Source organism: Nocardioides currus (assembly GCF_003057875.1).
In the GTDB taxonomy this organism is placed as follows: Bacteria; Actinomycetota; Actinomycetes; order Propionibacteriales; family Nocardioidaceae; genus Nocardioides; species Nocardioides currus.
On record NZ_PYXZ01000006.1, the window covers coordinates 166459 to 277126 of the forward strand.

Here is a 110668-nt window from a genome sequence, read left to right on the forward strand (position 1 = left end):
GACACGGGCTCGAAGATCGAGGTCCAGACGGTGTTGTAGTTGATGGCCGAGGCCATCACGGCCACGAAGGCCTCACCGGGGCCGAGCTCGGGGAGGGCGACGTCGTCGACGTGCAGCGACCTGCGCGGGTCCTTCTCCTTGGCGGTCATCCCCTCGAACATGTCCACCTCGTCCTTCTTCACGAAGGCGGCGCGGTAGTGGTCGGGGAGCTCGAGGTTGGCGAAGTCGTCGGACGTCGCGTTCCCGCTCTGGATGGCGTCGAGGATGTTCTGCACGTGTGTCTCCTGGTGAGGCAGTTGTGGCTCGAGAATTGGGGTGAAGGTACCGGTGGGTAGTGCTGAGTGGGTCGTGGTGTGACGTACTTCCCACCGCCGGTCCGCCCCCGCCCTCAGTGGCCCGGCGAACCTGCCGGTTCGACCAGCTCGACGAGCACGCCACCGGCGTCCTTGGGGTGGATGAAGTTGACCCGGCTGTCGGACGTGCCGCGCTTCGGGGCGTCGTACAGCAGGCGGACGCCGCGCTCGCGCAGGATCGCGGAGACCGCCTCGACGTCGGTGACGCGGTAGGCCAGCTGCTGCATGCCGGGCCCGGACCGGTCGAGGAACTTCGCGATGGTCGAGCTCTCGTCCAGCGGGGCCAGCAGCTGGATGTGCGAGCCTGAGTCGCCGACGGCGAGCATCGCCTCCCGCACGCCCTGCTCCTCGTTGGTCTCCTCGTGGGCGACCAGCAGGCCGAACGTGTCGCGGTAGTGGGCGATGGCCTCGTCCAGGTCGGGCACGGCGATCCCCACGTGGTCGATGGCGGTGAACAGGTGCTGCGGGATGTCGAGGTCGGATGTCATGGGGGACATGGTCGTCCGTCACATCTCGTGGACCCGTGCAGGGGGCGCATGGTGAGATGCCCGGCGGTATCGTCCGAAGAGACGTCAACCCCCATCACCTGGAGGCAGCACCATGTCCACTTCCGTCATCGTCGCCGGCGCTCGCACCCCGATCGGTCGCCTCCTCGGCGGTCTCAAGGACCAGTCCGCGGCGGACCTCGGCGGGGTGGCCATCGCCGGCGCGCTGGAGAAGGCCGGGGTCTCGGGCGACCAGGTCGACTACGTGATCATGGGCCAGGTCATCCAGGCCGGCGCGGGGCAGAACGCGTCGCGCACGGCTGCCGTCAAGGGCGGCATCCCGATGAGCGTCCCGACCATCACGATCAACAAGGTGTGCCTCTCGGGCATCAACGCGATCGCGATGGCCGACCAGCTCATCCGCGCCGGTGAGCACGAGATCGTCGTGGCGGGCGGCATGGAGTCGATGACCCAGGCGCCGCACCTGCTGCCGAAGAGCCGGGAGGGCTTCAAGTACGGCGACACCACGCTGGTCGACTCCATGGCCTACGACGCGCTCTACGACCAGACGACCGGCCAGGCGATGATCAACCTGACCGACGGCTACAACGCCGCGTCGAGCAAGCAGCTGACCCGTGAGGAGCAGGACGCCTTCTCCGCGCAGTCGCACCAGCGTGCCGCGCTGGCCTGGAAGAACGGCATCTTCGACGACGAGGTCGTGCCGGTCACGATCACCTCCCGCAAGGGCGACGTCGTGGTCAGCCAGGACGAGGGGGTGCGTGGCGACACCACCGTCGAGTCCCTCGCGGGCCTGCGCCCGGTCTCCAAGGACGGGACCATCACCGCCGGCTCGGCCTCCCAGATCTCCGACGGCGCCGCCGCGGTGGTCGTGATGAGCAAGGCCAAGGCCGAGGAGCTCGGTCTCACCTGGCTCGCCGAGATCGGCGCCTCCGGCCAGGTCGCCGGCCCCGACTCGACGCTGCAGCTCCAGCCGGCCAACGCGATCGCCAAGGCTGCCGAGAAGGAGGGCATCGAGATCTCCGACATCGACCTCTTCGAGCTCAACGAGGCCTTCGCGGCCGTCGGCATCGAGTCGGCCCGCCAGCTCGGCGTCTCCGAGGACAAGGTCAACGTCAACGGCGGTGCGATCGCCCTCGGCCACCCGGTCGGCATGTCCGGCACCCGGATCGTGCTCCACCTCGCCCACGAGCTGAGGCGTCGTGGCGGCGGCACCGGTGCGGCCGCCCTCTGCGGCGGCGGCGGCCAGGGCGACGCCCTGATCATCCGCGTCCCGCAGGCGTGACCCGGGCGTGACGCAGCCCCACTCGAGCACGGGCGGGGGCCGGCGCCGCGGCGCGGTGTCGGTCCCCGATCTCGTCTCCGGGGCCCGCGACGGTGATCCCCGCGCCGTCGGCCGACTGATCTCGCTGGTCGAGGACGAGTCGCCGCTGCTGCGCGAGGTGATGGCCGCGCTGGCGCCGTACGCCCGGACAGCGCGGCGCGCGCACGTCGTCGGGATCACGGGCTCGCCGGGCGTCGGCAAGTCGACCTCGACCAACGCCCTCGTCACCGAGCTGCGCCGGGCCGGCAAGCGGGTGGCGGTGCTGGCCGTCGACCCCTCCTCACCGTTCTCCGGCGGCGCGCTGCTCGGCGACCGTGTGCGCATGCAGGACCACGCCCTCGACCCGGGCGTCTTCATCCGCTCGATGGCCTCGCGCGGTCACCTCGGCGGACTGGCCTGGACGACGCCGCAGGCGCTGCGCGTGCTCGACGCCGCCGGCTGCGACGTGATCCTGGTCGAGACCGTGGGCGTGGGGCAGAGCGAGGTCGAGGTCGCCGGGCTCGCGGACACCACGCTCGTGCTGCTCGCCCCGGGCATGGGCGACGGCATCCAGGCGGCCAAGGCCGGCATCCTCGAGATCGGCGACCTCTTCGTCGTCAACAAGGCCGACCGCGACGGCGCCGACGAGGTCCGCCGCCACCTGCGCACCATGCTGGCGCTGGCCGACCGCGGCGAGGGCGCGTGGAAAGCGCCCATCGTGAAGACGGTGGCCGCGACCGGCGACGGCGTGGCCGAGGTGGCGGCCGAGATCGAGCGTCACCTCGGGTGGCTCGAGGAGTCCGGGGAGCTGGTCCGTCGGCGCACGCGCCGGGCCCGCGACGAGATCGAGTCGATCGCGCTGACCCGGATGCGGGCCAGGTGGGGTGACGTGCACGGGCGCTCCGAGCTCGACGAGCTGGCCGACGCGGTCGTGGCGGGGGAGAGCGACCCCTACACGGCCGCCGACCGCCTGCTCGACGTCCTCGGCGCCTGAGGCGGATTTCGCCAAAGCACCCGAGCGGGCGGCGATCCGTTCCTAGGGTTGGACCATGAGGATCCTCCACCCGGCGATCGCGTTGACGATCGGAGCCGTGGCGCTGTCGCTGGCCCCGGCCGCCTCGTCGACCGCGTCGTCGAGCGCGTCGTCGAGCGCGTCGTCGACCGCGTCCTCCACCGCGCCCGCGTCGTCACGGGTCGCGGGCGGCTCGCTGTCCTACTCGCCGCAGGCGTACGTCGGTGGGCAGGAGATCAGGTTCAGCGGCCGGCTCGGGGTGAGCGGGGTCCGCACCATCACGATGCAGCAGCACATGAACCGTCCCGGCGACCAGTGGTTCGCCGTGCGTGGCTTCACCGGAACCACCGCGGCCGACGGCAGCTTCAGCTTCGCGTTCCCGGCGCCCGCGGCGCGCGGGATCCGCTTCCGTGTCGTGGCCCGGAAGGCCAAGCGGCTGGTGGCGACCGCACCGGTCGTGTTCAACGCCAAGTCGCAGGACCTCACCCTGTGGGTCGCCGGTCCCGACCCCTCGGGCCGCGCCCACGGGTCGGCGGTCGCGGGCGAGCCGTTCACCATCGCCGTCGACACCACGCCCGACCTGTTCCGCCGCCCCGAGACGATCGGGCTGCCGGTCTTCGCCGGACGTCCCCTCACGCTCCAGCGCCGGATCAGCGGGGACAGCTGGGAGACCCTCGCGACCTCCACCGTCCAGGCCGACGGCATGGGCTGGTTCCCGGGGATCACGGCGTCCGCCGGCACGGTGGTCTACCGCGTCCGCCAGGAGGAGATCGTCTCCGGCGCCAACCGCATCGGCTGGATGCAGACCTTCCCGACCTACGTCACCGTCCGCGAGCCCGGCGCCCCCACCACCGTCGCCGGCCTGCTGGGCCGCCCCCACCGACCGGTCGCAGCGCGACCGGACGCCCGGGTCTCCGGTGCGGCCTCCGCCACCGCGAGCAGCAGGTTCGGCTGGTATCCCTCGCTGTGGGACTACTCGTGGGAGGCCGGCCAGTCGCTCACCAGCCCGCCCGACGTCGGCAGCGTCCGCACGGGCACGTGGTCCGACTACGCCGACGGCGGCGGCCGGGTCAGTCGCCAGAACGGCGGGCTCTACCTCGACAGCCAGCGCAACAACGGCGGGGGCGCGGGCGACTTCGGCACCACCCGCGCGACGCTGGTCGGAGCAGCGCGGCCCTACGGTCGCTGGGAGACGCGGCTGCGGCTGCGCAGCGCGGAGGCCAACGCCACCGACTTCCGCGTGCGGGTCGAGCTCGTCCCCGAGAACCCCGCCGACAACGCGTGCGGCAGGCGCACCATCACCCTGGCCGAGGTCGCCGCGCACAGCGGCACGATGAGGTACGGCGCCAGGATGGACACCACCGAGTGGTCGGCCACCCGGCAGGTCCCTAGCCTGATCCACTCCTCGCCCGCGCTGGCCGTCGAGGTCGCGCCCGACCACATCACCTGGTTCTTCGACGGCGTGGCCATCGGCTCGGTGAAGAGCGGGGACGCCGTCTCCGACGTGCCGATGACCCTGCGGTTCAGCCTGGTCGGCGACCAGGTCACCGAGCGCAACCAGACCGGGATCGTCTCGGACTGGCAGCGAGGGTTCCCGCTGACGAGCGGGAAGCAGGTGGTCGCGAAGACCCGGCTGGCCGCCGCGCCGCTGACGGCCTGCGAGTCCTGAGGCTGGCGCGCCTCCGCGGTCGGGGCGCGCGGTGCTGGTAGAGATGGTGCCGTCCTGTGCACTGCATCTCGAGGAGTCCCGATGAACGTCAAGAAGCTCGCCCTCGTCGTGGGCGTGGTGTTCCTGGGGTTCTGGATGTTCACCGACCCCAACGGCCTCGCCGATGCGGCGAAGGCCAGTGCCGACCAGGGCTGGACCCTGGCCCAGCAGCTGTTCACCGCGCTCATCGACTTCGTCGGCGCACTGTCCTGAGCCCCGGCTGAGGGGGCGAGCATGCTGCGAGGAGTCTTCGACCCCGACATCCGGCGTCACCTGCTCCGCGAGGAGGGTGAGGTGATCGTCGACGAGGTCCGCCACCACGGGATCGTCTACGTGCTTCCCGTGCTCGAGGTCGTCGTCGCACTGGCGCTGGTCGTGGCCGTGCCCTTCGTCGACCTGGACCTGGCGTGGTTCCCCTTCGCGCTGGCGCTCGCGATCCTGCTGCACGCCGCGTGGCGCGCGCTGACGGAGCACATGGACCGGTTCGTGATCACCAACATGCGCGTGTTCCGCGTCCACGGGGTGCTCTCCCAGCAGCTCGCCACGATGCCGCTGTCGCGGATCCTCGACATCACCGTCAAGAAGCCGCTCCACGGCCGGCTGCTCGGCTTCGGACACTTCGTCTTCGAGTCCGCCGCGCAGGAGCAGGGGCTGCGCGACATCCGCTTCGTCGGTCGTCCCGACGACCGCGACCTCGCGATCCAGCGCGTCGTGCAGCGCTCGGGCCTGCGCGGTCCGCGCGTGAGCAACTAGCCCGGCCGAGACCATGGACGAGCGCCTGGTCGAGATGGTGCTGCGGGCGGTCGACCTGATCCCGCGCGGTCGCGTCGCGGCGTACGGCGACCTCGGTCGCATCGTCGGCATCGGTCCGCGGCAGGTGGGTGCCGTGATGAGCCGTTATGGCGACGGGGTGACGTGGTGGCGGGTCACCAACGCCTCGGGCGGCTTCGCCCCCGACCTCCTCGAGCGTGCGCGCCCGCACTGGCTCGAGGAGGGGATCCTCGTGCGACCCGGCGGGGGCGGCTGCCGGATCGAGGACCACCGTGCCGACCTCGACGTGCTCGAGCGCGAGTGGCGCAGGGCGGTCGCCGACCTCTAGTTTGCACGGCAGTGCAAAATTGCCCTACAGTGCAGGTATGACCCTCGACCTCGCCGTGTGCGGCTTGCGCGCCACCAAGAAGGAACGCACCCGTCAGGCACTGAGCGCGGCGGCCGTGCGGATCGTGGCCGCCGACGGGATCGACGCCCTGACCGCCGATCGGATCGCCGCCGAGGCGGGGGTGTCGCGACGCACGCTGTTCAACTACTTCGCCCGCGTCGAGGACGTGCTCACGGCGTCGATGGACGAGGCCATGCAAGGGGCCCTGACCGTCTTCGCCGCCCGACCCGACGACGAGCCGCTCCGCACCTCGATCACCGCCGTGCTGGCCGGCCTGCTCGACCATCAGGTCTTCGAGCAGGCGATCACGCTCGAGCGGGCCGCCAGCGGGTCGCCGGCCACGCGCCACTTCCTGCGCGAGTACGACGACCGGGTCGTCGACATGATCGAGACCGGGCTCCACGAGAGGATCGGCGAGGCCGCCGACCCGATGTACGTCGCCGGGCTGGCGGGCTCCGTCACCGCGGTGCTGACGCGCACCACCCGCCTCGTCGTCGAGCAGCACCCCGATCTCGCGCCGGTGGACCTCACCGCGCGACTTCACGAGGCCCTCGCCACCGCCTTCGACCTCCTCTTCTCCGGCTTCGACGAGGCCGGCGCCGTCTCGACCAGCACCCTCGGACAGGACAACTGACATGGCCTCCCTCCTCTACCGTCTCGGACTCGGTGCGGCCCGCCGCCCGATCGCCGTCCTGATCACCTGGCTGCTGCTCCTCGGTGCCGTGGCCACCGCGATGGTGTCGTTCCAGCGACCGCTGACCAACGAGTTCGAGCTGCCCGACAGCGAGTTCGCCGCCGTCCTCGACGACCTCGGCGACCAGATCCCCGAGATCGCCGGCGGCACCGGCACCGTGGTGCTCCACAGCGAGGGTGGCTTCACCCCCGCCCAGCGCCGGGCGATCGACGACACGATGGCGACGTGGCGCACGCTGCCGCACGTCACCGACACCGTGGACCCGTTCGAGACCCAGGAGCAGCTCGACCGCAGCGCCCAGCAGGTCGCCGACGGCGGCAAGCAGCTCGCGCAGGGGCGCGCGGAGTACGAGGACGGCGCCCACCAGCTGCTGCGGCTCGAGTGGCTGATCGGCGAGGGCCGGCGCGACATCGCCCGCCTGCAGCGGACCGACCCGGGGAATGCCACCCTCCCCGCTCGTGTCTCCGGCCAGGCCGACCTCGAGGAGCGGTACGCCGACGGTCAGCGCCAGCTGGCCGATGCTCGGGCGCAGCTCGACGCGGGGGCCGAGAAGTACGACGACGGGGCCCGGCTGCGCGCCCTCGGTGACGGGGTGCGACTGGTGAGCGAGGACGGCACCACCGCGCTCGTGCAGGTGCGGTTCGACGCCGGCATGCAGGAGATCTCGCCCGACGACCTCGCGCTCGTGCCGGAGGCCGGCGAGCAGCTGGCCGACGCCGGTGTCGACGTCGACTACGGCCAGGAGCTCGTCCTCACCACCGAGGTGGGTGGCATCGGCGAGGTCATCGGCGTCGCGGTCGCCGCGGTCGTGCTGCTGGTCATGCTCGGCTCCTTCGTGATGGCCGGCCTGCCGCTGGCCATCGCCTTCACCGGCGTCGGGGTCAGCCTGGTCGGCGCGATGGCACTGACGCACTGGCTCGACATCCAGCAGCTGGCGCCCGTGCTCGGCGCGATGCTCGGGCTGGCGGTCGGCATCGACTACGCCCTGTTCATCGTCAACCGGCACCGCCGCCAGCTCGCCGACGTGGTGCGCTCGGGCGACGAGGCCAACCGCGACGAGATCCGCCACAGCATCGGGCTGGCGACCGGCACGGCCGGCACGGCGGTCGTCGTCGCCGGGGCCACGGTGGTGATCGCCCTGGCCGCGCTGCTGGTCTCCGGCATCCCCACGCTGATCCAGATGGGCCTGCTCGCCGCGGCGACGGTCACCGTCACCGTCCTGGTCGCGCTGACGCTCACGCCGGCGCTGCTGTCGCTGGCCGGCACCCGCGCCGTGCCCCGCAACGCGGCGAAGGCGTCCGCGCCCCACCGCGACGGCTGGCCCGAGAAGTGGGTCGACGCGGTCACCCGTCGTGCCCCGGCCGCGATCGCCGCCGTCGTGGTCGTGATGGCCACGCTCGCCCTGCCGGCGCTGTCGCTGCGCCTCGGCCTGCCCGACGGTGGCTCCGAGAGCAAGGACTCCACCGCCTTCCGGGCCTACGAGCGGGTGGCCGACGCCTTCGGCCCCGGTGCCAACGGCCCGATCCTCGTCTCGGCCGGTGTCGACGAGCCGATCGCGCAGGCCGACCTGGTCGGGGAGCAGGCGCGCATCGGCGAGGTGATCGCGACGGCCGACGGCGTCAGCGACGTGCTGCCCATCGGGGTCAGCGAGGACCGGCGCACGGTCGCGTTCCAGGTCGTGTCGCAGGAGGGGCCGTCGGCGGAGACGACGGTCGAGCTGGTCCACCAGCTCCGGGGCACCGTCAGCGACGAGCTCGCGGACGAGGGGGTCGAGGTCGGGGTCACCGGCCAGGCCGTCGCCAACATCGAGGTCTCGGAGCGGCTGGCCGGGGCGCTGCCGCTCTACATCGCGCTCGTGATCGGGCTCTCACTGGTGCTGCTGACGATCGTGTTCCGCTCCGTCCTGGTCCCCGTCCTGGCGACGGCCGGCTTCCTGCTGTCGGTGGGGGCCAGCTTCGGCGTCGTGGTCGCGGTCTACCAGTGGGGCTGGCTCGGCGGCGTCTTCGATGTCCACAACCCCAGCGCGGTGATGAGCTTCATGCCGACCCTGCTGATCGGCATCCTGTTCGGCCTCGCGATGGACTACCAGATGTTCCTCGTCTCGGGCATGCGCGAGTCCTACGTCCACGGCCAGCGTGCCCGCGAGGCGGTGCGCAGCGGCTTCGCCTCCGGCGCCCGGGTGGTCGCGGCCGCCGCGCTGATCATGGTCGCGGTGTTCTCCGGCTTCGTGTTCTCGCACATGACGATGGCTCGCCCGATCGGGCTCGGGCTCGCGGTGGGCGTGCTGCTCGACGCGTTCCTGGTGCGCATGACGCTGACGCCCGCGGTGATGTCGCTCCTCGGCGACCGCATCTGGTGGATGCCGGTGTGGCTCGACCGGTTGCTGCCGCACCTCGACGTCGAGGGCTCGGCCCTCGTCGACAAGCAGCGCCCGTCGCGGGTCGGGGCCGAGGAGCGCGAGGACGCGCTGGTCTAGCCTGCGGAGGGTGGTCACCTCCGACGACGTACGTCGCGTGCTGGCTCCGCTGACGCGCAGCCACGAGGTCGAGGTGCGCGGGCGCTGGAAGTTCCGCGTCGGGCAGATCGTGTACGTCGCGTTCTCACCCGACGAGCAGGAGATGGGCTTCGGCTACCCCAAGGAGGGTCGGGACGGGCTGATCGACTCGGCGCCCGACACCTTCTTCCTGCCGCCGGCCTCCGACCTGCGCTTCGGGTGGGTGTGCGCCCGACTGCCGCGCCTCGACCACGACGAGATGTGCGAGCTGGTGCTGGACGCCTGGCGGATGTGCACGCCGAAGATGCTGCACGACCTCCCCGAGCTGCCCGCCCCGGCGATGGCCGCGTGGGACGCGATCGACCGCTCGGAGTGGGGGGAGGTGTCGCCGCTGCTGCACCCCCACCTGCACTGGGACGACCGGGACGTGTCGTTGCGCGGGCGCTCGACGGTGCTGTCGCACCTGCGGTCGGTCCCGACGCCGCGACCACCGAGGTCGGTCGAGGTGCGGGACGGGCAGGTCTACCGCTGGGTGCGCTGAGGCTCCGGTGCAGGCGTCACTCGGGGATCGGCGGTCCGACGACCTGCAGGCCGTAGCGGGGCCCGACCTCGGCCCAGCGCGCGATCTCGACCTCCGGCGACTGCCCGTCGGCTCCGGGCAGTCTCCGCTCCGCCGCCGGGATCCCCACCTCGTCGTACAGCCCCATCAGGCCACCGGGGACCGTCAACGCCAGCAGCCGCGCCGGCTCGTCGCCGCGGATCCGGAAGGCGTGCGGGACCCCGCGTGGAAGGTGCACGAAGCAGCCGTCGGTCAGCTCCCACGTCTCGTCACCGCCCCGGTAGGTGACGTGGCCGGAGAGGACGTAGAAGGCCTCCGCCTCGTGCGTGTGCTGGTGCAACGGGGTGGCGACGCCGGGCGGCTGCGTCACGAGCGAGACGCCGAGCAGGCCCTCGGTGTCGCCGGGGCCGACGAGGTGCTCGAAGAGCGAGCCCATGGCCCAGGTCATCGGAGCCTCGCCCGGTCGGCGGACCACGACCCCGGTGGTGGCGGCTGGATCGGTCATGGGTCCTCCTCGGGGCGGCAAATTGACCAGAAGTGTGTTCGGATCAATATTGCTAAGGTAGGCCGCGTGGCAGAGGGGGTCAAGAGGCAGTACCGCTCGGTCGTCCGCAGCGAGCGGGCGGCGGCGACGCGACGCTCGGTCCTGGCGGCCGCCCAGCTGCTCTTCACCGACGTGGGTTACGCCCAGACCTCGGTGGCCGACGTCGCCGAGCGCGCCGGCGTCAGCGTCGACACCGTCTACACGTCCGTCGGGCGCAAGCCCCACCTGCTGCTGGCGGTCCTCGACATGACACTCGGCTCCGCGACCGAGCCGGTGCCGGCGGAGCAGCGAGACTACGTCGTGGCCATCCGCGAGGCGGACGGTGCCCACGCCAAGATCGGGGTGTACGCCGCCGCGCTGGGCCGACTGATGCCGAGGGTGGTCCCGCTCCTCGAGGCGCTGGCCGAGGCGGCCGCGACCGACGAGGAGTGCGCGCGGATGCGCGACCTCATCGCCGATCGGCGTGCGGCCAACATGCGGCTGTTCGCCGCCGACCTGCGCGTCACGGGCGAGCTGCGAGCGGACCTGTCCGACGACGACGTGGGCGACCTCGTGTGGGCGACGAACTCCCCGCAGTACTTCGCACTGCTGCGCCAGCGCGGCTGGTCGGCCACGGCCTACGCCGACCACCTGGCCGACCTGTGGGCCCGCCTCCTGCTCGCGCCCGGGCGCGCGTGAGGTCCGGGCTCAGGACTCGGGCGTGGACGCCGCGGTCTCGTCGCCCAGCAGCTCGGCGTGGATCGGGTCACCGAGCTCCTGGTGGTGCGTGCGCACCGCGGCGAAGGTCCAGAGCTTGTTGATGACGAACGACAGCGGCGTCACCACGGCGATGACGATCAGCTGGGCCCAGTAGAGCCGGGTGCGGAAGCCGTTCGAGTCGTCGAGGACCGACGTGGGCAGGCTCAGCAGCGAGTGCGGGTGGAGCAGGCTGGTCAGCAGGGCGAGGCCGATCGCCTGTCCGGCCAGCCCGACCGCGAGGAAGGGGAGGTACTCCTTCCACCACGCGGCGTGGCCGGCGCTGCGAAAGGTCCAGCTGCGGTTGAGCTGGAAGTTCCAGAGGTTGGCGACGAAGAACGCGATCGTCGAGTAGACGTGGTACCACCGCAGGTTGAACTCGCCGACCGGGAGGCCGAGCACGGCCTCGTCGAAACCCGGGCCGAGCCGCTTGACCAGGATCAGCGTGAGCAGGTTGACCAGCACGCCGGACGCGCCGACGACCCCGAAGCGCACGAGCAGCACGACGTTGTGTCGGTGTCGTTCGACCAGGGCGGAGGAGGGCACCCGGCGAGGCTACCGGGCGTCCGCCGCCCGGGGTGCATTCGTCGTGGCTGGCGCGACACGGAACAATGGGGCCCATGACGCAGCAGCCGTTCTCCCGTCCCGGTGCGATCGACCTCTCGGCCCTCCGGCGCCCCGCGCCCTCCTCCGCCCCGCCGGCCCAGCCGCCGGCCGGCGACGCCCCCCGGCCCGCGTCGGCGTCGTCGGGGACCGTCCACTCGGCGTACTCCCTCGACGTCACCGAGGAGAACTTCCAGCAGGTCCTCGAGTCGTCGATGACGGCCCCGGTGCTGCTCGTGTTCTTCTCGCGCTCCCGGATGCCCGAGAGCGCCGACCTGGCCGAGGACATGGCGACCGTCTCGGGCGAGTTCGACGGTCGCTACCTCGTCGGCCTCGTCGACATCGACGCGGTCCCGCAGATCGCGCAGGCCATGCAGATCCCCTCGATCCCGCTCGTCGTCGCGGTCGTCGACGGTCGGCCGATGCCGCTGCTCCAGGACGTCGTCCCGATCGAGGAGCTGCGCACCGCCCTGACGCAGGTCGGCCAGCAGCTCACCACCCAGGGCATCACCGGTCGTCACCAGCCGCGCGGCGTCGCACCGGCCGAGGACGGCGAGGAGGAGCAGGTCGACCCGAGGTACGCCGCGGCGCAGGACGCCCTCGGCGAGGGCGACATCGACCTCGCCGTCGCGGAGTACCAGAAGCTCGTGGACGCCAACCCGGCCGACAGCGAGGCCGCCGCCGGCCTGGCGATGGCGAAGGTGCTCCAGCGCACGCAGGGCGTCGACCTGAACGAGGCTCGCGCCGCGGCGGCCGCCGCGCCCACCGACGTGGACGCGCAGACGATGGTCGCCGACCTCGACCTCCTCGGCGGGCACGTCGAGGACGCGTTCAACCGGCTCGTCCGGCTGGTCGCGGCGAGCGCGGACGCCGACCGCACCCGCGCCCGCGACCACCTGCTCGGCCTCTTCGCCGCCGTCGGCAACGACGACGAGCGGGTGCTGGCCGGTCGCCGCAACCTGGCGTCCGCACTGTTCTGAGCGACGCCGGGGGCTAGTCCTCGCCCGGGATCCGATCGGCGAGCAGCGGCAGGGCCGGGTCCCACGAGGTGCCGTCACGCTCGTCGCGGCGCTTGCGGGCGATGGCCGACAGCGCCTCGAGCACCACCCGGTTGGCCAGTGCGGCGGTGATGTCGGCATGGTCGTACGGCGGACTGACCTCGACCACGTCGACGCCGACGACGGGCAGCTCGAGGCAGATGCGGCGCACCGCGTCGAGCAGCTCGCGCGCCGAGAGGCCGCCGGGCTCCGGGGTGCCGGTGCCGGGCGCGTGCCCGGGGTCGCAGACGTCGATGTCGACCGAGAGGAACACGCCCTCGCACTCGTCGGTGGCGATCGTGAACGCCTCGGTCAGGCACTCGCCCAGGCCGCGGTGCACGATCTCGGTCATCTCGTAGGAGCGCATCTGCTGCCCGGCCATCCAGTCGAGCGTCTCGGGCTCGGGCCAGTAGCCGCGCAGGCCGATCTGGAGGAAGCGGTCGCCGCGCAGCGCTCCCGACTCGATGAGGCGGCGCATCGGCTGCCCGTGTCCCCACAGCGAGCCGAACTCGATGTCGCCGGTGTCGGCGTGGGCGTCGAAGTGGATCATCGAGACCCGGCCGTGCCCGAGCACGTTGGCCACGCCCTTCGCGTCGGGGAAGGCGATCGAGTGGTCGCCGCCGAGGACCACCGGGATCGCCCCGGCGCGGGTGACCTTCTCCACCGCTGCCTCGAGGGTGGCAAGGGCACGCTCGATGTCGCCGGAGTACATCTCCACGTCGCCCGCGTCCTTGACCCCGAGCTCGACGAGCCCGTCGGTGCGCAGCGCGAGGCTGGGCCGCGAACCGTCGTGCGGGAGGTAGTCCTGCATCCGGATCGCCATCGGCCCGAACCGTGCGCCGGGCCGGTGCGAGGTGCCCCCGTCGAACGGTGCGCCGAGGATGACGACCGCCGCATCGGCGTACGACGACGGATCGTCGAGGTCGCACATCGGGACGCCGAGGAACGTGAAGTCGGGGCCGAACTGCTGTCCCATGCGGGTCATGACCGCAGTGTGGCACGCCCGCTGGCCGACGACAGGGCGTCGACCACCGACCTGACGGCGGGGGAGTCCACCATCGAGGCCCGGTGCAGCACCGTGATCTCCCGGGTCGGGACAGGGTCGTGGACCGCGACGGTGACCACGTCGTCGGACAGGGGCGCCCGCCCGAGGCGGGGGATGAGGGCGATGCCGAGGCCGGCACCGACCAGGGCCAGGTGGGAGTCGAACTCCATGGCCACGTGCGCGATCCGGGGCGCACGGCCCGTGCCGTCGTACATCCGCAGCAGCCACTGCCGGCAGATCGTCCCGTCGGGCGTGGCGATCCACGCCTCCTCGACGAGGTCGCGCGGTGACACGCGGGTGCGCCCGGCGAGACGGTGGCCGCGCGGCACGATCACGTCGGCGACGTCCCGGGCGATCCGGACGCCGACGAGGTGGTCGGGGACGTGGAGCGGCACGTCGCCCCAGCTGTGCACGATGCCGAGGTCCTGCTGCCCGCTGGCGACGAGGTCGACGGTGTCCCAGGGCTCGCGCTCGGCGAGGGCCAGGACGAGGTCGGGGTGCTCGTCGAGGAGGGCGCGCACGACCGGTGCGACCAACCCGCGCATGGCCGTGGAGAAGGCGGCCATCCGGAGCCGCCCGGAGACCCGACCGGCGTTGCGGTGCAGTCCCGACTCCAGCTCCTCCAGGTCGGCGAGGAGGCGCGATCCGTCGGTGACGAGGCGGCGTCCATGGTCGGTGAGCATGACGCCGCGACCCACCCGCTCGAGCAGGGCGACGCCGGCCTGCTTCTCCAGCCGCTTGACCTGCTGGGAGATCGCGCTGGGCGTGAAGCCCAGGGCGTCGGCGGCGGCGACCACCGAGCCATGGGTCTCGACGGCGCGGAGGCTGGTCAGGGCGGCCAGATCGATCATGAAGCGATGCTACCGGGTTTGATGCAACATGGATCGCTGGTGCTTCACGGTCGCGACGCCCAGACTGGAGCCCATGACCACCCGGGACTCGCTGCTCGCCGCCCTCGTGGCGACGATCTGGGGCTTCAACTTCGTCGTGATCGACTGGGGCATGGCCGACGTGCCGCCCCTGCTCTTCGTGGCGCTCCGCTTCGCCGTCGTCGTCGTGCCGGCCGTCCTCCTGGTGCCTCGCCCGGATGCTCCGTGGCGCAGCATCCTGGCCGTCGGTGCCTTCATGTCACTCGGGCAGTTCGGCTTCCTGTACGTCGCGATGTCGGCCGGGATGCCGCCCGGGCTGGCCGCCCTGGTGCTCCAGGCGCAGGTCGTCTTCACGATCGCGATCGCCGCCGGGGTGCTGCGCGAGGTGCCGACCCGCGCGCAGGCGGTCGGCGTCGCCGTCGGGGTGGTCGGCCTGGCGATCGTGGGGGTGGGTCGCGGCGGCCACGTCCCGTTGGTCGCGCTCGTGCTGTGCCTGCTCGCGGCCCTGTCGTGGGGGATCGGCAACGTGGTGGCGAGGGCGGCCCGGGTGCCGGGCGGACTCGGGCTGACCGTGTGGTCGGCGATCGTCGTGCCGGTGCCGCTCCTCGCGCTGTCGCTGGTGGTCGACGGCCCGTCGGCCGTGACCGGTGCCCTGGCCGGGTTCGGCTGGCAGGCCGGGGTCTCGACGCTCTACACCGCCGTGCTGGCCTCGCTGGTCGGCTACGGGATCTTCAACAGCCTCCTCGCGCGCTGGCCCTCGAGTGCCGTCGTGCCGTGGGTGCTGCTCGCCCCGGTGGTCGCGATGGCCTCGGCGTGGGCGCTGCTCGGCCAGCGTCCCAACGCGGCCGAGGCCGGTGGGGGCGTGCTGCTGCTGGTCGGGGTCCTGGTGGCGCTGCGCTCGCGCAGCGTCGTACGTCCCGCGGCTGTCGACCCCTCAGTCGAGCACCGAGCGCCCCGCCTCCAACCGAGCCACGGGCACGCGGAAGGGTGAGCAGGAGACGTAGTCGAGCCCGACCTCGTTGAAGAAGTGGATCGACAGCGGGTCGCCGCCGTGCTCGCCGCACACCCCGAGGTGCAGGTCGGGGTTGGCCTCCCGGCCGTCGGTCGCCGCCCGGCGCACGAGCGCCCCGACCCCGTCGACGTCGAGGGACTCGAACGGCGAGACCGGGAAGACGCCCTGCTCGAGGTAGGTGCTGAAGAACGACGCCTCGACGTCGTCACGCGAGAAGCCCCAGGTCATCTGCGTGAGGTCGTTGGTGCCGAAGGAGAAGAACTCCGCCGACCCGGCGATCTCGCCCGCGGTCATCGCCGCGCGCGGGAGCTCGATCATGGTGCCGATCTTGTGGGGGATCTCCTGGCCGAGCTCGGTCTCCACGTCGTGGGCGATCTTCTCGATCCGGGCCTTGACCAGGTCGAGCTCGCGGACGCTGGCCACCAGCGGGATCATGATCTCCGGCTGGGCCTGCCCACCTCCGCGGATGCGCTCGGCCGCCGCCTCGAGGATGGCCCGGGCCTGCATCGTGAACAGGCCGGGGATGACGATGCCGAGGCGCACGCCGCGCAGGCCGAGCATGGGGTTGGACTCGTGCAGCCGCTGCACGGCCGCGAGGAGCTTGCGCTGCCGCTTCTTGCGCTGGCCGCGCACGTCGGCGACCGCCATGGCGACGCTCAGCTCGGTGATGTCGGGGAGGAACTCGTGCAGCGGCGGGTCGATCAGCCGGATCGTCACCGGCAGTCCGTCCATCGCCTCGAAGATCTCCAGGAAGTCCTGGCGCTGGAGGACGAGGAGCTCGTCGAGAGCCGCCTCCTGGCCCCTCTCGTCGTCGGCCACGATCAGGTTCTCCACGAGCTGGCGGCGCTCGCCGAGGAACATGTGCTCGGTGCGGCACAGGCCGATGCCCTGGGCACCGAAGCGTCTGGCGCGGCCGGCGTCCTCGGCAGTGTCGGCGTTGGTGCGCACCTTCAGCCGGCGCTTGGAGTCGGCGTGCTCCATCAGCCGGGCGACGGCCTGCACCAGCGGCTGGTCGACCTCCTCGCCCTCGAAGTGGCGCACGACGAAGGACGGGACCACCGGCACCTCGCCGTCGAAGACCTCGCCGGTGGAGCCGTCGATGGAGATGACGTCGCCCTCGACGATGGTCTTGCCACCGCGGACGGTGAACTCGCCCTCGCGGGTGTCGACATCGAGCGACTCCGCACCGCAGACGCAGGTGCGGCCCATGCCGCGCGCGACGACCGCGGCGTGCGAGGTCTTCCCACCGCGGCTCGTGAGCACGCCCTTGGCGACCATCATCCCGTGGAGGTCCTCCGGCGTGGTCTCCTTGCGCACCAGGATCACGTCCTCGCCCTGCTCGGCCCACTCGACGGCGGTGGCCCAGTCGAAGACGGCCTTGCCGACCGCGGCACCGGGGGAGGCGTTCATGCCGACCCCCAGCAGCTTCTTCTCCGCCTTGTCGTCGAAGCGCGGGAACATCAGGTTGGCCAGCTGCTCGCCGTTGACACGCGAGAGCGCCTCGTCCATGTCGATCAGGCCCTCGTCGGCCATGTGCACGGCGATCCGGAACGCCGCCTCGGGCGTGCGCTTGCCGACCCGGGTCTGGAGCATCCAGAGCTTGCCCTGCTCGACGGTGAACTCGATGTCGCACATGTCGCGGTAGTGCGCCTCGAGCGTCTTCATGATCGCGAGAAGCTCGTCGTGCGACGTCTTGTCGATCTGCTCCATGTCCGCGAGGGACACGGTGTTGCGGATCCCCGCCACCACGTCCTCGCCCTGGGCGTTCTGCAGGTAGTCGCCGTACTCCCCCTGGTCGCCGGAGGCCGGGTCGCGGGTGAAGCACACTCCCGAGCCGCTGGACATGCCACGGTTGCCGAAGACCATCGCCTGGATGTTGACGGCGGTGCCGAGGTCTTCGGGGATGCGCTCCTGGCGGCGGTAGAGCACGGCGCGGTCGGTGTTCCACGAGTCGAAGACCGCGCGGATCGCGAGGTCCATCTGCTCGCGCGGGTCCTGCGGGAACTCGATGCCGGCGTGCTCGCGGATCAGCCCCTTGAAGGTCTCGACCAGTCCCTTGAGGTCGTCGACGTCGAGGTCGAGGTCGTCGGTGACGCCCTTGTCGTCCTTCGCCTGGTCGAACGCGTCGGAGAAGTGCTCGCCGTGGATGCCGAGCACGGTGCCGCCGAACATCTGGAGCAGCCGGCGGTAGGAGTCCATCGCGAACCGCTCGTCCTCGCTCTGGCGCGCCAGCCCGGCGACGGACTCGTCGTTGAGGCCGATGTTGAGGACCGTCTCCATCATCCCGGGCATCGAGAACGCCGCCCCCGACCGGACGCTGACCAGCAGCGGGTCGTCGGCGTCACCGAGCCCGCGGCCCATGTCCTTCTCGAGCTTGTCAAGGTGCTCGCTCACCTGGTCGGCGAGGCCGTCGGGCTCGCGGCCCTCCGCGAGGTAGGCGCGACACGCCTCGGTGGTGATCGTGAACCCCGGCGGCACCGGCAGGCCGAGGTTGCTCATCTCGGCGAGGTTGGCCCCCTTGCCCCCCAGCAGGTCCTTCTTGCTCTTGTCACCTTCGGCGAAGTCGAACACCCAGTGGCTCATGTTGTGCATGATGCCCGTGTCGCGACGATTTGGGCAGGGGGTCGTGCCGCTGGGCGGCCGGTTGCCGGCTCAGTGCCCCGATTCGGTGTACGTCGCTGCGCCGGTCGTCGCGCCGAGCAGCGCCGCCGCGACCCGTCGGGCGGTGAAGTCGGTGGCCCGCTCCTCGACCTCGGCGGGCGTGCAGAACCGGGCGTCGCGGATCTCGCGCTCCTGCTTCACGATCCGCTCGACCAGTGACGCGTCGTGCTCGCCGCCGTCGAAGACCAGGCAGATCGCGTCGTCCCAACCGCCCCACGGCGGCAGCCAGTCGGTGAGCACGAGGTCGCCCGCCGCGATCGTCAGGCCGAGCTCCTCCTCGACCTCCCGGCCGACGGCGACGCGCGGCGACTCGCCGACCTCGACCACCCCGCCCGGCAGGTCCCAGTCCTTCTTGTACGTCAGCTGGCACAGCAGCACGCGACCCGCCCCGTCGCGGATCAGCATCTGGCCGATCGCGCGCTTGCGGGGCAGGAACGAGTTGAGCAGCGAGCGGAACCCACCCGGCTCGTCGAGCGGAGTGTCGGTGCTGAGCCGCGCGTAGACGATCCGGTCCACGGCCTCGTCGTCGACCGTGACGCCGCGCATCACGCCCTCGCGGTGCATGCCCGACCAGGTCGCCATCCGCTGCGCGGTGCTGTCGTCGGGGTCGACCCAGGCCTCCACCCGCGCGTGCTCGTCGAGCGCCGCGGCCACCACGCGGCGTACGTCCTCGATCGAGTGGTCCCGGCCCCACGCCAGCCGGGCGATGCCCGCGGCCACGGTCGTCACGTCGATCGGCTCGGTCACCCCGCAACCCTAGCGAGCGCCCCCCGGCTCAGCGCACGACGTCGAAGCGCGCCATCATCCCGTGGTCCTCGTGGTCGAGCATGTGGCAGTGGATCATGAAGGAGCCGGTGTAGTCCTCGAAGCGGGCGGCGACCTCGACGACCTCCCCGGGCTCGAGGCGCCAGGTGTCCTCGAGGCCCTGCTCCCACGGCGGCGGTGGCTTGCCGTCGCGCAGCACGGTGCGCCACTGCTCGGCGTGGATGTGGACGTAGTGGGTCACGTCGCTGACGTTGCGCAGCCGCCACCGCTCGACCGTGCCCAGCCGCGCCCGGTGGTCGACGCGCTCGGGGTCGAAGGCGCGCCCGTTGACCGACCAGAACGAGCCGGCGTGGTGCCCATGGGTCTCGCCCAGCCCGAACGTCCAGGTCTTCGAGACGGTCTTCGGCACGTCCACGAGGTCGGGGGAGGGCAGGCGGGCGGGCAGCCGTGAGCGGTCGGGTGCCTCGGCGCCGACGCGGAACTGCATCAGCGCCGCCTGCCGCGCGTCGTCCCCGGTCGCCCCGGCGGCGTTGGGCACTGAGTCGAGCACGAGGTCGCGGCCCGTCGCCCCGTGGAAGTCCACGATCACGTCGGCGCGCTGCGCCGGGCCCAGCAGCACCCGGTCGCGCACCACGGGCTTCCTCAGCAGGCCGTTGCCGGTGCCGATCTGGAGCAGCGGGCGCCCGTCGGAGAGCCCGATCGAGTAGGACGAGAAGTGGGATGCGTTGAGGAGGCGGAGCCGGTAGCGCGTCGCGCTCACCGGGAGGTACGGCGCATAGCGGCCGTTGACGAGGACGTGCGTGCCGACCGTGGCGTCGTCGGGGGGCGCGTGCGGTCCCGTCCAGGCCATCGAGCCGTGGTGGCCGACCATCGTCGGCCCGTGCGCGAAGGGGTTGGTCAGCTCGTTGTCGCTGCGGAAGGAGCGGTCGGCGAGCATCAGCGGCACGTCGCGACGGCCCGTCGGGAGCTGCAGCGACGACTCCGAGGGGTCCTTGACGACGAACATCCCCTGCAGCCCGCGCCAGTTGTTGCGGGCGGTGTGGTCCATCCGGTGGTCGTGGTAGAAGAAGAACGAGCTCGGCTCGGGCAGCCCGCCGTAGGTGAGCGGGTACTCGTAGACGCGCGAGCGACCCGGCCGCACGAGCTGCGTGGTCGGCTGGCCGTCGTGCTCGGCCGCGTGGTGGTCGCCGTGCAGGTGGACCGTGAGCGCCCCGACCTTCCGCGGCAGCTGGTGGATGAACCGCACCCGCGTCTCCCGCCCCGCGGGACGGACGATCGTGGGACCCGGGTAGCTCCCGCCGTACGTCCACATCCGGGTCCGCGGACCGGTGGGCAGCATCCGGACCCTCGCCTGTCGCATCGGGATGGTGACCAGCGGGCCGGTGAGCCTGCGGGGCACGACGAGCCGCTGCTCGAACGCCGGCAGCTCGGGCGTGACGGTGCCGTCGCCGCCCTCGACCGAGAGGACCCCGCGCATCTGCGGGTGCAGCTTGCAGAAGAACGCGTAGGAGCCCTCGGCCAGCGCCTCGACGCCGGTGATCGTCGCGCTGGTGCCCGCGGGCACCCGCACGTCGAAGAGCGGTGTGCCCTCCGCGTCGGTGGCGACCGAGGTGACGGTGTGGTCGAAGGTGTCGAGGTTGACCAGGGTGAGCGTGCCGCCGCCACGCAGGCTGACGGTGCTGGGCGTGAACGACAGCGAGCCCCGGTCGACCACGAGGGTCGCGGAGCCCGGTGCCGCGGCGGCGGACGCGCTCGTGCCGGCGGACCGGACGGACGGCGCCGAGGGGGCGAGCGCCAGCGCGACAGCGAGCAACAGCCCGGCCACCAGCCAGGCCACGGGTGCCCGCGCGCGGCTCTTCCCCCAGGTCATCAGCCCACCCTGCGCGACGGCAGGCCCGCTCGGCATCCCCAGCACGGTGGATTTCTTTACCTCGTTCGGGCGACGACGCCGACCCCGCCGGAGGAGAAGAGTCGATCGGGTCCATCGTCCAGATCGAGGGAGAGCCACATGGGGTTGCTCAGGACTTTACGCAGGACCGTCGCGGTTGCGTGTGCGGTCACTCTCGGAGCGGCACCGCTCCTGGTACACACGACGGCGACGGCCAGCTCATCACGAGCCCAGTCCGCCGAGGCCGCCACGCAGTCCATCACCGTCAAGGTCGCCAAGAAGTCGATCAAGGTCATCGGGGCCAAGGGCCTGCGCTCGGGTCGCGTCGAGGTGGCGATGAAGGGCGGGTCGGCCGAGATCGTCATGTTCAAGGGCGACTACGACGCCCGGGACCTCGCCAAGGACGTCGCCGCCAGCGACAAGGGTGACATCAAGGCCCTCAAGCGGGCGCTGGCCAACACCACGTTCCTCGGCGGCTTCGAGAAGAACGGCACGGGAACCGTGGTCCTGCCGAAGGCCGGGGACTACTCGGTGTTCTCCTTCGAGTCCAAGGGGACGGCCGAGTTCAGCGCGGGCGCGATGAAGATGGCGCGGACGCCGAAGACCGACGGCACGGTCATCGCCAAGCAGGGTCCCGTCTGGGCCGGCTCGTCGACCATGCCCGCCGAGGGCTCGTTCCTGTTCAAGAACAAGGACAGGACGGTCCCGCACTTCGTCATCCTCCAGCAGGTCGCCGAGGGCACCACGACCGACCAGGTGCTCGAGACGCTCCAGAGCGAGGGACCGCCGTCAGGCCCCCCGCCGTGGGCCCTCGCCGGCGAGCTCGAGACCGCGTCGCTCAACCCGGGCAAGAGCATGACCGTCGACTACGACCTGCCCCCGGGGCAGTACGTGGTGATGTGCTTCTTCCCCGATCCCAACATGGGCGGCATGCCGCACGCCCTCATGGGGATGTTGAGGATGATCCACCTGTCGTGAGGGGCAGGGGTGTCACCCCTCGCGGCGGAACCACACCGTCGCGAGGGGCGGCACCACGATGTCCGCGTGCGCCGGCTGGCCGTGGTGCTCGCCCTCGACGCCGGTGATGCCGCCGAGGTTGCCGACGCCCGATCCGGTGTACGCCGCCGCGTCGGTGTTCAGGATCTCGGTCCACGTCCCCGTGGCGGGCAGCGCGAGGCGGTAGCCCTCGTGCGGGATCGCCGCGAAGTTGGCCACGCACACCACGTCGGGCTCGCCGGGGGAGCGACGCACGAACGAGAACGTGTTGCGGTTGCCGTCGTTGGCGTCGAGCCATCCGAAGCCCTCGGGTGAGTTGTCGCGACCCCACAGCGCACCGGAGGCGGCGTAGGCGGCGTTCATGTCGCGCACCATCGCGTGCACGCCCGCGTGCTCGGGGTGCTCGAGCAGCCACCAGTCGAGCTCGCGGGACTCGGCCCACTCGGACTCCTGGCCGAACTCGCAGCCCATGAAGAGCAGCTGCTTGCCGGGGTGGGCCCACATGTAGGCGAGGTAGGCGCGCAGGTTGGCGAGCTGTTGCCACCGGTCGCCCGGCATCTTGCGCAGCAGCGACCCCTTGCCGTGCACGACCTCGTCGTGGCTGATCGGCAGCACGTAGTTCTCCGCGAAGGCATAGACCAGGGAGAAGGTCATCTGCCCGTGGTGGTGGCTGCGGTAGAGCGGGTCCTGCGCGACGTAGTTGAGCGAGTCGTGCATCCAGCCCATGTTCCACTTGAAGCCGAAGCCCAGCCCGCCCTCGGAGGTGGGGCCGGTGACGCCCGGCCAGGCCGTCGACTCCTCGGCGATGGTGACGGTGCCCGGGAAGCGGCGGTAGACGGTGGCGTTCATCTCCTGGAGGAACTGCACCGCCTCGAGGTTCTCGCGGCCGCCGAACTTGTTGGGGCTCCACTCGCCGTGCTCGCGCGCGTAGTCGAGGTAGAGCATCGAGGCGACACCGTCGACGCGCAGGCCGTCGGCGTGGAACTCCTCGAGCCAGTAGAGGGCGTTGGCGTAGAGGAAGTTGCGCACCTCGTGGCGGCCGAAGTTGAAGATGTGGGAGCCCCACTCCTTGTGCCAGCCGCGCTGCGGGTTGGGGTCCTCGTAGAGCGGCGTGCCGTCGAAGCGCGCGAGCGCCCACTCGTCGGTGGCGAAGTGGCCGGGCACCCAGTCGAGGATGACGCCGATGCCGGCCTGGTGCAGCCGGTCGATGAGCACCTTGAGGCCGTCGGGGTCACCGAAGCGCGCGTCCGGGGCGAAGTAGGAGGTGACGTGGTAGCCCCAGGAGCCGCCGAACGGGTGCTGCATGACCGGCATCAGCTCGACGTGGGTGAATCCGAGGTCGTCGAGGTAGGGCACGAGCGCGTCGGCGATCTGGTGCCAGTCGTAGAGGTCGCCGGAGTAGTGCTTGCGCCACGAGGCGAGGTGCATCTCGTAGACGGACATCGGCTCGTCGACCGCGACCTTCTCGGCGCGGGAGGACAGCCAGGCGTCGTCGTTCCACTCGTACGTCGAGTGCCACACGATCGAGGCAGAGCGCGGCGGCTTCTCGGCGTAGCGGGCCATCGGGTCGGCGCGGTCCACCCAGGCGCCGTCGGCGCCACGGATGCGGAACTTGTAGGCCGCCCCGACCCCGATGCCGGGCACCCGGGCCGCCCAGATCCCGGAGTCGTCGACGCGCGACATCGGGTGCCGGGCACCCTCCCAGTCGGCCCAGCCGCCCGCGACCTGCACCTCCATCGCGTTGGGCGCCCAGACGCGGAAGTCGACGCCGGACTCGTCGACCTGCGCGCCGAGCACCTTCCACAGCTGCTCGTGCCGGCCCTCGTGGATCAGGTGGATGTCGAGCTCGCCGGGCGCGCCGGCGGGGGTGCCGGCGGGCGTGCTGGCGGGCGTGCTGGCGGGCGTGCTGGTCGTCATGCGGGGTCCTTGCTCTCGGAGAGACGATCGAGTGCGTCGAGGGGCACCTGTACCCAGGTCGGCCGGTTGCGTGCCTCGTAGACCGCCTCGTAGACCGCCTTGTCGGCGACGTAGGCATCGAGCAGGGTCTGCTCGGTCTCCCCGAGGTCGCCGTCGGCGTAGGCCGCGAGGAACGCCCGCGCGTTGCGCTCGGACCACTCCGTGGCCCGGTAGGCCAGCTGCGCCTCCTGGTCGTCGCCGCCCGCGTCGAGGGCGAAGCTGGTCATGGCGACCACGCGCGGTGCGTAGTCGAAGGAGCGCAGCATCCCGGCGACGTCGCGCCAGGGGGAGTCGGGCAGCAGCCTCTCGGAGAGGGGCTTGGCCGGCTCGCCCTCGAAGTCGACGATCTTCCACCCCCTCACGGTCCGCAGCGTCTGGCCGAGGTGCAGGTCGCCGTGCACCTGCTGCACGGTGACGTCCGTGAGGGCCGCCAGGGCGTCGTACGTCGCGTCGAGGCCGGCCTCGTACGCGGCCAGCTGCGGGACCACCTCGATGGCGGCTCGCAACCGCCCGCGCATCGCGTCGGCCAGCGCGGCCATCTCCTCGGCGTCGCGGACGCCCACGGGGAAGTGCTCGGCCAGGGTCGCGTGCGTCTCGGCGAGCGCGCGGCCGAGCCGGGCGGCCTCGCCGGCGAAGTCGCCGCCGACCTCCTCGGCGTGCAGGTCGGCCTCGGCGAACAGGTTGCGCACGCTGGCGAGCGCGAGCTCCCAGCCGTCGGTGGCGGTGCGGAGGAACTGCTGGAGCATCGCCAGCTGGATGGTCGAGTCGGTGGTCTCGTCCACGACGTCGAGCCAGCCGTAGAGGGCAGCGACGTGGTCGGAGCCGGCGCGGGTGAGCACCTCGTGGATGGACACGTCCGGGTTGACGCCGGGCGTCACCTTGCGGAAGACCTTCATCAGCGAGTCCTCGCCGAACGCGACCGAGGAGTTGGACTGCTCACCGGTGAACAGCGTCGAGTGCGCCTCGGTGTCGAGGTCGTGGCCCGCGACGCGGTGGAAGGCGAGGTCGTCGGCGGTGACCTTGCCGTCGGCGGCCGAGGCGAAGGCCCGCAGCCACAGGCCCATCGCCTCCCGGTCGTGGACGGCGTCGTAGGCGAACACCTCGCGCCCGTCCTCGCCGTCGAGCGTGCCGATCAGCGCGTGTCCCAGCCGCTCCTGCTGGTCGGGGTAGAGCGCGAGCGGGAGCTGGTAGTAGTCGGGCTCGGCGCCGGTGTAGGCGATCTCGACGAGCTCGATCACCACGCTCAACCCGTCGCCCGAGCCGGGCAGCGTGCCGACGCGGCGGACCGCTCCGACCTGCCACTCGCGACCCTTGCCGCCGAACCAGCGGGCGCCGTCGATGTAGTCCTTGAGTGCGTCCGTGAACGTCATTCGCGACCTTCCTCGCTGGGCGATCCGTCGATCAGGCGCATCCAGTAGAAGCCGTAGCCACCCAGGGTCAGGAGGTAGGGCAGCTCGCCGACGGCGGGGAACGGCACCCCGCCGAGCAGCTCGACCGGGACCATGCCCTCCCAGTGGCGCAGGTCGAGCTCGACCGGCTGGGGGAAGCGCGACAGGTTGTTGATGCAGAGGATCACGTCGCGCTCGCCGTCGGGGCCGACGTGCTCGCGGACGTAGGAGAGCACCGTCGGGTTGGAGCCGCCGAGGTCGGTGAAGGTGCCGAGCCCGAAGGCCGGGTGGCGACGGCGGGCGTGCACGAGCCGGCGGGTCCAGTGCAGCAGCGAGGAGGAGTTCTCCAGCTGCGCCTCGACGTTGACCGACTGGTAGCCGTAGACGGGGTCCTGGATGGCCGGCAGGTGCAGCTTGCCGGGCGTGGCCGAGGAGAACCCGGCGTTGCGGTCGGGCGTCCACTGCATCGGGGTCCGCACGCCGTCGCGATCACCCAGCCAGATGTTGTCGCCCATCCCGATCTCGTCGCCGTAGTAGAGGACGGGCGAGCCGGGCAGCGAGAGCAGGAGCGCGGTGAACAGCTCCATCCGGTTGGTGTCGTTGTCGAGGAGCGGAGCGAGCCGGCGGCGGATGCCGATGTTGGCCTTCATGCGGGGGTCCTGGGCGTACTCGTCCCACATGTAGTCGCGGTCCTCGTCGGTGACCATCTCGAGGGTGAGCTCGTCGTGGTTGCGCAGGAAGATGCCCCACTGGCAGCCGTCGGGGATGGTCGGCGTCTGCTCGAGGATCTCCGAGATCGGGAAGCGCGACTCGCGGCGCACGGCCATGAAGATGCGCGGCATCACCGGGAAGTGGAAGGCCATGTGGCACTCGGTCCCGATCCAGCGGCCGTCCGCGGTCTCCTCGGGCCCGAAGTACTCCACCACGTCGGCGGGCCACTGGTTGGCCTCGCACAGCAGCACGCGACCGGGGTAGTTGGCGTCGACGAACTGGCGGCACTTCTTGAGGAAGTCGTGGGTCTCCTTGAGGTTCTCCCCGTTGGTGCCGGGGCGCTCGTAGAGGTACGGCACGGCGTCGAGGCGGAAGCCGTCGAGGCCCATGTCGAGCCAGAACGCCATGGCCTCGAACATCGCGTCGTGGACCTTGGGGTTGTCGAAGTTGAGGTCGGGCTGGTGGTGGAAGAACCGGTGCCAGAAGTACTGCTGGCGCACCGGGTCCCACGTCCAGTTGGAGGGCTCGGTGTCGACGAAGATGACGCGGGCGTCCTCGTAGAGCTCCTCGGTGTCGGACCAGACGTAGAAGTCGCCGTACGGACCCTCGGGGTCCTCGCGGCTGGCCTGGAACCACGGGTGGGCGTCCGAGGTGTGGTTCATGACGAAGTCGATGATGACCCGGATGTCGCGCTTGTGGCACTCGTCGATGAACTCGTGGAAGTCCTCGACCGACCCGCACTCGGGGAGGATGTTGGTGTAGTCGGCGACGTCGTAGCCGCCGTCGCGCAGGGGCGAGGAGAAGAACGGCGGCACCCACAGGCAGTCGACGCCCAGCCACTGCAGGTAGTCGAGCTTCTCGATCAGGCCCTTGAAGTCACCGGTCCCGTCGCCGTTGGAGTCGCGGAACGAGCGGACCAGCACCTCGTAGAAGACCGCGGTGCGGTACCACTCGGTGTCGGCGTTCTGGTTGAGGAGGGTCGTGGTCGTGGCAGTGGAGTCGTTGCTCAACGGGGGCTCCTGACGCTCAGGACGTGGGCGGGCTCGTGGCCGGGGTCGAGGCGCACGTAGTTGTGCGCGCCCCAGGTCCAGTCGGCGCCGGTGATCTCGTCGTGCACGGCCAGTGTGTCGTGCCACTGCAGGCCGAGCGCCGGGAGGTCGAGGTGGACCATCGTCTCCCGGGTGCCGTGCGGGTCGAGGTTGACCACGACCACGACGACGTCCCCCTCGTGCACCTTGCTGAAGACGAGCACGTTGTCGTCGTCGCTGCCGTGGATGGTGAGGTTGCGCAGCAGCTGGAGCGCCGGGTGTGCGCGCCGGATCTCGTTGAGGCGGGTGATGTACGGCGCCAGCGTCCGCCCGTCGGCGTCCGCCTGCTTCCAGTCGCGGATCCGGATCTGGTACTTCTCGGAGTCGAGGTACTCCTCCGAGCCCGGCCGCACCGCGACGTGCTCGAAGAGCTCGTAGCCGGCGTAGACACCCCAGCTGGGGGAGCCGCACGCCGCGAGGACCGCGCGGATCTTGAACGCCGCGGGACCGCCGTACTGCAGGTAGGCGTGGAGGATGTCGGGGGTGTTGACGAAGAAGTTGGGCCGCATCAGGTGGTCGGACTCGGAGGACACCTCGGTGAGGTAGGACTCGAGCTCCTGCTTGGTGGTGCGCCACGTGAAGTAGGTGTAGCTCTGGTGGTAGCCCACCGCGCCGAGGCCGTGCATCATCGGCGGCCGGGTGAACGCCTCGGACAGGAAGATCACGTCGGGGTCGGTGCGCCGGATCTCCTTGAGCAGCCACTCCCAGAACGCGAGCGGCTTGGTGTGCGGGTTGTCGACGCGGAAGATGCGCACGCCGTGCGACATCCAGTGGCGCACGATCCGCAGCACCTCGCGGCAGATGCCGGCGGGGTCGTTGTCGAAGTTGACCGGGTAGATGTCCTGGTACTTCTTCGGCGGGTTCTCGGCGTAGGCGATCGTGCCGTCGGCGCGGGTGGTGAAGAACTGCGGGTGGCTCGTCACCCACGGGTGGTCGGGCGCCGCCTGCAGGGCGAGGTCGAGCGCGACCTCCAGGCCGAGCTCGTTGGCGCGCGCCACGAAGGCGTCGAAGTCGTCGAAGGAGCCCAGGTCGGGGTGGATGGCGTCGTGGCCGCCGTCCTTGCTGCCGATCGCCCAGGGGGAGCCGGTGTCCTCGGGGCCGGGCGTGAGCGTGTTGTTGGGGCCCTTGCGGTTGACCTCGCCGATCGGGTGGATCGGCGGGAGGTAGATGACGTCGAAGCCCATCTCGGCCACCGCGTCGAGCCGCTTCGCGGCGGTGAGGAACGTGCCGGAGGTGACGCGGCCCGTGGCCGGGTCCTTGGTCGCGCCCTCGGAGCGCGGGAAGAACTCGTACCACGAGCCGAAGAGGGCGAGGTTGCGGTCGGCGAAGATCGGATAGGGGCCCTCGTGGGTGACGAGCTCGCGCAGCGGGTGGCGGTCGAGGACCTCGACCAGGTCGGGGCTCTGGAGAGCCGCCAGCCGGGCCTCGACGGGCCGTTCGTCGTCGGCCGCGGCCTGCGCCGCACCGCTCACGATGCCCAGCTCCCGCTCGTCGAGGTCGTCACCGGCGATCACGCGGTTGAGGAGCAGCCGGCCCTCGGTGAACATCAGCTCGACGTCGACACCGGCGGGGATCTTCAGCCCGGCGTCGTGCTCCCAGGTGGCGATCGGGTCGGACCACGCCTGCACCTGGTAGGTCCAGGGGCCCTCGGCGTCGGGTGTCACCCAGGCCTCGTAGAGGTCGGGCACCTCGGCGTGCTTGGTCATCCGGACCGGGGGGCGGGCCGTGCCGCCCGGATCGGTCAGCACCACCTCGGCGCTCAGCTGGTCGTGGCCCTCGCGGAACACGCGGGCCCGGACGGGTAGGGGCTCGGCGACGGTCGCCTTCGCCGGGTGCCGACCGAGGTCGACGACGGGGGAGACGTCCATGACGGGGATACGGCCAACCATGCCCCCACACTTGCGAACCCCGGGTCCGCACGCAAGCCGCGCACACCCCGATGGACAAGAAATTGGAACGATCAAGTGGTTGTGGGCTACGGTCGCGCGGTGCGAGCGATTCGACGATTCACCGTCCGTCCTGTCCTGCCCGAGGCCCTGTCCGGTCTCGCCACCCTCGCAGGCAACCTGCGCTGGTCGTGGCACCCGGAGACGCAGGACGTCTTCGCCTCGATCGACACCCGGTTGTGGGACGAGGTCAACCACGACCCCGTCCGCCTGCTCGGCGCCGTGGGTCGTGCGCGCCTCGACGAGCTGAGCGGCGACCACGACTTCCTCCACCGGCTCGGCGTGGCGACCGACTCGCTCGAGGCCTACCTCACCGGCGAGCGGTGGTACTCCCGCAGGGCCGGCGACGACGCGCCGCGCTCGATCGCCTACTTCTCGCCGGAGTACGGCATCACCGCCGTGCTCCCGCAGTACTCCGGCGGCCTCGGCATCCTGGCCGGTGACCACCTCAAGGCGGCCTCCGACCTCGGCATCCCCGTCGTCGGCGTCGGCCTGTTCTACCGCCACGGCTACTTCAAGCAGTCGCTCTCCCGCGAGGGCTGGCAGCAGGAGACCTACCCCGTCCTCGACCCCGACGAGCTCCCGCTGACTCTGCTGCGCGAGGCCGACGGGTCACGCGCGGTCGTCTCGATCGCCATGCCCGGCGGCAGCGACCTGCTGGCGCGCATCTTCGTCGCCCACGTCGGCCGCGTCCCGCTGCTGCTCCTCGACTCCGACATCGAGGAGAACCCGCAGCACTACCGCGACGTCACCGACCGGCTGTACGGCGGCAACTCCGAGCACCGGCTGCGCCAGGAGCTCCTCCTCGGCGTCGGCGGGGTCCGGGCCCTGCGCGCCTACTCCCGCATCACCGGCGCGCCCGCGCCCGAGGTGTTCCACACGAACGAGGGCCACGCCGGCTTCCTCGGCATCGAGCGGATCCGCGAGCTCACCGTCGGCGACGGCCCCGCCCTCGACTTCGACACCGCCCTCGAGGTCTCGCGCGCCGGCACCGTCTTCACCACCCACACCCCGGTGCCGGCCGGCATCGACCGGTTCCCGCGCGAGCTGATCCAGCAGTACTTCGGTGGCGGCTCCTCGCCCACGCCCGGCGTGCCCGCCGACCGCGTGCTCGCCCTCGGTGCCGAGGATTACGACGGCGGCGACGCCGGGGTCTTCAACATGGCGGTCATGGGCTTCCGCCTCGCGCAGCGCGCCAACGGGGTCTCCCAGCTGCACGGTCACGTCAGCCGCGGGATGTTCAACGGCCTGTGGCCAGCGTTCGACGAGGCCGAGGTGCCGATCGGCTCGATCACCAACGGCGTCCACGGTCCGACCTGGATCGCCCGCGAGATCTTCGAGATCGGCGCCGAGCTGGGCGCCGACGTCGGCGGTGACGACACCGACGCGCTGTGGCCCCTGGTCGACCAGATCCCCGGCCGCCGGCTCTGGGACCTCAAGCGGACCCTGCGCGCCCGCCTCGTCGACGACGCCCGCGCCCGCCTCGCCAAGTCCTCGGCCCGGCGCGGCTTCGCCCCCGCCGAGCTCGGCTGGATCGAGACCGCGCTCGACCCCGACGTGCTGACCATCGGGTTCGCGCGCCGCGTGCCGTCGTACAAGCGACTCACGCTGATGCTGCGCGACCCCGACCGCCTCAAGCGGATCCTGCTCGACCCCGAGCGCCCGGTGCAGCTCGTCATCGCCGGCAAGTCGCACCCGGCCGACGACGGCGGCAAGAAGCTGATCCAGGAGCTCGTGCGCTTCGCCGACGACCCGGAGGTCCGCCACCGCATCGTCTTCCTGCCCAACTACGACATCGCCATGGCGCAGCCGCTCTACCCCGGCTGCGACGTGTGGCTCAACAACCCGCTCCGGCCCTACGAGGCCTGCGGCACCTCCGGCATGAAGGCCGCTCTCAACGGCGGCCTCAACCTGTCGATCCTCGACGGCTGGTGGGACGAGTGGTACGACGGCAACAACGGCTGGGCGATCCCGTCCGCCGACGGCGTGGACGACGTCGACCGTCGTGACGACCTCGAGGCCGACGCTCTCTACGACCTGATCGAGAACGAGGTCGCGCCCCGCTTCTACGACGTCGACGAGGAGGGCGTGCCCACCCGCTGGCTGGAGATGGTGCGCCACACCCTCAAGTCGCTCGGTCCCAAGGTGCTCGCGACGCGGCAGGTCCGCGACTACGTCCGCGAGCTCTACGCCCCGGCCGCCCGCACCTCGCGCGCCCTCAACTCCGACTACGCCGGCGCCCGCTCGCTGGCCGCGTGGAAGTCGACGGTGCGCGCCGGCTGGCCGTCGGTGCGCGTCGAGCACGTCGAGTCCGGGGGAGTGGGTGACGTCGCCGAGGTCGGTGCGTCCTTCGCCGTACGCGCCTTCGTGGCGCTCGCCGACCTGTCGCCCGACGACGTCGAGGTGCAGGTCGTGCACGGTCGCGCCGGCGCGGACGACGAGCTGCACGACGCGACCACCAGCGTCATGCACGTCGTCGAGTCGTACGACGGCAACCGTCACCGCTTCGACGCCGACGTGCCCCTCGACCGCTCCGGTGCCTTCGGATACACCGTGCGCGTCGTGCCCCGCAACGCCGCCCTCGCGTCCGTCTCGGAGATGGGCCTGGTCGCCGTCCCGGCCTGACCCTGTGGGCCGCGGAGGTAGCGTCGGCCCCGTGAGGACCTTCGTGGCGGTGGGCGTGGCGGCGCTCGTCGTCGCGCTCACCGGCGGGTGTGCGGGGTCGGACGGGTCGGACGAGGGCCCGCCCGCGGGCGTCACCGAGTCCACGAGCCCCGATTCGGAGAGCCCTGACCCGGAGAGCCCTGACCCGGAGAGCCCTGACCCGGAGACGCCTGCCCCGACGCCTGGGCCCGGCGACGTCGTCGACAGCGAGGCGTGTGATGAGGTGCGCCAGGGCATCGACGCCTTCAACCTCGGGCGCTACGACGAGACGGTGGAGCACTTCGAGAACGCCGTGCCCCTCGCGGAGGAGCAGGACGACGGCTCGGAGGCGGCGAGCCAGCTGGTCGAGGCGGTGCGCTACTACGCCGACCTCGCCGCCGGGCTCTACCCGGAGGCCGCGCGGACCTCGCCGGACTTCGCGAAGTACAAGGCGATCACCCTGGGCCAGTGCGTCCCCGTCGACGGCGAGACCTCGGAGTCACCCGGCGTCGAGGTGTGACGGCTCATGTGGGTCCAGGACTTCGAGGGGCGAGACGATCAGCCGCCTGACTCGCGGGTCTGGACGTACGACCTGGGCGGCGGAGGGTGGGGTGATGGGCAGCGGCAGGTCTACACGGGTGACGCGGCGAACGCCGACCTCGACGGTGCCGGACACCTCAGGATCACGGCCCGTCGCGAGGTGGACAACACCATCACGTCGGCACGCCTCACGACACGGACGAGCTTCGCCACGAGGTACGGCCGGATCGAGGCCCGGATCAAGGTCCCGGGCGGTCGTGGCACCTGGCCCGCGTTCTGGATGCTGGGCGCCGACATCGACGAGGTCGGGTGGCCCGCGTGCGGTGAGATCGACGTCATGGAGCACGTCGGGACCGAGCCTCGGCGCTGCTGCGGGACGCTGCACGGGCCGGGCTACAGCGGGCTCGCGGGAGGAGTCGGCGCGGCCATCGACGCCGGCACCGATCTCTCCGAGGACTTCCACGACTATGCCGTCCTCTGGGACGAGTCGGGGATCACGTGGCTCCTCGACGACCGGGAGCACCACCGGCTGACGCGGTCGGACGTGCCCGGACCCTGGCCCTTCGACCACCCGTTCTTCCTGCTCGTCAACCTGGCGATCGGGGGCGACTGGCCGGAGCTCGACACCGACACCCCGGACCTCCCAGCGGTGCTCCTGGTCGACCGGATCAGCGTCGACGAGCTGGACTAGCCAGTTCGGGCGTTCTGCCCCACGCGGGCACTGAATGTGGGTCCGGTGCCACCCAGTGACACCGAATCCACACCCAGCCTCGGCGGTGTCGGTCGTCCTGGTCGCGCTGACGAGCCGGAGGGTGACCTACCCAGTCGGGGTGAACGCCGTGCAGGTGCTGACGGGAGGCACCCGGTTGCCCCATCCTGTGGGGATGCATCGCGTCGTGACGCGCCTGATCATCGGTGGGGTCCTCGGAGCCGCATTCGCCCCGGTGGGCCTCGGGCTGCTTGCCACGAGCGCCGCCGGCGCCGAACGCGGTCCTCGCGTGGTCCTCGACGGCACCACTGCCACGGCAGAGCGCGCCGACGACGGCGGGTCGACGGCGTCGGTCGAGCTGATCAACACCGGTCGTGCCCGGGTCGACCTCGACCAGGATGCCGTCGAGGCCGGGGCGTGCGGGGTCGAGCTCGGCACGACCCAGCTGCTGGGCCTGCGGACCACGACGGTCGACCTCACCCTCGACGAGGACTGCTTCGACGACGCGTCCGAGGTGGAGGTCGACCTCGACGGGGCCGGCGTCCTGCCTCCGGCCACGATCAGCGCGCCGGCCGAGGAGGAGAGCGTGTGGACGCCCCTCGCCTGGGCCGCCGCGGTGGGGCTCGTCGTCGCGGTCGGTGTCTGGTCCTTCGCCTGCGAGACCCGGGCGACGGTCGACGGCGCGCAGGCCGCGCCCTCGGACGACATGATCGACGACCGTGAGCGGAGGTACGTCGCCGTGCGGGACCTGGTCACGTCGCGGCTCGCCGGTCTCAGGGGCCAGGTGCCCGGGTGGAAGGACTGTCCCGCGCCTGCCCGCTTCGGGTGGACGGCCGCCGTCAGCGGGCTCGAGGCGGGCTGGTCGTTCAAGGACTCCTGGGTCTCCAACCTGACGGTCGCCTCGACCGGGTTCATCGCCCTCGCGACCAGCGTCGATGCCTTCACCGCCCTCCTGGGCGAGGAGCCGAAGGCGGCGCTGCGCGTCATGACCGTCGCCGGTCTCGTCAGTGCCGCGCTCATCGCGCTCGCCAACACCCTGGTCAAGCTGCTCGGCACGAGCACGACGAAGGTCAGCGTCGCCGGCCTCGTGGCGTCGACCTGCCTCGTGGTGTTCGCCGCGACCTTCCAGGTGGTGTCCGTCGGCCTCGGCGCGATGTCGCTGGTGTCGGGGTGGGCCGATGCCGCTGCGTTCCTGCTCATGCTCGCGGTCGGGACGGCGCTGGTGGCCTACGCCCACCGGACCCTGCGCGAGATGCTGGAGAAGGGGCCGGCGGACAACCTGCCGGTGGTCCCGGCCGACGCCCTCGACGCGTGGAAGGCGGGCACGGACTGGGAGAAGCAGCTGGTCGGGCAGCGGGTGCGGGCGACCTTCGCAGAGTGGCTCCAGGACGACCCCGTGGCGGTCGACGCCTACCCGCTGCCCGACGGCTGGCCGACCACCTCGCCCGGCGACCACGGCTTCCCGAGCGGTCAGGCCTCGCTCCTCTAGATCGCGCTCACCGACCCGCAACGCCGATCAAGCGGGGCCGTGCCGGCCCGGTGCACAGTGGTCCCATGACCGCGACCGACACGTTCGCCGCCTTCCTCGCGACCATGGTCGAGACCCTCGACCTCGACAGCGAGGAGCGGGCGCGTCGGCTGCACCTCTCGCGCTTCCACCTCGACCGCATCGTCTCGGCGCACGGCGGTGAACCGCCGGGGCGGATGCGACGACGCCTGCTGCTCGAGCGCGCCGCCTTCGAGCTGGCGGTGACCGACCGCCAGGTCGTCGACATCGCCCTCGGGGCCGGCTTCTGCTCCCACGAGGCGTTCACCCGGGCGTTCCGGCGCGCCTACGGGGCGCCGCCCGCCCGCTGGCGGTGCAGCCCCACGCGCACCCAGATCGACTCGCCCAGCGACATCCACTTCCACCCACCGGGCACCCTCCGGCTGCCCACGACCACGAAGGTGACGACCATGGACCTGCTGACCCGCATGCTGGAGCACCACCTGTGGCTGACGGGTGAGCTCATCACGCGCGCCGAGCGCCTCACCGACGAGCAGCTCGACCAGCCGATCGAGGTCTCCGTCGGCACCATCGACGACGACATGACCGTCCGCTCCGTGCTGGGCCGGCTGGTCGGCCAGCTCGCCCAGTGGAACGCCGCCTCGTCGCAGCGTCCCTACGACTGGGGCCCCGAGCGGGGCAAGAGCCTCACCACCCTGCGCCGGGAGCTCGCGGAGGAGGGGCCGGCGTTCCTCACCCAGGTGCGCGAGACGGCGGAGGAGGGCCGCCTCGACGACACCTTCCTCGACGTCACCTGCGACGAGCCGCGCGTCTTCACCTACGGCGGGATGGTCGCCCACGTGCTCACCTTCGCCGCCGTACGCCGCGTGGTGGTCCTCGGAGCCCTGGAGTCGTTCGGCATCACCGACCTCGACGCCGGCGACCCGATCGACTGGGTCAGCCGCGCCTGACCGTCGTCGGCCCGGGCTGCGGCGCGTCGAACGTGATGAAGTCGTGGCGTACGGCGAGCGCGAGCGTGGCGGCGTACGACCCCTGCGGGTTCATCACGTCCGACACGCCGGGGTTCACCACCGCCGGCGACCCGATCGACTGGGTCAGTCGTCCTTCGTGACCCGCGAGGCCGTCCGGCTCACCGTCAGCGCGATCATCCGCGCGACCACGAGCGCGAGGTAGAGCATCCCGGCGATCTGCTCGAGCATCACGAACGAGCGGGCGTGCGGGCGGATCGGATAGATGTCGGAGAGCCCGGTGCTGGTCATCGTGGTGACCGAGAGGAAGAGCATCTCGAACCACGCGCGCGCCTCGAGCGGGTTGGACACCACCGAGAACGACTCGGGCCAGACGATGTCGATCGCGAGGTAGAGGTAGGCGAAGCCCCAGGCCACGACCGTGAAGGTCGCGCCCGTCGCATACAGCTCGTCGGTCGTCACGACGTGGTCGGCGAACATGTATCTCAGCAGCGCATAGCCGGTGTAGAAGTAGAACGCCGCGTGGAAGATCGACGACCAGAGGACCACCGGCTCGGTGCCGGGGGAGACGGCTTCCCAGATCGTCAGCACCACGACGGGCAGGCCGAGGATGCCGGAGACCCAGCTCAGCGCGGGGGTCATCCGCACGGCCATCACCGCGATCACCAGGACGGCGAGCGCCAGGATCGAGAACACCGCGCGGCCGGCCGGCTGGTTGCCCAGGAACGGGTAGACGAGGATGCCCAGGAGCTGGATCAGCAGCAGGTCCGCGCACGGGTGCCGCAGCACCGGGATCCGGCGCCAGTCCACTACTTCACCTCTCGCATCACCAGCACCGAGCGCGCCTCCTGCACGAGCGTGCTGCCCGACTTCACCGGCGTCCCGATCGGGTTGTCCGGGTCGGTCGAGAGCACGATCTCGCCCGAGTCGACCCAGTCGTTCTCGGGCAGGGTCACCTCGACGTCGTGCGCGGACGCGTTGAGCCAGATGACGAACGAGGTGTCGTGCTGCTGCTCCCCGCGCGGGCCGGGGGCGCGGAGCGGGTCGCCCGACACGAACATGCCGAACGCCTGGAGGCCGTCGTCGTGCCAGTCGTCGCCGGTCATCTCCCGACCGCTCGGGTGCAGCCAGGCCAGGTCCTTGGGGCCGCCGCGGATGGTCGGGCGCCCCTCGAACCAGTGCCGCTGCCTCAGCGCGGGGTGGTCGCGCCGGATCCGCAGGGCGGTCTTGGTGATCTCGTAGACGTCGAGCCAGGCGTCGTCCGGGCGCCAGTCGATCCACGAGATCTCGTTGTCCTGGCCGTAGGCGTTGTTGTTGCCACCCTGGGTGCGACCTCGCTCGTCGCCGGCGGTCAGCATCGGCACCCCGTTGGAGAAGCACAGCGACGCCATCAGGTTGGCGGCCTGGCGGCGACGGAGAGCGAGGATGTCGGCGTCGTCGGTCTCGCCCTCGACGCCGCAGTTCCAGGACCGGTTGTTGTCGGTGCCGTCGCGGTTGCCCTCGCCGTTCGCCTCGTTGTGCTTGTGGTCGTACGACACCAGGTCGCGCAGGGTGAAGCCGTCGTGGGCGGTGATGAAGTTGACCGAGGCGTACGGCGAGCGGCCGTCGTCGGCGTACAGGTCGCTGGACCCCGCCAGCCTTGTCGCGACCGTGCGCACGCCCGAGGTGTGGCCGCGCCAGAAGTCGCGCATCGTGTCGCGGTACTGGTCGTTCCACTCGACCCACGGCGGTGGGAACTCACCGACACGGTAGCCGTCCATCGAGGCGTCCCACGGCTCGGCGATGAGCTTCACGTGACGCAGGACCGGGTCCTGCCCGATGGCGGTGAGCAGGTGGCTGCCCATGTCGACGCGCTGGTCGGTCCGGGTCAGGGCGCTGAGCAGGTCGAAGCGGAAGCCGTCGACGTGCATCTCGTTGACCCAGTAGCGCAGCGAGTCGAGGATCATCCGCAGGCTCTGGGTGTGGGTCGCGTCGACGGTGTTGCCGCAGCCGGTGACGTCCCAGTACGTGTCGGTGGGCGAGCCCGTGTCGTCGGCCACCATCGCCTCCACCACGTCGGCGGCGTCGACGCGCTGGTAGTAGCCGAGGTCGTCGAGGCCGCGGAACGACAGCGTCGGCCCGAGGGGTCCCGCCTCGGCGGTGTGGTTGTAGACGACGTCGAGGTAGACCTCGAGGCCGGCCGCGTGGAAGGCCTTGACCATCTCCTTGAACTCGCGCACCTGCTCGCCACGGTCGCCGCTCGCGGAGTAGGCGTTGTGCGGGGCGAAGAAGGCCAGCGAGTTGTAGCCCCAGTAGTTGACCAGCCCGTTCTCGGCCAGCGCCGGCTCGGAGAAGAACTGGTGGACCGGCAGCAGCTCGACCGCGGTGACGCCCAGGTCGCGCAGGTAGTCGGTCACGGCCGGCGTCGCGAGACCCGCGTAGGTGCCGCGCAGCTCCTCGGGCACCCGGTCGTGCAGCCGGGTCATGCCCTTGACGTGCAGCTCGTAGATCACCGTGTCGCGCCAGCGCCGACCGTGCTTCACGTCGTCGCCCCAGTCGAAGGTGTCGTCGACGACGACGCTGCGCGGGACGTACGGCGCGGAGTCGAGCGTGCTCCGCTCCTCGGGCGCGTCCACGTCGTGGCCGAAGATCGCCGGGCCGGGGGTGAGGGTGCCGGAGACCGCCTTGGCGTAGGGGTCGAGCAGCAGCTTGTCGACGTTGAAGCGCAGTCCGCGGCCGGGCTCCCACTCGCCGTCCATGCGGTAGCCGTAGCGGGTGCCGGTCGGCAGGTCGGGGACGGCGCAGTGCCAGATGCCGAGCGAGTGCTCGGTCAGCTCGATGCGTCGCTCGGTCGCGTCCTCGCCGTCGCCGTACAGGCACAGCCAGGCCGCCCGGGCGCGCGGGGCGTAGACCGCGAAGTTGGTCGCCTCCGGCCGCCACGTGGACCCGAGCGGCCAGTTGCGGCCGGGCCACACGGTCGTCGTCTCGCCGGCGTGGGCCCACAGTCCAGGTGTCACCCGGGCATTGTGCCTGCCCCCGCATCGACGCGCGGGATTCCGTGGCGCTATGAATGCTCGTATGACCCAGGACATGACCCAGGAGACGCAGGACAGCCCGCAGGACTTCGTCCGACTCGAGGTGGCCGACGGGGTCGGCACCATCCGGCTCGACCGGCCGAAGATGAACGCCATCAGCTTCGCCGTGCAGGCCGGGCTCGCGGCCGCCGCCCGGGAGGCGACCGAGCGCGACGATGTGAAGGCCGTCGTGGTGTACGGCGGGGAGCGGGTCTTCGCCGCCGGCAACGACGTCAAGGAGATGGCCGACCTGTCCTACGCCGACATGGTCAAGGCGTCCGCGTCCGTGCAGGGAGCCGTCACCGCGATCGCACGCATCCCGAAGCCCGTCGTGGCGGCCGTGCGCGGCTACGCCCTGGGCGGCGGTTGCGAGCTGGCGCTGGCCGCCGACGTCCGGATCGCCGCCACCGACGCGACGTTCGGGCAGCCCGAGGTGCTCCTCGGGATCATCCCCGGCGCCGGCGGGACCCAGCGCCTCGCGCGGCTGATCGGACCGAGCAAGGCCAAGGACCTGATCTTCACGGGCCGCTTCGTCCAGGCCGACGAGGCGCTGGCGCTGGGCCTGGTCGACCGGCTCGTCGAGCCCGACGAGGTGTACGCCGCCGCGCTGGCCTGGGCCGGACAGTTCTCGGGCGCCGCGAGCCTCGCGCTGCGGGCGGCCAAGACCTGCATCGACCGTGGGCTGGAGACCGACCTCGACACCGGCCTGGAGATCGAGCAGATGCAGTTCGCGGCCGTCTTCGCCACCGAGGACCGTGCCATCGGCATGCGGTCGTTCGTTGAGAACGGTCCGGGCAAGGCGACGTTCGTCGCGCGATGATGCACGGCAGACCGCACCACCGACGGAAGGACCCTCGTGGCCAAGGACAGCACTGACACCCAGGACAAGTCGGACGGCAAGGGACGCGCGGCGTCCGCCGCCGCTGCACTGCGTGCCCGGATCGCCCAGCTGGTGTGGCTGGTCTGCGTGCTGTGCGCGCTGGCGCTGGCGCTGGGGGCGCTGCTGGTGGCGCTCAAGGCCAATCCCGACAACGAGCTCGTGCAGTTCATCAAGGACGCGGCGAGCTACGTCGACCTCGGCGTCTTCGACCGCAACGAGGGCGTGCTCAAGTTCGACGGCGACAACGCGGCGACGAAGAACGCGTTGGTCAACTGGGGCCTCGGCGCGGTGGTGTGGCTGATCATCGGACGGATCCTGGACCGCATCATCCGCCCCTGAGGCGCTTGTGGTCCGTGGGGCTGGCCGTCGTGGATGACAGGTCGAGTGCGCTACGCGCAGTAGTCACCACGTGGCCCAGCACTCGACCCGGGCTCTCTGGACACCGATCGAGCGCTGTGCCATGTTGTGACACTGTGTGACAACTCGAGTGTCATCGGCTGTCCGGGAGGGGTGGCCACGCTCGGGAAGACGAATCCTGGGAGGGACTCTGATGGCTTCCACGCTGTCCAAGAAGTGCTCGGTCGCGGCCGTCTCCGCGATCCTGGTGGGAGGAACGGCCGTCCTCGCGGCGCCCGCCGGGGCCGAGTCCGGCGCGCTGCTCTACACCTGCAAGGACCCGACCGGCACCGACCGCACGTTCTCGGTCAAGGCCGACACCGACGCCCCCGCCACCGTGGTGGCCGGCACCGCGTTCACGCCCAACCTCACGGCGACCGTGACCGTCCCGGAGGAGCTGCGCAACCTCCTCTACGGCACGGCCGGGGCCCGCACCGTCGAGGGCGGCACCAACTCCAGCGGCGCCTCGTCCTCGGTGGGCTACGCCGTGGACGGCACGCCCGGCACCCTGGCCGCGCAGATCCCGGTCACCACGATCCCGGCCTCCGGGACCCTCACCGTCGTGGCCACGGCGGCCGGCAAGCCGATCACGCCCACCACGAACGGCGACCTCAAGATCACCGCCGGCGACTTCACGGCCGTCCTGGTCGGCAAGAACGGCAGCGGCAACCCGGCCCTGCTGTCGCCGTACACGATCCCGTGCAAGCTCAACCCCGGTCAGAACGCCGTCGTCGACACGGTGGCCGTGACGGGCGGGACCGCCCCGACGCCCACCCCGACGCCGACCCCCACGCCCACCCCGGGCGCGAAGGCGAGGACGGAGTCGAGCGCGAAGGTGACGTACGCGAAGAAGAAGGCCACGGTCAAGGTCACGGTCAAGGCTGCGACCGGCACCGCCACCGGCAAGGTCACGATCACCCTCAAGAAGGGCGCGAAGAAGCTCAAGTCCGTCAGCGCCACCCTCAAGGGCGGCAAGGCCAGGGCCGTCTTCTCGAAGATCAAGGCGAAGGGAAAGTACAAGGTCGCGGTGAAGTACGCCGGATCGAGCACGACCGAGGCGTCGTCGACGAAGGCGTCCTTCACGGTCTCCTGAGCCCGGCCCGTCGGGCCCGATGTTGTGAGTAACCCCACCGCGGACGCTGTTCCGCGGTGGGGTTACTCACTTGTAACCTCGGCAGCACAATCGCCATAACAGGAGGGGCCGCGAGGCCACACACCATGAACATTGTCGTCTGTGTGAAGTACGTACCCGACGCGACCGCCGACCGGCAGTTCGAGTCGGACAACACCGTTGACCGCGTCGGCGTCGACGGCCTGCTGTCCGAGCTCGACGAGTACGCCGTCGAGCAGGCGCTGCAGCTCAAGGAGAAGGCGGGCGAGGGCGAGCACGAGGTGATCGCGCTGTGCGTCGGTCCCGAGAAGGCCGTCGACGCTGCTCGCAAGGCGCTGCAGATGGGCGCCGACAAGGCGGTCCACGTGCTCGACGACGCCATCGCGGGCTCCGACTACATCGCGACGTCGCTGGTGCTGGCCAAGGCCATCGAGAAGATCGGCGTGCCCGACCTGGTCGTGTGCGGCATGGCCTCGACGGACGCCTCCGGCTCCGTCGTGCCCGCCATGCTGGCCGAGCGCCTCGGCCTCCCGCAGGTCACGCTGGCCTCCGTGGTCGAGGCCCAGGGCGACCAGGTCCGGATCAAGCGCGACAACGAGGGCTCCACCGAGGTCATCGGCGCGACCCTGCCGATCGTGCTGTCGGTCACCGACCAGACGGGTGAGGCCCGCTACCCGTCCTTCAAGGGCATCATGGCGGCGAAGAAGAAGCCCCTGGACGTGTTCTCCCTCGCCGACCTCGGCGTCGACGCCGGCGAGGTCGGCCTGTCGGTGGCGTGGTCGCAGGTCGAGGAGACCACCGCCCGCCCGCCGCGCACCGCCGGCGAGGTCGTCACGGACGAGGACGGTTCGGGCGCGGTCGCGCTGGCCGAGTTCCTCGCCTCCAAGAAGTTCATCTGAGGGAGATCAGTCAATGTCTGAAGTTCTGGTTGTCATCGACCACGCCGACGGCGCGGTCAAGAAGCCGACGTTCGAGCTGCTCACCATCGCGCGGCGCCTCGGCGAGCCGTCGGCCGTGTTCTTCGGCGCGGCCGACCAGGCCGACGCCGTGGCCGAGAAGGTCAAGGCGTACGGCGCGGAGAAGGTGTACGTCATCGACGACGCCGAGCTGAAGGGCTACCTCGTGGCCCCGAAGGCTGAGGCGATGCAGCAGCTGGCCGAGAAGAGCTCGCCCGCGGCGATCCTGTTCCCCTCGACGTTCGAGGGCAAGGAGGTCGCGGCCCGCCTCGCGATCAAGATCGGGTCCGGCCTGATCACCGACGCCGTCGACGTCCAGGAGGGCCCGGTCACCACGCAGTCGGTGTTCGCCGGCTCCTACACGGTCACCGCGAAGGTCACCCAGGGCACCCCGATCATCACGGTCAAGCCCAACTCGGCCGCCCCCGAGGAGGCTGCTGGTGCCGGCGCCGTGGAGGCGTTCGCGCCGTCGATCTCGGACGCTGCGAAGACCGCCCAGGTCATCGCCTCGCAGCCGCGGCAGGCGACCGGTCGCCCGGAGCTGACCGAGGCCGCGATCGTGGTCTCGGGCGGTCGTGGCACCGGCGGCAACTTCGAGCCGATCGAGAACTTCGCCGACTCGCTCGGCGCCGCCGTGGGCGCCTCGCGTGCCGCGGTCGACTCGGGCTGGATGCCGCACGCGTTCCAGGTCGGCCAGACCGGCAAGACCGTCTCGCCGCAGCTCTACGTCGCCAACGGCATCTCGGGCGCGATCCAGCACCGCGCCGGTATGCAGACCTCTAAGACCATCGTGGCCGTCAACAAGGACAACGAGGCCCCGATCTTCGAGCTCGTGGACTTCGGTGTCGTGGGCGACCTGCACACGGTCCTCCCGGCCGCCACCGAGGAGATCACCAAGCGCAAGGGCTGACCCCTCGCCGTACGCCGAACGCCCCCGACCTCCCGGTCGGGGGCGTTCGCACGTCCGGACGGTCAGCGGGCGTGCACGCGGACGTCCCAACGCCCGTCCTGCTCGACGAACTGCACCCGCATCGACCCCCGTCGGCCCTGCAGGGAGAACCGGGGACCGGCACGCAGGCCCGGGAAGACGCGCCCGCAGCTGCCGTGGCGTGGGACCTCGACCCGGTGCACCGTCCTCCAGCCGCTCGGCGTCGAGCGCTGAAGAAGGTCGGGCCAGCCGTCGCGACCACGGCTCGAGGTGAGTCGGAGCAACCGGTCGGCGGCGACGGGGACGACGACGTCACAGCCGCCGTCGGTGCCGACCGGCACCGCCGTGGCGGAGCCGCGGCCGAGCACCACGGTGCGGTGATGGTCGGGGACGGCGACCAGGCCGAGCGTGGCGTTGGGACCGACGGCCTGGGCGCGCAGCGGCCACGCGGTCCACGCGGCTCCGTCGGGCGAGCTGACCAGCCGGTCGGCGCCGGTGCAACGCAGCGAGAGCGCGTAGAACCCGAGGCCGGCCGTGAGGTCGTTGCGGTAGTTGCAGCGCGTCCCACTCGACCTGGTGAGCATCGACACGGGGGACCGCCACGCCTGCGCCGCGGGGTCGAAGACCTGCACGCGCAGGTCGGCGGGTCCGTTGCCCACCACCGCGAGCGGGAGGTCCGGTGCGTCGAGGAGCAGGGGCGCGAAGCCGCGCAGGAAGCGGTCCGACAGCAGCCCGGGTGCGGACAGCGGTGCGACCGCGCTCACCACCCATGGCGAGTCGTCGCCGGACCGGGTCAGGCGGGCGTTGGACCACTCGTCGGCGTCGTCGCCGAAGGCCAGCGTGCGGGAGTCGATCGCCGTGACGCCGGTGGAGTAGCAGTCCGGGCCGGTCGGCAGCACCTGTCGCGTGGGGACCCCGGCGGACAGGTAGGTGTCGAACGTGACCGAGCACGAGTCGTCCTCGTAGGCGATGGTCACCGTCCCGGCGTCGGTGATCATCGGCGCCTCGCCCTCGAAGACCGGACGGGGCGGGTCCGCGACTCGGCGTACGAACCCGGTCGCGGCGCTCCAGGTGTAGTAGTCGTCGCCCCGGGCCCACACGGCCTGCGTGCCGTCGGGTGAGATGCCGGTCGAGGCCCACCCGTAGCCGGGCAGCCGGCGGGACTGCCAGGTCTGCGTGTCGGCGGAGACGATGGCGTGGGGGTGTCCGTCCCACTCCTCGACCAGGGCCGGACCGCACCCGATCCGCACGGCCACGCCGTTGCCCGACCCGCGCGCCACGACCCCCCAGCACCGCAGGTCGTCGTCGTGGAAGATCACCTGGGCCGGGCCCCAGGACCGCGTCGCCGCGTCCCAGCGCCGGCCGCGAATGCTGCGTCCCCCGGCGGTCGACGTCACCTCGTAGCGGTCGCCGTCCGCCAGGGCGACGACCTGGCCCCGGAGGACCGGGTCGGGCAGTCCCGCCAGCGGCGACGACGGGTGCGGTGGCACCGGTTCCGGCTCCGCGTGGGCGGGTGCTGGCACGAGCAGGGCGGCCAGGAGGGCGAGCGTGGCCGTGGCAGCGCGGCGCATGTCAGTACGTCCCGCGCCGTACGACCCAGCCGTCACCGCGCGGTGTGACGACCAGCGACGCCACCCGACGGCGCCCGAGGAAGTTGTAGGTCGTCGGGCGCTCGTAGAGGGCGACGTCGGACTCGCGGCACGTGTCGTCGCCGACCCGGGACCGCGGGATCGTGGTGTCGGTGCGTCGCCACCCGCTGGACGTGGACACCTCGAGCCGGCTCGGCCAGCCCCGATCTGTCGACGCGGTCAGCCGGATCGCGGTGTCGGGGGAGACGGGTTGGACCGCGTCGCAGCGGTTGTCGCCGCCGACGGGCAGCCTCACCACTCCTTCCTCGCGGGAGAAGACCAAGGTGCGCCGCGCGTTGGAGACCGACACCTCGGCGTGGTCGGGCGCCACCCCGAGAGGGCGTCCGGCCAGGGACACGTCGGTCCAGGTGGCGCCGTCCACGCTGACGAGCACCCGCTCGGCCTTCCCGCACCGCACGCGCAGGGCGAAGACGCCCAGCGGCTCCTGGATGAAGTTGTCGCCCCAGGTGCACGCGGTCGGCCCCGTCCGGATCGCGGTGGGGGCCGACCAGCTGTGCGCGACCGGGTCGTAGGACTGGGCGTAGAACGTCCGCTTGTCGGGTGATCCCACGGCCAGCAGCGGCAGTCCGGGCGAGCTGGTGAACAGGGTGGTCGCCGTGCCGCGGCCGCGGTGTCGCACGAGACCGGGCGCACGGTCGGGCGCAGGACCGGTGACGGCCCACGGCGACGCGGTGTCCGGTCGGGTGATCGTGACCGCCGACGCGGGATACTCGCGCTCGCCGAAGAACACGGTGGTGGCGTCGACGTTCGCCAGCCACACGTCGGCGCAGGCGTTGGGTACGTCGAGCTCCTGCCTGCTCTCGGCACCGGTGGCAGCGACGTCGAGCACGGTCATCACGCAGTCGCGACCGCGGTCCCGGGCCTCGCCGTACATCACGGACACGTCTCCGGCGTCGGAGATCATGCCGGTGATCGTGTACTCCTGACCGGGCAGGCTGCGCTCGACCTCGGTGAACCGCCCGTTCGTCCACGTGACCCAGCCCTGGTGGACAGGCCAGATCGCTGCGTTGCCGCTGGGCGAGATGCCGGGCTCGTCGTAGGCCTCGCCCGGCAGGGTGGCCCGCTGCCACGTCGAGCCGTCGGGGGAGTAGAGCGCCTGCGAGTGCGTGGGAGCCTGGTCGTCGGCGTAGCCTCCCCGGTCGCACCGCGCGATCACGGCGATGGCCGTGCCGGCTGCGCGGGCGTCGACGTTGCCGCAGTAGAGGTCCTTCGCGCGCAGCACCACGCTGCGCTCGCCCCAGGCGCTGGTGGCCGCGTCGTAGCGGCTGCCCCACACCGTGCGCTGGTCGGGGGACACGACGACCTTGAACCGGTCGCCGTCCGCCAGGTCCACGATGACGCCGGTGCCCAGCCGCTCCGGGAGGCCGGCGGTCGGGTCCGTGCCCGACGCCTCGCCGGTGGGTGGAGCGGCGACGAGCAGTCCCGCCGCGAGCACGGAGCCGAGAGCGATATTCCCCCGCATGACACATCCCTTCCGAGCGTGAGACGTCGGTCGGCAGCAGCTGCGCTCGACCTACGCTGGCCAGCATGAGCATTGCCTATGACGAGGGCGACGTGCGAGAGGTTGCCGCGCGAGCGCGCGTGGCGAGCCACGACCTGGCCCTCGCGACACGTGCCGTCAAGGACGCCGCGCTGCACGCCATGGCCGACGGCCTGCTCGCGGCCGCCCCCGAGGTCCTGGCCGCCAACGCCGAGGACGTCACGCGCGCCGAGGGCAACGGCACGCCGCCCAACATCATCGACCGGCTGCGGCTCGACGACGACCGGCTCGAGGCGATGGCGGCCGGGTTGCGCGAGGTCGCCGGCCTGCCCGACCCCGTGGGCGAGGTGGTGCGGGGATCGACCCTCGCCAACGGCCTCGAGCTGCGCCAGGTGCGGGTGCCCTTCGGCGTGGTCGGGATGATCTACGAGGCCCGTCCCAACGTCACCGCCGACGCCGCCGGCATCTGCCTCAAGTCCGGCAACGCGGTCCTGCTGCGGGGCTCGTCCAGCGCGCGCTCCAGCAACGCCGCGATCGTCACTGCCCTGCGCACGGCCCTGCTGGCCTCCGGGCTGCCGGAGGACGCCGTCCAGCTCGTGCCCGGTGACTCGCACGACTCGGTGAAGGCGCTGATGCGCGCGCGTGGTCTCGTCGACGTGCTGATCCCGCGCGGCGGCGCCGGCCTGATCCGCAGCGTCGTCGAGGAGTCCACGGTGCCCGTCATCGAGACGGGCGTGGGCAACTGCCACGTGTACGTCGACGCGTCGGCCGACCTCGAGCAGGCGCTCGCGATCGTGGTCAACGCCAAGACCCACCGCACCAGCGTCTGCAACGCGGCTGAGTCGCTGCTGGTCCACGCCGACATCGCCGACGACTTCCTGCCACAGGTGATCGACGCCCTCCACGAGCGCGAGGTCACGATCCACGGCGACGACCGGTTCACCGAGTACGACGGCGTCGTCGAGGCGACCGAGGAGGACTTCGGGGCGGAGTACCTCTCGCTCGACATCTCCGCGGCCGTCGTGGACGACGTCGAGGCAGCCATCCGGCACATCCGCACCCACTCCAGCGGTCACACCGACGCCATCGTGGCCCGCGACCAGGCGACCATCCGCCGGTTCGTCGCCTCGGTCGACTCCGCCGCCGTGCTGGTCAACGCCTCGACCCGGTTCACCGACGGCGGTGAGTTCGGCTTCGGCGCCGAGATCGGGATCAGCACCCAGAAGCTGCACGCCCGGGGGCCGATGGGTCTGCCGGAGATGACGTCCACGAAGTACGTCGTGATCGGGGACGGCCACATTCGGTGACCCGGCCTGCGGCCGATAGGATGCGGCGCATGTCGCTGAGCGCCCTGAGCATCCACGCCGTCCAGATGGCCTCCGAGACGGCCGACGAGCCGGCCGTGTCCCCCTACCTCATCGGGGCCATCGCGCTGGCGATCCTGCTGGGCCTGCTGCTCGCCCTGATCTCCTTCGGCGGCGGGCGCGAGCACAGCTGACGTGCCCACCGAGGAGCGGACCGTGCGCCGCGTCGGGGTCATGGGCGGCACCTTCGACCCCATCCACCACGGCCACCTCGTGGCGGCCTCCGAGGTGCAGGCGTGGTTCGACCTCGACGAGGTCGTCTTCGTCCCGACCGGGGCCCCGTGGCAGAAGGCCGACCGCAACGTCTCGCCCGCCGAGGACCGCTACCTGATGACGGTGGTGGCGACGGCGGCCAACCCGCGCTTCAACGTCTCCCGGGTCGACATCGACCGCACCGGGCCGACCTACACGATCGACACGCTCCGTGACCTGAAGGCCGCGATGCCCGACGCGGAGCTCTACTTCATCACCGGCGCCGACGCCCTCGCCGACATCTTCACCTGGCGTGACGTCGACGAGCTCTTCGAGCTCGCGCAGTTCGTCGGCTGCACCCGGCCCGGCTACGAGATGGACGAGAAGACCCTCGACGCGATCCCCTCGGACCGCGTGACCATGGTCGAGATCCCCGCCCTGGCGATCTCCTCCACCGACTGCCGCGACCGCAAGCGCCGCGGCGAACCCGTCTGGTACCTCGTGCCCGACGGCGTCGTGCAGTACATCGCCAAGCACGACCTCTACGCCTCGACCACCAAGGAATCCTGAGACATGACCGCCACCGACCACGCCCTCGAGCTCGTCCAGATCGCCGCCGCGGCGGCCGTCGACAAGCTCGCCCTCCAGGTCATCGCCTTCGACGTGAGCGTGCAGCTCGCGATCACCGACGCCTTCCTGCTCGCCTCGGCCTCCAACGAGCGGCAGGTCAACGCCATCGTCGACGAGATCGAGGACAAGCTGCGCGAGGCCGGCGCCAAGCCGATCCGCCGCGAGGGCCAGCGCGAGGGCCGCTGGGTGCTCCTCGACTACGGCGAGATCGTGGTGCACGTGCAGCACGAGGACGAGCGCCAGTTCTACGCCCTCGAGCGGCTGTGGCGCGACTGCCCGGCGATCCCGGTGCCGCAGCCGGGCCCGCCGGCTGCGGAGACCCCGGAAGCGTGACCCGCACCCTCGTCCTGCTGCGCCACGGCCGGACCGCGTGGAACGCCGAGCGTCGCGCGCAGGGCCACCTCGACGTGCCCCTCGACGACACCGGCCGCGCCCAGGCACGCGCCGTGGCCCCGGCGATCGCCGCGCTGCGTCCCTCTGCGCTCTGGAGCTCCGACCTGGCCCGCGCCAGCACGACGGCCGACGAGGTGGCCCGCGCGTGCGGGCTCACCGTCCAGGTCGACAAGCGCCTGCGGGAGTACGACGTGGGGGAGCGCTCCGGCATGACCGTGCCCGAGTTCGCGGCGGCCTTTCCCGACGAGCACGCCGCCTGGAGTGCCGCCGGCGGGCTGTTCGAGGCGACCGAGGCGGTGCCCGGCGCGGAGAGCACCGACGACGTGATCGAGCGCATCGTCCCCGCCCTGCGCGAGGCGCTGGCGTCGGTCGCGCCCGGCGAGACCGTGTGCGTCGTCGGCCACGGAGCGTCCACCAAGGTCGGCCTCGTCGCCCTCCTGGGCTGGGACCGCACCCTCGGCCAGAGCCTGCGCGGCATGGACAACTGCGGGTGGGCCACGCTGGTCGAGACCGGCGCCGGGGACGAGCTCCGGCTCGCGGCGTACAACCGGATGGCACCCGATTTCACATCTGCCGGAAGCGTTGGCTAAGATTCCGCGAGTTGTCCAAGAGACAGCCCCGATGGGGGTGTGGCGCAGCTGGTAGCGCATCTGCATGGCATGCAGAGGGTCAGGGGTTCGAGTCCCCTCACCTCCACCATCACCTCGAAACGCCGGCCCACGGGCCGGTGTTTTGCGTTGTGCGCCGGCGCAGCTGGTATCGACAGTGCCAGTCCGGGCGATGGCGTGCCGAGGGTCAGGGGTTCGAGTCTTCTCACCTCCACCATCACCTCGAGCCGGATCCGTCAGGGTCCGGCTTGATGTTTTTCGCGCCGGCGTTTGCGTCATGCGCCGGGCCGTCAGGCGCTGGCCGTGGTGGCGACGCCCGCGTGGGCCCGGAGCAGGAGGAGCGCGGTCCGCATCCGGGTCTTGGTGGTGCCCACGGGGGTCTGCATGATGCGGGAGACCTCGGCGTAGGTGTGGCCGTCGAAGTAGGCCAGCTCGACAGCACGGCGCTGCACGGCCGACAGGCAGGTCATCGCCGTGTGGACGACGCGGGCGTCGAGGTTGGCGCGCGCCTGGTCGAAGGTGGTGTCCGGAGCTGTCAACTGCGCGGTGTCCTGGTGCCACGAGTCGTCGCGTCGTCGGCCGGCGGCGCTGGAGCGCACGTGGTCCACGGTACGGCGGTGGGCGAGCGTCATCATCCAGCCGATGGCGGAGCCGCGGGCCGGGTCGAACCGGGCCGACCTCAGCCAGATCTCGGCGAACGCATCCTGCGCTGCTTCCTCCGCCTGGTGCGGGTCCCGGGCCACACGGAGGGCGATGCCGTAGATCCGGTGGGAGGTCGCCGCGTAGACCTCGGCGAAGGCGTCCTCGTCACCACGCCCCGAGCGCAGGAGCAGCTCGGCCAGCGGGTCGACGGTGGAGGGTGGTGCGTGGGTCGTGCGTGCGGTACGTCCGGTCATGGTCGAGCCTCATCGTCTTCTCGTCAGCCCCGGCGTACCCAGTGTGTGCAAGTAACTTGTGCACAAGGTAGCCGATCCACGTGCGAGAATGTGCGACATGGCCGACATCGATGCGCCGCCCCTGGTGGACCAGCTGTGCTTCGACCTCTACGCGGCCTCCCGCGCGGTGACCGCGGCCTACCGCCCGGCCCTGACGGCGATCGGCCTGACCTATCCGCAGTACCTCGTGCTCATCGTGCTCTGGGAGCACGAGCACCGCACGGTCCGCGAGATCGCGGACGCCCTGCGGCTCGACCACGGCACCCTCACGCCCCTCCTGCGCCGGATGGAGGCGGGTGGGCTCGTTGCTCGCCACCGCGACCACAACGACGAGCGCTACGTCGTGGTGTCGCTGACCGCCAAGGGTGACGCCCTGCGCAAGCACGCCCACCGCATCCAGTGCGACATGAAGGACGCCCTCGCGCTCGACGACCAGGAGTTCTCCGACCTCCAGGCCGTCCTGCGCACCCTCACCGACCGGGTCAGCTGACCCGACTGGCGGGTGGTTCGCGCCGACGCGGGCGCGGCCGTCCTCACACCAGGGCGCGGGCCAACAGGTCCTGCAGCTCGCGGTAGTGCCGCTCGGCGGCGTCCTCGTCGTACATCGAGGTGTCGGCCATGACGAAGCCGTGCGACGCCCCGGGGTAGACCGCCGTGGTGTGTGCGAGGCCGGCCGCGGACAGCGCCTCGTCGACCGTCGCGACGGCCTCGGGGGGCATCGAGCCGTCGTGGTCGGCGTAGCCGGCCAGCACCTCGCCGCGAACCTGCGGGATCGAGAGATGGGGACTGTCCGGCGCGTCCGTGACGAGCCCGCCGACGTGGAACATCCCGATCGCGGCGACCCGGTCGGGCAGCTGGGCACCGGCACGCAGCGCGAGCCGACCGCCCATGCAGTAGCCGACCGTGCCGATCGGCCCCGGAGCGACGTCCGGGTCGGCGTCCAGCGCAGCGACGTACGCCGAGAGGTCGCGGGCGGCCTCCTCGGCGCTGTGGCTCGCGACGAGCGGCATGACCGTGGCGAAGAACGCCTCGCGCTCGCCGGGGAGTCGCAGGTCGGTCGTCGGCGCGATCTCCGCCGCGGTGCCGTGGCGGTGGAAGACGTTGGGGGCGAGGACGACGTGGCCCCAGTCGGCGATCCGGTCCGCCACCCGCTCGATCTGCGGCCGTAGCCCGATGGCGTCCATGTAGAGCAGGACGCCGGGGTGGGGGCCGGGGTGCTCGGCGGGCCGGGTGAGGTAGGCCTCGGCCGGTCCGTCCGGGGTGGTCAGCTGGACACGTTCTCCACGGGTGGTCACCGCTCCAGTCTCGGCCATCGGGGTCCACGACCCCGGCGTACCCTCCGGACCATGGTCGGATCACTCCTCGGCAACCACGTCCGTCGCGTCGAGGACCCGGAGCTCCTGACGGGTCGCGGCAGCTACGTCGACGACCTGCGGATCCCGGGCACGGCGCAGGCGGTCTTCGTCCGCAGCCCGTTCGCCCACGCGCGGATCGGGTCCATCGACACCACCGAGGCCGAGAACGCGCCCGGGGTCCTGGCCGTCCACACGGCGGCGACGCTCGGCCGCGAGAGGGTGCCGCCGTTCGCCGTGGTCCACGAGCGCGTCGGGCACCCGCCGCTGGCCGACGGCGTGGTGCGCTACGTCGGCGACCCCGTCGCGCTGGTCGTGGCGGAGACCCGGGCGCAGGCGGTCGACGCCGCCGAGCTGGTCGACGTCGACTACGACGAGCTGCCCGTGGTGGTCGACATGGAGGCTGCCCTCGCACCCGACGCGACGCTGCAGTTCCCCGAGCTCGGGACCAACATCGCCCAGTCGGTCCGGGCGGTCCACCCCGAGGACGCGGGCGACGTGCTGGCCGGCGCGGACGTCGTCGTACGCGCCCGGATCGAGAACCAGCGCATCGCCACCGCGCCGATCGAGGGCAACGCGATCCTCGCCGACCCGCGCCCCGACGGCGAGGTCGAGCTGACCGCCCACGTCGCGACGCAGCAGCCGCACCTGGCACGCGACCTGCTGGTGAAGTTCACCGGTCTCGACAAGGAGCGGGTGCGCGTGGTCACCCCGCACGTGGGCGGGGCCTTCGGTGGCAAGGCGGGGATCTCCTTCACCCACGCGGCTGTCGTCGCCGCCGCCCGCATCCTGGGCCGGCCGGTGGCGTGGAGCGAGACCCGCAGCGAGGCGATGCTCTCGATGCAGGGCCGGGGGCAGGTGCAGTTCGCCGAGCTCGGGCTGACCCGGGACGGGACGATCGTCGGGCTGCGCGCCCGCAACATCGGTGACTGCGGGGCGTACGCCGGCTTCGGCGGCGCCCTGGTGGTCGGCCCGACCCACATCATGGCCCAGGGTCCCTACGAGATCCCTGCGATCGACTACGCCGGGATCGCGGTGATGACCAACACCGCACCGATGGGAGCCTTCCGCGGTGCGGGGCGACCCGAGGCCGCCGCCATGCTGGAGCGCCTGCTCGACCTGGCTGGGCACGAGCTCGGCCTCGCCCCGGAGGAGGTCCGGCGCCGCAACCTCATCGCCAAGGACGCCTTCCCCTACACGACGCGCACCGGCCTGCTCTACGACTCGGGCGACTACGAGCTCGCCCTGACCGAGGCCCTGCGGGTCGCCGGCATCGACGGGCTCCGCGCCGAGCAGCTCCGGCGCCGCGAGGCCGGCGAGGCGAAGCAGCTCGGGATCGGGGTGTCGACCTACGTCGAGATCACCGGCTTCGGCGGCACCGAGCTCGGCAGCGTCCGCATCGAGCCCGACGGGTCGGTGGTCGTCATGTCCGGCACCTCGGCGCACGGGCAGGGGCACGCGACGTCGTTCTCGATGATCGTCGCCGACCGGCTCGGCGTCCCGATGGACTCCATCACCTACGTCCAGTCCGACACCGCGGCCGTCCCCACGGGCGGTGGCACCGGCGGCTCACGGTCGCTGCAGCTCGGGGGCAGTGCCGTCGCAGCCGCGGCCCGCGCCGTACGCGAGCAGGCGGTCGACCTCGCGGCCGACCTGCTCGAGGCCTCGCCCGCCGACATCGAGGTCGCCGACGACGGGTTGCGGGTGGCCGGCGTCCCGACCCCGGTCCGGACCTGGCGCGAGCTGGGCGCCGAGGCCGCCGAGCGCGGGGTGTCGCTGCGGGCCGACCTGGACGTCCCGCAGTCCGGCGCCACGTTCCCGTTCGGTGCGCACGTGTCCGTGGTGGAGGTCGACACCGAGACCGGTCGCGTCGTCCCGATCAGGCACGTCGCGGTCGACGACTGCGGCCGCATCCTCAACCCGACGATCGTCAGCGGCCAGCAGCACGGCGGCATCGCACAGGGCATCTCGCAGGCGCTCTGGGAGCAGTTCGTCTACGACGAGGCCGGGCAGCCTCTCACCTCGACCTTCGCCGACTACCAGATGCCGACGAGCGCCGACACCATGACGTTCGAGGCGTCCAACACCGAGACGTCGACCGGCCTCAACGAGCTCGGGGCCAAGGGCATCGGCGAGTCCGGCACGCTGGGCTCCACGCCGGCCGTGCAGAGCGCCGTCGTCGACGCGCTCGCCCACCTCGGCGTGCGCCACGTCGACATCCCGTGCACGCCCGATCGCGTGTGGCGGGCCGTGCAGGACGCCCGGGCCGGCCGGCTCGCCGACCCGTGGCGCGAGCCGCCGGCCGCGTTCGACGCGCTCGAGGTCGAGCGCGGACCCGCCGACGGTGGTGTCGAGGTCTGAGCGGTCAGAGTCCCTGCCACGCCGGCTTCGCGGCGTACGTCTCGGTGAAGTAGCCGGCGAGCTGGAGCCGCGACGCGGCGGGGGAGTCGAGGACGACGGTGACGTGGGGGTGCAGTTGCAGCGCGCTGCCCGGCCACATGGCGCTCACCGGTCCCTCGACGAGGTGGTGGATCGCCTCGGCCTTGTGCCGCCCGGTGGCCACGAGCACGAGGTGGCGCGCATCGAGGATGGTGCCGATGCCCTGGGTCAGGCAGTGCTGCGGGACGTCGTCGATCCTCCCGTCGAAGAAGCGTGCGTTGTCGGCCCGCGTCTGGTGGGTCAGGGTCTTGATCCTGGTGCGCGAGGCGAGCGACGATCCGGGCTCGTTGAAGGCGATGTGGCCGTCGGTCCCGATGCCGAGCAGCTGGAGGTCGATGCCGCCGGCGTCCGCGATCGCCTGTTCGTACGCCGCACACGCCCCCGCGAGGTCGTCGGACCCGCCGTCGGGGCCGGCGACGGCGTCGGCCGCGATGTCGACCTTGTCCACGAAGGCGCGCTGGATGACGTTGCGGTAGCGCTCGGGGTGGTCGGCCGGCAGCCCGACGTACTCGTCGAGCATGAACGCGCGCGCGCCGGCCAGGCTCAGCCCGCCCGCGGCGACCCGGCGCGACAGCTCGTCGTAGATGCCCTCGGGGCTGGAACCGGTGGCGACACCGAGCACGGCGTCGGGCCGGGCCGCGACGAGCGCGCTGATGGCGTCGGCCGCGACGCGCGCGACCTCGTCGGCGGTGTCGACGATGATGACTTCCACGTTGGTTCCTCCTCCGAACGGACCAGTGGCCACGGTAGTGGTACCTACCAGCAAGGTCAACGCGAGGCCGAGCTGAGCCTGTCGTCGGGTGGTAGCGTTCGCCGCACGTCGCAAGTTGTCACTACCAGTGGAGGGACGCGGCATGACCGACGAGCCCAAGCACCGCGCCCTCCAGCGCGCCCTGATCTCCACCGCGGGCCGGCTCGGACCGGGCAGCCCGATGCCGTCGGAGCGCTCGCTGACCGACACCTACTCCATCAGCCGCACCACCGTGCGCAAGGCGATCGACTCCCTCGTGCACGACGGCGTCCTCGAGCGCGCTCAGGGCAAGGGCACCTTCGTCTCCCGAGGCCGGCTGCGCAGCACCCTGCACATGGCCTCGTTCTCCGACGACATGCGCCGCCGCGGCCTCCAGCCGTCCTCACGGCTCGTCCGGCTCTCCCGCGAGCAGACCACCGGCGCGGTGGCCGCCTTCTTCGACGGCAGCCCCGGCTGGCGGCTCGAGCGGCTCCGGCTCGCGGACGGCGACCCGATCGCCCTCGAGGTCGACTGGATCAACGCCGACCTCGTCACCGACCTCGACGCCCACGACGTGACCGGGTCGCTGTACGCGCTCCTCGCCACGGCCTACGACCGTCCCGTCGACGAGGCCGAGCAGACGGTGTGGGCGACCGCGGCCGACCCGTGGCAGGCCGCCCAGCTGGAGGCGCCCGTGGGTGCTCCGCTGATGGCCTTCGAACGGCGCTCGCGCAGCGGGGGCCGTCCGATCGAGCACGTCACCAGCTGGTATCGCGGCGACCGCTACTCCCTCCAGATGAGCCTCGACGAGTCGATGCGCACCGCCGCGACGGGGGAGGAGTCGTGACCGTCGTCCGCGCCGGCCGGCTCGTCCTGCCCGACAGCGTCATCGGCCCCGCGTGGCTCCGCGTCGAGGGCGACCGCATCGCCGACCTCGGTGCGGGCGAGCCAGCCACCTGCGACGTCGACCTCGGCGACGCCACCCTCGTGCCCGGCTTCGTCGACCTGCACTGCCACGGCGGGGGCGGTCACTCCTTCTCCGACGGCCCCGAGGCCGCCCTCGGCGCGGTCGCGGCGCACCGACGCAGTGGTACGACGACGTCGCTGGCGAGCCTCGTCACCGACACCCTCGGCACGCTCGAGCACCAGGTCCGCGACCTGGCCCCCCTGGTGGCGGACGACGAGCTCGCCGGCGTCCACCTCGAAGGACCCTGGCTCTCCTCGATCCACTGCGGCGCGCACGACCCCGCCCTGCTCCGCGATCCCGATCCCGACGAGGTCGACGGGCTCGTCTCGGCCGTCCCCGGCGCGGTCCGCATGGTCACGGTCGCGGTCGAGCGCCAAGGCGGACTGGACGCCGTGCGCCGGCTCGCCGACCGGGGCGTGATCGCGGCCCTCGGGCACAGCGATGCGACGTACGCCCTGGCCCATGCCGCGGTGGACGCCGGCGTGCGGGTGGCGACCCACCTCTACAACGCGGCTCGCGCGGTGCACCACCGGGAGCCGGGACTGGTGCTGGCCCTGCTCGAGCGGGAGGAGGTCACGGTCGAGCTGATCGCGGACGGCATCCACCTGCACCCCGCGGTCCTCCGCGACGCGGCCGTGCGGGCGTCCGGGCGCTTCGCTCTCGTCAGCGACGCGATGGCGGCGGCCGGTGCGGCCGACGGCAGCTACCGGCTCGGCGGGCTGCAGGTCGCGGTCGTCGACGGCGTGGCCCGGCTGGTGCCGGGCGGTGCGATCGCGGGCAGTGCGATCACCCTCGCGCAGGCGCTGCACCACGCGGTGCACGTCGCCGGGGTCGACCTGCCGGCAGCTGTCGCGGCCATCACCTCGACGCCGGCGCGGGTCCTGGGGCGGGACGACGTCGGACGCCTCGCGCCCGGCGCCTACGCTGACCTCGTCGTGCTCGACGCGTCCACCCGGGTGCGTCGCGTGATGCGACGTGGCGCGTGGCTGGACGAGGAGATCGATGACTGACGCCGACGGCCTGCGGGCCGAGTTCGAGACGCACTTCGGCACGGCGCCCGACGTCGTCGCGGTCGCTCCCGGGCGGGTCAACCTGATCGGTGAGCACGTCGACTACAACGGCGGACGCTGCCTGCCGATGGCGCTGACGCTCTCGACGTACGCCGCCGTGCGCCTGCGCCCCGACACGGCCCTGACCGTCCGCAGTCGCCAGCAGGACGAGCCGTGGACCGGTGACGTGACCGAGCTCGGCCCCGGTCGCTCCGACGGCTGGGTCGCCTACGTCGCCGGCGTGGTGTGGGCGATGCGCGAACGAGGGATCGAGGTTCCCGGCCTCGACGTTCTCGTCGACGGTCGGGTGCCCGCCGGCGCGGGCCTGTCGAGCTCGGCCGCCCTCGAGTGCTCCGTCGCGCTGGCGATCAGCGCCGCGGTCGGTCGGCGCGACGACGAGGCCGCCCGGCGGGAGCTGATCGAGGACTGCATCCGCGCCGAGACCGAGGTCGCCGGTGCGCCCACGGGCGGGATGGACCAGACGGTCTCGATGCTGGCCCGCGACGGGCATGCGCTGCTCCTCGACACCGCGACCGGCGAGACCGCCGACGTGCCGTGGGAGCCCGCCGAGCACGGCCTCACCCTCCTGGTGGTCGACACCCGTGCGGCGCACGAGCTCAACGACGGTGGGTACGCCGCACGGCGCGCCTCCTGCGAGGAGGCGGCCCAGCGGCTGGGCGTCGCGCTCCTCGCGGAGGTCACCGACCACGACGACGCGCTGTCGGTGCTGGCCGACGACGACGTCCTGCACCGCCGTGCGCGGCACGTCTTCACCGAGATGGACCGTGTCACCTCCGCCGTCGCGATGCTCGAGGCGGGCGACCTGGACGCGTTCGGCGCGGAGCTGACCGCCTCCCACGCCTCGCTGCGCGACGACTACGAGGTGTCCTGCGACGAGCTCGACGTCGTGGTGGAGACCTGCCTGGCGCACGGTGCGCTGGGCGCCCGGATGACCGGCGGCGGCTTCGGCGGCTCGGCCATCTCCCTGCTGCCGGACGGCGCCGTCGAGGCCGCGTCGGCGGCCGTCGCACTGGCCTTCGCGGACCGCGGCTGGCCGGAGCCGAGGGTCTTCACCGCGGTGGCGGCACCGGGCGCCAGGGTGCTGCCCGCCTGAGTTTCGCCAACCGGTCCGGCGGGTGCCACCATGACGCCATGACCGGGACGCACAGCACCACCGCCAGCCACATCGAGACCACCGAGCGTTACGCGGCGCACAACTACCACCCGCTGCCCGTGGTGCTCGCCGAGGGCGACGGTGCCTGGGTGGTCGACGTCGACGGCAAGCGCTACCTCGACTGCCTCGCGGGCTACTCCGCCCTCAACTTCGGCCACACCAACGAGCGCCTCGTGGCGGTCGCACGCGAGCAGCTCGGCCGGCTGACGCTCACCAGCCGCGCGTTCTTCAACGACAAGCTCAGCGGCTTCGCCGAGGCGCTGGCCCGCCTGACCGGCAAGGACATGATCCTGCCGATGAACTCCGGCGCCGAGGCCGTCGAGACGGCGATCAAGGTCAGCCGCAAGTGGGGCTACGAGGTCAAGGGCGTCCCGGCCGGCCAGGCCACGATCATCACGATGGAGGGCAACTTCCACGGCCGCACGACCACCATCGTCAGCTTCTCCGACGACGACGTGGCCACCTCCGGCTACGCCCCGTTCACCACCGGCTTCCGCAGCGTGAAGTACGGCGACGTCGAGGCCATCGCCTCGGCCATCGACGAGACCACGGTCGCCGTCCTGTTCGAGCCCATCCAGGGCGAGGGCGGCGTCGTCACGCCGCCCGACGGGTTCCTGACCGACCTGCGCGCCCTCTGCACCGAGCGCAACGTGCTGATGGTCGCCGACGAGATCCAGTCGGGCCTGGCCCGCTCGGGCAAGACCTTCGCCTGCGACCACGAGGGCGTCGTCCCCGACATCTACATCATGGGCAAGGCGCTCGGCGGCGGCATCTACCCGGTCTCCGCCATCGCGGCCGACCACGAGATCATGGACGTCATCACCCCCGGCTCGCACGGCTCGACCTTCGGCGGCAACCCGCTGGCGGCCGCGATCGGCACCGAGGTGGTCGCCATGCTCGAGGAGGGCACCTTCCAGGCGCGGTCCGCGGAGATCGGCGAGCAGCTGCTCGCCGGCCTGACGCCGCTGGTCGGCCAGGGCCTCTCCGACATCCGCGTGCGCGGCGCCTGGGCCGGCATCGACATCGACCCGGCGCTGATGACCGGGCGCCAGATGTCGGAGGCCCTGATGGAGCGCGGCATCCTCGCCAAGGACACCCACGGGGCGACCGTGCGCTTCGCGCCGCCGCTGGTCGCCAGCGACGAGGACATCGACCTGCTGGTCACCTCGGTGCGCGAGATCCTCGCCGCGGCCGCCTGATCAGGCGATCGTCATCCCGCCGTCGACCGGCAGCGTCTGCCCGGTGATGTAGCCGGCGGCGGGGGAGGCGAGGAACACCACCGTCGCGGCGAGCTCGGCCGGGTCGCCCTTGCGGCGCGCCGGCACGCGCATCATGGCGAGGTCGAGGTAGCCATCGGGGTAGGTGTCGGTCATCTCGCTGGTGAAGAAGCCGGGCGCGATCGAGTTCACCCGGATGCCCTTGCGCTCCATCCACTGCTGAGCGAGGTCGCGGGTCAGCCCGTTGAGGCCGGCCTTGGACGCGCTGTAGGCGGCCTGCGGCAGCCCGCCGGTGGTGATGCCGAGGACCGAGGAGATGTTGATGATCGAGGAGCCGGGCTCCATCACGCGCCCGCAGGCCTGCGCCATCCAGTAGCACCCGTTGAGGTTGACGTCGATCACCGATCGGAACTGCTCGGGCGTCTCGTGGGTCGCGGGTACGGCGGTGCCGACCCCGGCGTTGTTGACGAGCACGTCGACCCGTCCGAACTCGGCCATCGCGGCGTCCACCAGCGCCTGGCAGGCCTCCGGGTCGGCCACGTCCGTGGCGACGGTCAGGGCGCGGCGGCCGGTCGCCTCCACGAGCTTCGCGGTGTCGGCGAGCTTCTCGACGCGGCGCGCGCCGAGCACCACGTCGGCACCGGCCTCGGCCAGGGACTGCGCGAACGCGACACCGATGCCGCTGGACGCCCCGGTCACGATCGCGACCTTGCCGTCGAGCCGGAACATGTCAGGAGTGGAGGTCATGGGGCGACCCTAGCCAGCCTGCTGCTCGAGCGGTGGGCGAGCCACGATCGGCGGACGTCGACGATGGCTCACGCACCGGCAGCGGGGGCGGCGACGGTGTCGGACTCGGAGTCCGTGCGCCGCGGCAGGGTGCGCACCGAGCGTGAGCACAGCACCAGCGCCACCACGGCGACGTACGCGATCGCTGCCGCCACCAGCACCGGCCGGAACCCGAAGGCCAGGGCGAGCGGTCCGAAGGCGAGCTGGCCGACCGGGATCGCCACGAACGAGCCGAGCGCGTCGTAGGAGTAGGCGCGCGACAGCATCCGGTCCTCGATGTTCTCCTGCATCGCGAGGTTCCAGCCCATCCCGAAGACCTCGGTGCCGGCGCCGGAGATGAACGCCGCCACGACGAGTCCGACGAGGTGGGGTGAGGCGCCGAGCACCAGCATCGGCGGGGCCATCATCGAGACGCCGATCATGCCGAGCAGCAGTGGTCGCTCGAGGCGGACGCGCAGCAGCACGACCGTGGTGACGAGGAGCCCGACGGCCTCGGCGGACAGCACGAGCCCCCACGCCTGGCGGCCGATCGTGTCGTCGGCGACGGCCGGGCCGAGCGTCGTCCACGCCCCGGCGTGGATGAGGTTGAGGACGCCGAAGCCGACGACGACGGCCCACAGCCACGGGACCGACCAGAAGAAGGTCCAGCCCTCCCGCAGCTCGCGGATCGTGTCCGGGCGCTCCTTGTCCGGTTGCTTCGGCGGCAGCGTCACCGGGAGGAGGAGCAGGGCGGCGAGGAGCCATGTGGCCGCGTCGACCGCGAGCGCCCAGCCGGCGCCGACGGTGACGACCAGGAGCGCACCGATGGTCGGGCCGAGCACCGCCATCCCGTTGCGGGTCAGCGAGATCAGCGCGTTGGCCGGCTGGAGGTGCTCGCGGGGCACCAGCTGGGGGAGCACGCTCGCCATGGCGGGGAAGCCGATGCCGGAGACCGCGCCGTGCACGATGCTGAGCACCACGAGCATCCAGATCTCGGCGTGCCCACCCAGCACCAGCAGCGCGATCGCGCCCTGGCTGATCGCGGAGGCGAAGTTGGAGAACTGCAGCACCAGCGTGCGCGGGAACCGGTCGGCGATGACGCCGCCGTAGAGCAGCAGCGCGACCATCGGGATCGTGTGCGCGGCCAGCACCTGACCCAGCGCGGCGGGGGAGTCGGTGATGTCGAGCACCGCGAAGGCGAGCGCGATGCTCGCCATCATGTTGCCGAGGGTGTTGACGAAGCGCGAGGCGAAGTACCACGCGAAGTTCCGGTTGCGCAGCGGCCGGACCGCGTTGGCCCACGTCATGCGGGGTCCCCGCAGTCTTGTTCGGAGGAGCGAAGCGGGGGAGAAGAAGGCGGTGGGGTGCTCATGCCGGGTCCCCGATCACGAATGCCTGGGCGGAGGCGCTGACGTGGATCGTCCCCTCGGTCCGCGGTGGCTGTGCCGCCTCGTGCAGCATCGTCATCGCCGCCGCGACCTGGTCGATGGCCGCGCGCCAGGTCTCGGGCGTCACCCAGGTCTCGATGTCGGAGGAGTTGCCGGGGCCGTGGGCGCCGTGGCCGATGCGGCGCACGATCTCGGTGTGGGTGGCGACCTGCCAGGCCAGCTCGTCCTCCGCGGTCCACGCGCCGGGCGAGCGGGCGACGGCCGGCCCCACGACGTAGCGGTAGCGCTTCGCCGTACCTCCCCGGATCTTCTCCTCGCTCTCGACCTGGAGCTCACCGGCGTCGTGGAGCACCCGCAGGTGGTACGACGCGTTGGCGTGGGTCAGGTCCAGCTCGCGCGCAACCTCGGCGGCGCTCATGGCCTGGGCAGTCAGCATCGAGAGGATCCGCAGCCGCACCGGGTGCGCCACGGACCGCAGTGCGCTCAGGCCGTCGTCCATCGCTTCCCTCCAAGAGTCGTTGGGGAGTCATGGTGCACGAGACGCCGGGCGACTGTCAAACACTTCTTGGAGGGTCGACCCGCAACCGGCCCTGAGCCGACCCTGAACGACCCCCGAAGCGGGATGAAAGTGCTCCGTCGGCGTGCTTGAGTGGGTGACACCAGACCTCAGGAGGTCCCCATGAGTCAGCCCGATCCCTACGCCCAGCCGCACACCGACATCTCGGCGAGCCAGGAGCGCACCCTCGGCGCGGTCGCCCACGGCGTCCCGCTCGTCGCGATGGTGCTTTCCGCCGGGCTCCTCGGCTTCGTCGGCTCGCTCGTCATCTACCTGATGTACAAGGACCGCGGCCCGTTCGTCCGGGCCCACGCCGCCAACTCGCTCAACGTGCAGATCATCACCGGCATCGTGCTGCTGGTCTCGCTGCCGCTGATGCTCGTGCTGATCGGCTTCGTGACCTACCCGCTCGCGCTGGTCTTCGCGTTCGTCCTGCACCTGCTCGGCGCGGTGAAGGCCAACAGCGGCCAGTGGTGGAACCCGCCGCTCACCCCGCGCTTCGTGCGCTGAGCTCCTCCACCCGACGGCGACCCGGCCCCAACCGGGTCGCCGTTGCGGCGCCCTCGGCGGTAGCATGGGTGCATGAGCACGCAGTCCCTGCTTCTTGACCAGCCGCGCTGACGGACCACCGTCACGCGGCAACCCCTCCATGCGAGGGGTTTTTTCATGTCATCAGCAGGAGTCGCACGAGAGGGAACGAACGATGAGCGAGACGCACGAGCAGACCGAGGGCGAGCAGGCGGCGACGTACGACGTCGAGGCCGTGCAGGCCAAGTGGCAGCCCGTCTGGGACCGGCTCGAGCCGTTCCGCGCCGACGACGAGGTCGTCCGCTCCGGCGAGCGCGAGAAGCGCTACGCGCTGACGATGTTCCCCTACCCCAGCGGTGACCTGCACATGGGTCACGGCGAGGTGACCGCCCTGCACGACGTGCTGACGCGCTACTGGTGGCAGCGCGGCTACGAGGTGCTGAACCCGATGGGCTGGGACTCCTTCGGCCTGCCCGCGGAGAACGCGGCGATCCGCAACGACGCACATCCCGCCGACTACACCTACGGCAACATCGACACGCAGTTCGAGTCCTTCAGGAAGTACGGCGCCAGCTTCGACTGGTCGCGCCGCTTCAACACCTCCGACCCGGAGTACTACCGCTGGACGCAGTGGCTGTTCCTGCGGCTGTTCGAGCAGGGGCTGGCCTACCGCAAGAAGTCGCCGGTCAACTGGTGCCCCAACGACCAGACCGTGCTGGCCAACGAGCAGGTCGTCGACGGCGCCTGCGAGCGCTGCGGCGCCGTGGTCACCAAGCGCGAGCTGACCCAGTGGTACTTCCGCACGACCGCCTACGCGCAGGAGCTGCTGGACTCGCTGGACGACCTGCAGCCGACCTGGTCGGACAAGGTCGTCAACGCGCAGCGCAACTGGATCGGCCGCTCCGAGGGCGCGCACGTCGACTTCGCCGTCGCCGGTCGGGAGCAGCCGATCACGGTCTACACGACCCGGCCCGACACCATCTTCGGCACCACCTTCATGGTGGTGGCGGTCGACGCCGCCCTGGCCGACGAGCTGGTCACCGACGCACAGCGCCCGGCCTTCGAGGCCTACCGCGAGGAGATCCGCCGCGAGACCGAGATCGAGCGGCTGTCCACCGACCGCCCCAAGACCGGCGTCGACCTGGGCGTCACCGCCACCAACCCGGTGACCGGCGAGCAGATCCCGATCTGGGCGACCGACTACGTGCTGGCCGACTACGGCACGGGCGCCGTCATGGGCGTGCCCGGCGGCGACCAGCGCGACTTCGAGTTCGCCACGGTCATGGGCCTGCCGATCGTGCGTACGACGCAGCCGCCGGCCGACTTCGAGGGTGAGGCCTACTCCGGCGAGGGCGCGACGATCAACTCGCCCGCCGACGGCGCCGCCTCGGTCGGGCTGGACCTGAACGGGATGTCGGTCGCCGACGCGAAGTCCGCGGCGATCGCCTTCCTGGACGAGCAGGGCTCCGGTCGCGGCACCGTCAACTTCCGCCTGCGCGACTGGCTGCTGTCGCGCCAGCGCTACTGGGGCGCGCCGATCCCGATCATCCACTGCCCGGTCGACGGCGAGGTCGCCGTGCCCGACGACCAGCTGCCCGTCGAGCTGCCCGCCCTGCGCGGCGCCGACCTGAAGCCGAAGGGTGTCTCACCCCTGGGCGGGGCCGAGGAGTGGGTGAACGTCTCCTGCCCGACGTGCGGAGGTCCGGCGAAGCGCGACACCGACACGATGGACACCTTCGTCGACTCGTCGTGGTACTTCCTGCGCTACTGCTCGCCCCACGACGACAGCCAGGCCTTCGACCCCGACCTGGTGAACATGTGGGGGCCGTGCGACATCTACATCGGCGGCGACGAGCACGCCGTGCTGCACCTGTTGTACGCCCGCTTCTTCACCAAGGCCCTGCGCGACCTGGGCCTGCTGTCCTTCGGTGAGCCGTTCTCGGCGTACCTGTCCCAGGGCAAGGTCATCAACAACGGCCGCAAGATGAGCAAGTCGCTGGGCAACGGCGTCAGTCTGGGGGGACAACTTGCGGAGTTCGGCGTGGACGCGGTGCGCCTGACGCTGGTCTTCGCGAGCCCGCCCGAGGACAACATCGACTGGGCCGACGTGTCGCCGAGCGGGTCGTTGAAGTTCCTGCAGCGCGCCTGGCGCCTGAGCGGTGACGTGACCTCCGCGCCCGGCACCGCGCCGGAGGCGGGTGACGTCGCGCTGCGCAAGCTGACCCACAAGACCGTCCACGAGGCGGCCGACCTGATCGAGAAGCACCGCTTCAACGTGATGGTCGCCCGCACCATGGAGCTGGTCAACGCGACCCGCAAGGCCATCGACTCGGGCTGCGGCCCGGCCGACCCGGCCGTGCGGGAGGCCGTCGAGGCGGTCGCGATCCTGCTGTCGCTGGTGGCGCCGTACGTCGCCGAGGAGATGTGGGAGCGCCTGGGCCACCAGCCCACGGTCGCGCGGGCCGGCTGGCCGGTCGTCGACGAGGCGCTGCTGGTGGAGGACTCCGTCACCGCCGTCGTGCAGGTCCGGGGCAAGGTGCGGGGCCGCCTGGAGGTCTCGCCCGACATCTCCGAGGCCGACCTGGAGGCCGCGGCCCTGGCGGACGAGGCCGTCGTGCGCGCGCTGGACGGGGCGACCATCCGCAAGGTGATCGTGAAGGCTCCCAAGCTGGTCAACATCGTCGTCGGCTGACGCTAGCCTTCGGCCCATGCCCCGCACCGTCGTCGTCACCGACTCCACCGCGTGCATCCCCGACGAGCAGGCGCGGGCGCGGGGCATCGAGGTCGTGCCGCTGCAGGTCGTCATCGGTGCGCAGGTGTACGACGAGGGGCGCGACGGCGCCACCCCGGAGCTCGTGGCCCAGGCGCTGGCCGACTTCGTGCCGGTCAGCACCTCGCGCCCCAACCCGGCGGCGATGGTGGAGGTCTACGAGCGGCTGGCCCGCGAGGGTGCGGACGAGATCATCTCGATCCACATCTCCGGCGACATGAGCGGCACCGTCGAGTCCGCCCAGCTCGCGGCCGCGCAGGTCGAGGTCCCGGTGACGTGCATCGACAGCCGCCAGGTCGGCGCCGCGACCGGCTATGCCGCGCTGTCGGCCGTCGACGTGCTCGACGCCGGGGGAACGACCGCCGAGGCGGCGGACGCGGCGCGCGACCGTGCCGCGGCGGCGACGTCACTGTTCTACGTCGACACGCTGGAATACCTCCGCCGCGGCGGCCGCATCGGCGCCGCCGCCGCGATCCTCGGTGGCGCGCTGTCGGTCAAGCCGCTGCTCTCGATCGCCGACGGCACGGTCGCCAACCTGGAGAAGGTGCGCACCGCGGCCCGGGCGCTGGCCCGGCTCGAGGACCTCGCCGTCGAGGCGGCGGGGGAGTCCGAGGTCGACGTCTACGTCGCCCACCTCGCCAACCACGACCGGGCGGAACAGCTCGCCGCGGAGCTGGCCGAGCGGCTCGAGGACAACCTGGCCGGCCGCGACATCTGGTGCGGCGAGCTGGGAGCCGTGCTCGGCGCGCACGTGGGTCCCGGGATGGTCGCCGTCTGCGTCGCGCCCCGCCTCGGCTGACGGGCCACTTCTCGCCGTCCTCCTGTGGATGAGCGCGGCTCGGACGCGGTTGTCCACAGGCGCTCTCCCGGTCGGTGGCCCCGACCCGGACCCCTGCCTAGGTTCGACGCATGCGTCCCATCCACCCGCGGAGCACGACCAGCGACGAGCACGCCGAGGCCGTCTCGCGCCGTCTCGCCACCCTCAGCGCCGAGCTCGCCGCCGTGCGGGGCGACCCGCCACTGGCGCACCGGCACACGCAGGTGCGGGGGCTGAACGCCGCTCCCGACCCTGACCCGGACCCGGCGCCGGTCGTGCCGATTCCCGGACGCCACTCGACCCGGCGCCCGGGGACGCGCGGCTGGGCCTCGCGCATCGACCTGACGGCGACGCACGTCGCGGCGATCGCGGTCGTGATCGCCCTCGCCGTGGGGGTCGCCGCGTGGTTCGCGGTGCGGTCCGCCCCCGAGCCGGTGCCCGACCTGGCGCCGGTGGCGGAGCCGCTGACCTCGGTGTCGCCGCCCGCCTCGTCCGGCGCCACGGCGGGACCGTCGGCGTCGAGCAGTCCCGACGCGGTCGAGGTCACGATCGACGTGGCCGGCAAGGTCCGCCGGCCCGGCATCGCGGTGCTGCCGGCTGGCTCGCGGGTCGTCGACGCGCTGGAGGCGGCGGGCGGCGCACGCCGTGGGGTCGACCTGTCCTCGCTCAACCTGGCCCGCCCGCTGGTCGACGGCGAGCAGGTCCTCGTCGGGGTGCCGCTGCCGCCGGGGGTGGTGGGCTCCGTGGGCGCGACGCCGGGGCCGGGCGACAGCGGTCCGCTGGTCAACATCAACACCGCCGACCTCACGGCGCTCGAGTCGCTGCCCGGGGTGGGCCCGGTGACCGCCGAGGCCATCGTGTCGTGGCGCACCGAGCATGGCGGCTTCACCTCGGTCGAGGAGCTGCTCGAGGTGGACGGCATCGGCGACGCGACGCTCGCGGAGATCGCTCCGCACGCGACGATCTGAGGAGGTGGTGCACGATCTGCGGCTGCCGTTGCTCGGGGTCGGGGCGTGGCTGGGCGGGCTGGCGGCCGCGGGACTCCCGGTGTGGCTGGGCCTGGTGCTGGCGCTGCTCGCGGTGGTCGCCGCGGTCGCGCGTCGCTCGTGGCCGGCCCTGGCGTGCGCACTCGCCGCGACGGCGGTGCTCGGAGTGGCGACGCTCCGGGTGGCCGCGTTCGACACCGGTCCCGTGGCGGAGCTGGTCGCCGACCGGGCCGCGGTGTCGGCACGGGTCTCGGTGACCAGCGACCCGCGGGCCGTGGCCGGGCGGTTCGGCGACATCGTGGTGGTGCGCGGCGTGCTCGAGGAGGTGTCGGGTCGCGGTGCGACGTACGCGCTGGGAGCACCCGTCGTGCTGCTCGCCGACGAGGACTGGCTCGACGTGCCGCTCGGCTCCGACGTGCGCCTGTCCGGCCGGCTCTCGCCCGACGACGGCGGCGGACCGGCGGTGCTCGGGGTGCTGTCGGTCCGCGGCCCGCCGAGCCGGGTGTCCGAGCCGGACGTCTGGTGGCGCGGGGCGGCCGCGGTGAGGGCCTCGATCCGGCGGTCGGTCGCGCCGCGCAGCGAGCACGCCCGCGAGCTCGTGCCGTCGCTCGTCGTGGGGGACGACAGCGGGCTCGACCCCGACCTGGCCGACGACTTCCGCACGACCGGCCTGACCCACCTGCTCGCGGTGTCGGGCACCAACCTGACGCTGCTCGTCGGCTTCCTGCTGGTCGTGGGGCGGTGGTGTGGCGTGCGCGGCCGCTGGGCCTACGTCGTGTCCGCGATCGGCATCGTCGGCTTCGTCCTGATCGCGCGGACCGAGCCGAGCGTGGTGCGGGCGGCGGCGATGGGGACGGTGGCGCTGGTCGGGATGGGCAGCAACGGACGCGAGCGAGGCGCCCGCTGCCTCGGCGCCGCCGTCCTCGGTCTCCTGCTGGTCGACCCCGGGTTGGCCGTGACCGCCGGGTTCGCGCTGTCCGTGCTGGCCACCGGGGGGATCCTCTTCCTGGCGCCGTCGTGGCGCGACGCGATGATGCGCTGGCTGCCGCGATGGGCGGCGGAAGCGGTCTCGGTCCCGCCGCGGCACAGGTCGCCTGCACGCCGGTCGTCACCGCCATCTCGGGACAGATCAGCCTGGTCGCGGTGCTGGCCAACCTGCTGGCGGCGCCGGCCGTCGCGCCCGCGACCGTGCTCGGGCTCGCGGGCGGCCTGCTGGGCCTGCTCTGGGCTCCGCTGGGCCAGGTCGTCGCCGCGCCCGCCGCGTGGTCGGTGTCGTGGATCGTCGTGGTGGCCGAGCGCGGGGCCGCTCTGCCCACCGCCGCCGTCGACTGGGGGACCGGTCCGGTCGCGCTGGTCGCGATCACGACACTGTGCGTCGGCCTGGTCGTCCTCGCTCCGCGGCTGCTGCGCTCCCCGGTCACCGGCGTCGGGTGCTCGGCGCTGCTCGTCGTCACCGTGCTCACGCGGCCACCGACGCCGGGGTGGCCGCCGGACGACTGGGTGCTGGCGATGTGTGACGTCGGGCAGGGGGACGGGCTGGTGCTCAACGCCGGCGGGTCCGCCGCCGTGGTCGTCGACACCGGCCCCGACCCGGTGTTGATGGACCGGTGCCTCGACCGCCTGGGCGTGCGCGCCGTGCCCCTCATCGTCCTCACGCACTTCCACGCCGACCACGTCGACGGACTGCCGGGCGTGCTCGACGGGCGCACGGTCGGCGAGGTGGACGTCACGTCGATGGTGGACCCGCCCCAGGGCGCGGCCCAGGTGGCTCAGCAGGTCACCTCGGAGCTGGTGGTGGCGCCGTACGCCGCGACGCGACGGGTCGGTGAGGTGACCCTGCAGACGGTGTGGCCGTTGCCCGACGCCCCCACCTCCGGGGTCGCCGACGGGTCCGCGGCGAACGACGCCAGCGTGGTGCTGCTGGCGCAGGTGCGCGGCGTGCGCATCCTCCTGACCGGCGACATCGAGCCACCGGGCCAGCTCGCGCTGCGCCGTACCCTCCCCGGCCTGGCCGTCGACGTGCTCAAGGTGCCGCACCACGGCAGCCGGCAGCAGGACCTCGACTTCCTGACGGGGCTCGGAGCACGTCTCGCGCTGGTCAGCGTGGGCGCCGACAACGACTACGGCCACCCCGATCCGGGGGTCGTGGCCGCTCTCGAGGCGACCGGCGCGACGGTGCGGCGCACCGACCTCGACGGTGACGTGCTGGTGCTGTCGACCGACGACGGGCTCGCTGTCCGGACCCGCGGCTAGGCTCCTCCCACCATGGCTTCCACCCCCACTGCCGCCCAGGTCCTCGGCCGGATCATCCTCGTCACCGGCAAGGAGGAGTTCCTCAGCGAGCGCACCGTCGTCGGCGTGCGCACCGCCGTCAAGGCCTACGACTCCGAGGCCGAGGTGGCCGACTCCGAGGCGGCCGGGCTGACCCTGTCGAGCCTGGGCGAGATGGCGGCCCCGTCGCTGTTCTCCTCGACGCGGTGCGTGATCATCCGCTCGCTCGAGGGCCTGCCCGACGACTGCTACGACGGCATCCTCGACTACGCCGCGGCGCCGGTCGACGACATCGCGCTGGTGCTCGTCCACGGCGGCGGTGCGAAGGGCAGCGGACTGCTCACCAAGCTGCGCAAGCTCCCCGCCGTCACCGAGGTGAAGTCGCAGGAGCTCAAGGCGTCCGACCTCGCCGGGTTCGTCGTCTCCGAGGTGGCGAGCCACGGCGCCAAGATCGCCTCCGACGCCGCGTCGTTCCTCGTCACCTCCGTCGGCGGCGACCTGCGCTCACTGGCCGCCGCCGCCCACCAGCTGACCAACGACTTCCCCGGCGAGCAGCTGACGACCGAGAAGGTCCAGCGCTACTTCGGCGGCCGCGCCGAGGCCAAGTCGTTCGCGGTCGCGGACGCGGCGTTCGCCGGCCGCAAGGGCCAGGCGCTCGAGGCGCTGCGATGGGCGATGGACGGCGGCACCGCGTCGGTGCTGGTGACGTCGGCGATGGCGGGGTCGGCGCGCAGCCTCGCGCGCTTCCTCGGTGCTCCCAACGGCATGCGGGAGGCCGACCTCGCCCGCGAGCTGGGCGTGCCGCCGTGGAAGGTGCGGCAGGTCCGTGACCAGTCCCGTTCGTGGAGCCCCGAGGGGATCTCGGCTGCGGTCCGGGCGATCGCCGTGGCGGACGCCGACATCAAGGGCCGCGCGCACGACGCGGCGTACACCCTGGAGCGGCTGGTCCTCACCGTCGCCGACCTGCGCACCAGCCGCTGACGCTTGGCACCCCTACGCAGCGGTGGGTGAGCCACACTTTCGTGCGCCGGAGTGTGGGTGGGTCACCGCTGGTAGGCGTGGCGTGCTCGGCTCGCCGGCTCGGCGGTGCGTGAGCCACACTTTCGTGCGCTGGAGTGTGGGTGGGTCACCGCTGGCGCGCGCGGCGTGCTCGGCTCGCCGGCTCGGCGGTGCGTGAGCCACACTTTCGTGCGCTGGAGTGTAGGTGGGTCACCGCTGGTGGGCGTGGCGTGCTCGGCTCGCCGGCTCGGCGGTGCGTGAGCCACACTTTCGTGCGCTGGAGTGTAGGTGGGTCACCGCTGGCGCGCGCGGCGTGCTCGGCTCGCCGGCTCGGCGGTGCGTGAGCCACACTTTCGTGCGCCGGAGTGTGGGTGGGTCACCGCTGGCGCGCGCGGCGTGCTCGGCTCGCCGGCTCGGCGGTGCGTGAGCCCCGTTCTGCCGATGGGGAATGTGGGTGTCGCACCGCTTCTCGGCGTGCCGCTGTTCGCCTCGCCTGTGCGCGGTGGGTGAGCCACGTTCGCGAGCCGAGGAATGTGGCTGGGTCACCGCCGCGAGGGGGAGAGCGGTCCCCGAGACGCACGAACGCCCCGTCGCAGAGCGGCGGGGCGTCGGTGGGTGTGGATCAGAGAGCGGCGGACTGCTTCGCGATCGACGACTTGCGGTTCGCGGCCTGGTTCTTGTGGATGACGCCCTTGGAGGCGGCCTTGTCCAGCTTCTTGGCGGCGTCGCGGCCGGCGGCGATGGCGACGTCCTTGTCGCCCGCGGCGACGGCCTCACGGAACTTGCGGACGGCGGACTTGAGGCCGGTCTTGACGGCCTTGTTGCGCTCGTGCGCCTTCTCGTTCTGCTTGTTGCGCTTGATCTGGGACTTGATGTTGGCCACAGGAGAACCTTTGCTCGCTCGTTGCTGGTCAGGAGAAGATCGTGGTGTCGGCTGCCGACTCACCCCGTGGACGGGGTCGGGCGCCGGACATGCAAGGGCAAACACTACCGCCGAGGCGCGGAACCGCCCAAATCGTGTCGGTGCGGGCTCATTGCCACCCGCGACGCTCGCCCAGCCAGCGCCAGCACACCTCGCCGTGCCAGCGCTGGTGGTCGCGCAGGTGCGGCGAGGTCGGCGGCACGGGCTCGGTGGCGGAGGCCATGAAGTAGCCCGCGAGGAGCGCGAGCACCCGGTCGATCGACTCGGGGGGTACGTCGCGGGTCAGCCGTCTCGAGGCGAGCACCTCGTCGGCGTCGAGGCCGTCGCCGCGGGGTCCGACCAGGGTGAGGAGCGTGTCGATCCACGCCGCGCCCACGATCGGCCAGTTCCAGTCGCAGATCCACGCCCGGCCCTCGGCGTCGAGGAGCAGGTTGTCGTCGCGGACGTCCGTGTGGACGAGCGTCTCGCCGCCGACGACGTCGAGGGCGGCCCCGGCGAGGGCGGCCGCCTCCTCGAGGTGGGGGAGGTCCGGGTCGGTCGACCGCACGCGGTCCCACATGGCGACGAGCGGGCGGAAGTCGTCCTCCGCGGTGTCCAGGTCGAGCCCGGTCGGCGGCGGGGTCAGCGCGTCCGCCACGACCTCGAGCGCGTCGAGCGCGGCGTCGAGGTCGCCCGCGCGCCACGGACGGCGCGGCGCGCGCCCCTCGACGTACGCGATGCCGAGCACCACCCAGTCGTCGTCGAGGTGCCAGAGCAGGCGCGGGCCGGGGACGCCGGGCGGGAGGAGCGCCAGCTTGCGCGCCTCCTCGCGGTAGGAGTCGGCGAACAGGCGCTGCGCCTTGACCGAGGCCGCCTTCACGAAGTGCCGCGAGCCGTCCGCGCAGACGAGCACGCTGGCGAAGCCGGGGGTGAAGCCGGACGTCTGGGAGATCGCCTCGACCACGGGCGAGCCGCACTTGCGCTCGATGTAGGTGCGCAGGGTGGGCGGCAGGAACGACCACTCGAGACGTCGGGCGGTCTTCCCGGCCGGGACGGGATACGGGTCGAGCGTGGACGGCATGGCGACATCCTCCCCAAGGAATCGCGCTGGACGTGAATCGGATAATCGCTGCATGCCCGACCTCATCGAGCCCGACGTCCGTGTCCGCGAGTCCTTCCTGGAGTCGGTCGAGGAGTTCCTCGCCGAGGGACGGGGCGGCGAGAACACGATGCTCGGCCTGTGGCGCGAGAAGTTCGCCGACCGCTGGGAGTCCGAGGACGGCTTCGCCGACTTCGTCGCCTACCTCCACGCCGACGCGACCCCGGACGCCCCGCGGCCCGACCACCACGTCCCGCAGTCCACCTGGTGGCTCGTCGAGGGCGACCGCTACCTCGGGCGCATCTCGTGCCGGCACGCGCTCAACGACTGGCTGGCGGAGTACGGCGGCCACGTCGGCTACGAGATCCGCGCCTCGGCACGCCGCCGCGGGCACGCCACCTGGATGCTGCGGTCCGTGCTGCCGCACGTCCACGCGCTGGGCATCGACCCGGCCCTGCTGACCTGCGACGACACCAACGTGGCGTCGCGCAAGGTGATCGAGGCGGCGGGCGGGGTGTTCGAGGACCAGCGCGCGCAGAAGCTGAGATTCTGGGTGCCGACCGATGTCGAGACGGCGGCCGCGGCTCCGTCCCAGGAGTGATCGGCCCCGCCGGGGCCACCCACGAAGGAGATCCCCATGAGGTTCCTGCTGCTCAAGCACTACCGCGGCGGCCCGGACAACCACCACGACGTCCCCCCGATGGACCAGTGGGAGCCCGAGCGCGTCGACGACCACATGCAGTCCCTGCGTGACATCAGCCGGATGCTCGAGGAGAGCGGCGAGCTCGTCGACGCGCAGGCGCTGCACGAGGAGCGGGTCTTCGTGCAGTACGGCGGAGAGGGAGCCTCGCCCGTCACCACCGACGGCCCCTATCCCGAGACCAGCGACCTCGCGGCCGGGTGGTACATGGTCGACGTCGAGTCCCGCGAGCGTGCGCTGGAGATCGCCGCGATCGTCTCGGCCGGCCCCGACCAGCACGGCGAGCCGATGCACGAGTGGATCGAGGTCCGGCAGGTCTACACCGACGACGGCGGCGTCCCCACCGAGGACTGAGCCGTCGTGGACGACGAGCTGCTGCGAGGGCTCGTCCCGCAGGTGATCGCGATCCTCGTCCGTCGCGGCAACGACTTCGCGACGGCCGAGGACGCGGTCCAGGACGCGCTGGTCGAGGCGGTGCGCACCTGGCCGAGCACACCGCCGGCCAATCCCCGCGCCTGGCTGATCACCGTCGCGCAGCGCAGGCTCATCGACGTACGCCGCAGCGAGGCCGCCCGCCGCAGGCGCGAGGAGGCGGACGCCGACGAGCCGGAGCCCGGTCCGAGCGAGCAGGCCGACGACACCCTCCTCCTGCTCGCGCTGTGCTGCCACCCGACGCTGACGCCCGCGTCGTCGATCGCCCTCACCCTGCGGGCGGTCGGCGGCCTGACGACGGCGGAGATCGCCGATGCCTTCCTCGTGCCGCAGGCCACCATGGCCCAGCGGATCAGCCGGGCCAAGGCCGCGATCCGCGACGTCCCGCTCGACCGCACGGGTGACCTGGCGGTGATGCTGCGGGTGCTCTACCTCGTCTTCCACGCCGGCCACCGCGGCAAGGTCGACCTCGCCGCCGAGGCGGTCCGGCTGACGCGCCAGCTCGCCAGGGCCAGCGCCGAGCCCGAGGTGCGTGGCCTGCTCGCGCTGATGCTGCTGCACCGTGCCCGCGACGCCGCCCGGTGGCGTGACGGCCGGCTGGTGCCTCTCGACCGTCAGGACCGGTCGCTGTGGGACACCCGCGAGATCGCGGCCGGGGTCGGTCTGCTGCAGTCGGCGCTGGCGAAGGGCCGGCCGGGGGAGTACCAGCTCCAGGCCGCCATCGCCGCACTCCACGACGACGCCGCATCGTGGGAGGAGACCGACTGGGGCCAGGTCCTGGGGTGGTACGACGACCTGGTGGCCCTGGCCGGCAACCCCGTCGCCCGCCTGGGCCGGCTCGTCGCGGTGGCGCACGTGCGCGGCGGCGGGAGGGCCCTCGTCGAGCTCGGCGAGCTGGAGGAGGCGTGCGCCGGGCTGTCGCAGTTCCACGCCGTGCGCGGCTACCTGCTCGAGCTCGCCGGAGACCGGGCCGCCGCCGCGGAGGCCTGCGCCCGGGCGGCCGGTCTCACGACCAGCGCGCCCGAGCGCGACCACCTCACCCGGCGGGCCGCCGAGCTCCGGTCAGGACAGGCTCAGCAGCCGCACGAGTAGTACGTGATGTCCCAGTGGCTGCCTTCCTTGGCGTACACGTTGCCCGACGGCGCCGTGTAGAGAGGCGTCCCGTCGCTGCGCGAGCCGGAGTAGGCGTAGTGGCTCGTCACGTAGTTGGACACGCAGGTCGTGACCGAGATGTCGACCTTGTAGCCGTTCCAGTGGCTGTAGGTGCCCGACGCATGGCCGGTCTCGGTGCCGCCGGTGATCGTGATCGCGCAGCCGCTGATGGACGTGAAGGTCTTGATGCCGCTGACCGTCTCCTGGTTGATCTGCTCGTAGGACGTGCAGGTGCCGACGTTGCGGTCGGTGCACCCGCCGCTCGACGACCGGGAGATGCCGGATGCCGCGAGCTGCGACGCGGCGGAGGCGTCGCTGAGCTTGGTGACGGCCCAGCTCGGCGCGGCGGTGGCGACCAGGCTCGCGGTGAGCACGGTGGCCAGCACCATGGACAGGGAGCCGGCGGTGGCGGTGGCGCGCAGGGCGCGGGACAGGTTCGTCATGGAGGACTCCAGACTCGGCGGACGACACCCCCGATGGGGTCGTCCTCGTCCGTCCAGTCGAGCGTTCTTTGCCCGGAGGGTCAACCGCGGCGTCGACGGGGCGTCGGGAGTTCGTGGGGCGACTGCCCTGCGTGGAAGAATGACCGGGCCCTCGCCGTACCCACCGAAAGTCGATCGTGACCCAGCAGCCTGTGTCCAACCGTGCCGCGCCCCAGCCGGGCAGCACCGACCCGGCGATCATCCGCAACTTCTGCATCATCGCGCACATCGACCACGGCAAGTCCACACTGGCCGACCGGATGCTCCAGCTGACCGGCGTCGTCGACGCGCGCGCCGCCCGGGCGCAGTACCTCGACCGCATGGACATCGAGCGCGAGCGCGGCATCACGATCAAGAGCCAGGCCGTCCGGATGCCGTGGACCGTGCCCGCCGGCAACGAGCAGTCCGCCGAGCCCGGCACCTACGTCCTCAACATGATCGACACCCCCGGCCACGTCGACTTCACCTACGAGGTGTCGCGCTCCCTCGAGGCGTGCGAGGCCGCGGTGCTGCTCGTCGACGCCGCGCAGGGCATCGAGGCGCAGACGCTGGCCAACCTCTACCTCGCGATGGGCGCCGACCTCCACATCATCCCGGTGCTGAACAAGATCGACCTGCCCAGCGCCAACCCCGAGAAGTACGCCGCGGAGCTGGCCGGCCTCGTCGGCTGCGAGCCCGACGACGTGCTGCGCGTGAGCGCCAAGACCGGGCTCGGCGTCGAGGAGCTGCTCAACCACATCGTGGCCGAGACGCCGCCGCCGGTCGGCGACGCCGACAAGCCGGCCCGCGCGCTCATCTTCGACTCGGTCTACGACACCTACCGCGGCGTGATCACCTACGTCCGGGTGGTCGACGGCTCGCTGACCCACCGCGACCGGATCAAGATGATGTCGACCGGCGCCACCCACGAGATGCTCGAGATCGGGGTCATCAGCCCCGAGCAGGTCAAGGCCACCGAGCTCGGGGTCGGCGAGGTGGGTTACCTCATCACCGGGGTGAAGGACGTGCGCCAGTCGCGCGTCGGTGACACGGTCACCACCCAGCACCACGGCGCCGTCGACGCCCTCGGCGGCTACAAGCATCCCAACCCGATGGTCTACGCCGGGCTCTACCCGATCGACGGGGACCAGTTCGGCGACCTGCGCGAGGCGCTGGAGAAGCTGCAGCTCAACGACGCGGCACTGACCTTCGAGCCCGAGACCTCGGGCGCGCTCGGCTTCGGCTTCCGCATCGGCTTCCTCGGCCTGCTGCACATGGAGATCACCCGCGACCGGCTCGAGCGCGAGTTCGACCTCGACCTCATCTCGACCGCCCCCAACGTGGTCTACGAGGTCCTCATGGAGGACGGCTCGAAGGTCGTCGTCACCAACCCCAGCGAGTTCCCCGAGGGCAAGATCGACGAGGTCCACGAGCCGGTCGTCAAGGCGACGATCCTCAGCCCGAGCGACTACATCGGCACGATCATGGAGCTCTGCCAGACCAAGCGCGGCAACCTGCAGGGGATGGACTACCTCTCCGAGGACCGCGTCGAGATGCGCTACACGCTGCCGATGGGCGAGATCGTCTTCGACTTCTTCGACCAGCTCAAGTCGCGCACCAAGGGCTACGCGTCCCTCGACTACGAGCGCTCCGGCGAGCAGGCCGCCGACCTCGTCAAGGTCGACATCCTCCTCCAGGGCGAGCCGGTCGACGCGTTCTCCGCGATCGTGCACCGCGACGCGGCCTACGGCTACGGCGTGATGATGGCCGGCAAGCTCAAGGAGCTCATCCCGCGCCAGCAGTTCGAGGTGCCGATCCAGGCCGCCATCGGCGCGCGCGTGATCGCCCGCGAGAACATCCGCGCCATCCGCAAGGACGTCCTCGCCAAGTGCTACGGCGGCGACATCTCCCGCAAGCGCAAGCTGCTGGAGAAGCAGAAGGCGGGCAAGAAGCGGATGAAGAACATCGGCTCGGTGGAGGTCCCGCCCGAGGCGTTCATCGCCGCGCTGGCCACCACGCAGCCGGCGGAGTCGAAGAAGTAGCCGTTGTCGGTCGTACGCCGCGACGCCGTCGCGCCTCGTCCGTGGCCCAACGGCGGAGGCACCACCCGTGAGCTGGCCGTCGCCGACGACGGGGCGTGGCGGATCAGCCTCGCCACGATCGACCGTGACGGGCCGTTCTCGACCTTCCCCGGCCGCGGCCGGCTGCTGACGGTCGTCGACGGACCGGTCCTCCAGCTCACCGTCGAGGGGGTGGACCAGGTCGTCGAGCCGCGGCGGCCGTTCGCCTTCGCCGGCGACGCCGAGGTGGGCGCGAGCGTCCCGGAGGGACCGGTCGAGGTGCTGAACGTGATCGTCGACCCCGGTGCGGTCGAGCCGTTCGTCACCGTCCTCGAGCTCGGCCGCGGGTCCGCGCTGCCGCTGGCGGCCGACCAGGCCGCGCTGGTGCTGCAGGGACAGGGCATGGTCGGCGACGAGAGCGCAGCGGCGTACGACCTCGTCGTCGGCCCGGCCGAGGTGGGTGGGCGATGCACGCTGGCCGTCGTCACCCTCCAGCGCTCGTGAGGCTCTCCGACCGCCTCCGGGTCGAGCTGACGCGGGCGACGGCGCGGTTCACGGTGTCGTACGGCGACAACCTCCGCTTCGCCGGGCAGGACCTCCCGACGCCGACGCGGACCACGGTGCCGACGCGCCACGGCCGGGTCCCCGTGCACGTCTACCGTCCGCCCGGCGCCGACCGGCCGCCGGTGCACGTCCACCTTCACGGCGGCGCGTTCCTCATGCGCTACCCGGCGATGGACGACTGGTGGTGCCGCTACCTCGCGGCGACCGCGGGGGTCATCGTGGCCAACGTCGACTTCGAGGTCGCGCCCCGCGTCGCCTATCCCGTGGCGCAGCACCAGGCCCACGACGCGGCGGCGTGGTTCGCCCAGGACGGCACGCCGGTCTCGGTCGGCGGGTTCAGCTCCGGCGGCGGGCTCGCCGCCTCGGTCGCGCTGCAGGCGCGCGACCTCGCGAGCTTCACCCCCACGCTCCAGGTGCTGGGGATCGCCGCCCTCGACCTGTCCGCCGAGCCGCGCGACGGCGACCCGGGCATGATCTCGCCGGAGCTGCGACGGCTCGTGCGCCGCGTCTACCTGCCCGATCCCGCCACCCGGCTCGAGCCCTACGCCTCGCCGTTGCTGGCCGATGACCTCACCGGCCTGCCGCCGGCGGTCGTGCTGACGGCCGAGCGCGACGTCCTGCGCGCCGAGGGAGATGCGTACGCCGCACGCCTGCGCGCGGCGGGGGTGCGGGTCGTGCACGACGTGACGCCCGGGGTCGACCACTACTTCCTCACCGAGGACCCCAGGCGGGCGCGCACCACGATGGCGATGGTCGCCGACGAGGTCCGTGCGGCGGGTCAGCCCCGCATCGGACCGCCGGGCCGGTCGTAGGACTCGGCCACGATCTCGGCCACGACGGACAGTGCGATCTCGCCCGGCGCCTTGCCGCCGAGGTTGTGACCGGCCGGGACGTGCAACCGGCTGACGTCGACGCCCTCCGCGGCGAGCTCCTCGACGACACCCTCCGCCCGGCGCCGGCTGGCCATCATCGCGACGTACGACGCGTCGGATGCCAGCGCCGCCCGCAGCACCGAGGGCGCGTCGGGTGCGTCGTGGTCGCACAGCACGACCGCGTCGCCGGCCTGCGGGTCCAGGCCCGGGCCGCCGTCGTCGACGGCCTGCACGACCACGTCACGACCGACGGTGCCCGCGATCGAGGCGATGGCCCGCGCGATCGGGTTGTCGGTCAGGAGCAGGACCCGCCCGTGCGTGGGCTGCTCGTCCGACCAGGGCTGCTCGCGAGGCGGAGTCATCCCCCCAGCCTGACAGCCTCGCGCGTCAGCGTCACCCCGGTGACCGCGATGCCGAGCCCGGCCTCGAGCGCCGCGACGGGAGCGTCCAGCTCGGCCTTCCGCGGCTTCCTGGTGCCGGCGAACCAGACGATCTCCAGCGGCCGCCTCGACGCCGACCCGGTGGCGCGCCAGTAGCCCGTGATCCGCCCGTCGACGAGCAGCGGTGGCAGGACCATCCCGTTGCTCTGGTTCCAGAGGCGGCGCAGGTGCCCGGGGTCCGCGAACCGGTCGCGCGCGGCCGGGTCGTAGCCGCACATCAGCGCGTCGAACTCCGGCAGCAGGCGCACCCCCTCGAGCGTGCGGCCCGGCGGCGGTGAGGGCACGTCGACGTACGACCTCCCGTCCGGACCCTCGACGCCCACCAGCCCGAGCTGCTCGATCGCCTCGTCGATCACCCGCAGCCCGAGCCCCGACCACCACGCGACGTCGTGGCGCGACACCGGACCGTGGCAGCGCACGTGGATCGCCACGGCGTCGACGGGCGAGACGGGCGCCGCCGGCACGAGCGTGCGGTAGACGGGAGCGCCCTGCCCCGACCAGGTCCCGTTGACGGGACGGCGCACCAGTCCGCCGTGCCCGAAGGCGAGGTAGCGACCGACCGTCTGCCCCTCGACCGGGTTGCGGCCCTCGTGCTCGAGCAGCCAGTCGTGGAGATGGGCCTCGAGCTCGTCGGGAGTGCGCCAGTCAGCGGCGAAGCGCTCGGTCGACGACCACAGGTCGTCCAGCGTCCCACGCTCCAGCTTGAGCATCCGCTGCCACAGGGTCCGCTGCCCGACCCGGGTGGCAGCACCCAGCGCGGCGAACTGCCCGGGCGTCGCGGTGTGCACGGTGCCGCGGATGGTGCTGCCCCGCACGATCTCGCCCGCGTCGTACGCCGCCGCGATCTCGGCCCCGGTCGTGCCCGGTCGCCGCGCGGCGAGCCCGATGAACGGTGACCGCGCGGTCTGGGACTGGACGGGGCCGGTGGCGGTGACGAGCGCGGCGACGTCGTCGGGCGGTGAGACGGGGAACTGGCGCCCCAGGCTGAGGGCGGCGAGGTCCTCGAGTGCGTAGGCCATGGCCTCACGCTAGGGGGAAGAGCGGACCGAGGACGTCCTCATTCGAGGTTCGCCGGCTCCCGGGCCGTGCTGACCATGAACTCCCAGACCAGCCCGTGCGCCATCACGACCAGCAGGATGAGCAGGATCGCCTCGGCCTGGATGGGCGCGATGTGCAGCGGCGAGACCAGCTCCGGCACGGCCCCGATCACCGCCACCAGCGCGTAGACCACCCCGACGAGCCACCGGTGCCGCATCAGCGGTCCGGCGACGACGGGCGCGGCGGCCTGCGACCGGAGGAGCCGAAGGGTCGACACGCAGCCGACGACCGCGACGGCGACGAAGCTGAAGCGCCAGATCTGCGGCGTCTCGGTGCCGCCGACCTGCGCGAACAGGCCCATCAGCGCCGGCAGCAGGAAGCCGAGGTAGACCCCGCCCACGATGCTGCGCATGCCCGGCTCGCGCAGCCAGTCCTCGTGCCGCTGGACGACGCCCCACCACAGCCCGAGCAGGGTGAAGCAGGTCGCGGAGAAGAGTGCGTAGAAGGTGCTGACGTCCATGGCGGCTCCTGATCCGCCCCCATGCTAGGGCGGATCAGACCCGGGCGGCATCCCATTGCGGGTCGCGACCCAGGCGCGCGAGCAGGCGGTCGGTCGCGGACGCGTCGTCGGGCACGGGGACCGCAGCCGTGCACACGCCCTCGGAGTAGAGCGCGTCACCCCACGAGTCGGCGGTCGCGTGGAGGGAGGCGGCCTCCTCCTCGCTGATCGACCAGGGCTGGCCGGTGGCCCGGGCGACGTCGGAGCCGTGGATGACGAGGTCCCACCCGTAGAAGTCGGCCATGGTGTCCGCGATCGTGGTGCGGCCGAAGTAGCCGTCGTACTCCCGCTCGGCGACGCCGTCGCGGCCCAGGACCTCGGCGACGCCGGCCGCGTGCCGGCGCCAGGCAGCGGGCAGGTCGCCGAGGTCGGGCGCGGGTCCGGGCTCGAGGTCCTGCCGCGTCAGGAAGTCCCGCTCGGTCTCGATCGCGTGCTCGACGACGTCGCGCACGGACCAGTCGTCGCAGGGCGTCGGGGCGTCCCACGGCTGCTCGCCCGCACCGTCGACACGGTCGAGGATGGCGCCGAACGCGTCGGCTCGCTGCATGAACTTGTCTGCGGTCTCGGTCATGGGTCCACGCTCGCAGGGCGGGTGTCGGTGCCTCTTGTGATAATCCGACACATGCCGAACCCCGAGGTGGACCCGGTCGACCGCGCCCACCTGACGGGCCTCACGCGACCGTCCCCGCCGATCCACCGCTACGCGCCCTCGTCCGGCCTGGCCGACCTCGTCGAGCGCTACTGGATCCCGGTGTGGTCGGTGCCGGCCCCGTCGACCCAGAGCACGCTCCAGCACCCGGTCTGCCTGATCGTCGTCAGCAACACCTACGCCCGGTTCTACGGCACGACGTCCGGTCGCTCGAGCGTGACGCTCGAGGGTGACGGCTGGGCGGTCGGCACCATGTTCACGCCCGCCGCCGGCCGGCTCGTGCTGGGTCGGTCGGTCGCCGGCGTCACCGACACCCACCTCGACCTGGCCGAGGTCGACGGCCTCGACGACGCGGGGATGGTCGCCGAGATCCATGCCGCGATGACGCCCGACCCGCACGACCCCGGCGCCCACGCGGCGGCGATCGCCGCCGTCGAGCGGAGGCTGGCGGCGTACACCCCCGTCGACGAGCCCGGGCTGCTGATCAACGAGGTGGTGACCTGGCTGCGCGAGCACCCCGAGGTGACGCGCGTCCACGAGCTCGCCGCCCACGTCGGGATGGGCGAGCGCAGCCTGCAGCGGCTCGTGGAGCAGCGCGTCGGGATGAGCCCCAAGTGGCTGATCCAGCGCCGTCGTCTCCACGACGCGGTCGAGGCGCTCAAGGCGGGCGAGTCGTCGTTGGCGGACATGGCGGCGCAGCTGGGCTACGCCGACCAGGCCCACTTCACGCACGACTTCCGCACGGTCACCGGGATGACGCCGGGGGAGTACCTCGGCGACCAGCCCCGGACCTGACGTCCTCAGGCCGTCTGCATCACCGACGACCGCACCACCGCGGCGCCCGCGAGCTGACCGGCTGCCGCAGCGGCGAGCACCGACGGCATCGGCATCGGCAGCTCGGCAACGTGCGCCAGGTCGCCGGCCGCGAAGACGCCAGGGACGCTGGTGGCGCCGAAGAGGTCGATCGCGATGCAGCCGCTGTCGCGCATCTCGAGGCCGAGCTGGGCGGCGAAGGGCGCCGACTGCTCGAAGGCCGGGTGGGCGAAGAGTCCGTCCACGACGACCGAGGAGTCACCCGACGTCACGACGAGCCCGTCGGAGGTCAGCTCGACGCTGGTCACGGCTGGCACGACCGCGATCGATCCGACGATCGGCGACAGCAGCGGGACCTGGTGCTCGGCGGCGGGGGAGTCCTGGATCGCGATCCGCTTCCCGTGGAGCTCGTGACCGTGGCAGAAGGGGCACACGTGCACCGTGCGGCCCCACTGCTCGGCGAAGCCATCTATGTCGGGCATGACGTCGCGCAGGCCGGTGGCGAGCACGACGGCGCGGCTCGTCTCGACCGATCCGTCGGCGAGCGTGACCTCGAAGGTGCCGTCGTCGAGCCGCACGACGGTGGTCGCCGCGACGTCGCGCACCTCGACCTCGGCGTACGCCGCGAGCTCGCCGCGCACGATCGACCTGAACTCCGCGGGGGCGCGGCCGTCGTTGGTGATGATGTTGTGCATGGCGTCGACCGGCGCGTTGCGGTACGCGCCGGAGTCGAGCATCAGGGTGGGACGGTGCATCCGTCCGAGGGTCAGTGTGGCCTGCAGGCCGGCGGGGCCGCCGCCGATCACGATCGCGTCCAGCATGTGTATCTCCTTCGTCATTTGCCAACAGATAGGAGCATGTGACTTCATGTCAACATGAAGTCAAGTCGCGATCGGACCTGGTCGGTGGGAGAGGTGGCGGAGCGCTTCGACCTGCCCACGAACGTGCTGCGGCACTGGGAGTCGGTGGGCCTGCTCACGCCGGAGCGCGACTCCGCCGACCGGCGCCGCTACGCGCGCGACGACATCGCCCGGGTGGCCGCGATCCAGCGCAACAAGGACGCCGGCATGAGCCTCGACCAGATCGCGGTGCTGCTCGACGCCGGCTCCCCGGAGCGGCACGCCGTGCTCAGGGCACACCTCGACGACCTCGACCGGCGCATGGAGCAGATGCGGATCTCACGCGAGATGACCGAGCACGCCTTCAACTGCCGGGCCCACGACCTGACCGCCTGCCCGGGGTTCCAGCGGCACGTCAAGGACCTGATGGCGGCCTTCGACTGATGCGCGCGACTCACATCCGCTCGGGCGCCTCGATCCCGAGCAGGTCGAGTCCCTGCACGAGGACGGCGAGCGTCACGGCGGACAGCGAGAGCCGTGAGCCCCGTTGCTCGACGGTGTCGGCCTTGAGCACCGGGCACTGCTCGTAGAAGGTCGAGAACTCCTGGGCCAGCTCGAACAGGTAGGTGCACAGGCGGTGCGGCGCGAGGTCGTCGCCGACCTCGGCGACCACGGACCCGAAGGCAAGCAGCCGCAGGGCGAGCGCGCGCTCGGCGGGAGCCCCGAGGGAGATCGGGGCCTCGAACCGCGGGTCGACGCCGGCGGAGCGGAAGATCGACCGGATCCGGGTGGTGGCGTACTGCAGGTAGGGGCCGGTGTTGCCGGTGTAGGCGAGCATCCGGTCGAGGTCGAAGACGTACTCCGAGTCGTGGGCGACGCTGAGGTCGGCATACTTCACCGCGCCGATCCCGACCTGGGGCGCGATCGACGCACGCACCTCCTCGGGCAGCTCGGGGCGCGTCCGGTCGACCTCGCGACGCGCGTTGGCCATCGCCTCCTCGAGGAGCGCCATCAGGCGCAGCGGGGCGCCGGAGCGGGTGCGCAGGATCTTGCGGTCCTCGCCGAGCACGTTGCCGATCCGCACGTGGACCACCTCGACGTGGTCGGGCAGCCAGCCGGCGAGCCGAGCCGTCTCCCACACCATCTCCAGGTGCAGGGCCTGCGGCACGCCGATGACGTAGAGGCAGCGATCGGCGCCGAGCCGCTCGACGCGGTGCCGGATCGTGGCGAGGTCGGTGGTCGCGTAGCCGTAGCCGCCGTCGGACTTGCGGATGATCAGCGGCTGCGGCTTGCCCTCGCGCCCGGTGTAGCCGTCGAGGAAGACGCACAGGGCGCCGTCGCTCATCGTCGCGAGCCCGGCGGCCTCGAGCTCGTCGCAGATGCCGGCCAGGTCGTCGTTGTACGTCGACTCGCCGGCCAGGTCGCCGTCGGTGAGCGTCACGCCGAGGGTGGCGTAGATCCGGTTGAAGTAGCGCCGGGAGAGCTCGACGAGCTCCGACCACAGCCGCAGCGTGTCCTCGTCGCCGGCCTGCAGCGACACCACGCGGGCCCGTGCGCGGGTGGCGAAGTCCTCGTCGCCGTCGAACTGGGCGCGCGCCGCCTGGTAGAACGCGTTGGGATCGCTCTCGAGCAGCAGCGCCTGCTCCGACCCCTCGCCGACGTCGAGCAGGTGCTCGATGAGCATGCCGAACGGCGTGCCCCAGTCGCCGATGTGGTTCTGTCGCACGACGCGGTGGCCGAGGTGCTCGAGCACGCGGGCGAGCGCGTCGCCGACGACGGTGGTGCGCAGGTGCCCGACGTGCATCTCCTTGGCGACATTGGGGGCGCTGTAGTCGATCGGCACGACCTGGGCCTCCTGCGTCGGCACGCCCAGGCGCTCGTCCGCGGCCAGGTCGGCCAGCAGTGACTCGATCCAGGCGTCGTCGAAGGTGAGGTTGAGGAACCCCGGTCCGCTGACGTCGATCGACACCGGCAGGTCGCCGAGCTCGGCCACGATGCGCGTGGCCACGTCGCGGGGCGAGGCGCCGACCCGCTTGGCCAGGGCCAGGGCGGCGTTGGCCTGCACGTCGGCGTACTGACTGGGTCGCAGCACGGGATCGGCCCCTGCGAACTCGGGTCCCAGCGCGCGGGCGATCGCGTCCGAGAGAGCAGGGGCAAGGAGGTCCACCGGCGCTGTCATGCATCAACCCTAGGGTTGTCCGCGTGCCCGTCTCGATCCCGCCCGCCCTCGACGCGCAGCGCGGGAACGGTCCCGACTGGGCGGGCTGGCTCGACCGCCTGCCGCGACTGGCCGCGGACGTGGTCGAGGAGTGGGGCCTCACGCCCGACGGCGAGTCGATGCACGGGGCGTGCTCGTTGGTGCTGCCGGTCCGCACGACCGGCCGCGCACCGGCCGTCCTCAAGCTCACCTACGACGGTGACGACGAGTCCGAACACGAGGGCCTCGCCCTCCAGCGCTGGGGCGGTCGCGGCGTCGTCAGGTTGCTGCGCGCCGACCCGCACCGGCGCGCCCTGCTCCTCGAGCGGCTCCACACCGAGGACCTCTCCGACCTGTGGGACGTGGAGGCCTGCGAGGTCGTCGGCGGCCTCTACTCCCGCCTGCACGTCCCGGCCCTGCCCCAGCTGCGCACCCTCACGTCGTACGTCGCCCGCTGGACCGACGACCTGCAGCGGATGCCCCGCAACGCCCCGATCCCGCGCCGGCTCGTCGAGCAGGCGACCGCGCTGGCGCGGTCGTTCGTCGTCGACGACGCGAGCACCGGCACGATGATCCACGGCGACCTCCACTACGCCAACGTGCTCTCCGCCGACCGGGAGCCGTGGCTGGTGATCGACCCCAAGCCGATGAGCGGCGACCCCACTACGAGCCGGCGCCGCTGCTGTGGAACCGGTGGGACGAGCTGGCCGGCGACATCCGCGGCGGCGTGCGCCGACGCTTCCACGCGGTGGTCGACGCCGCCGGCCTCGACGAGGACCGCGCCCGCGACTGGGTCGTGGTGCGGATGGTGATCAACGCGCACTGGACGATCGAGGACGCCGAGCGGGCCGGTCGCGGCCTCGACGCCGACGAGCAGGCCTGGATCACCCGCTGCGTCGCGATCGCGAAGGCCGTCCAGGACTAGGTCCGGACCGGCAGCGTGACTGAGGGGGTGACGGACGACCCGGTCACTGGCCTAGCCTGCACGACATGGCCTCTCGGGAACCGGTCCGCCACATCGTCGTCATGGGGGTGTCCGGCGTCGGCAAGACCACGATCGCCAAGGGCATCTCCAGCCTCATGGGCTGGACCTTCGCCGAGGGCGACGCCTTCCACTCCGAGGCCAACGTCGCCAAGATGCACGCCGGCCACGCCCTCGACGACGACGACCGCTGGCCGTGGCTGCGCTCGATCGGCGACTGGATGTCGGCCGAGATCGCCGAGGGCCGCTCGGCGGTGGTGACCTGCTCGGCGCTGCGCCGCGCCTACCGCGACGTGCTCCGCGAGGGCCGGCCCGAGGTCGAGTTCTGTCACCTCGCGGCCGAGCAGGACCTCGTCAGCGACCGGCTCGACCACCGGGCCGGGCACTTCATGCCGTCGTCGCTGCTGCCCAGCCAGTTCTCCACCCTCGAACCGCTCGAGCCCGACGAGCCCGGGGTGACGGTCTCCGTCGCCGGCCCGGTGCCCGAGGTCCTCGCTCGTGCGGTCGCCGCGCTCTCGCTCACCCCCGACGAAGGGAAGATCTGATGGAGCTCACCGATGCGGGCAACACCCAGCTGATCCTCGCGGCCCTGCTCGGCATCGCCGCCGTGGTCGTGCTGATCGTCTGGGCCAAGCTGCACCCGTTCCTGGCCCTGATGCTCGGGGCGGCGGTGATGGGCGCCGTGGCCGGCGTCGCGCCGCTCGACATCGTCAACAGCTTCACCGTCGGATTCGGCGGCACCGTCGGGTCGGTCGGGCTGCTGATCGCGCTCGGCGCCATGATCGGCAAGATCCTGGCCGACTCGGGCGGCAGCGACACGATCGTCGACACCATCATCGGCCGGGTCGGCAAGGCCGGGCTGCCGTGGGCGATGGCCCTGATCGCCGCCATCCTCGGCCTCCCGCTCTTCTTCGAGGTCGGCGTCGTGCTGCTCGTCCCGGTCGTGCTGCTGGTCGCGCGCAGGATGGACATCTCGATCATGCGCGTCGGCATCCCGGCCCTGGCCGGCCTCTCGGTGCTGCACGGGCTCGTGCCGCCCCACCCCGGCCCGCTGGTCGCCATCGACAACCTCGGCGCCGACCTCGGCCTCACGCTGCTCTTCGGCCTGGTCGTCGCGATCCCCACGCTGGTCGTCTGCGGTCCGCTGCTCGCCCGCTTCGTCGAGCAGTGGGTGCCGGTGCACGCGCCCGCGCTGGCCGGTGGCCGGGGAGGAGCCGGGGCCGCGGCTGGTGATCGCGCCGAGGTCACGGAGGGTGCGCGGGCCGAGGACGAGGCGCGTACGCCGCTGGGCGAGGGCGTCACCCGCCGACCCGGCTTCGGGGCGGCCGTCGTCTGCATCACCCTGCCGGTCGTGCTGATGCTGCTGCGCGCCATCGCCGAGCTGACGATCGACGACGACGAGAGCACCGTCCTCAAGACCCTGGTCTTCATCGGCACCCCGTCCGTGGCGCTGCTCGCCGCCGTCCTCGTGTCGATGTGGCTGCTGGGGTTCAACACCGGCATGAACCGCAAGCAGGTGGAGTCCTCGCTCGGCTCGGGACTGCCCGGGATCGCCTCGATCCTGCTGATCGTCGCCGCGGGCGGCGGCTTCAAGGCGATGCTGGTCGACGCGGGAGTCGGCGACGTGATCGGCGACTGGGCCGAGGGCTCCGGGATCTCGGTGCTGCTCCTCGGCTGGCTGGTGGCCGTCGGCGTACGCCTCGCGACCGGCTCCGCGACCGTCGCGACCATCACCGCGAGCGGCATCGTGAGCGGCGTCGCCGCCGGTCTCGACGCCCCGACGCTGGCCCTGCTGGTCCTGGCGATCGGCTGCGGATCGGTGTTCTTCAGCCACGTCAACGACGCCGGGTTCTGGCTCGTGAAGGAGTACTTCGGGCTGACGATCGGCCAGACGCTGAAGTCGTGGTCGGTGATGGAGACGGCCATCTCGGTGGTGGGACTGGTGTTCGTGCTGCTTCTCGACCTCGTCGTGTGAGTCGATGGACGGGATTTGCTACCGCCGCGTAACCACGTGATCTAGGTTACTCCCAGGAGTCAGCCCCTGCGGTCCCCGCTGACCGCAGCCGATCAGCCACCCAGGGAGTCCCATGCCCATCAACCACGACACCAGCTTCGTCGACCGACTGCCACGCAACGTCGCGGTGCAGTTCCACGACCGGGTCGAGAAGTCGTCCGCCCACGAGGCCTACCGCTACCCCCAGGGTGACGCGTGGGAGTCGATCACCTGGAAGCAGACGGGGGAGCGGGTCGAGGCACTCGCGGCCGGGCTGCTGTCGCTGGGGCTCGAGCCCGAGCAGCGCGTGGGCATCGCGTCGAGCACCCGTGTCGAGTGGATCCTGGCCGACCTCGCCGTCATGTGCGCTGCCGGCGCCACGACGACGGTCTACCCGTCCACCAACTCCGAGGACACCGCCTACATCCTGGGCGACGCCGACTGCCGGTTCGTCTTCGCCGAGGACGACACCCAGGTCGCCAAGCTGGTCGAGCACCGCAACGAGCTGCCCCACCTCGAGAAGGTCATCACCTTCGACGGCGCCACGAGCGACTGGGTGATCTCCCTGGACGACCTCGCCGCCCTCGGCACGGCCTACCTCGCCGAGCACCCCGACGTCATCGCCGAGAAGGCCGCGGCGATCGAGCCCGACCAGCTCTCCACGCTGATCTACACCTCCGGCACCACGGGTCGCCCCAAGGGCGTCCGCCTGAGCCACCGCTCCTCGGTCTACGAGGGCGAGGCCATCGCGGTGCAGAACATCCTCGACGAGAGCGACCTGCAGTTCCTGTGGCTGCCGATGTCGCACTCCTTCGGCAAGGTGCTGCTCTCCGCCCAGATGGCGTGCGGCTTCGCGACCGCCGTCGACGGCCGGGTCGAGAAGATCGTCGACAACTGCGCCGAGGTGAAGCCCACGTTCATGGGTGCCGCGCCGCGCATCTTCGAGAAGGCCTACGGCCGCATCCAGACCATGCAGGCGGCCGAGGGCGGGGCCAAGGAGAAGCTGTTCCACAAGGCCTTCGCCACCGGCCTCGAGGTCGAGCGGCTCAAGCGCGAGGGCAAGTCCGTCCCGGCTCTCCTGAAGATCCAGCACGGGCTGTTCGACAAGCTGGTCTTCAGCAAGGTCCGGGCCCGCTTCGGTGGCCGCGTGCGCTTCTTCATCTCCGGCTCCGCCGCGCTCAACCGCGACATCGCCGAGTGGTTCAACGCCGCGGGCATCGTCATCCTCGAGGGCTACGGCATGACCGAGAACTTCGCGGGCGCCGCCGTCAACCACCCCGAGGAGAACCGCATCGGCACGGTCGGTCGCGCCCTGCCCGGCTCCGAGATCAAGATCGGCGACGGCGACGAGGTGCTGATCCGCGGCCCCCACGTGATGGGCGGCTACCACAACCTCCCGGAGGAGACGACCCGCACGCTCACCTCCGACGGCTGGCTGCACACCGGCGACAAGGGCTCGCTCGACGCCGACGGCTACCTCACCATCACCGGCCGCATCAAGGAGCTCTTCAAGACCTCCGGCGGCAAGTACATCGCCCCGCCGGCGATCGAGGCCAAGTTCAAGGCGATCTGCCCCTACGCCAGCCAGTTCATGGTCTTCGGCAACGAGCGCAACTACGTCATCGCGCTCGTCACCCTCGACCCCGACGCGATGGTCGGCTGGGCCGCCGAGAACGGCATGGAGGGTGCCTCCTACACCGAGGTCGTCCAGAGCGACGCGGTCAAGTCGATGGTCCAGGGCTACGTCGACGAGCTCAACAACAAGCTCAACCGCTGGGAGACCATCAAGAAGTGGGAGCTGCTCGACCACGACCTCACCATCGAGTCCGGCGAGCTCACCCCTTCGATGAAGGTCAAGCGCAGCGTCGTCGAGGACAACTACAAGGACAAGATCGACGCGCTCTACGCGTGATCACCGCTCCCGCACAGGGAGCACACAGCAATGTCCGGCGCAATGGGTGTCGGTGGGAGACCACCGGCACCCGTTCGCCATTTCCAGGAGACTCGATGAGCCACGACCACCACGACCACCACGAGGTCCACGAGCACGACCTCGGCCTCCAGCACGACCTCGGCACGCTCCGCGACCGCAACCTCGGCCGGCGCGGCATGCTCGGGATCTTCGGCGGCCTCGGCGTCGCGGCGGTCGCCGTCGGCTGTGGGTCCGACTCGAGCGGTACGGCGAGCGCCACCGCGACCTCGACCGCCAGCGCCACCCCGTCCGACCGGCCGTCCCCGCCCGACGGCGGCCCCGGCGGCGACGGCGCACCCCCGGACGGCGGGATGGGTGGCGACGCGAGCGTCGAGGTGGCCGACGGCGAGATCCCCGAGGAGACCGCGGGCCCGTACCCCGGCGACGGCTCCAACGGACCCAACGTGCTGACCGAGAGCGGCGTGGTCCGCTCCGACATCACGGGCAGCTTCGGCACGGCGAGCGGGGTGGCCACCGGCGTGCCCCTGACCCTGCGGTTCCGCGTCCACGACCTGACGGGTGAGGACGTGGAGGTCCTGGCCGGCGCGGCCGTCTACGCCTGGCACTGCGACGCTGCGGGCAGCTACTCGATGTACGACGGCGACGCGGTGGACGAGAACTACCTGCGCGGCGTGCAGGAGAGCGACGCGGACGGCTGGGTGGAGTTCACCAGCATCTTCCCCGGCTGCTACGCGGGTCGCTGGCCGCACGTCCACTTCGAGGTCTACGAGTCGCTGGACCAGGCGACGAGCGCGGCCAACAAGCTGCGCACCTCCCAGCTCGCCTTCCCGCAGGACACCTGCGAGCAGGTCTACGCCACCGACGGCTACGAGTCGTCGGTGTCCAACCTCGCCACCGTGAGCCTGGACTCCGACGGCATCTTCTCCGACGGCTACTCCCTCCAGCTCGCGTCGATGAAGGGATCGGTCGAGGACGGCTTCACCGCCACCCTCAACGTCCCGATCTAGGCGGGGGCGCCATCGGGGGCGTGCTGGTGATTGGATGAGCGCGTGCCCCCCGCTCAACCCGCCGGTCTCCCCCTGCCCGCAGACGGGTCGCTCCCCGACCCCGCGCTGGCCGAGCTGGGCACCCAGCCGTTCGGGCTCTACGTCCACGTCCCGTTCTGCACGGTGCGCTGCGGCTACTGCGACTTCAACACCTACACCGCCGAGGAGCTGGGCGATGCTCCCGGTGCGTCGCGATCGACGTACGCCGAAGCGGTGATCCACGAGATCCGGCACGCCCGCCGGGTGCTGGGCGACCGGGACCTGCCGATCGACACCATCTTCTTCGGCGGCGGCACGCCCACGCTGATCAAGCCGGCCGACCTCGGGGCCGTGGTCGCGAGCGCGGCCGCCGAGTTCGGGCTGGCCCACCACACCGAGATCACGACCGAGGCCAACCCCGACTCGGTCACGGCGTGGGACCTCGAGGAGCTGCGGCTCGCCGGCTTCACCCGGATCAGCTTCGGGATGCAGTCGGCCGTCGACCACGTCCTCAAGGTGCTCGACCGCACCCACGACCCGCTGCGGGTGCCGGCGGCCGTCGCCTGGGCGCGCGCGGCCGGCTTCGAGGAGGTCTCGCTCGACCTGATCTACGGCACGCCGGGGGAATCGCTCTCCGACTGGGAGACCTCGCTGGACGCCGCGCTCGCGTGCGAGCCCGACCACGTGTCGGCCTACTCCCTGATCGTCGAGGACGGCACCGCGCTCGCCCGGCGCGTGCGTCGCGGCGAGCTGCCGATGCCCGACGAGGACGACCTCGCCGACAAGTACGAGCTGGCCGACGACCGGCTGACCGCCGCGGGCCTCGAGTGGTACGAGGTGTCCAACTGGGCGCGTCGGCCCGAGAGCCGCTGCCGCCACAACATCCTCTACTGGACCGGCGGGCACTGGTGGGGCGCCGGACCGGGCGCGCACTCGCACGTCGGCGGCGTGCGCTGGTGGAACGTCAAGCACCCCGCGGCGTACGCCGATCGTCTGGCCGCCGGCACCAGCCCGGCGATGGCGCACGAGGTGCTCAGCGACGAGGACCGTCGCGTCGAGCGGATCCTGCTCGAGCTGCGCCTGCGCGACGGCCTGCCCGTCCTCGCGCTCGACCGGCAGGGCCGCTCCCAGGTCGCCCGTCTCGTCGAGGAGGGGCTGGTCACGCTGGCCACCGAACGCCTCGTCCTCACCCGCCGCGGGCGGCTCCTCGCCGACGGGGTCGTGCGCGACCTCACCTGATCGTCGCTGGTTGAGGTGCGATCGCAGCGAGCCTCGAAACCGACACGCTCCACCGGGAAACGTCCCGTTGCCGCAAGCGGCGGCGGCGGGGCTTCGCCTCCGACCTCCGCCGCGACTACGTCGCGTCGGAGGTCGTCGGCTCGGTGGTGAAGTCGATCAGCTCCTCGACGCGGCCGAGCAGCGCCGGGTCGAGGTCCTCGAACCCGCGCACGCCGCCGAGGATGTGCTTCCACGCGCGGGCGATGTCGGCCTGGTCGCGGTGCGGCCAGCCGAGCTGCTGGCAGGTGCCCTTCTTCCAGTCGATGTGGCGCGGCACGTCGGGCCAGCGCTTGATGCCGAGCCGGCTCGGCTTGACGGCCTGCCAGATGTCGATGAAGGGGTGCCCGACGATGAGCACGTGCTTGCCGATCGGGGACCTCGCGATGCCCTGCGCGATCCGGCTCTCCTTCGACCCGGGCACCAGGTGGTCGACCAGCACGCCGACGCGGCGCTGCGGCCCGGGATTGAAGTCGCGCAGGTGCTCGGCGAGGTCGTCGACCCCGCCGAGGAACTCCACGACGACGCCCTCGATCCGCAGGTCGTCGCCCCACACCTTCTCGACCAGCTCGGCGTCGTGGCGGCCCTCGACGAAGATCCGGCTGGCGCGCGCCACGCGGGCCCTTGCGTCGTGGACGGCGATCGAGCCGCTCGCCGTACGCGTCTTCCTCTCCGGCCCCGACCGCACCGGGCGACCCAGCACGACGGGCTTGCCCTCGAGCAGGAAGCCCGGGCCGAGCGGGAAGGTACGCCGCTTGGCGCGGCGGTCCTCGAGCGTCACCGTGTCGAGGTCACGGTCGATCGCGACGACCTCGCCGCACCAGTCGGTCATGACCTCCTCGAGGACCATGCCCATCTCGGCGGGCACGTCGACGGCGCGGCCGTTCTTCGGCGCTCGCCAGTCGGTGGTCAGGACGTCGGAGCCGTATCGGTCGTGAGTCACCGGGTTACGGTACGGATCCATACGACTTCATCGGGGGAGGGCTCGCCGTGGCCAGCAGGAGACGAACGACGCACAACACGCAGATCGCGCGGGGGCTGGGCGGGCGGACCGGCTTCGCCACCGAGGAGCTCGATCGCGGGGACCAGCCCGCCCGGACCGGCTCGCGCTCGGAGCGCGTGGCTGCCGGGCGGATCTGGCACGACGCGATCAACCACTTCGAGGACTACGCCGACGACGACCTGGTCCGCACGACGCGGTTCCGGCTGCGCGGCGACTGGTTGATCGCGCTGGCCGCCATCATGTTCTTCGTCGGTGGCTACGCGGCCTTCATCGTCTTCCTGGCGACGACCCGCTAGCCGGAGATGCCGGCGCCGTTCGCGCCGTCGCCGCTGACGGACTCGGGATCGGTCTCGTCGCCCTCGGCGGACCCACCGGTGGCGCCGGTCTCGTCGGACTCGCCGAGATCGCCGTCGGTGTGGAAGGTGCCCGTCGTGTCGTCCTGGGTGTCGTCCATGCCCAGCTCGTCGGCGTCCTTGGTCTCCTCGGCGTCGGGGTCGAGGGGCTCCGCGAGCGGGTTGTCCTCGCCGGGCTGGAGGTCCTCGGGCAGCTGGTCGTCGCCGATGCCGGCGAGCTTCTGTCCATCGGGGGAGGCGGTCCCGCCCTCGTGGTCGGCGTCGGCCTCGCTGGTGGTGGCGCTGGCCTGGGGCAGGTCGCTGGATTCGCTCATGCCTCGTTCCTACGGCACGGGGGGCTCGCGAGCAACACCCCTTCAGACCAGCGGCAGCCGCTTCTGCGAGCGGGGCAGGTGCTCGTAGCCGAGCCGGACCGCGGAGGTGAGGAGCGCCGGGTCCCACGGCCACTCGCCCTCCTCGAGGGCTCGCGAGAGCGGGACGCCGCGCCCGGCCAGGTCGCGGATGGTCTCGGCGATGATCCCGAGCTCGGTCCGCTGCTCCTGGACGTAGTCCATGTCGATCAGCCGGCCGTGGCCGGGGACGACGACGGTGGCGTCGGTCATCAGGCCGAGGACCAGGTCGAGCGTGAGCGGCCACTCGAGCGGGAACGAGTCGTCACCGATGAAGGGCTTGTCCGACTCCTCGACGAGGTCGCCGCCGACGATCACGTCGGCGTCCGGGACGCGCACGACCAGGTCGCCGGCGGTGTGGCCGCGGCCGGGGTGGATGAGCTCGACCGACCGGTCGCCCAGGTCGAGGGCGACGGCGGAGGAGAAGCCGTGGGTCGCGGGCCGGAGCGTCGTCGCGTGGATCTCCTCGGCCCGCGGGTGCTCGGCGAGGTGCTCGCTGTGGACGCCGCCCGTCGCGACCATCCGCTCGAGCGCGAAGTCCGTGGCGTGGACCGGCAGGTCGCCGTACGTCGTCAGCATGACGTCGTTGCCGAACCAGTGGTCCCAGTGGTCGTGGGTGTTGACCAGCGCGGTCAGTGGCCCGGCGCCGAGGCGGCGGACGTCGTCGGCGACGACCCTCGCCTGCTGCTCGGAGCCGTGGGTGTCGATCATGACCAGCCCGTCGCTGCCGCCGACGAGCGTGATGTTGACGTGCATCCAGTCGTAGTGGGCCACCCAGACACGCGGGGCGACCTCGATGAACTCGGGCATGGCGGCCACTGTAGGCAGGACGAGTATCCTTGGCACTCTGCCGTGATGAGTGCCAGACGAGAGGAGGCGGCGTGGTCGAGGACCGCAAGCTGGCCGTGCTGCGCGCGATCGTCGAGGACTACGTCGCCACCGAGGAGCCCGTGGGCTCCCGCGCCCTCGTGGAGCGCCACGGCCTCGGCGTCTCGCCGGCCACCGTCCGCAACGACATGGCGGCGCTCGAGGACGAGGGCTTCATCCACCAGCCGCACACCAGCGCCGGTCGCGTGCCGACCGACAAGGGATACCGCCTCTTCGTCGACCGCCTCAGCGCGGTCAAGCCGATGAGCGCGGCCGAGAAGCGCGCGATCGCCACGCTCCTCGACAGCGCCGTCGACCTCGACGACGTCGTGCAGCGATCGGTGCGGCTGCTCAGCAGCCTGACGCGCCAGGTCGCGATCGTGCAGTACCCCACCCTCTCGCGCAGCACCGTGCGCCACGTCGAGCTGGTCGTGATCACCCCGACGCGGGTGATGTTGATCCTGATCCTGAGCACCGGCCGGGTGGAGCAGCGTCTGGTGGAGATCCCCGCCGAGATGTCTGAGGCCCAGCTCGCCGACCTGCGCGTCCGGCTCAACCAGGCCGCGGCGGGCGAGCGGATCGCCGACGCCTGCGTCGCCCTCAACGCGCTGCCCGACACCGTCCCGCACGACGACCAGGTGCTGACCCGCACCCTCGTCGACGTGCTGACCGAGGCGATGTCCGACCACCGCAGCGACGAGCGGGTGGCGGTCGGCGGCGCCGCCAACCTCGCGCGCTTCGGCGACAGCTTCGACACCGCCGTACGCCCCCTCCTCGAGGCCCTCGAGGAGCACGTCGTGCTGCTCAAGCTGATCGGCGAGGTCACCACGGGCGATGCGGTCACCGTCCGCATCGGCCACGAAGGCCCCTACTCCGAGCTCGCCTCCACCAGCGTGGTGGCGGCGGGCTACGGACCGCCCGACCAGGCCCTCGCGACGCTCGGCGTCGTGGGGCCGACCCGCATGGACTACCCCGGATCCATGGCCGCCGTGCGCGCCGTCGCGCGCTACGTCTCCCGGATCCTCGACGAAGGACAGCAGTGAGCACAGATCTCTACGAGCTGCTCGGTGTCTCCCGCGACGCCGACGCCGCCGCCATCAAGAAGGCCTACCGGGGGCTGGCCCGCCAGCTCCACCCGGACGTCAACCCGGACCCCGCGACCCAGGAGAAGTTCAAGGAGGTCTCGCGGGCCTACGAGGTGCTCTCCGACCCGCAGAAGCGCGCGGCCTACGACCGTGGCGGCGACCCGTTCGGGGCCGGCGGTGCGGGCGGCTTCGGCCAGGGCCAGGGCTTCTCGTTCACCGACATCATGGACGCGTTCTTCGGCGGCAACGCCCCCGGCGCCGGTGGGCAGGGCCGCGGGCCGCGCCAGCGCGTGCGCCGCGGCCAGGACGCCCTGATCAGGCTCGACGTCGAGCTGGCGGAGGCGGCGTTCGGCACCACCAAGGAGCTCAAGGTCGACACCGCGGTCGTCTGCACCGCCTGCCACGGCGACGGTGCCGCTCCCGGCTCGACGCCGATCACCTGCGAGACCTGCCGCGGCGCCGGTGAGGTCGCGCAGGTCCAGCGGTCCTTCCTCGGCGAGATCCGCACCCTGCGCCCCTGCGCCGCGTGCCGCGGCTTCGGCCAGATCATCCCCGAGCCCTGCCGCGAGTGCTCGGGCGACGGACGTGTCCGCTCGCGGCGCACCCTCAACGTCAAGATCCCGGCGGGCGTCGACAACGGCACCCGCGTCCAGCTCACCGAGCAGGGCGAGGTCGGCCCCGGCGGAGGCCCGCCCGGCGACCTCTACGTCGAGATCCACGTCGACTCGCACCCGACCTTCACCCGGCACGGCAACGACCTGCACAGCACGGTCTCGCTGCCGATGACCGCGGCCGCCCTCGGCACCACGCTGACGCTGCCGCTGCTCGAGGCCGACCTCGAGCCGGCAGAGGACTCCGAGGTCCGCACCGACTACGACCTCGAGGTCCGCCCGGGCACCCAGTCGGGCAGCGAGCAGGTGCTGCGCGGGTTCGGCGTGCCCGGACTGCGCGGCGGCCGCGGCGACCTGGTCGTCACCGTCCTCGTCGACACCCCGACGCGCCTCGACCCGCGCCAGGAGGAGCTGCTGCGCGAGCTGGCCGCCATCCGCGGCGAGGAGTCGCCGACCGGCCAGGTGCAGTCGACGCCCAAGTCGGTCTTCGGCCGGTTGCGCGACGCGTTCCAGCAGCACTGATGTCGCTCCCGGTCCACCTCGTCGCGAGCCTGGACGGTGCCACCGTCGGGTCCGTCGTCGAGGTGACCGGTGACGAGGCGCACCACGCGGTCGCCGTACGTCGCCTGCGTGTCGGCGAGGACGTCGTGCTCACCGACGGGGCCGGTCACCGCGTGGTCGGCGCCGTCGCCGAGACGGCCAAGCGGCTCTTCACCGTGACCGTGGCGTCGGTGTCGATCCTCGAGCGGCCCGCGCCCTCGTTCACCGTCGTGCAGGCGTTGCCGAAGGGGGATCGCGGCGAGCTGGCGGTCGAGGTGCTGACCGAGGTCGGCGTCGAAACGATCGTCCCGTGGGCCGCGTCCCGCTCGGTCGCGGTCTGGAAGGGCGAGCGGGCGGCGAAGTCCCACGCGAAGTGGCAGGCCACGGCCCGCGAGGCCGGCAAGCAGTCGCGCCGCTCGTGGCTGCCGAGCGTCACGCCGCTGGCCTCGACCGCCGACGTCGTCGGCCTCCTGGCGGACGCCGCCCTCGTCGTCGTGCTCCACGAGGACGCCACCGTCCCGCTGGCGTCGCTGGACGTCCCGGCCGCCGGCGAGGTCGTCGTCGTGGTCGGCCCCGAGGGTGGGATCGCGCCCGACGAGCTGGCCGCGTTCGAGGCGGCCGGCGCGGTGAGCGTCCGCCTGGGGGCCGAGGTGCTGCGCACGTCGACCGCCGGGGTCGCCGCCGTCAGCGCACTGCTCGCCCGCACCCCGCGCTGGACCGGCAGGTGAGCGACGGGGGACGGGGCTGGGCCGCGTCCTCGCCGCTGGTGCCGCTGGTGCCGCTGGTCGTCGGGGTGGACGTCGCGGTCGCCGCTGCCGCGTTGCACACCGCGATCGCGCCGCCGCTCGGTGGCTGGGCCTACGTCTACGGCGTAGCGACCCCCGCTGCCGCGCTCGGCGCGATGGTCTGGGTGGGCCGGCGACTCGCCCCGATCTGGACCTTCCCGGTGGCGATCGCGTCAGTGCTGGTCAACGGCGCGCTGCTGTCGATCACCGAGTGGCTGGCGCTCCTCCTGCTGCCCCTCGGCGTGGCCGCGCTGCTCAGCCTGCGTCGGCTGCCGGCCCACGTCCCCGAGCCGCCCGTCTTCGAGGGCGGCACGGTCGCGGCCTCGCCCGAGGCAACGCCGCCCCCGTTCACCGACTCCGACCGCGTCCCCGAGGACGGTGTCGTGACGATCCCCCTGATCAGCCGGACCCGCACCCTCGCCATGCTCGTCCTCAGCGTCGGAGTCGGCATCGTCGGCTTCTGGGCGCTGCGCGCCGGGCTCGTGGACCCCGATCTCATCGTCGACGGTGGCCCGGCCGGGCGAGCGCTGGCCGGGTTCTTCGGCCTGATGTTCCTGCTGCTCGGGATCGGCGGGGTGTGGGGGATGAGCCGCATCCTCCGCAAGGGCGCCGACCTGGAGGTGGACGCCACGGCACTGCGCGCCCGTGGGGCCGTCGACTTCGAGCTGCCGTGGACCGAGGTCGAGCGGATCGGCCTACGCGTCCGGATCGTGCACGTCCCCGGTCGGGCCGTGGCGTCGCGCAAGCGGGACATCTGGATCGCCGTCGACCCCGTCTCGGAGGGGCTGCTCGACCGTCGGGACATCCCGTGGCTGCGGGCGCGCGGCTCGACCTCGCCCGCGCCCCGGTCGTTCACGGCCGAGCTGACCATCGCCGACCCCTACTACCGCGAGCCCTCGCCCACCGTCGTCGCCCTCGACGACGCCCTGCGCCGGATGGTGCCGGGCAAGTACGTCGGCATCATCCGCGACTGACGGGCGCAGGTCCGACGGCGCCGCGGATCACTCGAGCGTGAACTCCTTGGTGTCCTCGGTCGGACCGCCACCCTCGCCGTCGGCCGGGTCGTCGGTGCGTGCCGTGAAGCGGTAGGCGCCGGGCTCGAGCGAGGAGACGTCGATCGAGGTCTCCCACGGGTAGAGCTTGTCCATCCAGCCCTCGGCGGTCGCGAAGCCGTCGAGCACCACCTCGTCGCCGATCGAGATCTCCCACGGCACGTTGGCCTCGAAGGACGACGCGACGCCGCTGGCCTCCAAGGTGTCGCCGGCGACGGTCGAGCCCTGCTCGGGCGTGGTGACGTTCACGAGCGCGGCGACGTCGAGGGCGTCGGCTGCGGTGAAGGGCTCGGTGGTGTCGAGGCCGAACAGCGAGGTGGGTTGCCCGCCGAGGAGCACCTGCACGGGCACCCGCTCCTGCTGCACGCCCTGGAGCGTGTAGACCAGCTGCTGGACGGCGAGGGTGGCGTCGCGCTTGCTCATGCCGTCCGGTCGCGAGGTGAAGCCGTCGTCCTTGAGCTCCGCGACGATCAGTCCGTCGCTCACCTCGATCGACGCGAAGCCGGCGCCGGGCCACTCGGTGCGGTAGTCGGGATCCAGGGTGTCGCCGGCGGTGAGGAGCACGGCGGCCTCCATCAGCGGGTTGTCGGAGGGCACGGCGCGGAACTCGCGGTAGAGCCGCGGACCCTGCGGGGTGTCGCCGGTGAAGTAGACCGGCACGGTCACGGTGTCGTCCGCCGTGTCGCCCTCGTCCGTGGGCGTCTCGCTGGGCTCCGTGGACGGCGACTCGCTGGTCGTGTCGGTCGCCTTCGACTCGCTGGAGGCGGGCGCCTGGTCGCGGTCGGGGACCTCCTCGCTGCACGCCGTGGCACCGAGCGCGAGCGCGCCGAGGGCGAGGGCGGAGGCCAGGCGGCGACCAGAGGTCCGGGTGGGGGAAGTCATGTGTTTCACGGTAGTCGGACGGCCGCGCTCGTCTTTCGGTTACACGCCGCACCCGCTGGATCTACTCTGGCCCCATGACGGCACCCGCGCGCCCGGACGACTGCGTCTTCTGCAAGATCGTCGCCGGCGACCTCCCGGCCGACGTCGTGCACTCGGACGAGACCTGCGTGGCGTTCCGCGACCTCAACCCGCAGGCGCCCACCCACGTGCTCGTGGTGCCGCGCAGCCACTACGCCAACGCCGCCGAGCTCGCGGCCGGCGAGCCCGCCTCCGTCGCCGCCCTGGTCGACGCGGGCGCCGCGGTCGCGGCCGCCGACGGGCTCGACCAGGGCTACCGCCTGATCTTCAACACCGGCGCGGCCGCCGGGCAGACGGTCTTCCACGCCCACCTGCACGTCCTCGGCGGACGCTCGCTGGGGGAGGGGCTCGTATGACGCGCCGTCCGAACACTCGTCTTCGCGCCGCCGTCGGTGCCGTCGCCGCGCTCGCCCTGCTCGCGACCGGCTGCCAGGGCGCGGCCGACCCGTCGGCCGACTCCCCGACGACGGCCACCGAGAACCAGCCGGCCGCCGACACCTCGGCGCACACGGGCCACGACTCGCACGCCGGCGCCAAGCCCGCCAAGGAGGTGCCGCTGCGTGCAGGCGAGCGGCGCTCGACGCTGGCGATGCCGGCGGCGTACACCCCCTCCGCGCCGTACGGCGAGGGCACCGACGACTACCGCTGCTTCCTGCTCGACCCGGGACTGAGCGGGGACGAGTGGCTCACGGGCACGACCGTGCAGCCCGGCAACCCGGACGTCGTGCACCACGTGATCCTCTTCCAGGTGCCGCCGGAGATGGTCGAGGCGGCGAAGGCGAAGGACGCACAGGAGGACGGCGAGGGCTGGACCTGCTTCGGCGGCACCGGCCTCGACGCCTTCCAGAACGTCGACGACGCCGCGTGGATCGGCGCCTGGGCGCCGGGCGGCGAGGAGTCGGTGCGCAAGCCGGGCTACGGCGTGAAGCTGCGCGCCGGCAGCCAGGTCGTCATGCAGGTCCACTACAACCTGCTGGCCGGCTCGTCGCCCGACACCTCCGCCGCGCAGCTGCGACTGGCCCCGGGCGACCGGGACATGCAACAGCTGCACACGATGCTGCTCCCGGCGCCGGTCGAGCTGCCGTGCCGGGCCGAGCACGCCCACGGGCCACTGTGCGAGCGCGACGCGGCGATGATGGACGTGCTGAAGCGGTTCGGCATGGAGGGCTCGTCCACCGCCAACGCGCTCTACCTCCTGTGCGGCGGCGAGCCTGAGCCCGGTCAGGTGCAGAGCTGCACGCGGCGGGTCAACGAGCCGATGACGATCCACGCCGCGGGTGGGCACATGCACCTGCTGGGACGTGAGATCCGGATCGAGACCAACCCCGGCACTCCGCGCGCCAAGACCGTCCTGGACATCCCGGTGTGGGACTTCGACGACCAGGGCGCGCGCGACATCGAGCCCGTCTCGCTCGAGCCTGGCGACACCGTCGAGGTCACGTGCAAGCACGTGCAGTGGCTGCGCGACCAGCTGCCGTCGTTCGAGGGCCAGCCCGACCGCTACGTCGTGTGGGGCGAGGGCACCACCGACGAGATGTGCCTGGGCATGCTGCAGGTCACGCGGCCGTAGGGCGCAGCGACATGCGAGGGCTCGTCGCGGGGGTGCTCGGATGTGTCCTGCTCGTCTCGTGCGACACGCAGGACGTCGGGACCGCCGGGTCCGGTACGTCGCCGGACCCCCTGCGCCGGGACCTCACGAGCATCGCGGCGGGTCCCCCCGCGCGGGTGGCCTGGATCGACGGCGCGACGGTGCGCCCGGCCGACGGCGCGGCTGCCGTCCACCTCGACGTGCCGCGTCCCGACGACGTCGTCGCGGTCGCCGCCTACCGCGGCGGCTACCTCGTTTCCGTCCTCGGACGTCGTGGCGTCGACGCCCACGGGCTGGTCTTCGACGCCCGCGGCCGGCGCGTCCGGCAGCTGGCGGGTTGCGTGTCGGGTCCCACCGCCAGCGCCGACGGCGAGCTCGTCGCGTGGGTCTCGACCCCGTGCGACGACGGTTCCCGTCCCGACACCCGACCGGAGACGCTCTGGACGGCGCCGACCCAGGACCTCGACGCGCCGGACGGGTCGCTGGCCCTTCCCGGCCCGCTGGGGGCGTCGTACCCACTCGCGGTGTCGGACTGGGGCGTGACCCTCCAGCACACCGACGGGATCCGCGGCTACCCGACCGGACTGTCGGTGGCGCGACCCGCGACGGGTGAGGTGCGACGTGTCCTCGATGCCGAAGGGGTCACCTCGGTGAGTGCCCAGGGCATCGGATGCTGCGTCCCGCCACGCCTGACGCTGGTCGACCTCGGGACTGACGAGCACCTGGCCCGGCTGCCGCACGCGATCGCGACCTGGAGCGACGACGGGTCGCGTGGGCTCGCTCCCACCGGGTTGCGGCGCACGCGCTGGGACGTCGTCGACACCACGACCGGCGAGGTCCTGCGGACCGTCCGCCTCCCTCGGAGAGTGGAGGCTGGTGACGCCAGGTTCGAGGGCGACAACCTGCTGTTCGCGGTGACGCGCTTCGGTCGCGGGGCGACGCGGTCCTACTCGACTATCCTCCGGGTGACGCCGTCAGGCCGGGTGGAGCGTGCCTCGGGGATCGTGGAAGGCGCGCGCCTCCGGCTCATGTGACGCCGACCGGCACGGGGACCCGGCACCGACCCGGCAGCTGGAGTCGAAGCGCTCGCAGCCGTGGAACTCGTCGACCGCGTCCGGCTCGAAGCCGTAGGTCGCGACCAGGTCGCGACCCGGGCCGCAGCGGAACACGTCACGCTGGCCGTCCCGGGACGCGACGACCAGGTCGTTGCCTGCCCCGGCGCGGACGACGTCGCGCCCGCGCCCGTCGTACACGGCATCGGCACCCGACCCACCGCGCAGCAGGTCGTCCCCGCGGCCGCCGTCGAGATTGTCGTGCTGAGGACCGCCGAGCAGCACGTCGCTCCCGCGCCCGCCGTCGAGGTCATCAGTTCCGCGCCCACCGCGCACCTGGTCGTCGCCGCCGCGGGCCCTGATCCAGTCCGACGCCGCCGTACCGGTGAGGACGTCGGCGCCATCGGTGCCACGGACGTCCTCGACGGCAGTGGCCGGGAACGCGGTCAGGACCGTGAGGACGGCACTGAGGATCGCTGCGAGGCGTCGGCGAGACCTCACGTCAGCGCGCCCCAGATCCGCATCACCGTGAAGACCACCGGGAGCCCGAACACCACGAGCAGCAGCCACGCCGCGAACCGGTGCAGCGGCTTGGCTCCGTTGAGCGAGCCCGCGAAGTCCAGCAGCGCACCCTCCGGCACGTGGTGGGTCAGGCCCATCTGACGGGCGTGCCCCGGCAGGTGCTGGCCCGGGAACCAGGCCGGCTCGGTGTCGTCGTCGTGGAGGTCGGGGTCCTCATCGTCCCACTCGCGCGCGTCGCTCTCCGGCCCCGGCATGTGACCAGCCTACGAGGCTGTGGCCCTCGCGTCGGCACACCGCGCCTGCCAGAGTGGGCCGGGTGATGGACGAGGTGGCGGACGGCGTCTGGGTGCGGCAGAGCGAGTGGGTCCGGAGCAACGCGGTCGTCGTCCGCGGCGACGAGGGGCTGGTGCTGGTCGACCCCGGCATCAGCGGCGACGACCTGGTCGAGCTCGCCGACGACGTGGACGCGCTCGGGATCCCGGTGGTGGCCGGCTTCTCGACACACCTCCACTGGGACCACCTGCTGTGGCACGCGCGGTTCGGGGACGTTCCTCGCTTCGCCCGCGCCGCCAGCGCCGAGGCGGTCGGCGCCGTCCGTGGACGCGCGCAGGAGATGGCCACGCAGAGTGCGTCGGGCATCCCGCTCGACCTGATCGGTCTGCTCACCTCGATCCCGGAGGACGGGGGCCCGGTGCCCGGCGAGCTTGTCGAGCACGACGCCCACGCGATCGGTCACGCCGCCCTGCTGCTCGCGGATCGTGGTGTCCTGGTCGCCGGCGACATGCTCTCCGACCTGTTGGTCCCGATGCTCGACCCGCGACGCTCCGGTCAGCTCGACGCCTACGACACGGCGCTCGACCTGCTGGCCGGCGCGGCCCGTCACGTCTCGGTCATGGTCCCGGGCCACGGTGCGGTGGCCCGGGGCGCCGATGTCGCCGCCCGCCTGGCCGCCGATCGGGCGTACGTCGCTGCGCTGCGACGAGGTGACGAACCGCTCGACGCACGCCTCGAGCAGGAGTGGCTCACCGGTCCCCACCGCGCGAATGTTGACCTGGTGCGCGCCGACCTGGGCTAGCGCCGGTCGCCGGTCGAGGACAGTGTCCCCGCGGACGGTGTCCCGGTGATCCGTCGGCGGGTGGAGAGTCGCTGTGCACAACGTGCTCCGGAGCCGTTGCCGACGCGTTCGAACACACGTACGATAGAGCCAGAGTTCGGCACCCGATCCCGAAGAGGGATCCGGAGACACGCAGAGAACCGGATGTGCCCCGGACGCCAAGCGGCTCACGCGTGTCGAAGTTGGCGCAGCCCGACGATGCCTCGGGGACACCACCGCTTTCAGATCCCGATCCGGTGGAGACCCCTCCAGCGCGATCGGAGCCCCGGATGACGACCGGACACCTCGTTCTCGAGTGCGAGCAGGCGATCGCCGCTGCGCTGGACAAGGTCTCGGCCGTCGACTTCCTGTATCTCTCGCCGGATGAGAAGGCGGCGTCGATCACGGCGGTCGGTCGGCTCGAGGCACGGCTGGCGGCGGTGAAGCTCCGACTGCTGGCGGTGGCCGACGAGGTGGCCGAAGCATCGGGCGCCCGGGACGTGGGTGCCTGGTTCCAGCACGCGGCTCGGGTCGACCGAGGGCCGGCCGGCAACGCAGTTCGGCTCGCGAAGTCCCTCGATCGCTCGTGGCACGCTCTCGCCGAGGCGCTCTCGGACGGCCGTGCCTCGACGGTCCAGGCGATGGTGATCGCCCATGCCCTCGACGACCTCCCGGCGGACGTCGATGAATCCGTCGTGACCGAGGCCGAGCGCGTGCTGGTCGAGCACGCAGCGACGTACGCGCCTCGCGAGCTCAGGCTGCTGGGGCGCCGGATCCTCGATGTGGTGGCCCCGGAGGTGGGCGAGGAGCACGAGCGCAAGGCGCTCGAGGACGAGGAGCGCCACGCTCGCGCGAGGACCAGCGTGACCACGACCTGCCACCATGACGGCACGACGACGGTTCGAGCGCGGATCCCCGATGCCGCCGCCGATCGGCTCCTGACCTACCTGCACGCCTGGACCAACCCGCGCCGAGCAGACGGCACGCACGGTCGCACCGACGCGACGACTGAGCAGCCCTATGCGATGCGGCTGGGGCACGCCTTCTGCGCGCTGCTCGAGCACCTCGACCCGGCGAGGCTCCCGCTGCACGGCGGCACTGCGACCACGGTGATGATCACGATCCCGCTGGAATCGATGCTGACCGGGCTGGGGATCGCGACCACGGGCGCCGACGGCCGGCTGACCGCTGGTGAGGTACGCCGCCTGGCGTGCACGGCCAACGTGGTGCCGCTGGTGCTCGGCGGACATTCAGAGGTCCTCGACGCAGGACGGGCCAAGCGGCTCTTCACCGCCGGGCAGCGGCGAGCGCTGTCGGCACGTGACCAGCGGTGCCGAGCCGACGGCTGTGACATCCCCGCGGACTGGTGCGAGGCGCACCACCTGCGTCCGTGGAGTCGTGGCGGCCGGACAGACCTGTCCAACGCGATCTTGTTCTGCAGCCATCACCACCACCGCGCGCACGACGAGCGATACCTCCACGACCGCCTGGCCAACGGGGACATGCGTTTCCACCGGAGGACGTAGGTCACGCGGCCTCCGGATCACCTATCGAATCGGCGGGCGATCAGCCCAGGGGAGCGGTGAGCTCGATGTTGATGTCGTCGGGGTCCTGGAAGGACAGGATCGCGATGCCCGCGTCGGCGAGGTCGATGACCTCCCCGTGGGTGATCCCGGCGTCGGCGAGCGCCGATCCGGCGCGCACGAGCTCGTCGCGCGAGTCCACGGCGAAGCTCACGTGGTCGAGACCGGTGCGGGTCGACTCGAAGGTGTCGGCCCCGACCGGGCGCAGCCCGAAGAGGGTGCCCTGCGGGGTCTGGTAGATCACGCCGCCGTAGAACTGCTCGGGCGACTCCGTCACCCCCGGCTCGTCCACCGAGGCCGACTCGTCGACGGCGCGCGGCCAGCCGAAGACCGTGTCGTAGAACTCCGCGGACCTCGCGATGTCGGTGACGGTCAGGCGGACGTGGGCGAAGCCGTTGCTGTCGATGAGTGCCATGTCACCACCGTAGGCAGACGCACCCAGCACGCGATGGGGGCACGATCGTGCGAGTCCGGTCTACCGTGCCGAGATGGTGTCCTTCATCAAGTCCGTGACCTTCGACTGCCACGAGCCACTGCGCGTCGCAGCGTTCTGGGCCGAGGCGCTCGGGTCGAACGTCGACGAGGACAGCACCACCGAGCGTGCCTGGGTGGAACCCGCGGGGTGGGGCGGGCCGAGCCTCTGGTTCGTCCGGGTGTCGGAGGACAAGGTCGCGAAGAACCGGCAGCACTTCGACCTCCGCCCCACCTCGGATCCCCGCGCCGAGGTCGAACGACTGGTTGGCCTCGGTGCGCGCGTGCTGCGCGACGACGGCGAGCTCGTCGTGATGTCCGACCCCGAGGGCAACGAGTTCTGCGTGGAGTAGCCCGGCGTCAACTCAGTGGGCCGACTCGCGTCGCCTCGGTAGCATGGAGGGCACGTCCCACCACCGATCCGGGAAGGCCGCCCGCCGAGGGCATCCATGACTGACAGTTCACCTGCACCGACGCACACCGTCGTGGTGCCCAACAGCATCGACATGGTCAGCGTGCTCGGCCCGGGGGATGCCCACCTCGGCATCATCGAGCGAGCCTTCGGCGCGACCGTCCACGTCCGCGGCAACCGCATCACCCTGACCGGCCCGCCGGCCGAGATCGCGCTCGCCGAACGGCTGCTCGACGAGATCGTGACGATCATCCGCACCGGCCAGGGCGTCTCGGAGGAGATCGTCCAGCGGATCGTGTCGATGATGAAGGCCGAGACGTCCGAACGCCCCGCCGACGTGCTCTCCCTCAACATCCTGAGCAACCGCGGCCGCACGATCAGGCCCAAGACGCTCAACCAGAAGCGCTACGTCGACTCGATCGACAAGCACACGATCACCTTCGGCATCGGCCCGGCCGGCACCGGCAAGACCTACCTCGCGATGGCGAAGGCGGTCCAGGCCCTGCACGCCAAGGACGTCACCCGCATCATCCTGACCCGGCCCGCGGTCGAGGCGGGCGAGCGGCTCGGCTACCTGCCCGGCACCCTGAGCGAGAAGATCGACCCCTACCTGCGCCCGCTCTACGACGCGCTGCACGACATGATCGATCCCGAGACGATCCCCAAGCTGCTGGCCGCCGGGACGATCGAGGTCGCGCCGCTCGCCTACATGCGCGGGCGCACCCTCAACGACGCGTTCATCATCCTCGACGAGGCGCAGAACACCTCGCCCGAGCAGATGAAGATGTTCCTGACGCGCCTCGGCTTCGGCTCCAAGATCGTCGTCACCGGCGACGTCACCCAGGTCGACCTCCCCGGCGGCGTGAAGTCGGGCCTGCGCGTGGTCGAGAACATCCTCGAGGGCATCGACGACATCTCGTTCAACCGCCTCACCGCCGGCGACGTCGTGCGGCACCGGCTGGTGGGCAAGATCGTCGCGGCGTACGACGAGGTCGACGCCGCCACCTCCCGCGCCGAGCAGGGGCGACCGCGAGGCACGCGGTCGTGAGCGAGCGCAGCGAGCGAACCATCCAGCGCAGGGCGAAGTGTGCCTCATGGGCGCACGGAGCGAAGCGAGTACGTCCATGAGCATAGAAATTCTCAACGAGTCGGGGACAGACCTCGACGTACGCCGCCTCTCCACCCTGTCCCGGTTCGTGATGGACAAGATGCGGGTCCACCCGCAGGCCGAGCTGTGCATCAAGGCCGTCGACGAGGACACCATCGCGCTGCTCAACGAGCAGTGGATGGACAAGCAGGGACCGACCGACGTCCTCGCCTTCCCGATGGACGAGCTGCGCCCCGGCAAGGTCACCGAGGAGCCCGAGGAGGGCGTGCTGGGCGACCTCGTGCTCTGCCCCGTCGTCGCGGAGCGGCAGGGCGTCGAGGCCGGGCACGGCCGCGAGGCGGAGATCGAGCTGCTGACCGTGCACGGGATCCTGCACCTCCTCGGCTACGACCACGCCGAGCCGGAGGAGCACCGCGAGATGTTCGGGCTGCAGGACAGCCTGCTGGAGGAGTGGCGCGCCCCGTCCACTGACCCGGCCCGGTGATCGGCGACATCTGGCTGCTCCTCGTAGCGGCCGTCCTCGTGTTCCTGGCCGGTCTGTTCTCGGCCGCCGACGCCGCCCTCGGCGGGTTCTCGCACGCCCGCGCGGAGGAGCTGGCCGCCGAGGGACGGGCAGGGTCGAAGCGCCTGCTGCACATCCTCGACGACCCGCCGCGCTACCTCAACACCGCGCTGCTGCTGCGCCTGCTGTGCGAGATCTCGGCGATCGTCCTCGTCGCGCTGTGGATCCACGACCTCTACGCCGGTGACTTCTGGCCGGCCTACCTCACTGCCATCGGCTCGATGCTGCTCATCTCCTTCGTGGTCATCGGCGTCGCCCCGCGCACCCTCGGTCGCCAGCACGACGCGACGGTCGCCCTCGTCTCGGCCTCGCCGCTCAGCTTCGTCACCTCGGTCCTGGGCCCGATCCCGCAGCTGCTGATCCTGCTGGGCAACGCGCTCACCCCCGGCAAGGGCTTCCGCGAGGGACCGTTCTCCACGGAGACCGAGCTGCGCGAGCTCGTGGACCTCGCCGAGGCCTCGGCGGTCATCGAGTCGGGCGAGCGCAGGATGATCCACTCCGTCTTCGAGCTCGGCGACACCACCACCCGCGAGGTGATGGTCCCGCGCACCGACGTCGTCTACATCGAGAGGCACAAGAACCTGCGCCAGACGATGTCGCTGTTCCTGCGCAGCGGGTTCTCCCGGGTCCCGGTCATCGACGACAACCTCGACCACGTCGTCGGCATCGCCTACCTCAAGGACATCGTCCGGCGCGACTTCGAGCAGCCCGACGTCGAGTTCACCCAGCGCGTCGACGAGATCATGCGGCCGGTCCACTGGGTGCCCGAGTCCAAGCCGGTCGACTCGCTCCTCACCGAGCTCCAGGCCCGCCGCCAGCACATCGCGGTGGTCATCGACGAGTACGGCGGCACCGCCGGCATCGTCACCATCGAGGACGTCCTGGAGGAGATCGTCGGCGAAATCACCGACGAGTACGACGAGGACGAGATCGAGGTCGAGGTCGTCGACGAGGCGACGTACAGGCTCTCCTCCCGCTTCCCGGTCGACGACCTGGACGAGGTCGTCGGCGTCGACGTCGACGACGAGGAGGTCGACAGCGTCGGTGGCCTGATGGCCAAGCACCTCGGCCGGGTGCCGATCCCCGGCTCGGTGGTGGAGTGCCACGGGCTCCGGTTCGAGGCCGAGCGGCTCACCGGCCGACGCAACAAGATCGGCACCGTGCTCGTGAGCCGGGTGGTCGAGCACCCCGATCCACACCAGGAGGACCACCCCGATGACTGAGCCGATGAGTGAGCTCTCGACCGAGGACCGCAAGCTGGTCACCCTCGCTCGGGCCACCCGGGCGCGCACCGGTGCCGCCGAGGGGGCTGCCGTCCGCGACCTCGACGGCCGCACGTACGCCGCGGCCACCGTCGCCCTGCCCTCGCTCGCCGTCTCGGCGCTGGAGGTGTGCGTGGCCATGGCCATCGCCTCGGGCTCGCGGGGCCTGGAGGCGGCCGTCGTGCTCACCGCGAGCGACACCGAGCCGTCGCTGGCGGCCGCGCGGGAGTTCGCCGGCGGCGACGTTCCGGTGCACGTCGGCGACGTCCGCGGAACGATCGGATCCACCCTGACGACCTGACCATGCGGACACGCGCTAGCGTATTTGCGTGCGCACCGCGATCGGGTGGAACAAGCATCGAGAAGGCGTGGCCAGACTCCTCGAGTCGTACGCCGCAGTGCCCCGTGACGCCACCGTGCGGTTGGCCAAACCGACGTCCAACCTGTTCCGAGGCCGGACGCCGCACACGGCCGGCCTCGACGTGTCCGGCCTCGACGCCGTCATCGAGGTCCGCGGCGAGGTCGCCGAGGTGCAGGGCATGTGCACCTACGAGCACCTCGTCGAGGTCACCCTCGCGCACGGGATGATCCCGCTGGTGGTGCCGCAGCTGCGCACGATCACCCTCGGTGGCGCGGTCAGCGGGCTGGGCATCGAGTCGACCAGCTTCCGGAGCGGACTGCCCCACGAGTCGGTGCTCGAGATGGACGTGCTGACCGGGGCCGGCGAGGTCGTCACCACCCGCCCCGGCGACGACCTCTTCGACACCTTCCCCAACTCCTACGGCTCGCTCGGCTACGCCACGCGACTGCGCATCCAGCTCGAACCGGTGCCGGGCTTCGTCGCCCTCCGGCACGTCCGGTTCGACCCGGCCGCCCTGCCCGACGCGATCACGGCGATCGTCGAGTCGGGGGAGTGGGACGGCGAACGCGTGGACGGGCTCGACGGGGTGGTGTTCACGCCCGACGAGGCCTACCTGACGCTCGCCCGCTGGACCGACGAGCCCGGCCCCACGAGCGACTATGCCGGTCAGCAGGTCTTCTACCGCTCGATCCAGGAGCGCAGCACCGACCGGCTGACGATGCTCGACTACCTCTGGCGCTGGGACACCGACTGGTTCTGGTGCTCGCGCGCCTTCGGGGCCCAGCACCCGCTCGTGCGCCGGGTCTGGCCCCGGCGCCTGCGCCGCTCCGACGTCTACTGGAAGCTGGTGGCGCTCGACCGCAGGTTCGGGATCGGCGACCGGCTCGACCGCAGGGCCGGACGCCCGCAGGGCGAGCGGGTCGTGCAGGACGTCGAGGTCCCCGTCGACCGGCTGCCGGAGTTCGTGTCGTGGTTCGACGCCGAGATCGGGATGCGGCCGGTCTGGCTGTGCCCGCTCCGCCTGCGGCGTACGACCTCGTCCCGGC

110 protein-coding genes, 1 tRNA gene and 1 pseudogene (2 of these 112 running past the window's edge) are annotated in these 110668 nt (G+C 71.9%); 73 read left to right on the forward strand and 39 right to left on the reverse strand.

Going from position 1 to position 110668, the window contains the following annotated elements:
- Together ccrA and mce are read right to left on the reverse strand one after the other, a co-directional pair.
- Positions 1 to 275 carry the start of a crotonyl-CoA carboxylase/reductase gene (gene ccrA, locus C7S10_RS14505; protein ID WP_108345145.1) on the reverse strand. 1066 nt of this gene lie to the left of the window's left edge, so only the first 275 of its 1341 coding nucleotides appear in the window; it begins with the start codon at positions 273 to 275; the stop codon falls past the left edge of the window.
- A gap of 113 nt (positions 276 to 388) precedes the next feature.
- On the reverse strand, positions 389 to 841 hold the full coding sequence (gene mce / locus C7S10_RS14510; protein WP_108345146.1) for a methylmalonyl-CoA epimerase: 453 nt from the start codon (positions 839 to 841) through the stop codon (positions 389 to 391).
- A gap of 112 nt (positions 842 to 953) precedes the next feature.
- On the opposite strand from mce, the gene C7S10_RS14515 reads away from it, so the two are divergent.
- The 9 genes from C7S10_RS14515 (at position 954) to C7S10_RS22830 (ending at position 9767) form a co-directional block, all read left to right on the forward strand.
- Positions 954 to 2141, forward strand: coding sequence for an acetyl-CoA C-acetyltransferase (locus tag C7S10_RS14515; protein WP_108345147.1), 1188 nt, complete (start codon positions 954 to 956; stop codon positions 2139 to 2141).
- A 7-nt stretch (positions 2142 to 2148) separates the two neighbouring features.
- On the forward strand, positions 2149 to 3153 hold the full coding sequence (meaB, locus tag C7S10_RS14520) for a methylmalonyl Co-A mutase-associated GTPase MeaB (RefSeq protein WP_243395388.1): 1005 nt from the start codon (positions 2149 to 2151) through the stop codon (positions 3151 to 3153).
- Positions 3154 to 3208: 55 nt separating this feature from the next.
- The gene (locus C7S10_RS14525) at positions 3209 to 4840 is read left to right on the forward strand and encodes a LamG domain-containing protein (RefSeq protein ID WP_133176526.1); all 1632 of its coding nucleotides are present in this window, start codon (positions 3209 to 3211) and stop codon (positions 4838 to 4840) included.
- Between the two features lie 81 nt (positions 4841 to 4921).
- Positions 4922 to 5092, forward strand: coding sequence for a hypothetical protein (locus tag C7S10_RS22275; RefSeq protein WP_165807158.1), 171 nt, complete (start codon positions 4922 to 4924; stop codon positions 5090 to 5092).
- Between the two features lie 21 nt (positions 5093 to 5113).
- Positions 5114 to 5632, forward strand: a complete 519-nt coding sequence (locus tag C7S10_RS14530) for a PH domain-containing protein (protein WP_108345150.1) — start codon at positions 5114 to 5116, stop codon at positions 5630 to 5632.
- Positions 5633 to 5645: 13 nt separating this feature from the next.
- A complete protein-coding gene (locus C7S10_RS14535; RefSeq protein WP_108345151.1) occupies positions 5646 to 5978 on the forward strand; it encodes an MGMT family protein in 333 nt (110 codons plus the stop codon).
- 37 nt (positions 5979 to 6015) lie between these two features.
- On the forward strand, positions 6016 to 6672 hold the full coding sequence (locus C7S10_RS14540; protein WP_108345152.1) for a TetR/AcrR family transcriptional regulator: 657 nt from the start codon (positions 6016 to 6018) through the stop codon (positions 6670 to 6672).
- Position 6673: 1 nt separating this feature from the next.
- Positions 6674 to 9208, forward strand: coding sequence for an MMPL family transporter (locus tag C7S10_RS14545; protein ID WP_108345153.1), 2535 nt, complete (start codon positions 6674 to 6676; stop codon positions 9206 to 9208).
- Between the two features lie 10 nt (positions 9209 to 9218).
- Positions 9219 to 9767 carry an MmcQ/YjbR family DNA-binding protein gene (locus C7S10_RS22830; protein ID WP_243395389.1) on the forward strand — a complete coding sequence of 183 codons (549 nt, stop codon included), beginning with the start codon at positions 9219 to 9221 and terminating at the stop codon, positions 9765 to 9767.
- Between the two features lie 16 nt (positions 9768 to 9783).
- Here the strand turns inward: C7S10_RS22830 and C7S10_RS14555 are convergent, their stop codons facing one another.
- Positions 9784 to 10290, reverse strand: coding sequence for a cupin domain-containing protein (locus tag C7S10_RS14555; protein ID WP_108345154.1), 507 nt, complete (start codon positions 10288 to 10290; stop codon positions 9784 to 9786).
- Positions 10291 to 10356: 66 nt separating this feature from the next.
- Here C7S10_RS14555 and C7S10_RS14560 point away from each other — a divergent pair, with 66 nt between their 5' ends.
- Positions 10357 to 11007, forward strand: a complete 651-nt coding sequence (locus tag C7S10_RS14560; RefSeq protein ID WP_108345155.1) for a TetR/AcrR family transcriptional regulator — start codon at positions 10357 to 10359, stop codon at positions 11005 to 11007.
- A 9-nt stretch (positions 11008 to 11016) separates the two neighbouring features.
- On the opposite strand, the gene C7S10_RS14565 is transcribed toward C7S10_RS14560, so the two are convergent.
- Positions 11017 to 11610: a GtrA family protein gene (locus tag C7S10_RS14565; protein ID WP_108345156.1), complete on the reverse strand. Its 594-nt coding sequence runs from the start codon at positions 11608 to 11610 to the stop codon at positions 11017 to 11019.
- Between the two features lie 74 nt (positions 11611 to 11684).
- Here C7S10_RS14565 and C7S10_RS14570 point away from each other — a divergent pair, with 74 nt between their 5' ends.
- A complete protein-coding gene (locus C7S10_RS14570) occupies positions 11685 to 12647 on the forward strand; it encodes a co-chaperone YbbN (protein ID WP_108345157.1) in 963 nt (320 codons plus the stop codon).
- A gap of 13 nt (positions 12648 to 12660) precedes the next feature.
- On the opposite strand, the gene speB is transcribed toward C7S10_RS14570, so the two are convergent.
- Both speB and C7S10_RS14580 read right to left on the reverse strand, forming a co-directional pair.
- On the reverse strand, positions 12661 to 13689 hold the full coding sequence (speB, locus tag C7S10_RS14575; RefSeq protein WP_108345158.1) for an agmatinase: 1029 nt from the start codon (positions 13687 to 13689) through the stop codon (positions 12661 to 12663).
- Positions 13686 to 14600, reverse strand: coding sequence for a LysR family transcriptional regulator (locus C7S10_RS14580; protein WP_108345159.1), 915 nt, complete (start codon positions 14598 to 14600; stop codon positions 13686 to 13688). Before C7S10_RS14580 ends, speB begins: the two co-directional genes overlap by 4 nt.
- Positions 14601 to 14673: 73 nt before the next feature.
- On the opposite strand from C7S10_RS14580, the gene C7S10_RS14585 reads away from it, so the two are divergent.
- Entirely contained in the window at positions 14674 to 15609 is a 936-nt protein-coding gene (locus C7S10_RS14585; RefSeq protein WP_108345160.1) for an EamA family transporter, read from the forward strand.
- Here C7S10_RS14585 and ppdK read toward each other — a convergent pair.
- The 3 genes from ppdK to C7S10_RS14600 all read right to left on the reverse strand — a co-directional run bounded on the left by ppdK (position 15553) and on the right by C7S10_RS14600 (position 20926).
- Positions 15553 to 18213 carry a pyruvate, phosphate dikinase gene (gene ppdK / locus C7S10_RS14590; RefSeq protein WP_108345299.1) on the reverse strand — a complete coding sequence of 887 codons (2661 nt, stop codon included), beginning with the start codon at positions 18211 to 18213 and terminating at the stop codon, positions 15553 to 15555. The two genes, C7S10_RS14585 and ppdK, sit on opposite strands and share 57 nt — an antisense overlap.
- A gap of 69 nt (positions 18214 to 18282) precedes the next feature.
- On the reverse strand, positions 18283 to 19038 hold the full coding sequence (locus C7S10_RS14595; RefSeq protein ID WP_108345161.1) for an NUDIX hydrolase: 756 nt from the start codon (positions 19036 to 19038) through the stop codon (positions 18283 to 18285).
- 28 nt (positions 19039 to 19066) lie between these two features.
- Positions 19067 to 20926, reverse strand: a complete 1860-nt coding sequence (locus C7S10_RS14600) for a multicopper oxidase domain-containing protein (RefSeq protein WP_165807159.1) — start codon at positions 20924 to 20926, stop codon at positions 19067 to 19069.
- Between the two features lie 138 nt (positions 20927 to 21064).
- Here C7S10_RS14600 and C7S10_RS14610 point away from each other — a divergent pair, with 138 nt between their 5' ends.
- Positions 21065 to 21922 carry a hypothetical protein gene (locus C7S10_RS14610; RefSeq protein WP_133176527.1) on the forward strand — a complete coding sequence of 286 codons (858 nt, stop codon included), beginning with the start codon at positions 21065 to 21067 and terminating at the stop codon, positions 21920 to 21922.
- Between the two features lie 12 nt (positions 21923 to 21934).
- Here C7S10_RS14610 and glgB read toward each other — a convergent pair whose 3' ends face one another.
- The 4 genes from glgB to C7S10_RS14630 are packed head-to-tail and all read right to left on the reverse strand — an operon-like array spanning position 21935 to position 28972.
- Complete coding sequence (glgB, locus tag C7S10_RS14615) at positions 21935 to 23857, reverse strand: 1,4-alpha-glucan branching protein GlgB (RefSeq protein ID WP_108345165.1); 1923 nt, start codon at positions 23855 to 23857, stop codon at positions 21935 to 21937.
- Complete coding sequence (locus C7S10_RS14620) at positions 23854 to 25266, reverse strand: maltokinase N-terminal cap-like domain-containing protein (protein ID WP_108345166.1); 1413 nt, start codon at positions 25264 to 25266, stop codon at positions 23854 to 23856. The genes glgB and C7S10_RS14620 overlap by 4 nt, the downstream gene beginning before the upstream one ends.
- Complete coding sequence (treS, locus tag C7S10_RS14625; RefSeq protein WP_243395390.1) at positions 25263 to 27005, reverse strand: maltose alpha-D-glucosyltransferase; 1743 nt, start codon at positions 27003 to 27005, stop codon at positions 25263 to 25265. The genes C7S10_RS14620 and treS overlap by 4 nt, the downstream gene beginning before the upstream one ends.
- On the reverse strand, positions 27002 to 28972 hold the full coding sequence (locus C7S10_RS14630; RefSeq protein WP_108345167.1) for an alpha-1,4-glucan--maltose-1-phosphate maltosyltransferase: 1971 nt from the start codon (positions 28970 to 28972) through the stop codon (positions 27002 to 27004). Before C7S10_RS14630 ends, treS begins: the two co-directional genes overlap by 4 nt.
- Before the next feature lie 99 nt (positions 28973 to 29071).
- On the opposite strand from C7S10_RS14630, the gene glgP reads away from it, so the two are divergent.
- The 5 genes from glgP to C7S10_RS14655 all read left to right on the forward strand — a co-directional run bounded on the left by glgP (position 29072) and on the right by C7S10_RS14655 (position 35378).
- Positions 29072 to 31654 (forward strand): alpha-glucan family phosphorylase, encoded by a 2583-nt coding sequence (glgP, locus tag C7S10_RS14635; protein ID WP_108345301.1) that lies wholly within the window; start codon positions 29072 to 29074, stop codon positions 31652 to 31654.
- 31 nt (positions 31655 to 31685) lie between these two features.
- Positions 31686 to 32192, forward strand: a complete 507-nt coding sequence (locus tag C7S10_RS14640; RefSeq protein ID WP_133176528.1) for a hypothetical protein — start codon at positions 31686 to 31688, stop codon at positions 32190 to 32192.
- Positions 32193 to 32198: 6 nt separating this feature from the next.
- Positions 32199 to 32903 (forward strand): glycoside hydrolase family 16 protein, encoded by a 705-nt coding sequence (locus C7S10_RS14645; protein ID WP_108345169.1) that lies wholly within the window; start codon positions 32199 to 32201, stop codon positions 32901 to 32903.
- A 193-nt stretch (positions 32904 to 33096) separates the two neighbouring features.
- Positions 33097 to 34410, forward strand: a complete 1314-nt coding sequence (locus C7S10_RS14650) for a hypothetical protein (RefSeq protein WP_108345170.1) — start codon at positions 33097 to 33099, stop codon at positions 34408 to 34410.
- A 65-nt stretch (positions 34411 to 34475) separates the two neighbouring features.
- The gene (locus tag C7S10_RS14655; RefSeq protein ID WP_108345171.1) at positions 34476 to 35378 is read left to right on the forward strand and encodes a helix-turn-helix domain-containing protein; all 903 of its coding nucleotides are present in this window, start codon (positions 34476 to 34478) and stop codon (positions 35376 to 35378) included.
- Positions 35379 to 35522: 144 nt separating this feature from the next.
- Here the strand turns inward: C7S10_RS14655 and C7S10_RS14660 are convergent, their stop codons facing one another.
- Positions 35523 to 36206 (reverse strand): ion channel, encoded by a 684-nt coding sequence (locus C7S10_RS14660; RefSeq protein WP_108345172.1) that lies wholly within the window; start codon positions 36204 to 36206, stop codon positions 35523 to 35525.
- A complete protein-coding gene (glgX, locus tag C7S10_RS14665) occupies positions 36206 to 38392 on the reverse strand; it encodes a glycogen debranching protein GlgX (protein WP_108345173.1) in 2187 nt (728 codons plus the stop codon). The genes C7S10_RS14660 and glgX overlap by 1 nt, the downstream gene beginning before the upstream one ends.
- Positions 38393 to 38453: 61 nt before the next feature.
- On the opposite strand from glgX, the gene C7S10_RS14670 reads away from it, so the two are divergent.
- From C7S10_RS14670 to C7S10_RS14690, 5 genes are all read left to right on the forward strand, one after another.
- Positions 38454 to 39269 (forward strand): enoyl-CoA hydratase/isomerase family protein, encoded by an 816-nt coding sequence (locus C7S10_RS14670; protein ID WP_243395391.1) that lies wholly within the window; start codon positions 38454 to 38456, stop codon positions 39267 to 39269.
- 36 nt (positions 39270 to 39305) lie between these two features.
- On the forward strand, positions 39306 to 39668 hold the full coding sequence (locus C7S10_RS14675; protein ID WP_243395392.1) for a hypothetical protein: 363 nt from the start codon (positions 39306 to 39308) through the stop codon (positions 39666 to 39668).
- A 211-nt stretch (positions 39669 to 39879) separates the two neighbouring features.
- The gene (locus tag C7S10_RS14680) at positions 39880 to 40818 is read left to right on the forward strand and encodes a DUF6801 domain-containing protein (RefSeq protein WP_108345174.1); all 939 of its coding nucleotides are present in this window, start codon (positions 39880 to 39882) and stop codon (positions 40816 to 40818) included.
- Positions 40819 to 40943: 125 nt separating this feature from the next.
- Positions 40944 to 41735 carry an electron transfer flavoprotein subunit beta/FixA family protein gene (locus tag C7S10_RS14685; RefSeq protein WP_108345175.1) on the forward strand — a complete coding sequence of 264 codons (792 nt, stop codon included), beginning with the start codon at positions 40944 to 40946 and terminating at the stop codon, positions 41733 to 41735.
- Positions 41736 to 41748: 13 nt separating this feature from the next.
- Positions 41749 to 42702, forward strand: a complete 954-nt coding sequence (locus tag C7S10_RS14690) for an electron transfer flavoprotein subunit alpha/FixB family protein (RefSeq protein ID WP_108345176.1) — start codon at positions 41749 to 41751, stop codon at positions 42700 to 42702.
- Between the two features lie 62 nt (positions 42703 to 42764).
- Here the strand turns inward: C7S10_RS14690 and C7S10_RS14695 are convergent, their stop codons facing one another.
- Both C7S10_RS14695 and C7S10_RS14700 read right to left on the reverse strand, forming a co-directional pair.
- Positions 42765 to 44291 carry a hypothetical protein gene (locus C7S10_RS14695; RefSeq protein ID WP_108345177.1) on the reverse strand — a complete coding sequence of 509 codons (1527 nt, stop codon included), beginning with the start codon at positions 44289 to 44291 and terminating at the stop codon, positions 42765 to 42767.
- Position 44292: 1 nt separating this feature from the next.
- Complete coding sequence (locus tag C7S10_RS14700; protein ID WP_133176529.1) at positions 44293 to 45831, reverse strand: hypothetical protein; 1539 nt, start codon at positions 45829 to 45831, stop codon at positions 44293 to 44295.
- 65 nt (positions 45832 to 45896) lie between these two features.
- On the opposite strand from C7S10_RS14700, the gene C7S10_RS14705 reads away from it, so the two are divergent.
- The 6 genes from C7S10_RS14705 to C7S10_RS14725 all read left to right on the forward strand — a co-directional run bounded on the left by C7S10_RS14705 (position 45897) and on the right by C7S10_RS14725 (position 49127).
- Positions 45897 to 47156 (forward strand): glutamate-5-semialdehyde dehydrogenase, encoded by a 1260-nt coding sequence (locus C7S10_RS14705; protein WP_108345179.1) that lies wholly within the window; start codon positions 45897 to 45899, stop codon positions 47154 to 47156.
- 29 nt (positions 47157 to 47185) lie between these two features.
- A complete protein-coding gene (locus C7S10_RS22280; protein WP_165807160.1) occupies positions 47186 to 47347 on the forward strand; it encodes a hypothetical protein in 162 nt (53 codons plus the stop codon).
- A 1-nt stretch (position 47348) separates the two neighbouring features.
- Positions 47349 to 47975, forward strand: a complete 627-nt coding sequence (gene nadD, locus C7S10_RS14710) for a nicotinate-nucleotide adenylyltransferase (RefSeq protein ID WP_108345180.1) — start codon at positions 47349 to 47351, stop codon at positions 47973 to 47975.
- A 3-nt stretch (positions 47976 to 47978) separates the two neighbouring features.
- Positions 47979 to 48368, forward strand: a complete 390-nt coding sequence (rsfS, locus tag C7S10_RS14715; protein WP_108345181.1) for a ribosome silencing factor — start codon at positions 47979 to 47981, stop codon at positions 48366 to 48368.
- Positions 48365 to 49018 (forward strand): histidine phosphatase family protein, encoded by a 654-nt coding sequence (locus tag C7S10_RS14720; RefSeq protein ID WP_165807161.1) that lies wholly within the window; start codon positions 48365 to 48367, stop codon positions 49016 to 49018. The genes rsfS and C7S10_RS14720 overlap by 4 nt, the downstream gene beginning before the upstream one ends.
- A 33-nt stretch (positions 49019 to 49051) precedes the next feature.
- A tRNA-Ala gene (locus C7S10_RS14725) sits at positions 49052 to 49127 on the forward strand.
- A 199-nt stretch (positions 49128 to 49326) separates the two neighbouring features.
- Here the strand turns inward: C7S10_RS14725 and C7S10_RS14730 are convergent.
- Positions 49327 to 49932 carry a sigma-70 family RNA polymerase sigma factor gene (locus tag C7S10_RS14730; RefSeq protein ID WP_108345183.1) on the reverse strand — a complete coding sequence of 202 codons (606 nt, stop codon included), beginning with the start codon at positions 49930 to 49932 and terminating at the stop codon, positions 49327 to 49329.
- 97 nt (positions 49933 to 50029) lie between these two features.
- Here C7S10_RS14730 and C7S10_RS14735 point away from each other — a divergent pair, with 97 nt between their 5' ends.
- Positions 50030 to 50461: a MarR family winged helix-turn-helix transcriptional regulator gene (locus C7S10_RS14735; RefSeq protein WP_108345184.1), complete on the forward strand. Its 432-nt coding sequence runs from the start codon at positions 50030 to 50032 to the stop codon at positions 50459 to 50461.
- 43 nt (positions 50462 to 50504) lie between these two features.
- Here the strand turns inward: C7S10_RS14735 and C7S10_RS14740 are convergent, their stop codons facing one another.
- Complete coding sequence (locus C7S10_RS14740; RefSeq protein ID WP_243395393.1) at positions 50505 to 51266, reverse strand: dienelactone hydrolase family protein; 762 nt, start codon at positions 51264 to 51266, stop codon at positions 50505 to 50507.
- Between the two features lie 51 nt (positions 51267 to 51317).
- Between C7S10_RS14740 and C7S10_RS14745 the strand changes: the two genes are divergently transcribed.
- Positions 51318 to 53684, forward strand: coding sequence for a xanthine dehydrogenase family protein molybdopterin-binding subunit (locus C7S10_RS14745; protein ID WP_108345186.1), 2367 nt, complete (start codon positions 51318 to 51320; stop codon positions 53682 to 53684).
- A 4-nt stretch (positions 53685 to 53688) separates the two neighbouring features.
- Here the strand turns inward: C7S10_RS14745 and nagB are convergent, their stop codons facing one another.
- Positions 53689 to 54474 (reverse strand): glucosamine-6-phosphate deaminase, encoded by a 786-nt coding sequence (nagB, locus tag C7S10_RS14750; protein WP_108345187.1) that lies wholly within the window; start codon positions 54472 to 54474, stop codon positions 53689 to 53691.
- 142 nt (positions 54475 to 54616) lie between these two features.
- Between nagB and C7S10_RS14755 the strand changes: the two genes are divergently transcribed.
- Genes C7S10_RS14755 through rocD form a run of 4 tightly spaced genes read left to right on the forward strand, consistent with a single transcriptional unit; the run spans position 54617 to position 58881 of the window.
- Positions 54617 to 55339 (forward strand): GntR family transcriptional regulator, encoded by a 723-nt coding sequence (locus C7S10_RS14755; protein WP_108345188.1) that lies wholly within the window; start codon positions 54617 to 54619, stop codon positions 55337 to 55339.
- Positions 55336 to 56469 carry an N-acetylglucosamine-6-phosphate deacetylase gene (nagA, locus tag C7S10_RS14760; protein ID WP_108345189.1) on the forward strand — a complete coding sequence of 378 codons (1134 nt, stop codon included), beginning with the start codon at positions 55336 to 55338 and terminating at the stop codon, positions 56467 to 56469. The genes C7S10_RS14755 and nagA overlap by 4 nt, the downstream gene beginning before the upstream one ends.
- Positions 56462 to 57622, forward strand: coding sequence for a galactokinase (galK, locus tag C7S10_RS14765; RefSeq protein ID WP_108345190.1), 1161 nt, complete (start codon positions 56462 to 56464; stop codon positions 57620 to 57622). Before nagA ends, galK begins: the two co-directional genes overlap by 8 nt.
- Positions 57623 to 57660: 38 nt before the next feature.
- Entirely contained in the window at positions 57661 to 58881 is a 1221-nt protein-coding gene (rocD, locus tag C7S10_RS14770) for an ornithine--oxo-acid transaminase (protein ID WP_108345191.1), read from the forward strand.
- Here the strand turns inward: rocD and C7S10_RS14775 are convergent, their stop codons facing one another.
- The 3 genes from C7S10_RS14775 to C7S10_RS14785 form a co-directional block, all read right to left on the reverse strand.
- Positions 58882 to 59646, reverse strand: a complete 765-nt coding sequence (locus tag C7S10_RS14775; protein ID WP_108345192.1) for an SDR family NAD(P)-dependent oxidoreductase — start codon at positions 59644 to 59646, stop codon at positions 58882 to 58884.
- A 68-nt stretch (positions 59647 to 59714) separates the two neighbouring features.
- Positions 59715 to 60971, reverse strand: a complete 1257-nt coding sequence (locus C7S10_RS14780; RefSeq protein WP_108345193.1) for an MFS transporter — start codon at positions 60969 to 60971, stop codon at positions 59715 to 59717.
- 61 nt (positions 60972 to 61032) lie between these two features.
- Positions 61033 to 61551: an ArsR/SmtB family transcription factor gene (locus C7S10_RS14785; RefSeq protein ID WP_108345194.1), complete on the reverse strand. Its 519-nt coding sequence runs from the start codon at positions 61549 to 61551 to the stop codon at positions 61033 to 61035.
- A 180-nt stretch (positions 61552 to 61731) separates the two neighbouring features.
- Here C7S10_RS14785 and C7S10_RS14790 point away from each other — a divergent pair, with 180 nt between their 5' ends.
- From C7S10_RS14790 to holA, 7 genes and pseudogenes are all read left to right on the forward strand, one after another.
- Positions 61732 to 62118: a DUF4870 domain-containing protein gene (locus tag C7S10_RS14790; RefSeq protein ID WP_108345195.1), complete on the forward strand. Its 387-nt coding sequence runs from the start codon at positions 61732 to 61734 to the stop codon at positions 62116 to 62118.
- Positions 62119 to 62311: 193 nt separating this feature from the next.
- On the forward strand, positions 62312 to 64828 hold the full coding sequence (gene leuS, locus C7S10_RS14795; RefSeq protein ID WP_108345196.1) for a leucine--tRNA ligase: 2517 nt from the start codon (positions 62312 to 62314) through the stop codon (positions 64826 to 64828).
- A gap of 16 nt (positions 64829 to 64844) precedes the next feature.
- On the forward strand, positions 64845 to 65705 hold the full coding sequence (locus C7S10_RS14800) for a DegV family protein (RefSeq protein WP_108345197.1): 861 nt from the start codon (positions 64845 to 64847) through the stop codon (positions 65703 to 65705).
- A gap of 110 nt (positions 65706 to 65815) precedes the next feature.
- The gene (locus C7S10_RS14805; protein WP_108345198.1) at positions 65816 to 66691 is read left to right on the forward strand and encodes a helix-hairpin-helix domain-containing protein; all 876 of its coding nucleotides are present in this window, start codon (positions 65816 to 65818) and stop codon (positions 66689 to 66691) included.
- Positions 66600 to 67706: pseudogene (locus tag C7S10_RS22835) on the forward strand (ComEC/Rec2 family competence protein); the annotation flags it as partial. The gene C7S10_RS14805 and the pseudogene C7S10_RS22835, both read left to right, overlap by 92 nt.
- Before the next feature lie 53 nt (positions 67707 to 67759).
- A complete protein-coding gene (locus tag C7S10_RS23005) occupies positions 67760 to 68962 on the forward strand; it encodes a ComEC/Rec2 family competence protein (protein WP_279303171.1) in 1203 nt (400 codons plus the stop codon).
- A 12-nt stretch (positions 68963 to 68974) separates the two neighbouring features.
- The gene (gene holA, locus C7S10_RS14815; RefSeq protein WP_108345199.1) at positions 68975 to 69961 is read left to right on the forward strand and encodes a DNA polymerase III subunit delta; all 987 of its coding nucleotides are present in this window, start codon (positions 68975 to 68977) and stop codon (positions 69959 to 69961) included.
- 640 nt (positions 69962 to 70601) lie between these two features.
- Here the strand turns inward: holA and rpsT are convergent.
- Complete coding sequence (gene rpsT, locus C7S10_RS14820; protein ID WP_108345200.1) at positions 70602 to 70862, reverse strand: 30S ribosomal protein S20; 261 nt, start codon at positions 70860 to 70862, stop codon at positions 70602 to 70604.
- A gap of 148 nt (positions 70863 to 71010) precedes the next feature.
- Positions 71011 to 71961 carry a phosphotransferase family protein gene (locus C7S10_RS14825; protein WP_108345201.1) on the reverse strand — a complete coding sequence of 317 codons (951 nt, stop codon included), beginning with the start codon at positions 71959 to 71961 and terminating at the stop codon, positions 71011 to 71013.
- 52 nt (positions 71962 to 72013) lie between these two features.
- Between C7S10_RS14825 and C7S10_RS14830 the strand changes: the two genes are divergently transcribed.
- Genes C7S10_RS14830 through C7S10_RS14840 form a run of 3 tightly spaced genes read left to right on the forward strand, consistent with a single transcriptional unit; the run spans position 72014 to position 74203 of the window.
- Positions 72014 to 72580 carry a GNAT family N-acetyltransferase gene (locus tag C7S10_RS14830; RefSeq protein ID WP_108345202.1) on the forward strand — a complete coding sequence of 189 codons (567 nt, stop codon included), beginning with the start codon at positions 72014 to 72016 and terminating at the stop codon, positions 72578 to 72580.
- A gap of 36 nt (positions 72581 to 72616) precedes the next feature.
- Positions 72617 to 73033: a YciI family protein gene (locus tag C7S10_RS14835; protein WP_108345203.1), complete on the forward strand. Its 417-nt coding sequence runs from the start codon at positions 72617 to 72619 to the stop codon at positions 73031 to 73033.
- Positions 73034 to 73039: 6 nt separating this feature from the next.
- Positions 73040 to 74203 (forward strand): RNA polymerase sigma factor, encoded by a 1164-nt coding sequence (locus C7S10_RS14840; protein WP_108345204.1) that lies wholly within the window; start codon positions 73040 to 73042, stop codon positions 74201 to 74203.
- Here the strand turns inward: C7S10_RS14840 and C7S10_RS14845 are convergent.
- The gene (locus C7S10_RS14845; RefSeq protein ID WP_108345205.1) at positions 74185 to 74706 is read right to left on the reverse strand and encodes a hypothetical protein; all 522 of its coding nucleotides are present in this window, start codon (positions 74704 to 74706) and stop codon (positions 74185 to 74187) included. The two genes, C7S10_RS14840 and C7S10_RS14845, sit on opposite strands and share 19 nt — an antisense overlap.
- Positions 74707 to 74882: 176 nt before the next feature.
- On the opposite strand from C7S10_RS14845, the gene lepA reads away from it, so the two are divergent.
- From lepA to C7S10_RS14860, 3 genes are read left to right on the forward strand one after another with little or no spacing between them, the layout of a single operon-like run.
- Complete coding sequence (gene lepA, locus C7S10_RS14850) at positions 74883 to 76766, forward strand: translation elongation factor 4 (RefSeq protein WP_279303172.1); 1884 nt, start codon at positions 74883 to 74885, stop codon at positions 76764 to 76766.
- Between the two features lie 3 nt (positions 76767 to 76769).
- Positions 76770 to 77288, forward strand: coding sequence for a HutD/Ves family protein (locus C7S10_RS14855; protein WP_108345207.1), 519 nt, complete (start codon positions 76770 to 76772; stop codon positions 77286 to 77288).
- Entirely contained in the window at positions 77285 to 78160 is an 876-nt protein-coding gene (locus C7S10_RS14860; RefSeq protein ID WP_207769391.1) for an alpha/beta hydrolase fold domain-containing protein, read from the forward strand. The genes C7S10_RS14855 and C7S10_RS14860 overlap by 4 nt, the downstream gene beginning before the upstream one ends.
- Here C7S10_RS14860 and C7S10_RS14865 read toward each other — a convergent pair.
- From C7S10_RS14865 to C7S10_RS14880, 4 genes are read right to left on the reverse strand one after another with little or no spacing between them, the layout of a single operon-like run.
- Positions 78127 to 78582, reverse strand: coding sequence for an XdhC family protein (locus C7S10_RS14865; protein ID WP_108345209.1), 456 nt, complete (start codon positions 78580 to 78582; stop codon positions 78127 to 78129). The genes C7S10_RS14860 and C7S10_RS14865 overlap by 34 nt on opposite strands.
- Positions 78579 to 79679, reverse strand: coding sequence for a DNA glycosylase AlkZ-like family protein (locus C7S10_RS14870; RefSeq protein ID WP_108345210.1), 1101 nt, complete (start codon positions 79677 to 79679; stop codon positions 78579 to 78581). The genes C7S10_RS14865 and C7S10_RS14870 overlap by 4 nt, the downstream gene beginning before the upstream one ends.
- A gap of 38 nt (positions 79680 to 79717) precedes the next feature.
- Positions 79718 to 80218, reverse strand: coding sequence for a hypothetical protein (locus C7S10_RS14875; protein WP_108345211.1), 501 nt, complete (start codon positions 80216 to 80218; stop codon positions 79718 to 79720).
- A gap of 34 nt (positions 80219 to 80252) precedes the next feature.
- On the reverse strand, positions 80253 to 80828 hold the full coding sequence (locus tag C7S10_RS14880) for a TIGR03086 family metal-binding protein (protein ID WP_108345212.1): 576 nt from the start codon (positions 80826 to 80828) through the stop codon (positions 80253 to 80255).
- Between the two features lie 51 nt (positions 80829 to 80879).
- Here C7S10_RS14880 and C7S10_RS14885 point away from each other — a divergent pair, with 51 nt between their 5' ends.
- Positions 80880 to 81701 (forward strand): helix-turn-helix domain-containing protein, encoded by an 822-nt coding sequence (locus C7S10_RS14885; protein WP_108345213.1) that lies wholly within the window; start codon positions 80880 to 80882, stop codon positions 81699 to 81701.
- Between the two features lie 5 nt (positions 81702 to 81706).
- Here the strand turns inward: C7S10_RS14885 and C7S10_RS14890 are convergent, their stop codons facing one another.
- Positions 81707 to 82540 (reverse strand): NAD(P)/FAD-dependent oxidoreductase, encoded by an 834-nt coding sequence (locus tag C7S10_RS14890; protein WP_108345214.1) that lies wholly within the window; start codon positions 82538 to 82540, stop codon positions 81707 to 81709.
- A gap of 54 nt (positions 82541 to 82594) precedes the next feature.
- Here C7S10_RS14890 and C7S10_RS14895 point away from each other — a divergent pair, with 54 nt between their 5' ends.
- Positions 82595 to 83002 carry a MerR family transcriptional regulator gene (locus C7S10_RS14895; protein WP_108345215.1) on the forward strand — a complete coding sequence of 136 codons (408 nt, stop codon included), beginning with the start codon at positions 82595 to 82597 and terminating at the stop codon, positions 83000 to 83002.
- Between the two features lie 10 nt (positions 83003 to 83012).
- On the opposite strand, the gene argS is transcribed toward C7S10_RS14895, so the two are convergent.
- Positions 83013 to 84737 (reverse strand): arginine--tRNA ligase, encoded by a 1725-nt coding sequence (argS, locus tag C7S10_RS14900; RefSeq protein WP_108345216.1) that lies wholly within the window; start codon positions 84735 to 84737, stop codon positions 83013 to 83015.
- Positions 84738 to 84760: 23 nt separating this feature from the next.
- Between argS and C7S10_RS14905 the strand changes: the two genes are divergently transcribed.
- From C7S10_RS14905 to hemW, 7 genes are all read left to right on the forward strand, one after another.
- Positions 84761 to 85567, forward strand: a complete 807-nt coding sequence (locus C7S10_RS14905) for an aminoglycoside phosphotransferase family protein (RefSeq protein WP_243395394.1) — start codon at positions 84761 to 84763, stop codon at positions 85565 to 85567.
- The gene (locus C7S10_RS22845; RefSeq protein WP_243395395.1) at positions 85504 to 85680 is read left to right on the forward strand and encodes a hypothetical protein; all 177 of its coding nucleotides are present in this window, start codon (positions 85504 to 85506) and stop codon (positions 85678 to 85680) included. The genes C7S10_RS14905 and C7S10_RS22845 overlap by 64 nt, the downstream gene beginning before the upstream one ends.
- 65 nt (positions 85681 to 85745) lie before the next feature.
- Positions 85746 to 86282, forward strand: coding sequence for a gluconokinase (locus C7S10_RS14910; protein WP_108345217.1), 537 nt, complete (start codon positions 85746 to 85748; stop codon positions 86280 to 86282).
- Positions 86282 to 87712 carry a GntP family permease gene (locus tag C7S10_RS14915; protein WP_108345218.1) on the forward strand — a complete coding sequence of 477 codons (1431 nt, stop codon included), beginning with the start codon at positions 86282 to 86284 and terminating at the stop codon, positions 87710 to 87712. Before C7S10_RS14910 ends, C7S10_RS14915 begins: the two co-directional genes overlap by 1 nt.
- A gap of 112 nt (positions 87713 to 87824) precedes the next feature.
- Positions 87825 to 89642 (forward strand): AMP-dependent synthetase/ligase, encoded by a 1818-nt coding sequence (locus C7S10_RS14920; protein ID WP_108345219.1) that lies wholly within the window; start codon positions 87825 to 87827, stop codon positions 89640 to 89642.
- Between the two features lie 95 nt (positions 89643 to 89737).
- Positions 89738 to 90670, forward strand: coding sequence for an intradiol ring-cleavage dioxygenase (locus C7S10_RS14925; RefSeq protein WP_108345220.1), 933 nt, complete (start codon positions 89738 to 89740; stop codon positions 90668 to 90670).
- Between the two features lie 42 nt (positions 90671 to 90712).
- Complete coding sequence (hemW, locus tag C7S10_RS14930; RefSeq protein ID WP_108345221.1) at positions 90713 to 91927, forward strand: radical SAM family heme chaperone HemW; 1215 nt, start codon at positions 90713 to 90715, stop codon at positions 91925 to 91927.
- Positions 91928 to 92042: 115 nt separating this feature from the next.
- Here the strand turns inward: hemW and C7S10_RS14935 are convergent, their stop codons facing one another.
- Positions 92043 to 92906: a DUF3097 domain-containing protein gene (locus C7S10_RS14935; RefSeq protein ID WP_243395396.1), complete on the reverse strand. Its 864-nt coding sequence runs from the start codon at positions 92904 to 92906 to the stop codon at positions 92043 to 92045.
- Positions 92907 to 92953: 47 nt separating this feature from the next.
- On the opposite strand from C7S10_RS14935, the gene C7S10_RS14940 reads away from it, so the two are divergent.
- The gene (locus tag C7S10_RS14940; protein WP_108345223.1) at positions 92954 to 93262 is read left to right on the forward strand and encodes a hypothetical protein; all 309 of its coding nucleotides are present in this window, start codon (positions 92954 to 92956) and stop codon (positions 93260 to 93262) included.
- Here the strand turns inward: C7S10_RS14940 and C7S10_RS14945 are convergent.
- Complete coding sequence (locus C7S10_RS14945; RefSeq protein WP_108345224.1) at positions 93259 to 93633, reverse strand: hypothetical protein; 375 nt, start codon at positions 93631 to 93633, stop codon at positions 93259 to 93261. The two genes, C7S10_RS14940 and C7S10_RS14945, sit on opposite strands and share 4 nt — an antisense overlap.
- 42 nt (positions 93634 to 93675) lie before the next feature.
- On the reverse strand, positions 93676 to 94518 hold the full coding sequence (locus C7S10_RS14950; protein WP_133176531.1) for an MBL fold metallo-hydrolase: 843 nt from the start codon (positions 94516 to 94518) through the stop codon (positions 93676 to 93678).
- A 71-nt stretch (positions 94519 to 94589) separates the two neighbouring features.
- On the opposite strand from C7S10_RS14950, the gene hrcA reads away from it, so the two are divergent.
- From hrcA to C7S10_RS14970, 4 genes are read left to right on the forward strand one after another with little or no spacing between them, the layout of a single operon-like run.
- A complete protein-coding gene (gene hrcA / locus C7S10_RS14955; protein ID WP_108345226.1) occupies positions 94590 to 95618 on the forward strand; it encodes a heat-inducible transcriptional repressor HrcA in 1029 nt (342 codons plus the stop codon).
- Complete coding sequence (gene dnaJ, locus C7S10_RS14960) at positions 95615 to 96793, forward strand: molecular chaperone DnaJ (RefSeq protein ID WP_108345227.1); 1179 nt, start codon at positions 95615 to 95617, stop codon at positions 96791 to 96793. The genes hrcA and dnaJ overlap by 4 nt, the downstream gene beginning before the upstream one ends.
- Positions 96793 to 97539 (forward strand): 16S rRNA (uracil(1498)-N(3))-methyltransferase, encoded by a 747-nt coding sequence (locus C7S10_RS14965; RefSeq protein WP_108345228.1) that lies wholly within the window; start codon positions 96793 to 96795, stop codon positions 97537 to 97539. Before dnaJ ends, C7S10_RS14965 begins: the two co-directional genes overlap by 1 nt.
- Complete coding sequence (locus C7S10_RS14970) at positions 97536 to 98570, forward strand: hypothetical protein (RefSeq protein WP_108345229.1); 1035 nt, start codon at positions 97536 to 97538, stop codon at positions 98568 to 98570. Before C7S10_RS14965 ends, C7S10_RS14970 begins: the two co-directional genes overlap by 4 nt.
- Positions 98571 to 98597: 27 nt before the next feature.
- On the opposite strand, the gene C7S10_RS14975 is transcribed toward C7S10_RS14970, so the two are convergent.
- Entirely contained in the window at positions 98598 to 99530 is a 933-nt protein-coding gene (locus tag C7S10_RS14975) for a Gmad2 immunoglobulin-like domain-containing protein (RefSeq protein ID WP_108345230.1), read from the reverse strand.
- 74 nt (positions 99531 to 99604) lie between these two features.
- On the opposite strand from C7S10_RS14975, the gene C7S10_RS14980 reads away from it, so the two are divergent.
- From C7S10_RS14980 to C7S10_RS14990, 3 genes are read left to right on the forward strand one after another with little or no spacing between them, the layout of a single operon-like run.
- Positions 99605 to 99964 carry an HIT domain-containing protein gene (locus tag C7S10_RS14980; RefSeq protein WP_108345231.1) on the forward strand — a complete coding sequence of 120 codons (360 nt, stop codon included), beginning with the start codon at positions 99605 to 99607 and terminating at the stop codon, positions 99962 to 99964.
- Complete coding sequence (locus C7S10_RS14985; RefSeq protein WP_108345232.1) at positions 99961 to 101178, forward strand: hypothetical protein; 1218 nt, start codon at positions 99961 to 99963, stop codon at positions 101176 to 101178. Before C7S10_RS14980 ends, C7S10_RS14985 begins: the two co-directional genes overlap by 4 nt.
- Before the next feature lie 11 nt (positions 101179 to 101189).
- Entirely contained in the window at positions 101190 to 102230 is a 1041-nt protein-coding gene (locus C7S10_RS14990; RefSeq protein ID WP_108345233.1) for a hypothetical protein, read from the forward strand.
- Here the strand turns inward: C7S10_RS14990 and C7S10_RS23010 are convergent.
- Complete coding sequence (locus C7S10_RS23010) at positions 102171 to 102749, reverse strand: calcium-binding protein (protein ID WP_133176532.1); 579 nt, start codon at positions 102747 to 102749, stop codon at positions 102171 to 102173. The two genes, C7S10_RS14990 and C7S10_RS23010, sit on opposite strands and share 60 nt — an antisense overlap.
- Positions 102746 to 103024: a hypothetical protein gene (locus tag C7S10_RS22855; protein ID WP_108345235.1), complete on the reverse strand. Its 279-nt coding sequence runs from the start codon at positions 103022 to 103024 to the stop codon at positions 102746 to 102748. The genes C7S10_RS23010 and C7S10_RS22855 overlap by 4 nt, the downstream gene beginning before the upstream one ends.
- Positions 103025 to 103089: 65 nt before the next feature.
- On the opposite strand from C7S10_RS22855, the gene C7S10_RS15005 reads away from it, so the two are divergent.
- Complete coding sequence (locus tag C7S10_RS15005; protein WP_243395407.1) at positions 103090 to 103845, forward strand: MBL fold metallo-hydrolase; 756 nt, start codon at positions 103090 to 103092, stop codon at positions 103843 to 103845.
- Positions 103846 to 104153: 308 nt separating this feature from the next.
- Positions 104154 to 105389 (forward strand): HNH endonuclease signature motif containing protein, encoded by a 1236-nt coding sequence (locus C7S10_RS15010; RefSeq protein WP_108345237.1) that lies wholly within the window; start codon positions 104154 to 104156, stop codon positions 105387 to 105389.
- Between the two features lie 40 nt (positions 105390 to 105429).
- Here the strand turns inward: C7S10_RS15010 and C7S10_RS15015 are convergent, their stop codons facing one another.
- Positions 105430 to 105861, reverse strand: a complete 432-nt coding sequence (locus C7S10_RS15015; RefSeq protein WP_108345304.1) for a VOC family protein — start codon at positions 105859 to 105861, stop codon at positions 105430 to 105432.
- A 73-nt stretch (positions 105862 to 105934) separates the two neighbouring features.
- Here C7S10_RS15015 and C7S10_RS15020 point away from each other — a divergent pair, with 73 nt between their 5' ends.
- The 6 genes from C7S10_RS15020 to C7S10_RS15045 all read left to right on the forward strand — a co-directional run.
- Positions 105935 to 106270, forward strand: a complete 336-nt coding sequence (locus tag C7S10_RS15020) for a VOC family protein (protein ID WP_108345238.1) — start codon at positions 105935 to 105937, stop codon at positions 106268 to 106270.
- A gap of 96 nt (positions 106271 to 106366) precedes the next feature.
- Complete coding sequence (locus C7S10_RS15025) at positions 106367 to 107377, forward strand: PhoH family protein (protein WP_108345239.1); 1011 nt, start codon at positions 106367 to 106369, stop codon at positions 107375 to 107377.
- A 76-nt stretch (positions 107378 to 107453) separates the two neighbouring features.
- Positions 107454 to 107921 (forward strand): rRNA maturation RNase YbeY, encoded by a 468-nt coding sequence (gene ybeY / locus C7S10_RS15030; RefSeq protein WP_108345240.1) that lies wholly within the window; start codon positions 107454 to 107456, stop codon positions 107919 to 107921.
- On the forward strand, positions 107921 to 109222 hold the full coding sequence (locus C7S10_RS15035) for a hemolysin family protein (protein WP_108345305.1): 1302 nt from the start codon (positions 107921 to 107923) through the stop codon (positions 109220 to 109222). The genes ybeY and C7S10_RS15035 overlap by 1 nt, the downstream gene beginning before the upstream one ends.
- Positions 109215 to 109562 carry a cytidine/deoxycytidylate deaminase family protein gene (locus C7S10_RS15040; protein WP_108345241.1) on the forward strand — a complete coding sequence of 116 codons (348 nt, stop codon included), beginning with the start codon at positions 109215 to 109217 and terminating at the stop codon, positions 109560 to 109562. The genes C7S10_RS15035 and C7S10_RS15040 overlap by 8 nt, the downstream gene beginning before the upstream one ends.
- Positions 109563 to 109590: 28 nt before the next feature.
- Positions 109591 to 110668, forward strand: partial view of an FAD-binding oxidoreductase gene (locus C7S10_RS15045; RefSeq protein WP_108345242.1) — the 5' portion only. It continues 284 nt past the right edge of the window; only the first 1078 of its 1362 coding nucleotides appear in the window; the start codon lies at positions 109591 to 109593; the stop codon falls past the right edge of the window.

Excerpts from the sequence above, each read along its gene's own strand:
- mce (WP_108345146.1), bottom strand. The coding sequence starts at position 841 with ATGACATCCGACCTCGACATCCCGCAGCACCTGTTCACCGCCATCGAC.
- C7S10_RS14515 (WP_108345147.1), top strand. The coding sequence starts at position 954 with ATGTCCACTTCCGTCATCGTCGCCGGCGCTCGCACCCCGATCGGTCGC.
- C7S10_RS14525 (WP_133176526.1), top strand. The coding sequence starts at position 3,209 with ATGAGGATCCTCCACCCGGCGATCGCGTTGACGATCGGAGCCGTGGCG.
- C7S10_RS22275 (WP_165807158.1), top strand. The coding sequence starts at position 4,922 with ATGAACGTCAAGAAGCTCGCCCTCGTCGTGGGCGTGGTGTTCCTGGGG.
- C7S10_RS14530 (WP_108345150.1), top strand. The coding sequence starts at position 5,114 with ATGCTGCGAGGAGTCTTCGACCCCGACATCCGGCGTCACCTGCTCCGC.
- C7S10_RS14535 (WP_108345151.1), top strand. The coding sequence starts at position 5,646 with ATGGACGAGCGCCTGGTCGAGATGGTGCTGCGGGCGGTCGACCTGATC.
- C7S10_RS14540 (WP_108345152.1), top strand. The coding sequence starts at position 6,016 with ATGACCCTCGACCTCGCCGTGTGCGGCTTGCGCGCCACCAAGAAGGAA.
- C7S10_RS14545 (WP_108345153.1), top strand. The coding sequence starts at position 6,674 with ATGGCCTCCCTCCTCTACCGTCTCGGACTCGGTGCGGCCCGCCGCCCG.
- C7S10_RS14555 (WP_108345154.1), bottom strand. The coding sequence starts at position 10,290 with ATGACCGATCCAGCCGCCACCACCGGGGTCGTGGTCCGCCGACCGGGC.
- C7S10_RS14570 (WP_108345157.1), top strand. The coding sequence starts at position 11,685 with ATGACGCAGCAGCCGTTCTCCCGTCCCGGTGCGATCGACCTCTCGGCC.
- speB (WP_108345158.1), bottom strand. The coding sequence starts at position 13,689 with ATGACCCGCATGGGACAGCAGTTCGGCCCCGACTTCACGTTCCTCGGC.
- C7S10_RS14580 (WP_108345159.1), bottom strand. The coding sequence starts at position 14,600 with ATGATCGATCTGGCCGCCCTGACCAGCCTCCGCGCCGTCGAGACCCAT.
- C7S10_RS14585 (WP_108345160.1), top strand. The coding sequence starts at position 14,674 with ATGACCACCCGGGACTCGCTGCTCGCCGCCCTCGTGGCGACGATCTGG.
- ppdK (WP_108345299.1), bottom strand. The coding sequence starts at position 18,213 with ATGAGCCACTGGGTGTTCGACTTCGCCGAAGGTGACAAGAGCAAGAAG.
- C7S10_RS14600 (WP_165807159.1), bottom strand. The coding sequence starts at position 20,926 with ATGACCTGGGGGAAGAGCCGCGCGCGGGCACCCGTGGCCTGGCTGGTG.
- C7S10_RS14610 (WP_133176527.1), top strand. The coding sequence starts at position 21,065 with ATGGGGTTGCTCAGGACTTTACGCAGGACCGTCGCGGTTGCGTGTGCG.
- glgB (WP_108345165.1), bottom strand. The coding sequence starts at position 23,857 with ATGACGACCAGCACGCCCGCCAGCACGCCCGCCAGCACGCCCGCCGGC.
- C7S10_RS14620 (WP_108345166.1), bottom strand. The coding sequence starts at position 25,266 with ATGACGTTCACGGACGCACTCAAGGACTACATCGACGGCGCCCGCTGG.
- C7S10_RS14630 (WP_108345167.1), bottom strand. The coding sequence starts at position 28,972 with ATGGTTGGCCGTATCCCCGTCATGGACGTCTCCCCCGTCGTCGACCTC.
- C7S10_RS14645 (WP_108345169.1), top strand. The coding sequence starts at position 32,199 with ATGTGGGTCCAGGACTTCGAGGGGCGAGACGATCAGCCGCCTGACTCG.
- C7S10_RS14650 (WP_108345170.1), top strand. The coding sequence starts at position 33,097 with ATGCATCGCGTCGTGACGCGCCTGATCATCGGTGGGGTCCTCGGAGCC.
- C7S10_RS14655 (WP_108345171.1), top strand. The coding sequence starts at position 34,476 with ATGACCGCGACCGACACGTTCGCCGCCTTCCTCGCGACCATGGTCGAG.
- C7S10_RS14670 (WP_243395391.1), top strand. The coding sequence starts at position 38,454 with ATGACCCAGGACATGACCCAGGAGACGCAGGACAGCCCGCAGGACTTC.
- C7S10_RS14680 (WP_108345174.1), top strand. The coding sequence starts at position 39,880 with ATGGCTTCCACGCTGTCCAAGAAGTGCTCGGTCGCGGCCGTCTCCGCG.
- C7S10_RS14685 (WP_108345175.1), top strand. The coding sequence starts at position 40,944 with ATGAACATTGTCGTCTGTGTGAAGTACGTACCCGACGCGACCGCCGAC.
- C7S10_RS14690 (WP_108345176.1), top strand. The coding sequence starts at position 41,749 with ATGTCTGAAGTTCTGGTTGTCATCGACCACGCCGACGGCGCGGTCAAG.
- C7S10_RS14695 (WP_108345177.1), bottom strand. The coding sequence starts at position 44,291 with ATGCGCCGCGCTGCCACGGCCACGCTCGCCCTCCTGGCCGCCCTGCTC.
- C7S10_RS14700 (WP_133176529.1), bottom strand. The coding sequence starts at position 45,831 with ATGCGGGGGAATATCGCTCTCGGCTCCGTGCTCGCGGCGGGACTGCTC.
- C7S10_RS14705 (WP_108345179.1), top strand. The coding sequence starts at position 45,897 with ATGAGCATTGCCTATGACGAGGGCGACGTGCGAGAGGTTGCCGCGCGA.
- C7S10_RS22280 (WP_165807160.1), top strand. The coding sequence starts at position 47,186 with ATGTCGCTGAGCGCCCTGAGCATCCACGCCGTCCAGATGGCCTCCGAG.
- rsfS (WP_108345181.1), top strand. The coding sequence starts at position 47,979 with ATGACCGCCACCGACCACGCCCTCGAGCTCGTCCAGATCGCCGCCGCG.
- C7S10_RS14730 (WP_108345183.1), bottom strand. The coding sequence starts at position 49,932 with ATGACCGGACGTACCGCACGCACGACCCACGCACCACCCTCCACCGTC.
- C7S10_RS14735 (WP_108345184.1), top strand. The coding sequence starts at position 50,030 with ATGGCCGACATCGATGCGCCGCCCCTGGTGGACCAGCTGTGCTTCGAC.
- C7S10_RS14745 (WP_108345186.1), top strand. The coding sequence starts at position 51,318 with ATGGTCGGATCACTCCTCGGCAACCACGTCCGTCGCGTCGAGGACCCG.
- C7S10_RS14755 (WP_108345188.1), top strand. The coding sequence starts at position 54,617 with ATGACCGACGAGCCCAAGCACCGCGCCCTCCAGCGCGCCCTGATCTCC.
- galK (WP_108345190.1), top strand. The coding sequence starts at position 56,462 with ATGACTGACGCCGACGGCCTGCGGGCCGAGTTCGAGACGCACTTCGGC.
- rocD (WP_108345191.1), top strand. The coding sequence starts at position 57,661 with ATGACCGGGACGCACAGCACCACCGCCAGCCACATCGAGACCACCGAG.
- C7S10_RS14775 (WP_108345192.1), bottom strand. The coding sequence starts at position 59,646 with ATGACCTCCACTCCTGACATGTTCCGGCTCGACGGCAAGGTCGCGATC.
- C7S10_RS14780 (WP_108345193.1), bottom strand. The coding sequence starts at position 60,971 with ATGACGTGGGCCAACGCGGTCCGGCCGCTGCGCAACCGGAACTTCGCG.
- C7S10_RS14785 (WP_108345194.1), bottom strand. The coding sequence starts at position 61,551 with ATGGACGACGGCCTGAGCGCACTGCGGTCCGTGGCGCACCCGGTGCGG.
- C7S10_RS14790 (WP_108345195.1), top strand. The coding sequence starts at position 61,732 with ATGAGTCAGCCCGATCCCTACGCCCAGCCGCACACCGACATCTCGGCG.
- leuS (WP_108345196.1), top strand. The coding sequence starts at position 62,312 with ATGAGCGAGACGCACGAGCAGACCGAGGGCGAGCAGGCGGCGACGTAC.
- C7S10_RS14800 (WP_108345197.1), top strand. The coding sequence starts at position 64,845 with ATGCCCCGCACCGTCGTCGTCACCGACTCCACCGCGTGCATCCCCGAC.
- C7S10_RS14805 (WP_108345198.1), top strand. The coding sequence starts at position 65,816 with ATGCGTCCCATCCACCCGCGGAGCACGACCAGCGACGAGCACGCCGAG.
- C7S10_RS23005 (WP_279303171.1), top strand. The coding sequence starts at position 67,760 with ATGGGCGGCGGAAGCGGTCTCGGTCCCGCCGCGGCACAGGTCGCCTGC.
- holA (WP_108345199.1), top strand. The coding sequence starts at position 68,975 with ATGGCTTCCACCCCCACTGCCGCCCAGGTCCTCGGCCGGATCATCCTC.
- C7S10_RS14825 (WP_108345201.1), bottom strand. The coding sequence starts at position 71,961 with ATGCCGTCCACGCTCGACCCGTATCCCGTCCCGGCCGGGAAGACCGCC.
- C7S10_RS14830 (WP_108345202.1), top strand. The coding sequence starts at position 72,014 with ATGCCCGACCTCATCGAGCCCGACGTCCGTGTCCGCGAGTCCTTCCTG.
- C7S10_RS14835 (WP_108345203.1), top strand. The coding sequence starts at position 72,617 with ATGAGGTTCCTGCTGCTCAAGCACTACCGCGGCGGCCCGGACAACCAC.
- C7S10_RS14845 (WP_108345205.1), bottom strand. The coding sequence starts at position 74,706 with ATGACGAACCTGTCCCGCGCCCTGCGCGCCACCGCCACCGCCGGCTCC.
- C7S10_RS14865 (WP_108345209.1), bottom strand. The coding sequence starts at position 78,582 with ATGACTCCGCCTCGCGAGCAGCCCTGGTCGGACGAGCAGCCCACGCAC.
- C7S10_RS14870 (WP_108345210.1), bottom strand. The coding sequence starts at position 79,679 with ATGGCCTACGCACTCGAGGACCTCGCCGCCCTCAGCCTGGGGCGCCAG.
- C7S10_RS14875 (WP_108345211.1), bottom strand. The coding sequence starts at position 80,218 with ATGGACGTCAGCACCTTCTACGCACTCTTCTCCGCGACCTGCTTCACC.
- C7S10_RS14880 (WP_108345212.1), bottom strand. The coding sequence starts at position 80,828 with ATGACCGAGACCGCAGACAAGTTCATGCAGCGAGCCGACGCGTTCGGC.
- C7S10_RS14885 (WP_108345213.1), top strand. The coding sequence starts at position 80,880 with ATGCCGAACCCCGAGGTGGACCCGGTCGACCGCGCCCACCTGACGGGC.
- C7S10_RS14890 (WP_108345214.1), bottom strand. The coding sequence starts at position 82,540 with ATGCTGGACGCGATCGTGATCGGCGGCGGCCCCGCCGGCCTGCAGGCC.
- C7S10_RS14895 (WP_108345215.1), top strand. The coding sequence starts at position 82,595 with ATGAAGTCAAGTCGCGATCGGACCTGGTCGGTGGGAGAGGTGGCGGAG.
- argS (WP_108345216.1), bottom strand. The coding sequence starts at position 84,737 with ATGACAGCGCCGGTGGACCTCCTTGCCCCTGCTCTCTCGGACGCGATC.
- C7S10_RS14910 (WP_108345217.1), top strand. The coding sequence starts at position 85,746 with ATGGCCTCTCGGGAACCGGTCCGCCACATCGTCGTCATGGGGGTGTCC.
- C7S10_RS14915 (WP_108345218.1), top strand. The coding sequence starts at position 86,282 with ATGGAGCTCACCGATGCGGGCAACACCCAGCTGATCCTCGCGGCCCTG.
- C7S10_RS14920 (WP_108345219.1), top strand. The coding sequence starts at position 87,825 with ATGCCCATCAACCACGACACCAGCTTCGTCGACCGACTGCCACGCAAC.
- C7S10_RS14925 (WP_108345220.1), top strand. The coding sequence starts at position 89,738 with ATGAGCCACGACCACCACGACCACCACGAGGTCCACGAGCACGACCTC.
- C7S10_RS14945 (WP_108345224.1), bottom strand. The coding sequence starts at position 93,633 with ATGAGCGAATCCAGCGACCTGCCCCAGGCCAGCGCCACCACCAGCGAG.
- C7S10_RS14950 (WP_133176531.1), bottom strand. The coding sequence starts at position 94,518 with ATGCCCGAGTTCATCGAGGTCGCCCCGCGTGTCTGGGTGGCCCACTAC.
- C7S10_RS14965 (WP_108345228.1), top strand. The coding sequence starts at position 96,793 with ATGTCGCTCCCGGTCCACCTCGTCGCGAGCCTGGACGGTGCCACCGTC.
- C7S10_RS14975 (WP_108345230.1), bottom strand. The coding sequence starts at position 99,530 with ATGACTTCCCCCACCCGGACCTCTGGTCGCCGCCTGGCCTCCGCCCTC.
- C7S10_RS14980 (WP_108345231.1), top strand. The coding sequence starts at position 99,605 with ATGACGGCACCCGCGCGCCCGGACGACTGCGTCTTCTGCAAGATCGTC.
- C7S10_RS14985 (WP_108345232.1), top strand. The coding sequence starts at position 99,961 with ATGACGCGCCGTCCGAACACTCGTCTTCGCGCCGCCGTCGGTGCCGTC.
- C7S10_RS14990 (WP_108345233.1), top strand. The coding sequence starts at position 101,190 with ATGCGAGGGCTCGTCGCGGGGGTGCTCGGATGTGTCCTGCTCGTCTCG.
- C7S10_RS22855 (WP_108345235.1), bottom strand. The coding sequence starts at position 103,024 with ATGCCGGGGCCGGAGAGCGACGCGCGCGAGTGGGACGATGAGGACCCC.
- C7S10_RS15005 (WP_243395407.1), top strand. The coding sequence starts at position 103,090 with ATGGACGAGGTGGCGGACGGCGTCTGGGTGCGGCAGAGCGAGTGGGTC.
- C7S10_RS15010 (WP_108345237.1), top strand. The coding sequence starts at position 104,154 with ATGACGACCGGACACCTCGTTCTCGAGTGCGAGCAGGCGATCGCCGCT.
- C7S10_RS15015 (WP_108345304.1), bottom strand. The coding sequence starts at position 105,861 with ATGGCACTCATCGACAGCAACGGCTTCGCCCACGTCCGCCTGACCGTC.
- C7S10_RS15020 (WP_108345238.1), top strand. The coding sequence starts at position 105,935 with ATGGTGTCCTTCATCAAGTCCGTGACCTTCGACTGCCACGAGCCACTG.
- C7S10_RS15025 (WP_108345239.1), top strand. The coding sequence starts at position 106,367 with ATGACTGACAGTTCACCTGCACCGACGCACACCGTCGTGGTGCCCAAC.
- ybeY (WP_108345240.1), top strand. The coding sequence starts at position 107,454 with ATGAGCATAGAAATTCTCAACGAGTCGGGGACAGACCTCGACGTACGC.
- C7S10_RS15040 (WP_108345241.1), top strand. The coding sequence starts at position 109,215 with ATGACTGAGCCGATGAGTGAGCTCTCGACCGAGGACCGCAAGCTGGTC.